Source organism: Microbacterium sp. BG28 (assembly GCF_034044005.1).
Lineage (GTDB): Bacteria > Actinomycetota > Actinomycetes > Actinomycetales > Microbacteriaceae > Microbacterium.
Window position 1 is genome coordinate 395,671 of sequence record NZ_JAXCHA010000001.1, and the last position, 111,610, is coordinate 507,280.

123 protein-coding genes and 1 tRNA gene (1 of these 124 cut by a window edge) are annotated in these 111,610 nt (G+C 69.1%); 36 read left to right on the forward strand and 88 right to left on the reverse strand.

All coding sequences use genetic code 11. The annotated features are described in order from the left end of the window. The 3 genes from SK224_RS01990 to SK224_RS02000 all read left to right on the forward strand — a co-directional run. Positions 1-495: the 3' portion of a hypothetical protein gene (locus SK224_RS01990; RefSeq protein WP_320433154.1), read on the forward strand. It extends 354 nt beyond the left edge of the window; only the last 495 of its 849 coding nucleotides appear in the window; its start codon lies beyond the left edge, outside the window; its stop codon occupies positions 493-495. A gap of 96 nt (positions 496-591) precedes the next feature. Further along, a complete protein-coding gene (locus tag SK224_RS01995) occupies positions 592-1,194 on the forward strand; it encodes a pyridoxal 5'-phosphate synthase (RefSeq protein ID WP_320433155.1) in 603 nt (200 codons plus the stop codon). Positions 1,195-1,203: 9 nt separating this feature from the next. Then, positions 1,204-1,956, forward strand: coding sequence for a phosphotransferase (locus SK224_RS02000; RefSeq protein ID WP_320433156.1), 753 nt, complete (start codon positions 1,204-1,206; stop codon positions 1,954-1,956). Here the strand turns inward: SK224_RS02000 and SK224_RS02005 are convergent. From SK224_RS02005 to SK224_RS02025, 5 genes are read right to left on the reverse strand one after another with little or no spacing between them, the layout of a single operon-like run. Next, complete coding sequence (locus SK224_RS02005) at positions 1,951-2,244, reverse strand: transcriptional regulator (RefSeq protein WP_320433157.1); 294 nt, start codon at positions 2,242-2,244, stop codon at positions 1,951-1,953. The two genes, SK224_RS02000 and SK224_RS02005, sit on opposite strands and share 6 nt — an antisense overlap. Further along, positions 2,241-2,882, reverse strand: a complete 642-nt coding sequence (locus tag SK224_RS02010) for a hypothetical protein (protein WP_320433158.1) — start codon at positions 2,880-2,882, stop codon at positions 2,241-2,243. The genes SK224_RS02005 and SK224_RS02010 overlap by 4 nt, the downstream gene beginning before the upstream one ends. Positions 2,883-2,938: 56 nt before the next feature. Further along, positions 2,939-3,766 (reverse strand): SDR family NAD(P)-dependent oxidoreductase, encoded by an 828-nt coding sequence (locus SK224_RS02015; RefSeq protein ID WP_320433159.1) that lies wholly within the window; start codon positions 3,764-3,766, stop codon positions 2,939-2,941. A 43-nt stretch (positions 3,767-3,809) separates the two neighbouring features. Beyond that, complete coding sequence (locus SK224_RS02020; RefSeq protein ID WP_320433160.1) at positions 3,810-4,124, reverse strand: hypothetical protein; 315 nt, start codon at positions 4,122-4,124, stop codon at positions 3,810-3,812. A gap of 54 nt (positions 4,125-4,178) precedes the next feature. Continuing rightward, a complete protein-coding gene (locus SK224_RS02025) occupies positions 4,179-4,973 on the reverse strand; it encodes a class I SAM-dependent methyltransferase (RefSeq protein WP_320433161.1) in 795 nt (264 codons plus the stop codon). Between SK224_RS02025 and SK224_RS02030 the strand changes: the two genes are divergently transcribed. Next, the gene (locus tag SK224_RS02030; RefSeq protein WP_320433162.1) at positions 4,972-5,859 is read left to right on the forward strand and encodes a helix-turn-helix transcriptional regulator; all 888 of its coding nucleotides are present in this window, start codon (positions 4,972-4,974) and stop codon (positions 5,857-5,859) included. The genes SK224_RS02025 and SK224_RS02030 overlap by 2 nt on opposite strands. Further along, entirely contained in the window at positions 5,856-6,164 is a 309-nt protein-coding gene (locus tag SK224_RS02035) for a hypothetical protein (protein ID WP_320433163.1), read from the forward strand. Before SK224_RS02030 ends, SK224_RS02035 begins: the two co-directional genes overlap by 4 nt. Positions 6,165-6,372: 208 nt before the next feature. On the opposite strand, the gene SK224_RS02040 is transcribed toward SK224_RS02035, so the two are convergent. Beyond that, positions 6,373-6,810, reverse strand: coding sequence for an Hsp20/alpha crystallin family protein (locus SK224_RS02040; protein ID WP_234074549.1), 438 nt, complete (start codon positions 6,808-6,810; stop codon positions 6,373-6,375). A 159-nt stretch (positions 6,811-6,969) separates the two neighbouring features. Here SK224_RS02040 and SK224_RS02045 point away from each other — a divergent pair, with 159 nt between their 5' ends. Then, positions 6,970-7,944 carry a hypothetical protein gene (locus SK224_RS02045; RefSeq protein WP_320433164.1) on the forward strand — a complete coding sequence of 325 codons (975 nt, stop codon included), beginning with the start codon at positions 6,970-6,972 and terminating at the stop codon, positions 7,942-7,944. Position 7,945: 1 nt separating this feature from the next. Here the strand turns inward: SK224_RS02045 and SK224_RS02050 are convergent, their stop codons facing one another. Both SK224_RS02050 and pgl read right to left on the reverse strand, forming a co-directional pair. Next, positions 7,946-9,658 (reverse strand): long-chain-fatty-acid--CoA ligase, encoded by a 1,713-nt coding sequence (locus tag SK224_RS02050; protein ID WP_320433165.1) that lies wholly within the window; start codon positions 9,656-9,658, stop codon positions 7,946-7,948. A gap of 31 nt (positions 9,659-9,689) precedes the next feature. Continuing rightward, entirely contained in the window at positions 9,690-10,418 is a 729-nt protein-coding gene (gene pgl / locus SK224_RS02055; protein ID WP_320433166.1) for a 6-phosphogluconolactonase, read from the reverse strand. 133 nt (positions 10,419-10,551) lie between these two features. Here pgl and SK224_RS02060 point away from each other — a divergent pair, with 133 nt between their 5' ends. The 3 genes from SK224_RS02060 to SK224_RS02070 are packed head-to-tail and all read left to right on the forward strand — an operon-like array spanning position 10,552 to position 12,409. After that, positions 10,552-11,370, forward strand: coding sequence for an alpha/beta hydrolase (locus SK224_RS02060; RefSeq protein WP_320433167.1), 819 nt, complete (start codon positions 10,552-10,554; stop codon positions 11,368-11,370). Positions 11,371-11,417: 47 nt separating this feature from the next. After that, the gene (locus SK224_RS02065; protein ID WP_320433168.1) at positions 11,418-11,762 is read left to right on the forward strand and encodes a metalloregulator ArsR/SmtB family transcription factor; all 345 of its coding nucleotides are present in this window, start codon (positions 11,418-11,420) and stop codon (positions 11,760-11,762) included. Further along, positions 11,759-12,409 (forward strand): cation transporter, encoded by a 651-nt coding sequence (locus SK224_RS02070; RefSeq protein ID WP_320433169.1) that lies wholly within the window; start codon positions 11,759-11,761, stop codon positions 12,407-12,409. Before SK224_RS02065 ends, SK224_RS02070 begins: the two co-directional genes overlap by 4 nt. Positions 12,410-12,416: 7 nt before the next feature. On the opposite strand, the gene SK224_RS02075 is transcribed toward SK224_RS02070, so the two are convergent. The 3 genes from SK224_RS02075 to SK224_RS02085 all read right to left on the reverse strand — a co-directional run bounded on the left by SK224_RS02075 (position 12,417) and on the right by SK224_RS02085 (position 14,303). Then, positions 12,417-13,049 carry a LysE family translocator gene (locus SK224_RS02075; RefSeq protein ID WP_320433170.1) on the reverse strand — a complete coding sequence of 211 codons (633 nt, stop codon included), beginning with the start codon at positions 13,047-13,049 and terminating at the stop codon, positions 12,417-12,419. A gap of 129 nt (positions 13,050-13,178) precedes the next feature. Then, complete coding sequence (locus SK224_RS02080; protein WP_320433171.1) at positions 13,179-13,325, reverse strand: hypothetical protein; 147 nt, start codon at positions 13,323-13,325, stop codon at positions 13,179-13,181. 330 nt (positions 13,326-13,655) lie between these two features. Then, positions 13,656-14,303: a TetR/AcrR family transcriptional regulator gene (locus SK224_RS02085; protein ID WP_320433172.1), complete on the reverse strand. Its 648-nt coding sequence runs from the start codon at positions 14,301-14,303 to the stop codon at positions 13,656-13,658. 39 nt (positions 14,304-14,342) lie between these two features. Here SK224_RS02085 and SK224_RS02090 point away from each other — a divergent pair, with 39 nt between their 5' ends. Beyond that, a complete protein-coding gene (locus SK224_RS02090) occupies positions 14,343-14,957 on the forward strand; it encodes a GNAT family N-acetyltransferase (RefSeq protein WP_320433173.1) in 615 nt (204 codons plus the stop codon). Here the strand turns inward: SK224_RS02090 and SK224_RS02095 are convergent. Further along, positions 14,841-15,962, reverse strand: coding sequence for an AraC family transcriptional regulator (locus tag SK224_RS02095; protein ID WP_320433174.1), 1,122 nt, complete (start codon positions 15,960-15,962; stop codon positions 14,841-14,843). The genes SK224_RS02090 and SK224_RS02095 overlap by 117 nt on opposite strands. A gap of 110 nt (positions 15,963-16,072) precedes the next feature. On the opposite strand from SK224_RS02095, the gene SK224_RS02100 reads away from it, so the two are divergent. Then, the gene (locus SK224_RS02100) at positions 16,073-17,110 is read left to right on the forward strand and encodes an alpha/beta hydrolase (RefSeq protein WP_320433175.1); all 1,038 of its coding nucleotides are present in this window, start codon (positions 16,073-16,075) and stop codon (positions 17,108-17,110) included. Here the strand turns inward: SK224_RS02100 and SK224_RS02105 are convergent. After that, positions 17,107-18,393, reverse strand: coding sequence for an MFS transporter (locus tag SK224_RS02105; RefSeq protein ID WP_320433176.1), 1,287 nt, complete (start codon positions 18,391-18,393; stop codon positions 17,107-17,109). The genes SK224_RS02100 and SK224_RS02105 overlap by 4 nt on opposite strands. A 71-nt stretch (positions 18,394-18,464) precedes the next feature. Then, the gene (locus SK224_RS02110; RefSeq protein WP_320433177.1) at positions 18,465-20,285 is read right to left on the reverse strand and encodes a DUF2207 domain-containing protein; all 1,821 of its coding nucleotides are present in this window, start codon (positions 20,283-20,285) and stop codon (positions 18,465-18,467) included. A gap of 39 nt (positions 20,286-20,324) precedes the next feature. Here SK224_RS02110 and SK224_RS02115 point away from each other — a divergent pair, with 39 nt between their 5' ends. Continuing rightward, on the forward strand, positions 20,325-20,759 hold the full coding sequence (locus SK224_RS02115; protein ID WP_234074534.1) for a MarR family winged helix-turn-helix transcriptional regulator: 435 nt from the start codon (positions 20,325-20,327) through the stop codon (positions 20,757-20,759). Between the two features lie 8 nt (positions 20,760-20,767). Here SK224_RS02115 and SK224_RS02120 read toward each other — a convergent pair whose 3' ends face one another. From SK224_RS02120 to SK224_RS02130, 3 genes are read right to left on the reverse strand one after another with little or no spacing between them, the layout of a single operon-like run. Then, the gene (locus SK224_RS02120) at positions 20,768-22,165 is read right to left on the reverse strand and encodes an L-serine ammonia-lyase (protein WP_320433178.1); all 1,398 of its coding nucleotides are present in this window, start codon (positions 22,163-22,165) and stop codon (positions 20,768-20,770) included. Positions 22,166-22,204: 39 nt separating this feature from the next. After that, positions 22,205-23,068: a formate dehydrogenase accessory sulfurtransferase FdhD gene (fdhD, locus tag SK224_RS02125; protein WP_320433179.1), complete on the reverse strand. Its 864-nt coding sequence runs from the start codon at positions 23,066-23,068 to the stop codon at positions 22,205-22,207. A 7-nt stretch (positions 23,069-23,075) separates the two neighbouring features. Further along, on the reverse strand, positions 23,076-25,493 hold the full coding sequence (locus SK224_RS02130; RefSeq protein ID WP_320433180.1) for an FdhF/YdeP family oxidoreductase: 2,418 nt from the start codon (positions 25,491-25,493) through the stop codon (positions 23,076-23,078). 99 nt (positions 25,494-25,592) lie between these two features. Between SK224_RS02130 and SK224_RS02135 the strand changes: the two genes are divergently transcribed. Both SK224_RS02135 and SK224_RS02140 read left to right on the forward strand, forming a co-directional pair. Next, positions 25,593-26,267, forward strand: a complete 675-nt coding sequence (locus SK224_RS02135; RefSeq protein ID WP_320433181.1) for a response regulator transcription factor — start codon at positions 25,593-25,595, stop codon at positions 26,265-26,267. Continuing rightward, positions 26,264-27,223, forward strand: a complete 960-nt coding sequence (locus tag SK224_RS02140) for a HAMP domain-containing sensor histidine kinase (RefSeq protein ID WP_320433182.1) — start codon at positions 26,264-26,266, stop codon at positions 27,221-27,223. Before SK224_RS02135 ends, SK224_RS02140 begins: the two co-directional genes overlap by 4 nt. 9 nt (positions 27,224-27,232) lie before the next feature. On the opposite strand, the gene SK224_RS02145 is transcribed toward SK224_RS02140, so the two are convergent. From SK224_RS02145 to SK224_RS02170, 6 genes are all read right to left on the reverse strand, one after another. Continuing rightward, the gene (locus SK224_RS02145; protein ID WP_320433183.1) at positions 27,233-28,033 is read right to left on the reverse strand and encodes an FAD:protein FMN transferase; all 801 of its coding nucleotides are present in this window, start codon (positions 28,031-28,033) and stop codon (positions 27,233-27,235) included. Continuing rightward, on the reverse strand, positions 28,030-28,542 hold the full coding sequence (locus SK224_RS02150; protein ID WP_320433184.1) for an FMN-binding protein: 513 nt from the start codon (positions 28,540-28,542) through the stop codon (positions 28,030-28,032). The genes SK224_RS02145 and SK224_RS02150 overlap by 4 nt, the downstream gene beginning before the upstream one ends. A gap of 13 nt (positions 28,543-28,555) precedes the next feature. Next, positions 28,556-29,965 (reverse strand): ferredoxin reductase family protein, encoded by a 1,410-nt coding sequence (locus SK224_RS02155; RefSeq protein WP_320433185.1) that lies wholly within the window; start codon positions 29,963-29,965, stop codon positions 28,556-28,558. A gap of 145 nt (positions 29,966-30,110) precedes the next feature. Next, positions 30,111-30,183, reverse strand: a tRNA-Arg gene (locus SK224_RS02160). 77 nt (positions 30,184-30,260) lie between these two features. Then, the gene (locus SK224_RS02165) at positions 30,261-30,950 is read right to left on the reverse strand and encodes an asparagine synthase (RefSeq protein ID WP_320433186.1); all 690 of its coding nucleotides are present in this window, start codon (positions 30,948-30,950) and stop codon (positions 30,261-30,263) included. Between the two features lie 78 nt (positions 30,951-31,028). Next, on the reverse strand, positions 31,029-31,457 hold the full coding sequence (locus SK224_RS02170) for a YdeI/OmpD-associated family protein (RefSeq protein WP_320433187.1): 429 nt from the start codon (positions 31,455-31,457) through the stop codon (positions 31,029-31,031). A gap of 116 nt (positions 31,458-31,573) precedes the next feature. On the opposite strand from SK224_RS02170, the gene SK224_RS02175 reads away from it, so the two are divergent. Beyond that, complete coding sequence (locus SK224_RS02175) at positions 31,574-31,771, forward strand: hypothetical protein (protein ID WP_307322664.1); 198 nt, start codon at positions 31,574-31,576, stop codon at positions 31,769-31,771. Positions 31,772-31,892: 121 nt separating this feature from the next. On the opposite strand, the gene SK224_RS02180 is transcribed toward SK224_RS02175, so the two are convergent. From SK224_RS02180 to SK224_RS02210, 7 genes are all read right to left on the reverse strand, one after another. Beyond that, on the reverse strand, positions 31,893-32,837 hold the full coding sequence (locus SK224_RS02180) for an aldose 1-epimerase family protein (RefSeq protein WP_320433188.1): 945 nt from the start codon (positions 32,835-32,837) through the stop codon (positions 31,893-31,895). Continuing rightward, positions 32,837-34,348 carry an L-arabinose isomerase gene (gene araA / locus SK224_RS02185; RefSeq protein ID WP_320433189.1) on the reverse strand — a complete coding sequence of 504 codons (1,512 nt, stop codon included), beginning with the start codon at positions 34,346-34,348 and terminating at the stop codon, positions 32,837-32,839. The genes SK224_RS02180 and araA overlap by 1 nt, the downstream gene beginning before the upstream one ends. A 21-nt stretch (positions 34,349-34,369) precedes the next feature. Continuing rightward, entirely contained in the window at positions 34,370-35,944 is a 1,575-nt protein-coding gene (locus SK224_RS02190; RefSeq protein ID WP_320433190.1) for a xylulokinase, read from the reverse strand. Then, positions 35,941-36,663 carry an L-ribulose-5-phosphate 4-epimerase gene (locus tag SK224_RS02195; protein WP_320433191.1) on the reverse strand — a complete coding sequence of 241 codons (723 nt, stop codon included), beginning with the start codon at positions 36,661-36,663 and terminating at the stop codon, positions 35,941-35,943. The genes SK224_RS02190 and SK224_RS02195 overlap by 4 nt, the downstream gene beginning before the upstream one ends. 132 nt (positions 36,664-36,795) lie before the next feature. After that, positions 36,796-36,933 (reverse strand): hypothetical protein, encoded by a 138-nt coding sequence (locus SK224_RS02200; RefSeq protein ID WP_320433192.1) that lies wholly within the window; start codon positions 36,931-36,933, stop codon positions 36,796-36,798. A gap of 255 nt (positions 36,934-37,188) precedes the next feature. Then, positions 37,189-37,395, reverse strand: a complete 207-nt coding sequence (locus SK224_RS02205; protein WP_320433193.1) for a hypothetical protein — start codon at positions 37,393-37,395, stop codon at positions 37,189-37,191. A 91-nt stretch (positions 37,396-37,486) separates the two neighbouring features. Beyond that, positions 37,487-38,317 carry a universal stress protein gene (locus tag SK224_RS02210; RefSeq protein WP_320433194.1) on the reverse strand — a complete coding sequence of 277 codons (831 nt, stop codon included), beginning with the start codon at positions 38,315-38,317 and terminating at the stop codon, positions 37,487-37,489. Between the two features lie 58 nt (positions 38,318-38,375). Between SK224_RS02210 and SK224_RS02215 the strand changes: the two genes are divergently transcribed. Together SK224_RS02215 and SK224_RS02220 are read left to right on the forward strand one after the other, a co-directional pair. Next, positions 38,376-39,410 (forward strand): glycoside hydrolase family 6 protein, encoded by a 1,035-nt coding sequence (locus SK224_RS02215; protein WP_320433195.1) that lies wholly within the window; start codon positions 38,376-38,378, stop codon positions 39,408-39,410. Positions 39,411-39,528: 118 nt separating this feature from the next. Next, positions 39,529-40,527: a response regulator transcription factor gene (locus tag SK224_RS02220; RefSeq protein WP_320433196.1), complete on the forward strand. Its 999-nt coding sequence runs from the start codon at positions 39,529-39,531 to the stop codon at positions 40,525-40,527. 67 nt (positions 40,528-40,594) lie between these two features. Here SK224_RS02220 and SK224_RS02225 read toward each other — a convergent pair whose 3' ends face one another. The 3 genes from SK224_RS02225 to SK224_RS02235 form a co-directional block, all read right to left on the reverse strand. Then, positions 40,595-42,025 carry a glycosyltransferase family 2 protein gene (locus SK224_RS02225; protein ID WP_320433786.1) on the reverse strand — a complete coding sequence of 477 codons (1,431 nt, stop codon included), beginning with the start codon at positions 42,023-42,025 and terminating at the stop codon, positions 40,595-40,597. A gap of 214 nt (positions 42,026-42,239) precedes the next feature. Next, a complete protein-coding gene (locus SK224_RS02230) occupies positions 42,240-42,953 on the reverse strand; it encodes a fructose 1,6-bisphosphatase (protein WP_320433197.1) in 714 nt (237 codons plus the stop codon). A 134-nt stretch (positions 42,954-43,087) separates the two neighbouring features. Next, the gene (locus SK224_RS02235; protein WP_320433198.1) at positions 43,088-43,705 is read right to left on the reverse strand and encodes a hypothetical protein; all 618 of its coding nucleotides are present in this window, start codon (positions 43,703-43,705) and stop codon (positions 43,088-43,090) included. A 66-nt stretch (positions 43,706-43,771) separates the two neighbouring features. On the opposite strand from SK224_RS02235, the gene SK224_RS02240 reads away from it, so the two are divergent. Beyond that, positions 43,772-45,535, forward strand: coding sequence for a DUF4012 domain-containing protein (locus SK224_RS02240; protein ID WP_320433199.1), 1,764 nt, complete (start codon positions 43,772-43,774; stop codon positions 45,533-45,535). A gap of 6 nt (positions 45,536-45,541) precedes the next feature. Here SK224_RS02240 and SK224_RS02245 read toward each other — a convergent pair whose 3' ends face one another. Both SK224_RS02245 and truA read right to left on the reverse strand, forming a co-directional pair. Continuing rightward, the gene (locus SK224_RS02245; RefSeq protein ID WP_320433200.1) at positions 45,542-46,237 is read right to left on the reverse strand and encodes an endonuclease/exonuclease/phosphatase family protein; all 696 of its coding nucleotides are present in this window, start codon (positions 46,235-46,237) and stop codon (positions 45,542-45,544) included. A 64-nt stretch (positions 46,238-46,301) separates the two neighbouring features. Next, positions 46,302-47,141, reverse strand: a complete 840-nt coding sequence (gene truA, locus SK224_RS02250) for a tRNA pseudouridine(38-40) synthase TruA (protein WP_320433201.1) — start codon at positions 47,139-47,141, stop codon at positions 46,302-46,304. Positions 47,142-47,225: 84 nt separating this feature from the next. On the opposite strand from truA, the gene SK224_RS02255 reads away from it, so the two are divergent. After that, positions 47,226-49,160: an acyltransferase family protein gene (locus SK224_RS02255; RefSeq protein WP_320433202.1), complete on the forward strand. Its 1,935-nt coding sequence runs from the start codon at positions 47,226-47,228 to the stop codon at positions 49,158-49,160. Between the two features lie 118 nt (positions 49,161-49,278). Here the strand turns inward: SK224_RS02255 and rplQ are convergent, their stop codons facing one another. The 39 genes from rplQ to SK224_RS02450 form a co-directional block, all read right to left on the reverse strand. Then, positions 49,279-49,830 carry a 50S ribosomal protein L17 gene (gene rplQ, locus SK224_RS02260; protein WP_320433203.1) on the reverse strand — a complete coding sequence of 184 codons (552 nt, stop codon included), beginning with the start codon at positions 49,828-49,830 and terminating at the stop codon, positions 49,279-49,281. Between the two features lie 35 nt (positions 49,831-49,865). Beyond that, a complete protein-coding gene (locus SK224_RS02265) occupies positions 49,866-50,855 on the reverse strand; it encodes a DNA-directed RNA polymerase subunit alpha (RefSeq protein ID WP_137418030.1) in 990 nt (329 codons plus the stop codon). A 126-nt stretch (positions 50,856-50,981) separates the two neighbouring features. Next, positions 50,982-51,380, reverse strand: coding sequence for a 30S ribosomal protein S11 (gene rpsK, locus SK224_RS02270; protein ID WP_039395885.1), 399 nt, complete (start codon positions 51,378-51,380; stop codon positions 50,982-50,984). Between the two features lie 33 nt (positions 51,381-51,413). Continuing rightward, on the reverse strand, positions 51,414-51,788 hold the full coding sequence (gene rpsM, locus SK224_RS02275; protein WP_137418031.1) for a 30S ribosomal protein S13: 375 nt from the start codon (positions 51,786-51,788) through the stop codon (positions 51,414-51,416). Between the two features lie 153 nt (positions 51,789-51,941). Beyond that, on the reverse strand, positions 51,942-52,058 hold the full coding sequence (gene rpmJ / locus SK224_RS02280) for a 50S ribosomal protein L36 (protein ID WP_005050492.1): 117 nt from the start codon (positions 52,056-52,058) through the stop codon (positions 51,942-51,944). Positions 52,059-52,116: 58 nt separating this feature from the next. Further along, positions 52,117-52,338, reverse strand: a complete 222-nt coding sequence (infA, locus tag SK224_RS02285; RefSeq protein ID WP_017201569.1) for a translation initiation factor IF-1 — start codon at positions 52,336-52,338, stop codon at positions 52,117-52,119. Positions 52,339-52,505: 167 nt separating this feature from the next. Continuing rightward, entirely contained in the window at positions 52,506-53,177 is a 672-nt protein-coding gene (locus SK224_RS02290) for a DsbA family protein (RefSeq protein ID WP_320433204.1), read from the reverse strand. Between the two features lie 11 nt (positions 53,178-53,188). After that, positions 53,189-54,016, reverse strand: a complete 828-nt coding sequence (gene map, locus SK224_RS02295) for a type I methionyl aminopeptidase (RefSeq protein ID WP_320433205.1) — start codon at positions 54,014-54,016, stop codon at positions 53,189-53,191. Positions 54,017-54,019: 3 nt separating this feature from the next. After that, positions 54,020-54,610, reverse strand: a complete 591-nt coding sequence (locus SK224_RS02300; RefSeq protein WP_320433206.1) for an adenylate kinase — start codon at positions 54,608-54,610, stop codon at positions 54,020-54,022. Further along, positions 54,607-55,932: a preprotein translocase subunit SecY gene (gene secY, locus SK224_RS02305; RefSeq protein WP_137418035.1), complete on the reverse strand. Its 1,326-nt coding sequence runs from the start codon at positions 55,930-55,932 to the stop codon at positions 54,607-54,609. The genes SK224_RS02300 and secY overlap by 4 nt, the downstream gene beginning before the upstream one ends. 138 nt (positions 55,933-56,070) lie before the next feature. Then, positions 56,071-56,631: a 50S ribosomal protein L15 gene (rplO, locus tag SK224_RS02310; protein ID WP_234074509.1), complete on the reverse strand. Its 561-nt coding sequence runs from the start codon at positions 56,629-56,631 to the stop codon at positions 56,071-56,073. Then, positions 56,631-56,816, reverse strand: a complete 186-nt coding sequence (gene rpmD / locus SK224_RS02315) for a 50S ribosomal protein L30 (RefSeq protein WP_137418037.1) — start codon at positions 56,814-56,816, stop codon at positions 56,631-56,633. Before rpmD ends, rplO begins: the two co-directional genes overlap by 1 nt. After that, positions 56,816-57,508, reverse strand: a complete 693-nt coding sequence (gene rpsE, locus SK224_RS02320; RefSeq protein WP_137418038.1) for a 30S ribosomal protein S5 — start codon at positions 57,506-57,508, stop codon at positions 56,816-56,818. The genes rpmD and rpsE overlap by 1 nt, the downstream gene beginning before the upstream one ends. Beyond that, entirely contained in the window at positions 57,505-57,864 is a 360-nt protein-coding gene (rplR, locus tag SK224_RS02325; RefSeq protein ID WP_320433207.1) for a 50S ribosomal protein L18, read from the reverse strand. The genes rpsE and rplR overlap by 4 nt, the downstream gene beginning before the upstream one ends. Positions 57,865-57,866: 2 nt before the next feature. Then, entirely contained in the window at positions 57,867-58,403 is a 537-nt protein-coding gene (rplF, locus tag SK224_RS02330) for a 50S ribosomal protein L6 (protein WP_137418040.1), read from the reverse strand. A gap of 6 nt (positions 58,404-58,409) precedes the next feature. Beyond that, positions 58,410-58,808 (reverse strand): 30S ribosomal protein S8, encoded by a 399-nt coding sequence (gene rpsH / locus SK224_RS02335; protein ID WP_137418041.1) that lies wholly within the window; start codon positions 58,806-58,808, stop codon positions 58,410-58,412. A gap of 88 nt (positions 58,809-58,896) precedes the next feature. Beyond that, positions 58,897-59,487 (reverse strand): 50S ribosomal protein L5, encoded by a 591-nt coding sequence (rplE, locus tag SK224_RS02340; RefSeq protein WP_137418042.1) that lies wholly within the window; start codon positions 59,485-59,487, stop codon positions 58,897-58,899. Beyond that, positions 59,487-59,846, reverse strand: coding sequence for a 50S ribosomal protein L24 (gene rplX, locus SK224_RS02345; protein ID WP_137418043.1), 360 nt, complete (start codon positions 59,844-59,846; stop codon positions 59,487-59,489). The genes rplE and rplX overlap by 1 nt, the downstream gene beginning before the upstream one ends. Positions 59,847-59,851: 5 nt before the next feature. Further along, positions 59,852-60,220, reverse strand: coding sequence for a 50S ribosomal protein L14 (rplN, locus tag SK224_RS02350; protein ID WP_045246799.1), 369 nt, complete (start codon positions 60,218-60,220; stop codon positions 59,852-59,854). 34 nt (positions 60,221-60,254) lie between these two features. Next, a complete protein-coding gene (gene rpsQ / locus SK224_RS02355; RefSeq protein WP_267955120.1) occupies positions 60,255-60,587 on the reverse strand; it encodes a 30S ribosomal protein S17 in 333 nt (110 codons plus the stop codon). Continuing rightward, positions 60,587-60,898: a 50S ribosomal protein L29 gene (rpmC, locus tag SK224_RS02360; RefSeq protein ID WP_137418045.1), complete on the reverse strand. Its 312-nt coding sequence runs from the start codon at positions 60,896-60,898 to the stop codon at positions 60,587-60,589. The genes rpsQ and rpmC overlap by 1 nt, the downstream gene beginning before the upstream one ends. Next, on the reverse strand, positions 60,898-61,317 hold the full coding sequence (gene rplP, locus SK224_RS02365) for a 50S ribosomal protein L16 (protein ID WP_137418046.1): 420 nt from the start codon (positions 61,315-61,317) through the stop codon (positions 60,898-60,900). Before rplP ends, rpmC begins: the two co-directional genes overlap by 1 nt. Then, complete coding sequence (gene rpsC, locus SK224_RS02370; protein ID WP_137418047.1) at positions 61,317-62,075, reverse strand: 30S ribosomal protein S3; 759 nt, start codon at positions 62,073-62,075, stop codon at positions 61,317-61,319. The genes rplP and rpsC overlap by 1 nt, the downstream gene beginning before the upstream one ends. Next, a complete protein-coding gene (gene rplV, locus SK224_RS02375) occupies positions 62,075-62,470 on the reverse strand; it encodes a 50S ribosomal protein L22 (RefSeq protein ID WP_137418048.1) in 396 nt (131 codons plus the stop codon). Before rplV ends, rpsC begins: the two co-directional genes overlap by 1 nt. A gap of 23 nt (positions 62,471-62,493) precedes the next feature. Then, on the reverse strand, positions 62,494-62,775 hold the full coding sequence (gene rpsS, locus SK224_RS02380) for a 30S ribosomal protein S19 (protein WP_053546372.1): 282 nt from the start codon (positions 62,773-62,775) through the stop codon (positions 62,494-62,496). 11 nt (positions 62,776-62,786) lie between these two features. Next, positions 62,787-63,626, reverse strand: coding sequence for a 50S ribosomal protein L2 (rplB, locus tag SK224_RS02385; RefSeq protein WP_137418049.1), 840 nt, complete (start codon positions 63,624-63,626; stop codon positions 62,787-62,789). Between the two features lie 24 nt (positions 63,627-63,650). After that, complete coding sequence (gene rplW / locus SK224_RS02390; protein WP_137418050.1) at positions 63,651-63,950, reverse strand: 50S ribosomal protein L23; 300 nt, start codon at positions 63,948-63,950, stop codon at positions 63,651-63,653. Next, positions 63,947-64,606 (reverse strand): 50S ribosomal protein L4, encoded by a 660-nt coding sequence (rplD, locus tag SK224_RS02395; RefSeq protein ID WP_320433208.1) that lies wholly within the window; start codon positions 64,604-64,606, stop codon positions 63,947-63,949. The genes rplW and rplD overlap by 4 nt, the downstream gene beginning before the upstream one ends. 4 nt (positions 64,607-64,610) lie before the next feature. Continuing rightward, positions 64,611-65,270, reverse strand: a complete 660-nt coding sequence (rplC, locus tag SK224_RS02400; protein ID WP_137418052.1) for a 50S ribosomal protein L3 — start codon at positions 65,268-65,270, stop codon at positions 64,611-64,613. Positions 65,271-65,278: 8 nt separating this feature from the next. Further along, positions 65,279-65,587 carry a 30S ribosomal protein S10 gene (gene rpsJ, locus SK224_RS02405; protein WP_045246810.1) on the reverse strand — a complete coding sequence of 103 codons (309 nt, stop codon included), beginning with the start codon at positions 65,585-65,587 and terminating at the stop codon, positions 65,279-65,281. A 413-nt stretch (positions 65,588-66,000) separates the two neighbouring features. Further along, on the reverse strand, positions 66,001-66,561 hold the full coding sequence (locus SK224_RS02410) for an LPXTG cell wall anchor domain-containing protein (RefSeq protein WP_320433209.1): 561 nt from the start codon (positions 66,559-66,561) through the stop codon (positions 66,001-66,003). 255 nt (positions 66,562-66,816) lie between these two features. Continuing rightward, positions 66,817-68,010: an elongation factor Tu gene (gene tuf / locus SK224_RS02415; RefSeq protein WP_137418064.1), complete on the reverse strand. Its 1,194-nt coding sequence runs from the start codon at positions 68,008-68,010 to the stop codon at positions 66,817-66,819. A 164-nt stretch (positions 68,011-68,174) separates the two neighbouring features. Then, positions 68,175-70,289: an elongation factor G gene (fusA, locus tag SK224_RS02420; protein ID WP_137418065.1), complete on the reverse strand. Its 2,115-nt coding sequence runs from the start codon at positions 70,287-70,289 to the stop codon at positions 68,175-68,177. Between the two features lie 69 nt (positions 70,290-70,358). Continuing rightward, positions 70,359-70,829, reverse strand: coding sequence for a 30S ribosomal protein S7 (gene rpsG / locus SK224_RS02425; protein WP_137418066.1), 471 nt, complete (start codon positions 70,827-70,829; stop codon positions 70,359-70,361). Between the two features lie 5 nt (positions 70,830-70,834). Next, positions 70,835-71,203 carry a 30S ribosomal protein S12 gene (gene rpsL / locus SK224_RS02430; protein ID WP_036318318.1) on the reverse strand — a complete coding sequence of 123 codons (369 nt, stop codon included), beginning with the start codon at positions 71,201-71,203 and terminating at the stop codon, positions 70,835-70,837. A 288-nt stretch (positions 71,204-71,491) separates the two neighbouring features. Continuing rightward, positions 71,492-73,054 carry a DUF5684 domain-containing protein gene (locus SK224_RS02435; protein ID WP_320433210.1) on the reverse strand — a complete coding sequence of 521 codons (1,563 nt, stop codon included), beginning with the start codon at positions 73,052-73,054 and terminating at the stop codon, positions 71,492-71,494. Between the two features lie 12 nt (positions 73,055-73,066). After that, positions 73,067-73,729, reverse strand: coding sequence for a spermidine/putrescine ABC transporter substrate-binding protein (locus tag SK224_RS02440; RefSeq protein ID WP_320433211.1), 663 nt, complete (start codon positions 73,727-73,729; stop codon positions 73,067-73,069). A 69-nt stretch (positions 73,730-73,798) separates the two neighbouring features. Beyond that, the gene (locus tag SK224_RS02445; protein ID WP_320433212.1) at positions 73,799-74,284 is read right to left on the reverse strand and encodes a hypothetical protein; all 486 of its coding nucleotides are present in this window, start codon (positions 74,282-74,284) and stop codon (positions 73,799-73,801) included. Beyond that, on the reverse strand, positions 74,284-75,255 hold the full coding sequence (locus SK224_RS02450; RefSeq protein ID WP_320433213.1) for an ABC transporter: 972 nt from the start codon (positions 75,253-75,255) through the stop codon (positions 74,284-74,286). Before SK224_RS02450 ends, SK224_RS02445 begins: the two co-directional genes overlap by 1 nt. A 113-nt stretch (positions 75,256-75,368) precedes the next feature. Here SK224_RS02450 and SK224_RS02455 point away from each other — a divergent pair, with 113 nt between their 5' ends. Continuing rightward, the gene (locus SK224_RS02455; RefSeq protein ID WP_320433214.1) at positions 75,369-75,959 is read left to right on the forward strand and encodes a hypothetical protein; all 591 of its coding nucleotides are present in this window, start codon (positions 75,369-75,371) and stop codon (positions 75,957-75,959) included. A gap of 6 nt (positions 75,960-75,965) precedes the next feature. Here SK224_RS02455 and SK224_RS02460 read toward each other — a convergent pair whose 3' ends face one another. The 6 genes from SK224_RS02460 to pxpA all read right to left on the reverse strand — a co-directional run bounded on the left by SK224_RS02460 (position 75,966) and on the right by pxpA (position 87,454). Next, complete coding sequence (locus SK224_RS02460; protein WP_320433215.1) at positions 75,966-76,577, reverse strand: hypothetical protein; 612 nt, start codon at positions 76,575-76,577, stop codon at positions 75,966-75,968. A 62-nt stretch (positions 76,578-76,639) separates the two neighbouring features. Next, on the reverse strand, positions 76,640-77,374 hold the full coding sequence (locus SK224_RS02465) for an alpha/beta fold hydrolase (protein WP_320433216.1): 735 nt from the start codon (positions 77,372-77,374) through the stop codon (positions 76,640-76,642). Positions 77,375-77,494: 120 nt separating this feature from the next. Further along, a complete protein-coding gene (gene rpoC / locus SK224_RS02470; RefSeq protein ID WP_234074493.1) occupies positions 77,495-81,370 on the reverse strand; it encodes a DNA-directed RNA polymerase subunit beta' in 3,876 nt (1,291 codons plus the stop codon). A gap of 44 nt (positions 81,371-81,414) precedes the next feature. Then, a complete protein-coding gene (gene rpoB / locus SK224_RS02475; RefSeq protein ID WP_320433217.1) occupies positions 81,415-84,918 on the reverse strand; it encodes a DNA-directed RNA polymerase subunit beta in 3,504 nt (1,167 codons plus the stop codon). Between the two features lie 248 nt (positions 84,919-85,166). Beyond that, on the reverse strand, positions 85,167-86,705 hold the full coding sequence (locus SK224_RS02480) for a carboxyltransferase domain-containing protein (protein ID WP_320433218.1): 1,539 nt from the start codon (positions 86,703-86,705) through the stop codon (positions 85,167-85,169). Beyond that, on the reverse strand, positions 86,699-87,454 hold the full coding sequence (pxpA, locus tag SK224_RS02485) for a 5-oxoprolinase subunit PxpA (protein ID WP_320433219.1): 756 nt from the start codon (positions 87,452-87,454) through the stop codon (positions 86,699-86,701). Before pxpA ends, SK224_RS02480 begins: the two co-directional genes overlap by 7 nt. Positions 87,455-87,487: 33 nt before the next feature. Between pxpA and SK224_RS02490 the strand changes: the two genes are divergently transcribed. The 3 genes from SK224_RS02490 to SK224_RS02500 all read left to right on the forward strand — a co-directional run bounded on the left by SK224_RS02490 (position 87,488) and on the right by SK224_RS02500 (position 89,615). Further along, positions 87,488-88,354: a fused MFS/spermidine synthase gene (locus tag SK224_RS02490; protein WP_320433220.1), complete on the forward strand. Its 867-nt coding sequence runs from the start codon at positions 87,488-87,490 to the stop codon at positions 88,352-88,354. 206 nt (positions 88,355-88,560) lie between these two features. Beyond that, positions 88,561-89,088: a hypothetical protein gene (locus SK224_RS02495; protein ID WP_320433221.1), complete on the forward strand. Its 528-nt coding sequence runs from the start codon at positions 88,561-88,563 to the stop codon at positions 89,086-89,088. Between the two features lie 38 nt (positions 89,089-89,126). Next, positions 89,127-89,615, forward strand: coding sequence for a SprT-like domain-containing protein (locus SK224_RS02500; protein ID WP_320433222.1), 489 nt, complete (start codon positions 89,127-89,129; stop codon positions 89,613-89,615). Positions 89,616-89,619: 4 nt separating this feature from the next. Here the strand turns inward: SK224_RS02500 and SK224_RS02505 are convergent, their stop codons facing one another. Then, positions 89,620-90,228 (reverse strand): 2-phosphosulfolactate phosphatase, encoded by a 609-nt coding sequence (locus tag SK224_RS02505; protein WP_320433223.1) that lies wholly within the window; start codon positions 90,226-90,228, stop codon positions 89,620-89,622. A gap of 75 nt (positions 90,229-90,303) precedes the next feature. Between SK224_RS02505 and SK224_RS02510 the strand changes: the two genes are divergently transcribed. After that, positions 90,304-90,801, forward strand: coding sequence for a hypothetical protein (locus tag SK224_RS02510; protein ID WP_320433224.1), 498 nt, complete (start codon positions 90,304-90,306; stop codon positions 90,799-90,801). Positions 90,802-90,838: 37 nt separating this feature from the next. Here the strand turns inward: SK224_RS02510 and SK224_RS02515 are convergent, their stop codons facing one another. The 5 genes from SK224_RS02515 to SK224_RS02535 form a co-directional block, all read right to left on the reverse strand. Beyond that, positions 90,839-92,224, reverse strand: a complete 1,386-nt coding sequence (locus SK224_RS02515) for an ABC transporter permease (RefSeq protein ID WP_320433787.1) — start codon at positions 92,222-92,224, stop codon at positions 90,839-90,841. A 65-nt stretch (positions 92,225-92,289) separates the two neighbouring features. Further along, the gene (locus SK224_RS02520; RefSeq protein WP_320433225.1) at positions 92,290-93,057 is read right to left on the reverse strand and encodes an ABC transporter ATP-binding protein; all 768 of its coding nucleotides are present in this window, start codon (positions 93,055-93,057) and stop codon (positions 92,290-92,292) included. Positions 93,058-93,169: 112 nt separating this feature from the next. Next, the gene (locus tag SK224_RS02525) at positions 93,170-93,814 is read right to left on the reverse strand and encodes a response regulator transcription factor (protein WP_309734949.1); all 645 of its coding nucleotides are present in this window, start codon (positions 93,812-93,814) and stop codon (positions 93,170-93,172) included. Further along, positions 93,811-94,977 (reverse strand): sensor histidine kinase, encoded by a 1,167-nt coding sequence (locus tag SK224_RS02530; protein ID WP_320433226.1) that lies wholly within the window; start codon positions 94,975-94,977, stop codon positions 93,811-93,813. The genes SK224_RS02525 and SK224_RS02530 overlap by 4 nt, the downstream gene beginning before the upstream one ends. Positions 94,978-95,036: 59 nt before the next feature. Beyond that, the gene (locus tag SK224_RS02535) at positions 95,037-96,398 is read right to left on the reverse strand and encodes an aminotransferase class I/II-fold pyridoxal phosphate-dependent enzyme (protein ID WP_320433227.1); all 1,362 of its coding nucleotides are present in this window, start codon (positions 96,396-96,398) and stop codon (positions 95,037-95,039) included. 145 nt (positions 96,399-96,543) lie between these two features. Here SK224_RS02535 and SK224_RS02540 point away from each other — a divergent pair, with 145 nt between their 5' ends. From SK224_RS02540 to SK224_RS02590, 11 genes are all read left to right on the forward strand, one after another. Then, on the forward strand, positions 96,544-97,392 hold the full coding sequence (locus SK224_RS02540; RefSeq protein ID WP_320433228.1) for a nitrilase-related carbon-nitrogen hydrolase: 849 nt from the start codon (positions 96,544-96,546) through the stop codon (positions 97,390-97,392). 14 nt (positions 97,393-97,406) lie between these two features. Further along, positions 97,407-98,843: a dihydropyrimidinase gene (hydA, locus tag SK224_RS02545; RefSeq protein ID WP_320433229.1), complete on the forward strand. Its 1,437-nt coding sequence runs from the start codon at positions 97,407-97,409 to the stop codon at positions 98,841-98,843. A gap of 56 nt (positions 98,844-98,899) precedes the next feature. Beyond that, positions 98,900-99,916 carry a TIGR03842 family LLM class F420-dependent oxidoreductase gene (locus tag SK224_RS02550; RefSeq protein WP_320433230.1) on the forward strand — a complete coding sequence of 339 codons (1,017 nt, stop codon included), beginning with the start codon at positions 98,900-98,902 and terminating at the stop codon, positions 99,914-99,916. Beyond that, on the forward strand, positions 99,916-100,806 hold the full coding sequence (locus tag SK224_RS02555; protein WP_320433231.1) for an ABC transporter permease: 891 nt from the start codon (positions 99,916-99,918) through the stop codon (positions 100,804-100,806). Before SK224_RS02550 ends, SK224_RS02555 begins: the two co-directional genes overlap by 1 nt. Continuing rightward, entirely contained in the window at positions 100,803-101,603 is an 801-nt protein-coding gene (locus SK224_RS02560; protein ID WP_320433232.1) for an ABC transporter ATP-binding protein, read from the forward strand. Before SK224_RS02555 ends, SK224_RS02560 begins: the two co-directional genes overlap by 4 nt. Next, positions 101,600-102,382 carry an ABC transporter permease gene (locus tag SK224_RS02565; RefSeq protein ID WP_320433233.1) on the forward strand — a complete coding sequence of 261 codons (783 nt, stop codon included), beginning with the start codon at positions 101,600-101,602 and terminating at the stop codon, positions 102,380-102,382. The genes SK224_RS02560 and SK224_RS02565 overlap by 4 nt, the downstream gene beginning before the upstream one ends. A 52-nt stretch (positions 102,383-102,434) precedes the next feature. Next, complete coding sequence (locus SK224_RS02570) at positions 102,435-103,610, forward strand: ABC transporter substrate-binding protein (protein ID WP_320433234.1); 1,176 nt, start codon at positions 102,435-102,437, stop codon at positions 103,608-103,610. Positions 103,611-103,667: 57 nt separating this feature from the next. Further along, positions 103,668-104,969 carry an aspartate aminotransferase family protein gene (locus SK224_RS02575; protein ID WP_320433235.1) on the forward strand — a complete coding sequence of 434 codons (1,302 nt, stop codon included), beginning with the start codon at positions 103,668-103,670 and terminating at the stop codon, positions 104,967-104,969. Positions 104,970-105,004: 35 nt separating this feature from the next. Beyond that, positions 105,005-106,498 (forward strand): CoA-acylating methylmalonate-semialdehyde dehydrogenase, encoded by a 1,494-nt coding sequence (locus tag SK224_RS02580; RefSeq protein WP_320433236.1) that lies wholly within the window; start codon positions 105,005-105,007, stop codon positions 106,496-106,498. An 83-nt stretch (positions 106,499-106,581) separates the two neighbouring features. After that, positions 106,582-108,030, forward strand: coding sequence for a DUF6421 family protein (locus tag SK224_RS02585; RefSeq protein ID WP_320433237.1), 1,449 nt, complete (start codon positions 106,582-106,584; stop codon positions 108,028-108,030). 190 nt (positions 108,031-108,220) lie between these two features. Then, on the forward strand, positions 108,221-109,348 hold the full coding sequence (locus SK224_RS02590) for a low specificity L-threonine aldolase (protein WP_320433238.1): 1,128 nt from the start codon (positions 108,221-108,223) through the stop codon (positions 109,346-109,348). 7 nt (positions 109,349-109,355) lie between these two features. Here SK224_RS02590 and SK224_RS02595 read toward each other — a convergent pair whose 3' ends face one another. After that, positions 109,356-110,216, reverse strand: coding sequence for an ATP-binding protein (locus tag SK224_RS02595; RefSeq protein ID WP_320433239.1), 861 nt, complete (start codon positions 110,214-110,216; stop codon positions 109,356-109,358). Position 110,217: 1 nt separating this feature from the next. Next, entirely contained in the window at positions 110,218-110,829 is a 612-nt protein-coding gene (locus SK224_RS02600) for an NUDIX hydrolase family protein (protein ID WP_243231285.1), read from the reverse strand. Positions 110,830-110,896: 67 nt separating this feature from the next. Between SK224_RS02600 and SK224_RS02605 the strand changes: the two genes are divergently transcribed. After that, on the forward strand, positions 110,897-111,538 hold the full coding sequence (locus tag SK224_RS02605) for an alpha/beta hydrolase (RefSeq protein ID WP_320433240.1): 642 nt from the start codon (positions 110,897-110,899) through the stop codon (positions 111,536-111,538). The last annotated feature ends 72 nt before the right edge of the window (positions 111,539-111,610 follow it).

The following is a 111,610-nucleotide window of genomic DNA, read 5'->3' on the forward strand; positions in this document are numbered from 1 at the left end:
GCTCCGGACGGGTTCTTCGGCATCGGCTGGATCGGCCAGCAGCCGCGCGTGATGCTGACGCTTCCGCGGACGCTCGAGGGCGTCGACGCGTCGCTCACCCTCTCCGCGGGAGAGCTTCGCGCCACGGGCACGTTCGGCGATCTCGACACGCACCTCTCCGCCGGCAGCCTCATCGTCTCCGGCGAGGCCCGAACGATCGACACCTCCATGAGCGCCGGAAGCTCCGACATCCGACTGTCGGGTGTCACCGAGGCCGAGTTCGAGCTCTCGGCGGGCGACCTGACGGCCGAGTTGACCGGTAGCGCTCCACGCAGCGTCGACATCGGCGTCAGCGCCGGCTCCGCGGATGTCACCGTGCCGCGCGGCAACTACGACGTCCGCTCCAACGTGGAGGCGGGCGGGGTCGACAACCGGCTCTCCGCAAGCAGCGGCCCCCGCATCCCGGTCAAGGTCCGCGTCTCCGCGGGCGACGTCACCCTCCGCGACAACGGATAGGCGCGAACGCGCACTCATCGTGCGAGCGAGCATCCGACCGGGTGCTCGCTCGCACGTTGGGTGCTCAGTCGGCGAGGGTGGGGCGATGATGGGGGTGTGACGTCCTCCTCCTTCTCCGCATGGCTGCGGGCGCAGCCCTCGCTCGCCGGGGTGGCACCGGCTCTGGACACGGCGAGTCTTCCCGATGAGCCTCACGTGCTGTTCGAACACTGGCTGCGCGGTGCGGCGGGCGCCGGCGCCGCCGAGCCGCACGTGGCGACGCTCTCGACCGTCGACGCGGACGGGCTGCCGGACGCCCGCGCGCTGATCCTCAAAGACGTCGGTCCCCGCGGATGGGCGGTCGCGGGACCTCGGTCGTCCGCGAAGGCCGAGCAGCTCGCGGCGCGCCCGGTGGCAGCACTCAGCTTCTGGTGGCAGCCGATCGTCCGCGCCGTCCGGCTGCGCGGCGGGATGCAGCCCGCCACCGCCGCCGAGATCGCAGCGGATTTCGAGGCCCGCCCGGAATCCGCGCGTGCCGGCCGGACGCCCGAGGACTGGATGCTCTGGTGGCTCGATCCCACGCACGTCGAGTTCTGGCAGGGCTCGCCCGACCGGCGCCACATGCGCATCATGTACGAGCGGCAGGGTGAGACCTGGCATCGCGAGGTGCGCGGCGGGGAGTCGGCCGCCACTCCGGCGAGAGCAGAATCCCGGCGATAGCCTCGAAGGATGCAGGACGAGCACGGCCTCTCGGGCGGGAACTCGGCGGGCGCCGTCGTCCGCGCGGGTGACACGGTCCGCAAGCCGTGGACGCCCGCATCTCCGCACGTGCACGCGTACGTCACCTCCCTGCGCGAGGCCGGCGTCGACGCGCCCGCTCCGCTCGGCCGCGACGAGCAGGGTCGTCAGGTGTGGGAGTTCGTCCCCGGCGCGCTGGCGGAGTCGGGCCTGACGCGGCCGGAGCTTCATCGCGCGGGCGCGCTGGTGCGCGCCATCCACGATGCGAGCGCGGGGTTCGAGGCCCCACCGGGCGCCACCTGGGATTCCGCGATCCCGGCGCCCGGCGCCGAGCTGGTCTGCCACAACGACCTCGCCCCGTGGAATCTCGTGACCGGCGAGCGATGGGTGTTCATCGACTGGGATGCGGCGGCACCCAGCACCCCGCTCTGGGACCTCGCGTACGCCGCACAGGCCTTCACGCTCAACGACCCGTCGTGTTCCCCCGCCGACGCCGCAGCGGATCTGGCCGCGTTCGTCGACGGCTACGAGGCGGACGCCGCGCTGCGTGCGGCTCTGCCCGCGGCGATGGTCGCGCGCACGGAGGCGATGCACGAGCTTCTGCGGTCGTCGCACGCCGAAGGCCGGGAGCCCTGGGGGTCGATGTTCCTGTCGGGTCACGGCGATCACTGGCTCGCCGCATCCCGTTACGTACGAGAGCACGCGGATGCCTGGGCCGAGGCGCTGAACGCGCACCGGCTATGAGGCACCGAGGATGCTGCGCAGAGCCTCCGTGTAGTCCTCGAACGCGCGGCGTCCCTCTTTCGTCAGAGACAGGTAAGTGACCGGCGTCCGCCCCCGATGGGTCTTCTCGACCATGAGGTAGGAGGCCTCCTCGAGCTTGCGCACATGAGTGGAGAGGTTGCCGGCTGTCATGTCGAGCAGTTCCTGCAGTCGCGGGAACGACACACCGGTGCCGGGGCTGAGCGCGGCCAGGGCGGCGGTGATGCGCAATCGAGCCGCCGCGTGGATGACGGGGTCGAGCTCCGTCACCGTGCCACCGAAGCTGCCGGTCGACGGCCGATCCACAGCGCGACGTAGGCGGCGGCCAAGAGGAAGACCCCGCCGCCGGCCGCGGCGAGTACGAGCAGGGACGAGCCGGTGAACGGCGCGATGACGGCGACGATCACGAGCCACGCGCCCATGGCGATGGTCGGCCAGTTCGGCCAGATACCGCCCGCAATCACGTACATGACACCGACGAAGAGAACTCCGGCCACCGGCAGGAAGACCCACAACAGGTCGGGGTCCATTCCGTTGTTCACGAGGCCCAGTCCGACGACGAACAGACCGAGGAGCCCGACCGGCCACGCCAGGCCGAAGACCGGTCCCGCCCACTCGATCTGTCCGGTGTGACGCAGACCGCGCCCCATTCGCGCCCCGACGATCGAGCTGACGACCAGCGCCCCCACCATCACCACGCCGCAGACCGCGAGGGCGACAGTGGCCGCCACCACGTCATGCTCCACCAGCCAGAGTGCCCCGAAGCCGATCAGGAAGGCCAGGCCCCAAGCGAGCAGGATCCACGGCACACCCCGCGCCTGCTGTCGTGCCAACGCGCGCTTCTCATGCTCGATCACGTGAAGCATCGCGGCGGGTGAGTCAGAGGAGGAAGCGTCGGCGGAGGTCATATCTACTTTGTATCGCAAAGTAGTCTTCGGAAGCAAGAGGAATGTTCCGCGCCCCCTCAGAGCCCGAGTATGCGCTTACTTCGCTCGAAGAGTTCGCGGGCCAGCGTCGGATCGTCCGCCTGCGCATGGGTCCGCGCGGGCTTGCGCTTCACGTAGTACTCGCCCGGTGCATAGTCCCGACCCGAAGCACCCTCAGCGAGGTACACGAGGGTGTCGGCACCCTTGGGGATGCTCGTGAGGAAGAGCTTCTTGAGGGGCGTCTGGTAGATCAGGCGCATCGGTGAGCTGGGCGCGTTCGAGAAGCTCGTCGCGATGTTGCCCGGGTGGAACGCCACGGCGCTGATGCCCTGCGCGCGGTAGCGACGATCGAGCTCCTTCACGTGGAGGATCTGCTCGAGCTTGGCGGTGCCGTAGGCGCGCGTGGCGCTGAAGGAGCGCTCGTTGTCGAGGTCGTCGATATCCAGCTGACCGAACAGTCGTGCGCCCACGCTGGAGGTGTTGATGATCGTGGCCGTCGAGGCGATGAGCCGCTCCATGAGCAGCTGCGTGAGCAGGAACGGCGCGAGGTAGTTCACCTGGAAGGTCATCTCGTGTCCGTCGATCGTGCTCTCACGCACCTTGCCGAAGATGCCACCGGCGTTGTTGGCGAGCACGTCGATGCGGTCGTACTGCGTGAGCAGATCGTCCGCGAGCTCTCGGACGCTCGTGAGATCGGCGAAGTCCGCGAGGTGCACGCGCGCACCCACCTCCCGGGCGATCTGCGCGGTGCGCTCTCGATTGCGCCCGACGGGGATGACGGTGTGCCCCTGCGCGTGCAGCGCCCGCGCCGCCTCCCGCCCGATGCCGTCGCTCGCACCGGTGATCACGATCGTCTTGCCCGCCATGAGGCCTCCTTCGCCGTAGCTCGCGAAAGCCTAGTCATCGTTGTCAGCGAGGCAGCATGAAGAAGAGTCCGAGCGCAGCGAGCAGAAGTGCCGCGAGCGAGACCACGAGCGCATGCGCGTTGCCCCCGTATCGCGCCGAGCGCGCCAGAGCGATGATCGCCAGCAGCACCCAGAGCCACGAGGTGAACATGAATGCCGCCATCGGCATGAGCGCAGCCATGCTGCTCGCGCCGCTGGTGGTCAGCATGATCCACGAGAAGGACGCCCAGATGATCGCCAAGGGCACGAAGGCGACGTACGAGAGAACGAGATTCAACGCCTGCGGCGAACGCGGGCGACCGCGCTGGTCAGAGTTCATGTCGTCCTCCGGCGTCGATGGGTCGGAAGTGCCACCGTACCCGGTCTGATCTCGTCACGACACGCGGCAGATGATCTCCCCGTGCAGGACCGAGAACCAGCCGTCGTCGGATGCGGCCCACTCACGCCACCCGGCGGCGATCCGGTCGAGCTCGTCGGCGTCGGTGTCGGGGCTGCTCTCCAGCTGCCGTGCGAGCGCGGACTGACGGATGCGGTCCGCCCACAGATTGCCCCACCACATCCGCTCATCCGCGCTCGCGTAGCACCATGTGCTGGACGACGCGCTGATGTCGGTGAGCCCTGCCTCCCGCGCCCAGGAGAGGAGGCGTCTGCCGGCATCCGGTTCGCCGCCGTTGGCGCGCGCCGCCGCCTGGTACAGCTCCAGCCAGCGGTCCAGCTCGGGCGACTGCGGCCACCACGCGAACCCGGCGAAGTCGGCGTCGCGCACCGCGATGATCCCGCCGGGTCGGGTCACCCGCGCGAGCTCCCGCAGCGCCTGCACCGGATCCGAGACGTGCTGCAGCACCTGATGGGCGTGCGTGACATCGAACGAGTCGTCGCCGAACGGCAGGGCGTGCACGTCCGCGATCCGCACGTCGACGTTCTCGGCTCCCCGCTCTCGAACGGTCGCACGGGTCAGCGCCGCCTCGCCCTCGCCGATCTCGGTGGCAGTGACGTGGGCCACGCGATCCGCGAGATCGACCGTGATCGTGCCGGGCCCGGCCCCCACATCCAGCAGTCGGTCGTCGGCTCCGAGGAAGGGCACGAGGTAGGCGGCGGAGTTCTCGGCGGTGCGCCAGCGGTGCGAGCGCAGCACGGATTCGTGGTGACCGTGGGTATAGGTGGACATGCCTCCACATTCCGGCTTCGAGCCGCCCCGGCGGAAGACCGTACTGTTCATAGGAGCGACCCACCCACCCAGCCGAGAGGAGCCGACCATCTCGAACGAACTCGGCAACTTCCTCCGCGCTCGCCGTCAAGACAGGGCGCTCGCGCCCGGCCACGACGCCCCCGGCGCCAGGCGGACTCCGGGCCTACGCCGGGAGGAGGTCGCGACCCGCGCCGGGATCAGCGTCGACTACTACATCCGTCTGGAGCAAGGACGCGAGTCCCACCCGAGCGACGCCGTGCTCGCCGCCCTCGCCCACGCGCTCGCGTTGTCGCCGGATGCGGCGCGACACCTCGTGCGGCTTCGCGACGCCGACGCCGCTCCGGCGGATCCGACCTCCGACGCCGATCTCGTCCCGCGGATGTCGGCTCTCGTCGCAGCGATCCGTCCGCAGCCCGCGTACGTGCTCGACAGGTTCAGCACGATCGTCGCAGCGAACGAGGAGGGGATGTCGCTGTACGCCGGGCTCGCCGAGCTTCCGCCCGGGCACCGGAACACCTGCCGTTATCTGCTCACAGACCCGCGCGCCAGCCAGACATTCCTCGACTGGGAGGAACTCGCCCGCGGCGCCGTCGCCCACCTCCGCGCGGCGAACGTCGACCGCCTCGACGATCCTCGACTGGGAGATCTCGTACGCGAGCTCGGGGCGAAGAGTCCGCAGTTCGCGGCGTGGTGGGGCGGGCACATCGTCGAGCGGCGCCGGGGCGCGACCACCCGCATCCGCGGGACAGACGGTGTCGTCGTCGAACGGAGCTACGAGATCCTCCACCTGCCGGACGACGCCGTGCGGCTCACGATCTGGCTCCCGCCGGCGGCACGAGCACCCGACCTACACTCGTGCCCATGAGTGCGTTCCTCCCAGGTTCCCGCGGCACGCAGCCGTGCCCCAACTGCGGCGCCCAGGTCGCGCAGTCGGACCGGTACCCTGAGTATCTCTGCGACGAGTGCGAAGCTCGCGCCGTGGATGCGGACGGCGCCCGCGTCACCGGATCGAACGCCTCCTTCGGCGGCGGCTTCGTCCTGCACTGGCCGGACGGCGAGCACGAGTCCCTCCCGTGCGCCTCGGCGCGGGTGTGGGTCGACGGACGTGAGTGGGAGTACTCCGAGGCGCGCTTCGGCGGGGTGCTGATTACCCCCGTCCGCGACCGCTAACCCGACAGTCGGCTATGCGTCAGCAAAGAATCACGAAAAGGTAACGGAAACCTCTTCCCCTCCGTTATCTCACCGTTATAGAGTGCTCGCACGGTAGTTGTTTTGCTGTGGCAGCTACCGACATGTGATTGCAGGACACTCTTGGTGCAAAGGGACAAGGGCCGGTCGGAAGCCTCTCCGACCGGCCCTTACTGCTGTCCGCGATGCGTCAGCTCTGCGACTCCGAGACCTGCAGCGCGGGGGCGTCGTCACCCGTCACGATCTCGACCTTGCGCGGCTTGGCCTTCTCGCTGACGGGGATCGTGACACTCAGCACGCCGTTGCGGTAGCTCGCCGAGATCTTCTCGGTGTCGAGCCCCTGGCCGAGGCTCAACTGACGCAGGAACGTGCCCGACGTCCGCTCCCGCGTGATCCAGGTGACTCCATCACCCGCCGACAGTGTGCGCTCGGCACGGATGGTGAGCAGCTGACCGTCGATGTCGACGTCGACCGATCCGGGATCGATGCCCGGCAGGTCGGCGGTGAGGACGTAGTGGTCACCGTCGCGGTAGAGGTCCATCGGCATCTGCCGAGGGCCGCGCCGCGCGGTGTCGAAGAACGTGTTCGCCATGCGCTCCAGGTCACGGAGCGAGTCGTATGCAGCCATAGTCGTCTCCTCTCGAGCGGGATCGGATGCGGGATCCGACCCGTAGTCCCTAAGTTGAGCCCCCTTGGCTCAACAATCACAGATTAGCACTCTCGCATGGAGAGTGCTAGTTCTCACAGGGCCCTCCAGAGCGCTTCTGCGACCTCATAGAATCGGCGGGTGAACGACCCCGCCGAGGCGGCGAGACGGCCGCCTCTGCTGCGGAGGATCGCCCTGAATCCGCTGGTCTGGGCGGTCGCCTGCATCCTGGCGGCACTGCCCGGATACCGCACCGATGGCGGATTCTTCTCGTACCTGATGTCGATCATCGCGGGGGCACTGAGCGGGATCTGGTTCGTGAACCTCACGGTGCGCATGCCGCATCCGACCGGCGCGATCGTCCACCTGCTCGTGGCCGTCGCGCTCGCACCGGCCCTGTACGCGTCGATCGAGCTGGTTCCGCACCTGCTGGCCCCCGGCGCGCCACGCGCGGTCTACACGGGAGTGCTCTTCGCGCTGCCGCCCGCCGCCGGGTGGGTCTGGATCACGCTGCTCAACCGCGTCATCAACCTCCTACCGGGCAAGACCCGAGCACAGCCGCGGGTACCGCTCGCCTGGGAGAACGACGGCGATGCGGTCATCGTCCGCTTCCGGGCGATCCCGATGCGGATGCGGGAGCTCACCGTGTGGATGGTCGCCACCATCGTCGTGACGGGGGCGGTCGTCACGACGGCGCTCATCATGTTCAGCACCATCGTCGAGCGACTCGGACCCCGCCTGCTGATCCTCGCGCTCGGGGCGCTCTTCGCCTTCCCGGCCTACCTCATCGTCACCGCGCTGTTGCGCAGACGCTCGGTCGAGGCGAGCGTGCGCGTATCACGCGACCGGATGTGGATCACGGCAGGTGAGGCGACACACGCGCTTCGGCTGAGCGAGATCGAGCGGCTGCGATGGGGCACCACGAGCGACTACGCGCGACTCGAGGTCACCGCGCCCGGCGTCGACCTGGCACTGCTGGTGGGCATCGCGAAGCAGGCCAAGGGCATCGCATCCGAGCTTCCTCCGCTGCCTGCGCGCACCCTTCGTCTCGCCGAGACGGAAGGGCTCGCGAAGTCCGCCTCGCGCCGCGGTCTGGTGACCCTCTCGCGCGCCTGACTCAGCGGGACGACAGGCGCTCGCGGACGACCCGGCGCAGCACCTTGCCGATCTGCGACCGCGGCAGATCCTTCACCTCCACGATCCGCTTGGGCACCTTGTACGAGGTGATGTGCGTGCGCGCGAAGTCTCGCAGCGCGGACGCGTCGAAGACCGCGCCCTCGCGGGTGACGATCGCGGCCACCACATCCTCTCCACCCGAAGGGCGCGGGATGCCGACGACGGCCGCCTCTGCCACATCCGGATGCAGCAGCAGTACCTGCTCGACCTCGGTCGGGCTGACGTTGAAGCCACCGGTGATGATGAGCTCCTTGACGCGGTCGATGACGGTGACGAAGCCGTCCTCGCTGACCGTCACGATGTCACCGGTGCGCAGCCAGCCTCCCGGAAGCAACACGGCCGCCGTCTCGTCGGGCTGCTGCCAATAACCCTGGAACACCTGCGGCCCGCGGATGAGCAGCTCCCCCGCCTCTCCGGCCGGACGGTCGACGCGAGGGTCGTCGGGGTCGACGACCCGGATCTCGGTGCTCGGGAAAGGCACACCCACCGTGCCGGGGCGCCGCGATGGCCCGATCGGGTTGCCGAGTGCGACCGGCGAGGTCTCGGTCATGCCGTAGCCCTCCACGAGAAGTCCGCCCGTCGCCTCCTCCCAACGCGTCACCGTGGGCACCGGAAGGCTCGTCGCCCCGGAGATCGCGAAGCGGATGCTGGAGAGATCGACGCCCTTGCGAGTGCTGGCTCGCGAGAGCGCGTCGTAGATCGGCGGCACAGCGGGCAGGAATGTCGGCCTCGATTTCGTGGAGGCGGCGATGACCGCATCCACGTCGAACCTCGGGAAGAGCACGACGCGCGCACCCAGCGAGATCGCGAAGGTGAGGCAGAGGGTGAGCCCGTACGCGTGGAACAGCGGCAGCACGGCGTAGAACACCTCGCCGCCTTCGGTGAGCCCTGGGACCCACGCGCGCCCCTGCGCGGCGTTCGAGCGGAGGTTGCGGTGCGAGAGGATCGCCGCCTTGGGCGTGCCCGTGGTGCCGCTCGTGAGCTGCAAGAGCGCGGTGTCGTCGAGACGCGGCTTCGGCCACTTGCGCGGGAGCTTGCGCACGCGCACGAAGTCGGACCACTCGAGCAGGCCGCGGGCGCGCGGGCGGGTGGTCATCGCCTCGCGCGTCTCGCGAGCCTTGGACACCGGAAGCCGCAGCGCCAGGCGCTTGCCGAAGGGCAGCGCATCCGGCATCCGCACCGAGACGATCGCCGAGGGCGCGACGTCCTCGGGGAACTCGGCGACGGTATCGGCGACCTTGTCCCACACGATCGCGACCACGGCGCCGTGCACCTCGAACTGGTGGCGCAGCTCGCGCGGCGTGTAGAGCGGGTTGTGCTCGACGACGATCGCCCCGATACGCAGGGCCGCGTAGAACGCGACGACGTGCTGGGGGCAGTTCGGCAGGATGAGCGCGACCCGGTCCCCCGCCTGCACGCCCAGTTTGCGCAGGGCGTTCGCGGCGCGGGAGACCTGCTCCCCCAGCTCGGCGTACGTCGTCTCGGCGCCGAAGAACTCCAGCGCGACGCGGTCGCCGTAGCCCGAGACGGCAGCGTCGAGAAGGTCGACGAGCGTCTCGGTGACGGGCTCGATCTCGGCCGGCACCCCCTCTGCGTAGGAAGCGATCCAGGGGCGGGCCTCCAGCGGCGAGCCGGAGATCGTGTCCGCGGTCATGTCCATTCCTCCCGTGCGCGCAGCGAGCGGCTCAGCCGGCCGCAGCCTCGTCGAACAGCCACTGCACCGATCCGCCCACCGCGGTGACATGTGCCGCGACGACCGCGATCGGCAGGGCGCCGTCGGCGAGCGCCTCCGCCAGAGCATCCTTCTTGCCTGCACCCGTCGCGAACACGACCACATGCTGCGCGCCGTCGAGCGCCTTCAGCGTGAGCGTGATGCGTGTGGGCGGCGGCTTGGGCGAGTTGTGGACCGGAATCACGAGCTCGTCGACCGGGCGGAAGTCGGGGTGCCCGGGGAACAGCGACAGGGTGTGACCGTCTTCTCCGACGCCGAGCCAGACCAGGTCCAGGCGCGGAGCACCCGCATCCGTCTTCGGCAGCGCTGCGATCGCCGCAGCGTACCGGCGCGCGGATTCGCCCTCGTCGACATCGGTGTCGGGACGCAGCTGCACCATGGTGTCGAATCCGGGCTGATCCAGCAGCGCGGGAGCGATCGTGCCCCAGTTCGATTGCGGGTCGCTGATCGGCACCGAGCGCTCGTCACCGATCAGGACGGTGACCTTCGACCAGTCGAGCGCGTCCGCATCCTGGGCCGCGAGGATCGCATAGGCCGCCATCGGCGAGCTTCCGCCGGCGAGCACCCACACGGCGCTGCCGTTCGCCTCGATCGCAGCGCCCAGCGTGCGAACCGCGTCGCGGGCGGCCTCGGCGGCGACGTCCGCGGCCTGCGGGAAGGTGGTGATCGAACCGTAGGTCACGATGGACTTCTCTCGTCTCGGATGAGGTCGGATGAGCGGGTACCGCCGGTGTTCGCGGCGAGCAACCTCGCCCTCATCGATTCAACCCCAGGTCGTATGCGATCCGGTGCATGGCAGCTGGGAAACTGGCCGAGTGGAACTCCGCACCGCCTCCCTGCCCGTTGCCCTCACCCCGCTCGGAATCGCCGAAGGCCGCCCGGTCCTCGTCATCCCCGGCGGACCGTGCCGCCCACCCGAGTACCTCACCGATTTCGCCGGACTCGGCGAACAGCACCCCCTCGTCGTGCTCCACCCGCGCGGCACGCCCGCATCCGGCGGTCTCTCCCGAGGATGGTGGACGGACGCCGAGGACGTCGTCGCGGCGATCGACGCGCTGGGCCTCGATGCGATCGACATCATCGGCCATTCGGCGGGCACGCGCCTTTCACTCGCGGTCGCGACCCGCTTCCCCCACAGGGTGCGCTCCCTGGCCCTCGTGACGCCGCCCGCGACCTGGCTGACCGGCACCACGCACGACGGCGAGGAGATCGTCGCGCTCCGCACCGATGTCGAGGGGATCGACGGGTACGCATCCGTCGTGAACGACGAGCCCGAGACCCAGGACGCGTTCGAGGAGGTGTTCCACCGGCAAGCCCCCGCTACCTATGCGCACTGGACCGCCGCCGAGCAGGCGCACGCGAGCATCGGGCGGATGAGTCTCGCCGCGGCGGAGGCCTGGTTCCGAGAGATCCCGGCCAATGCGGTCGAGCTCATCCGCACCGCATCGCTGCCGCCCGCGCTCATCGTCGGCGGCGACGTCGACCTGCTCACCGGTCGGCGCCCCGTCGAGGAGTACGCCGCGGTGTTGGGGGCCGAGCTCGCCATGATCAGCGATTGCGGCCACTACCCCTGGGTGGAGAAGCCGAACGAGTTCCGCCGCATCCTCGATGAATGGCTCACCGCTCGGGCCTGATCACGACACTCTCTGCATAGTTCACGTTTACGTGTACTATCCGTCTCATGACTTCCGTGCTCAACCGCGCCACCGCGACGCACACCGCGGCTCTGGCACGGCTCGGACACGCCCTCTCTGACCCGACGCGCGCGGGGGTCCTCCTGGCCCTGCGCGAGGCTCCGGCATACCCGTCCGACCTCGCCGACGCTCTCGGCGTCTCACGCCAGGTGATGTCCAACCAGCTCGCGTGCCTCCGCGGATGCGGCCTGGTCGAAGCGATCCCTGAAGGCCGTCGCACCTGGTATCGCCTCGCCGACAGCCACCTCATCCCCGCGCTGGACGAGATGCTCAAGGTCGTCCTCTTCGTCGAACCGGGCTGCTGCGCGGGCGAGACCTGCACCTGCGCATGAGCACGACGACCCCGCCCAGCAGCGAACGCCTCCGCGTGCTCCGGCGCCGCATCCGCTGGATCGTGACGGCGACGATCGCCTACAACGTCGTCGAAGCGGCCGTCGCACTCGCCGCCGGCGCCGCCGCATCCTCGGCGGCGCTCGTGGCATTCGGTCTGGACTCGACGATCGAGGTGCTCTCGGCGGCGGCGGTCGCCTGGCAGTTCACCCGCCGAGACCCGGAGCGCTGGGAGCGCAGCACACTCCGCGCGATCGCCGTCGCCTTCTTCGCGCTCGCGGCGTACGTCGCCGCGTCGTCGGCGTGGGCGCTGACGACGCGCGTCGAAGCGGAGCACTCCCTCATCGGCATCGTCCTCACGGCGCTCAGCGTCGTGGTCATGCCGTTCCTCTCGCTCGCCGAGCGACGCGCGGGCCGGGAAGCGGGCTCCGCCACCGCCGTCGCCGACTCGACCCAGACGCTTCTGTGCGCGTACCTCTCCGCCGCGGTGCTGCTCGGGCTCGTTCTCAACAGCGCGTTCGGATGGTGGTGGGCCGACGCGCTCGCGGGCCTTGTGATCGCCGCGTTCGCCGTCCGAGAGGGCGTCGAGGCATGGCGCGGCGACGCCTGTGCGACCTCGGTCGGAATGGTGCTCGAGAACGAGCACTGAGCGCGGTTCAGCTCTTCGAGCCGCTGACGGCCAGCACTCCTCCGAGGCCGATCATCATGACGCCCCCGGCGCCGGAGAGTGCGGAGATACGGCGCCGCGAACGGGCGAACCAGGCACGCGCCGTCCCCGCGGCGAGCGCCCACACGCTGTCGCACACGAGAGCGAGCGTCTGGAAGATGAGACCCAGCAGCAACAGTTGCAGCCACACCGTCCCGGCCGCCGGGTCGACGAACTGCGGCAGGACCGCCACGAAGAACGCGATGGTCTTGGGGTTGGTGAGCCCCACGACGAATCCCTGGCGCAGGAGCGTGAAGGTCGAGACCGGGGCCCGGTCGACACCGTCCACGCGGGCGCGGCGGTGACGGATCGCCTGGATCCCGAGCCAGACGAGGTACGCGGCACCGGCGATCTTGATGATCGTGAAGGCGACGACGGATGCCGCGACGATCGCGCCGACGCCGAAGGCGACCGCCACGACCGCGGGCACCGTGCCGAGGGCGTTTCCGACGACGCTGAGAACGCCCGCCCGACGCCCGAGCGCGATCGAGCGTCCGATGACGAAAAGCACGCTGGGCCCGGGGATCACGATGATCACCACCGACGTCACGACGAAGGCGACCAGGTTCTCGAACGGGATCATGGCCGAACTCTAGCGGTCGGTCGCTTGCGGCGGAGTCAGTGGCTCCGACCCAGCCGTTCGAACGTCGCGGCCTGCGAGCGCGAACAGCCGATCGGCGTCAACCCTTCACCCTCGCCGTCACGGATGCGGTCAGTCGCGACCGTGGTCGACGACCGCTTCCTCGGCGGCGTCCATCGCCGCCTCGCCCTCTTCCTGCGACTCCGACCCGCCGGATGCGGCGGAGTCGTGGGTCTTCTCGTTGTGCTCGTCGCGTCCGGTGTTCTCGACGTTGCTCATCACGGTCTCCCTCGTGTTCGTTGCCTTCGGATTCGGGACACGTCCAGTCCACTCCTTCGTTGCGACCTGCACAGGGGGGTTGCGCAGCACGCACATGGTGCACAACTCAGCACCCGCCGCCCGACCGGGAACTCCCGCGAAACCTGGGCTCCACCTATGCGTCAGCAAAGAATCACGAAAAGGTAACGGAAACCTCTTCCCCTCCGTTATCTCACCGTTATAGAGTGCTCGCACGGTAGTTGTTTTGCTGTGGCAGCTACCGACATGTGATTGCAGGACACTCTTGGTGCAAAGGGACAAGGGCCGGTCGGAAGCCTCTCCGACCGGCCCTTACTGCGTCACCGGAACACTCGCGAAACCGCCAGCAAGCACCGTGATCACCGCCTCGACCTGAGCGTCATCCCGCGTCGTGAGCCACCACCCCGCGAGCCCGTCCGCCGCCGCATGGATCGCCGAGACCACCACCTGCGGCGATGCCAGACGGACACCTTGCTGCGCACGCCAGATCTCGAGCCGCTCCGCGATCATCCGCCGATACGCGGCGGATTCGGCACGGGCCGCGTCCACCAGAGCGTCGGATGCACGGGCGAGAGCGGTCAGTTCCGCCAGCCGCTCGAACCTACGGGGGTCGGAGCGCACCTCCGCCAAGAAGGACCCCAGCGCCACGGCCACCGCCACCTCCAACGTCTCGGCAGGCAACGGCTCAGCCCAGACCCGCGCGGCGAGGCGCTCGGACTCCCGATCCAGCAACGCGGCGACAAGAGCGGCCTTCGACCCGAACGCGTAGTTCACCACACGATGCGCCACGCCGGCACGTTGCGCCACCGAGCGCAAGGACAGAGCGCCGGCGCCGTCCTCGACCATGACCTCCACCGCCGCATCCAGGAGTTGTCTGCGACGTTCGGCCACTCCGAGATAGGGCCGCGACTGCGCTTCATCCTTCACAGCATCCTCCGAGCCGATGGTCGATCCCCGCATTCATACTAGTTTTATCCACTCGGACCAATTGGAGTCGCCATGTCGGACATCATCATCACTCCCGCCCGCGCCGAGGAACTGCGCCTCGCGGCCGCGATCCTCGCCGAGGCCTTCGAGCACGACCCGGTTCTCGGGGTCATCGTGCCGCAGCGCGACCGCCGACGCGAGCGATTGACGGATTTGTTCGAGGGCACGCTGAGCGCCGGCCCCTACGCGACGGGGACGGTCGACCTCGCCCGCGACGCCGACGGCGAGCTGCTGGGCGTCGCGGCGTGGGAAGGACCCGAAGCACGCCGCGGGGCGCTCGGGCGTCTCGCGCAGCGGCTCCCCCTCTTCGTCCGCTCGATCGGATGGATGCGGCTCGGCCGCGCATTCGGACTGCTGAGCCGGATGGAGCGATACCGGCCGACGGTGCCGCACTGGTACCTGGCCGAGATCGGCGTCAGCTCCCGCGCCCGCGGTCGAGGCGTGGGAGCTGCCCTGCTCTCCACACACCTGCGCGCGCTCGACACCATGCGCCAGAACGCGTACCTCGAGTCATCGACCCCCGACAACCGGCGCCTGTACCGGCGACTCGGCTTCGAGGAACTCGCTCCCATCACGGGCCTTCCCGGGGCCCGGCCGGTCGCGATGCTCCGCCGTCCGGCGGGCTGAGGCACGACGCCACTCGGCCGGCGACATCCCCACCCACCGCCGGGTCGCGCGCCGCAGCGACCGCGCATCCGCGAAGCCGGCTGCAGCCGCCACCTCGCCCAACGACGGAGCGGATGCGGCGAGCAGCCGCTCCGTCAAGCGGCGCCGCTGATCGTCGACGAGCGCGCCGTAGGACGTGCCGGCATCGGCGAGACGCCGCCGGAGAGTGCGCTCGCTCATCGATGCGGCACGCGCGTGTGTCGTGAGGGGGAGCACTTCCGGCAGCTCCGCCGCGATCCGGGCGGCGATCCGGGCGACCAGCTCGCGACGATCCACCGCCGACGCCGCCTCCGCCTCGAGCCCGGCGCACGTCGCCGCGAACGTCCACCGATCCGCGTATGGGTTCGATCGCTCGGCCAGACGCCCATCCATCCACCAGGCGTCCTGCGCGGCCGCGAACCGCACCGGTGCACCCAGGCCGCGTTCATAGGCCCCCGCATCCGCCGGCCGCGCACGCGCGAGATCGATGCGCTCCGGTCGCGCCGCGCCCGCGGAGACGTCGTGCACCATGCGCGTGAAGTGAGCGAAGGCGGCGTCGATCAGCACCCGATCCACGGACGCGTCACCGGTGTAGGTTTCGGCGACCACCGCGAGCGAGCGCCCATGCTGTTCCAGACGCCAGCGCACCGGAGAGCCGGCCAACATCTGGAACCGCACGGCGACCTCGATCGCGTCGCGGATGCGGGAGGCCGACAGCATCGCCAGCCCAAGCATCCCGAGGACGGTCACCGGCTGCCGCCGCCCGAGCTCGACTCCGAGAGCGGAATCGTCGAGAGCTGTGCCCGCCGCGGCGACGATCAGCCGCATCTGCGACAGCGAGACCCGCGTGCTGTCGGCATCGAGAGAGGCGCGGTCGACGCCCGCACGACGCAGCGCGTCGTCGATGCTCACGCCGCGCTCGTCAGCGAGGCTGAGGAGATGGCGAAGGAGGTGAGGGCCGACCGTGGCCGTCCGGGGGACGCTCATGGGGTCATTCTCTCTGACCTCCGAGGTCCGCAGGAACGACCGTCGAAGCCCGCAGCGCGCCAGAAGCACCCCTTAACGTGTTGCGCACCCAACCGACGAAGAGGACGCCCGTGAGCCCCACCGCACAGGAGCGCGTCACGCGCGCCGTCATCCGCACGCTCGGGGCGCTGCCCGCCCCTCTCCAACGCCTCATCGCCGGCCGGCCGGTCGAGATCGACGGCCAGCGCCTACTCACCGAGGTGCAGATGGCGCTCCGGCTGCTCAACGCGCTTCCCGGCGCCGCCTTCGAGGAACTGCCGCTGGCGCAGGCCCGCGCGCAGGTGGATGCGGAGGCGCGGATCTTCGGGCGCAGCGATCCCGTCGCCCTCGTCGAGGACATCCGCATCCCGACGCGCGGCGGTGGCGTCGGCGCACGTCTCTATCAGGGGTCGGCGACGAGAGCGCCGAGCGGCACCGTGGTCTACTTCCACGGCGGCGGCTGGGTGGTCGGCTCTCTCACGTCGTGCGACTCCGTGTGCCGCTTCATCGCCGCACACACCGATCTGCGCGTCGTGTCGGTCGACTACCGGCTGGCTCCCGAGCATCCGTTCCCCGCGGGCGTCGAAGACGCTGTCGACGCGTACCGCTGGGTACGCGATCACCCGGAGTGGGGCACGACGGTCGCCGTCGCGGGCGACAGCGCCGGCGGCAACCTGAGTGCGGCCGTCTGCCAGCTGACCGCCGATGCCCCACCGGATTTCCAGCTGCTCTTCTTCCCCGTCACCGACACGAGCAAGAAGCACAGGTCCTACTCCCTCTTCGGCGAGGGCTACTTCCTCACCGAACGGCAGATGGACTGGTACATCCAGCACTACCTGCCTCGCCCCGCCGACCGCACGGACCCTCGCGCGTCACCCCTGTTGGGCGAGCTGGCGGGACAACCGCCTGCCCACGTCGCCGTTTCGGGCTTCGACGTGCTGCGCGACGAGGGCATCGCGTACGCCGAGCGTCTGCGCGCGGCGCGAGTGCCGACCACACTGCAGGTCGTGCCCGGCCACATCCACGCGTTCGTCAACGCCACCGGCGTCGGCCGGACGAGCAGCGCGGCCCTGACCGAAGCGGTCGATGCGCTCGTGGCGGGCATGCGCGCGGCGCGTCTGACGCGTTAGTACACGCCGTGCGCGCGCCTGCGCGCACGGGACTCGACGACCACCCCGACCGTGCCCACGACCCACAGCGCGAACGTCGCGCTCATGGCCAACCGCAACTGGTCCCGTGTGTACGCGGCGGGATCGGCGCCCTGCAGATCGAGCACGACCCCGATCACGTAGACGAGCACGAGCGCCGCGATGAAGCCGCCCATGTTGACCACGCCGGTCGCGGTCGACAGGCGTGAGAGCGGGTTGTCCCGGCGCACCACGTCGAAGGCGATCATGGATGCGGCGCCGCCGCTGGAGAGGGTGACGACCCACACGACGAGCAACCACAGCGGAGCCTCGCCCGGGGTGATGAGCACAGCGGCCAGCGCTACCGCCTGGGCCACGACGGAGCCCAGAGCGATCAGCGCTCGGCGACCGGGATGCGCGGCCGAGAGCATGCCCATCAGAGGGGCGAACACCGCGCCGCTCAGCACGAACACGGTCACCAGGCCCGCGGCCGCATCGCGCGAGAGCCCCTCGCCCGCCATGAGGAAGGGAATGCCCCACAGCAGCGCGAACGCCGTGCCGGCGAACGGCGTCACGAAGTGGATCCAGAACCCGAGGCGCGTGCCGGGCTCGCGCAGCGCCGCGACGACCAGCGCAAGCTGGCGTGGGCGCGGCCTGCCGCCGACGGCCACGGGCCGACCCCGCTCGCGGATGATCAGCGCGTCGAGAACGGCGAAGACGACGAAGACTCCGGCGACGGCGGCGAAGGCGCTCTCCCAGCCGATACCGTGGGCGAGGGATGTGAGCAGCACCACGCTGAGCACCTGGCCGAGCTGACCGAACTGCGCGGTGATCTGCTGCAGCACCGGCACGCGCTTAGCGGGCAGCCAGAGTGCGATGAGACGCAAGACGCTGGGGAAGATCAGCGCGTCGCCGGCCCCGGTCAGAAGGCGCGCCAGGATCGCGGAGGGCACGTCGGGGGCGAACGCCAGCCACAGCGAGCCTCCGGCCATCGTCAGCATCCCGACCGTTCCGATGACGCGGGCACCCCAGCGATCCAGCAGCAGACCCGCCGGGATCTGCATGGCGCCGTAGACCATCAGCTGGAGCGTGGTGAACAGCGCGAGCGTGCTGGATCCGGCGTCGAACCGCACCGCCATGTCGGTGCCGAGACCCGCCAGCGAACTGCGACCCACGATCGCGACGAGGTAGGTGAACGCGCCGGCGACCCAGATGATCCAGGGCAGGGCCCCGCGAGCCGGGCCCGGGACGCGAATCGTGCCGGTCGAGGCTCCGTAGTCGGTCATTTCGGGTGCGGGGCAGCCGGGAAGGGGCGCACTCCGCGAGCGAAAGACATCGACCTTATTCTACCGAGCGCTCAGACGCCGCCTCCGCCGCCTCCGCCACCGCCCCCGCCGGCGGAGCCGCCCCCGGTCGAGCCGCCGGAGCTGCTCGAACTGGAGACGGCCGCGGCCGAGAGTGAACTGACGCCGCTCGTGAAGGCGCTCACGTTGAAGGCGGTCGCTCCGGCGTACCAGAGAGGCGCGCCGGTGCTCTCGTAGTAGACGGCCAGCTGGGCCGCCCACTGCTTCTCCAGGCCGAACACCACCGCATAGGGCAGCAGCGGCTCGTAGATCGCGAGGACCGCCGCTGCATCCGTCGCGTCGACCGGACGACGCTCGGCTGTCTGAGGCGACTGCAGCATGCGGATGCGGTCGGCCTCCGCCCAGCTGATGAAGAGCCGCAGCCCCGCGAGCCGTTCCCGGGTCTCGGCACCCTCGGGGCTCACGGGACGGTGCGCCAGCAGGAGGAAACCGATGGCACCGATCAGCGCCCCGACGATGAACATGGCCACGGGAGCGGCCGGGTCGACCTGCGCGGACAGCGCCAGTGCGCCCGTGACGATGGTCGCGGCCGTCGTGAGGATCAGCGCCCAGACAGCCGGTCGCCTGCGCCCCGGCGGCACACTGCGATACATGCCGCGCTCGTCCAACTCGGCCCCCGCCCACATCCGCATGTTCTCCGCCGTCTTCGCGAGGCGCGTGCTGCGCTCACCGAACGCGAACTCGGCGCCGGGCGGGGCGTCCTCGTCGAACAGCGCGTCGATGAATTCGCGGCCGTCCTCACGGGCGAGGGAGGGATCCACCAGCACCGCCCGCAGCTTGGGGCGCGCGCGGGATCCGCCCGGCACCTCCTCGATGCGGATCGCGCCCCGCACGGCGAGTTCCAGCAGAGCCGCGGGCGCGGCTTTCGAGAGCTTCGACAACAGCACTGCGGCGGTCAGGGGTGTGACGCCTGCAGGAGGTTCGTACTCGGCGACCACGACGCCGCGTCCAGGAGAGTCGCGCAGCACCCGACGCCAGACGACGATCGCCCATGCGAACGCGCCCAGGAGAGCCAGGAACGACCCGCTCTGGGCCCAGCCCCAGCCGGAGGCGAAGTAGCTGCTGTCGAACATCACGAAGGTGCCCGGCTCGAACCCCACTGACAGCGTGACCGTCTGGCGCGGCGCGACGTTCGCCACCGATACGGATGCGGCCGCCGCATCCGTATCGAGAGTGATCGGGCACGTCGTCGTGTCCCCCTGCATGCCGACGTAGCAGGCGGCCTGGCCGGTGAGGGAGTCGGCGAGCGCGGGATCGACGTGGAGGGTCGCGGAGACGGAGCCGAAACTCTGCCCCCACTCGACGCCGTTCACGTCCCAGTAGAACTCCTCCGTCCCCGTCTTCGGGAAGTACCAGGCGACATTGCTCAGGTCGTAGGTGAAGACGTAGGTCTGCGCGCCGTGCACGAATCCGTCGACGCGCGAGGTCACGCTCCACGTTCCGTCGTCGCTGTCCACCTCGGCGTCTCGCGGCGCGCCCGTCTCGTCGGTGACGGAGACGAGTTCGGGCCGCAGCGGCTGGCCGTTGTACGTGTCGGGGATGGCGCGGCGCATGCCGTGGTTCTGGTCGGTGTCGGGGAACTCGGCGACGAAACGCTCGACGACGTGCAGCCGGGAGGTGCCGTCGTCCGCGCGGGTCAGCGTGTAATCGACGTCGAGGCTGCGGAACGTGAAGTCGTCGACGCCGGCGTGAACGATCGTGGCGGGTTTCGGGGGTGCGGGCGCCTGCGGTGCGGCGGCGAATCCCGTCACTGTCAGAGCGAGGGCGAGAGCGGATGCGGCGGCGATGACGCGCGTGATTGCCCCAGCGATCATGGCACCAGCCTATGCCGGGCACGGCGTACGCTATCGGGCATGAGCGACCGCCGTCTGGCCATCGACGCCTGGGAGAGCCTGTTCCGGGCCCAGCACGAGATCTTCGCTGAGGTGGGTGCCGACTTCGAGCAGAGCGGCCTGCAGCAGGGCGAGTACGACGTGCTCCTGACCGTCACCCGGGCGCCCGACATGTCGGCGCGGCTGCGCGACGTGACGCGCAACATGCTCATCAGCCAGCCCAGCGTCTCGCGCCTGGTCGACCGGATGGTCGCCCGCGGGCTGCTCTCCAAGTGCACCGACCCCGACGACGGCCGCGGCGCCATCGTCCGAGCCACCGACACGGGTGCGCGTCTGTTCCGCTCCATCGCGGCCGTGCACAGCCGATCGATCGCCGAGCACATGTCGACCCTCGACGACGATGAGCTGCGCACCCTGCTGGATCTCACGCAGAAGCTCCGGCCCCGTCGGGACTGAGCGCCCGCTCAGCACTCGATGACGTTGACGGCGAGACCGCCCTCGCTCGTCTCCTTGTACTTCGTCGACATGTCGATGCCGGTCTGACGCATCGTCTCGACGACCGTGTCCAGCGAGACGTAGTGCGACCCGTCGCCGCGCAGCGCGAGTCGGGCGGCGGTGACCGCGGTGGCGGCGGCGATCGCATTGCGTTCGATGCACGGGATCTGCACGAGCCCTCCGACGGGGTCGCAGGTGAGACCCAGATGGTGCTCCATCGCGATCTCGGCGGCGTTCTCGATCTGCGCGGGGGTGCCGCCCATGACGGCGGTGAGACCGCCCGCCGCCATCGCGCAGGCCGAGCCGACCTCGGCCTGGCATCCGCCCTCCGCCCCGGAGATCGAGGCGTTCGCTTTGAACAAGGATCCGAGCGCGGTGGCCGTCAGCAGGAAGCGCCGGATGCCGCGCGGCCGTTCGTCGTCGGCGATCGCCCGGTCGAGGCCGACGCCCGCATCCGCGAGGAAGCGCCACCAGTACATGGCGACGGCGGGAAGGATGCCGGCAGCCCCGTTCGTGGGCGCCGTCACCACCCGCCCGCCGGCGGCGTTCTCCTCGTTGACGGCGAGCGCGAAGGCTCCCAGCCACTCGCCGGGGAGCTCGCGGTGGCCGATCGCCTGCGCGCTCTCGAGCTGCGCACGCAGCGAGCCGGCGCGACGCTTCACGCCGAGCTGGCCGGGGAGCACGCCGTCGTGGGCGAGCCCCGCCGCGATGCAGGCGCTCATCGCGGCCCAGATCGCGTCGAGGCCGGCGCGCACCTCGTCCTCGCTGCGCCAGGCTTCCTCGTTGCGGCGGGCGATCTCCGCGATGGAGAGGCCGGTCTCGGCGCAGAGCGCGAGCAGTTGGGCGGCGCTGGAGTACGGGTGGGGCACGGCCGCAGGGGCAGCTGCCGCCTCGCCGTCGCGGCGGATGAAGCCGCCGCCGATCGAGAAGTAGGTCTCGGTCGCGACGGGCTCGCCCGCCGCATCCCATGCCGTCAGCGTGAGGGCGTTCGGGTGCTCGGGACGACGCACGCGGGGCGAAAGCACGATGTCGTCCGCGCGGAAGCGGATCGAGTGGATGCCGGCGAGCATGAGCCTCGCGTCGTCACCAATGGCCGACCAGGCGCCGCGCACGAGGTCGGGATCCACCGTGTCGGGGCGGTGGCCCGCGAGCCCCGCGACGATCGCGTCGGGGGTGCCGTGCCCGATGCCCGTCGCGCCCAGGGAGCCGAACAGCTCGCACCGCACACGATCCACGCGCTCCAGTAGCCCCGCATCCGCGAGTCGGCCGGCGAAGACCCCGGCGGCGCGCATCGGCCCGACGGTGTGGGAGCTCGAAGGTCCGACACCGATGGAGAACAGCTCGAACGCCGAGACGTATGCGCTCACCCCGTCAGCCTACGCTCGGCTCCTCCGGACGCGGCCGGGTCACTCCTCGACGGCGATCCGCTCGGGGCTCGCGTAGACGTTCAGAGACGTCCCGCGGGAGAACCCCACGAGCGTGAGGTGCATCGACGACGCCAGCTCCACAGCGAGCGAGGAGGGCGCCGAGACGGCGGCCAGCACGGGGATGCCCGCCATGATCGCCTTCTGCGCGAGCTCGAAACTCGCACGGCCCGACACCTGCAGTACCGTGCCTACCAGCGGCAGCCGGTCGGCGAGCAGCGCCCAGCCGATCACCTTGTCGACGGCGTTGTGGCGCCCGACGTCCTCACGCAGGACGAGCATCTCGCCCGTCGCGATGTCGAAGAGCGCCGCCGCGTGCAGACCACCCGTCTTCTCGAACAGTGCCTGACCGCTGCGCAACGTGTCGGGGAGCGAGGCGAGCCACCGCGCGGGAGCGCGGCTGTCGTCGGCGGACAGGTCGAAACGTGACACCTTGGTGATCTGTTCGATGGATGCGGCTCCGCAGACGCCGCAGGAGCTCGTCGTGTAGAAGTTGCGGGCCGCATCCTTGGCGGGGATCTCGCTGCCGGGCGCGAGGGCCATGTCGAGCACGTTGTAGGTGTTCTCGCTCTGGGGTGCACCGACGGGGGTGCTTCCCGGCCCTCCGCAGTGGATCGCGCTGCGGACGTCGGAGCCGGCGGCGATGACGCCCTCCCCCGCGAGGAACCCGGCGGCCAGCTCGAGATCGTGACCCGGGGTGCGCATCGTCACGACGAGCGGCTCCCCGCTCACGCGCACCTCCAGCGGTTCCTCCACGACGACCGTGTCCGCGCGGCGACGTGTCGAGACGCCGTCGTCCGTGAAGGCGATGCGTGTGACCGGTGTGCGCTCGGTGAGTCTTCCCATGCCGCGCTCAGCGGTGCTCGAGGCGCACGATGACCGCTTTGGAGGTCGGCGTCCCGCTCACGTCGGCGACCGACTCCAGGGGCACGAGCACGTTCGTCTCGGGGTAGTAGGCGGCAGCATTCTGACGGGGCGTGTCGTAGGAGACGATGCGGAAGCTCTCGGCGCGGCGCTCCTCCAGCGTGCCGTCCGCGTCCGTCCACTCGGAGACGAGGTCGATGATCTCCCCGTCGACGAAACCGAGTTCGCGGATGTCTTCGGCGTTGACGAGCACGACGCGGCGGCCACCGTGGATCCCACGGTACCGGTCGTCCTTGCCGTAGACGGTGGTGTTGTACTGATCGTGCGAACGCAGCGTCTGCAGCAGTAGGCGCCCGGCGGGGATGCGCGGGTACTCGAGCGGGTTGACGGTGAAACGCGCCTTCCCGTCGATCGTCGCGAACCGGCGCTCGTCGCGCGGACCGTTCGGCAGGAAGAAGGTGCGTCCCTTCTGGATGCGGCTCTCGAAGTCCTCGAACCCGGGGATCACCCGCTCGATGTGCGAGCGGATGAGGGCGTAGTCCGCCTCGAGAGCGGCCCAGTCGGCCTGCGGCACGTTGGCCGGGTCGTGGAGACCCGCCGCATCCAGGGCTTCCGACTCGACGGTCCCGTGCTCGGGGAGCGTGCGTTCGTGGTCACCGTCGTGGGCGGTCGGCGCATCCTGGGGCGAGGATCCGCCGCCGAAGACGAGCGCGCACAGCCGCGCGATGATCGCGACCTCGCTGAGCATGTCGTCGGAGGGCGGAACGAGCCGCCCTCGCGAGGCGTGCACGGCACCCATCGAGTCCTCCACCGTGACGCGCTGCTCCCGGCCGCCGCGACGGTCGCGGTCCGTACGTCCGAGCGTCGGGAGGATCAGGGCGCGTCGGCCGGTGACGACATGGGAGCGGTTCAGCTTGGTCGACACGTGCACCGTGAGTCCCACGCGCGCCATCCCCGCCTCGACGACCGCGGTGTCGGGCGTCGCCGATACGAAGTTTCCGCCCATTCCCATGAAGAAGCGGACCTTGTCGTCGCGCATCGCGCGGATGGCGGCGACGGTGTCGAAGCCGTGGGCACGGGGCGCGGCGAAGGAGAACTCCCGATCGAGCGCGTCGAGGAACGCATCCGCCGGCTTCTCGTAGATGCCGACCGTGCGGTCTCCCTGCACATTCGAGTGGCCTCGCACGGGACAGACCCCCGCACCGGGGCGGCCGATGTTGCCCTGCAGCAGCAGCACGTTCACGACGTCGCGCAGCGTGGGCACGGAGTGCTTGTGCTGCGTGAGTCCCATGGCCCAGCACACGATCGTCGCCTTCGAGGCGCGCACCTCGTCGCCGATGGCGCGCAGCTCCTGCTCGCTGAGGCCGGTGGCCTCCTCCAGCTGCGCCCAGCCGGCATCCGCCATCTGACGGCGGTACGACTCGAATCCACTCGTGTGGGCGCTGATGAAGGCGGTGTCCAGCACATCGCCGTCGCGGTCCTGCGCCTCGAGCAGATGCTTGCCGATCGCGTGGAAGAGCGCCTGGTCGCCGCCCGAGCGGATCTGCACGAAGCGGTCGGCGAGTTTGGTGCCGCCGAAGGCGACTCCGCGGGGGGTCTGCGGGTTCTCGAACCGCATGAGGCCCGCCTCGGGCAGCGGGTTCACCGCGATGATGCGCGCTCCGCGCTGCTTGGCCTTCTCCAGTGCCGACAGCATGCGGGGATGGTTGGTGCCGGGGTTCTGGCCCGCCACGATCAGCAGGTCCGCCTCGTGGATGTCCTCGATCGAGACGGTGCCCTTGCCGATGCCGATCGTCTCCGTCAGCGCCGAGCCGCTGGACTCGTGGCACATGTTCGAGCAGTCGGGGAGGTTGTTCGTGCCGAGACCGCGCACGAGCAGCTGGTACAGGAACGCCGCCTCGTTCGAGGTGCGTCCCGACGTGTAGAACACCGCCTCGTCGGGGTGCGAGAGTGACCTCAGCTCGTCTGCGATCATCTCGAGCGCCGCATCCCACGAGATCGGCCGGTAGTGCGTCGCACCGTCCTCGAGGACCATCGGATGCGTCAACCGCCCCTGCTGGCCGAGCCACCAGTCGTCGCCCTCGCGCAGATCCTCGATCGAATGCGCGGCGAAGAACTCCGGCCCGACGCGGCGCACGGTCGCCTCCTCCGCGACGGCCTTGGCGCCGTTCTCGCAGAACTCCGCGACGTGGCGCTTGTCCTCCTCCGGCCACGCGCAGCCGGGACAGTCGAATCCGTCTTTCTGGTTCACGCGCAGGAGGGTCTCGGCGGATCGTTTGAGGCCCATCTGCTCGTTCGCGATCTGCAGCGCGTGGAGCACGGCCGGCACGCCCACCGCGACCTTCTTCGGTCGCGACACGTGCACGCGGGTCTCATCGATATTGGCCGTCGGCGGCTTCATCGGCATGCCGCCAGAGTACGCCCAAGCGCAGCCGCGCGTGTCGCGCTCGCGGCGCAACAGGAACGGCACTGCCGCCGGTGGGAGTACGGGGAGCAGAATGACAGTGTGACCACCTCGCCGCGCCGACCCCGGCTCCTCTACGTCGAGGACGACCCCGAGATCGCCGCCATGACCATCGAGGTGCTCTCGGAGACATACGAGGTCGAGCACGTCACAGACGGCAGGACCGGGCTGGACCGCGCACTGAATGCGCGATTCGATGTGATGCTCGTGGACCGGCGACTCCCCGGGCTCGACGGCGCCGCTCTCGTGACCGCGGTGCGAACCGCCCGCATCACGACTCCGGTGCTCCTCTTGACAGCCCTCGGCGCCGTGGCCGACCGTGTCGAAGGTCTGGACGCGGGGGCCAACGACTATCTCGTCAAGCCGTTCGACTACGACGAGCTCCTGGCGCGACTGCGGGCGCTCGTTCGGGGGTACCGTGCCGAGGGGCGCCGCCGCGAGGTGGGCGCGTGGACGTTCACGCCCGACACGCAGGCTCTGTACGCGCCATCGGGGGCGCGGGTCGCGCTGACCTTGACGGAGAGCACGCTGCTGGAGTTGCTGACCACGAGTCCCGAGCACGTGTTCACGAGAGAGGAGATCCTCGCAGGCGCCTTCACCGTGGGCGAGTCCGCCAGCAGCGTGGATACGTACGTGCACTACATCCGCCGCAAGAGCGAGCCCGACATCATCGAGACCGTGCGGGGGCGCGGCTACAGGGCGGGAGCGCCGAGGTGAGCGTCGAGGCCGACCGACGGCGCGTCCGTCGTGCCGCGGTGCGCGTGGGTGTGCTCGTCGCCGCCGTATCCGCAGCTGTCGTCCTGGGCGGGATCGCCGTGCTCGTGTTCGTCCTGCTCCGCTCTGCGCGTCCCGAGCACGGCGAGTCTCATGGCCTCCGACCCGACGGAGACGCCGTGGTGGTCGACCTGGACCGCATCATCCCGGTCGTGCTGATCCTCGGGCTGATCGGAGTGGCTCTTCTGGGCCTGGTCGGCTGGCTCGCTGCGCGCCGGGCCGTGCGCCCGCTCGGAGAGGCGCTCGCGACACAGCGCGCGTTCGTCTCGGACGCCAGCCACGAGCTGCGGACACCATTGACGGCGCTCAGCTCCCGCATCCAGCTCCTGCAACGGCGACAGGCGCGTGAGGAGCCGACCGCGCAGCTGATCACCGACCTGCGACGCGATGTCCAGGTCATGGACGACGTTCTCACCGACATGCTCCTCGCCGCCGAAGGGGCCTCGTCCACCGATGCCGTCTGCGACGTGGCTCGAGCCCTCGCACGGGCCATGGACACCCTCGCACCGCTCGCGGACGACGCCGGGGTCACCCTTCGCGCCGGGGTCACCGTCGCCCGCGCGCGGATCCCGGAGATCACGCTGGCGCGGCTGTGTGTGGCTCTCCTCGACAACGCGGTGCAGCACTCCCCTCGCGGCGGCGAGGTCGACGTGACGGTCGTCACGGACTCGCAGCACGTCGAGATCCGCGTCGCCGACCGCGGCCCCGGTATCGACCCGGCGCATCGGGAGCGCGTCTTCGAGCGGTTCGCGCGCAGCGGGGAGGCCGGGCGACGCCGGGGATTCGGGCTCGGCCTCGCCCTCGTCCGGGAGGCGGCGACCCGCTACGGCGGAGGCGTGAGCATCGCCGAGACGTCCCCGCAGGGGACGACCTTCGCGCTGCGTCTGCCCTCGGCCTGACGACGGCGCTCAGGCGGCCGCGGTCAGAGGGCCGGGCGCGACGATCTCGATCCCACCCGCCCAGCGGCGCAACGTCCGCCCGTCCGTGACGAGGCCGGAGACGATGCCGGGAACCGCACGCGCTGCGAGCTCGTCCACACCGGCCAGGGCGGCGACCGTGGCCCACGCATCCGCGAGGGTGAGCGACTCGGCCACGACGGTGGCGCTGATGAGTCCCGCCACGGGTCTCCCCCGCAACGGGTCGATCAGGTGCGCACCGCGCTCTGCCGTCCCCGACGTCGCGACGGCGCCCTCGAACAACTCGATCGTCGCGCACAGCGCGTCGGGGACCGCCGGATCCACGATGCCGATTCGCCACGGCAGCGTCGTCGCCTCAGCGGAGAACAGCCGCATGTCACCCCCGACGCCGATGCCGACCGCGTCGATGCCCCGTCGCTCGACGAGTGGAGCCAGCAACTGCTGGGCGGCGCGGTCGACGGACCAGCCCTTCACGATGCCCGTCGGATCGAACCATCCGCGCCACCACGCATCGAACCTGCCGTCACTGCTCTCGAGCAGATCCGCGCACAGGTCGCGCACCTGCTCGACGCGGGGGTCGGCGTCTCGCAGCGAGAGCGCCCCGCTGCGCATCCTCGAGATGTCCGAGTCGGGGATGAAGGGAGAGAAGACCCGTTCGTCGTCGCGGAGCATCGCGACGACGCCCTCGATCGCCCGCGTCACCTCGGGCTCGTGACCTCCCGGACCGAGGACGTGGATGCTGGCGACCGTTCCCATCACCTCGGCGGTCGAGACACGCGTCGCACCGCTCATGACTGCGCCTGGTCGAGAGCGGACTGGAGCGAGCGGGTGTAGCCCTGGCTCGTGTAGGTCGCGCCCGACACCAGCCTGATCTGGGCGCCCTGCGCGTCGAGGGTCTCCGACACCAGCGTCGGGATCGCGCGTGCGTTGATCTGCTGATCGCGACCGTTCGAGTCCGGGTACTGCGGCACGTCGACCGACGCGATGACGCCGCCCGAGACGGTGACCGACACCTGCACGTTGCCGTAGCGGGTGCTGACGGCGTCACCCGTGTACGTGCCGTCGGCCAGGCGGGTCGCCGTGGCCGTCGATGCTCCGCCGCTCGTGGCCGAAGAGCCGCCCCCGGCCGAGGAGCCGCCCCCGGTGGCCGCGGAACCCGAGGTGCTGCTCTGACCGGAGAGTCCCGTCGCGCCCGCCGTCGAGTCTGCTGCGGTGAGCTGCTCGCCCCACGAGGTGCGCCAACTCATCAGCAGGACGAGACCGCTGAGGGTCATCATCAGGCCATAGAAGATCTTCTTCATCATCCCTCCCGGATCAGACGGTGAACGATTCGCGATGGATGCGGGCGGGATCAACGCCCGCCGCGCGCAGATCGGCGATGACGGCCCGCATCCACGGCTCAGGACCGCAGACGAAGACATCGGCATCGTCGATGCCCGATTCGATGTGGCGCAACAGATCGGCGCCTGCCCACGCGGCGTGCGACTGCGGCATCCACGAGGAGGCATCGCGGCGCCGGCCGCCGGTGAGCGTGACGTGGCGGAGTCCGCGACCACGGACCAGTTCGTCGATCGCCTCCCGTCGCAGCGCCTCCTCGGGAACGTGATCACGGGTGAGCAGCGTGGCCTCGCCCGGGCCGTACCACTCGGACTGGAGCAGCGACACCAACGGGGCGACTCCCGCGCCCGCCCCGAGCATCAGCAGGCGCCTCCCCGTGCGCTCACCCCCGGTCATCGTGCCGTAGGGGCCTTCGATGAGCACCTTCGTGCCGGGGCGCAGCTTCCTGAGCCGGGCCGTGCCGTCGCCCGCAATGCGCGCGGAGATCACCAACTCGCCCCGCGCCGGATCCTCCGCGAGCGAGAACGGGTGCCCCCGCGTCCAGCCCGGTCCATCGAGGAATCGCCAGACGAAGAACTGCCCGGCCTCCGCACCGAGAGCCCGAAGGTTGCGCCCCGCCATCCGCACGCTGACCCCGCGTGCCCCATCGGCGACGACGTCTCGCACGCGGACATCGTGCCGCAGGGATCGCACGAGAGGAAGCCCGATCCGGTACAGCAGCACAGCGGTCGCCGTCGCGGCCCACACCGTCCACCAGTACACCTGCGCGAGCGGATGCCCGACGAAGTCCGCGCCCGTCCACAGCATGTGCGGAATGGCCAGGGCGACGCCCAGGTAGCCGTAGAGGTGCAAGAGGTGCCACGACTCGTAGCGCAGACGTCGCCGCGCGCGCCGAACCGACAACACGACCACCAGCACCAGCAGCGCGGTTCCCGCCGTCGCGAGCAGCATGCCGGGGTAGTCCCACACGAACTGCCACAGCTGCACGAGGGGGTTGAGGCCCGCCTCGGCGGCGTATCCCGCCACGAGCAGCCCGATGTGCGCCAGGAACAACCAGAACGACCAGAACCCGACGTGGCGATGCATCCGCGTGATCCCGTCGCGGCCGAAGCCCCGTTCGAACAACGGCACGCGGGCCATGAGCAGCACCTGATACATGAGGAGGTTCGCCGAGACGAGACCCGTGAGCCGCCCGAGAGTATTGAGCGTCTCAGCGCTCATCCCCCACGTCGCCTGCACACCGCCGCCGGCGATCCAGAGAGCGACGACGGCGAGCGACGTCATCCAGATCACCGCGACCGAGCCCAATCGCCACACGCCGCGGTGCCGACGCCGCGTGCGGAGGGCGGTTGGCGGTGCGGCGGCGATGAGCGGAGAGGCGGTCATGTCGCCATGCTCGCGGCACAGTTCTGAGACGGCTCCAAGAATGAGCGCCGCACAACACCCTCATAGGTAGCTGATAGGCGTCACGAGAAAAAAGGGCCCGGCCGGAATCTCTTCCTGGCCGGGCCACTACTGTCTCAACACAGTGTGCGCCCGAAGGGACTCGAACCCCTAACCTTCTGATCCGTAGTCAGATGCTCTATCCATTGAGCTACGGGCGCATGTTTCCCGTCGCATTCCTGCGCGCGGGCACTAGGAGAGACTACAACACAACCGGGCCGGTCGCGAATCGAGGCGGCTACTCGAGCTCGCTGAGGTCGATGCCGCCGCGCCGCTCGCTCGCAGCGGACACCGCCGGCCCCGCATCCTCGTCCTTCGCGTTCAGTCTGCGTCGATGCGCGGCGAGTCGAGGGAGGTCGACGAGCCGCAGGCTCTGCATCCGCGCCTGCCGCATCTTCTCGTAGCCGGGCTCGAGGTCCGGGCGGGCAGCCTCGATCCGCAGCGAGCTGTCGATGTTGCGTGCAACTTCACCCCAGGCCGCCTCCCGAGCGGCCTCGACCAGTTCACGGAGCCCGTCGAGGTCCTCCGCGCGCTCGCGGAGCTCCTCCGCGATACGCAGGGACTGCTTGCGTCTGCGCCGGAGGTTGCGCACGTCCCGGCTGCGATAGTCGTGGGTGCCGCCCGAGTCGCTGAAGCGGCCACGCGCCAGCTTGCGCTCCCGCTCCGCGCGTTCGGCGTCCGCCTCGGCCTCCTCGGCGAGCTTCAGCAGCGCGTCCTTCGCGTCGGGCACGAACCGGTCGGCGTCGAAGCCTTCTCCGGCGGAGAGGATGTCGACGAGGATGTGATTCTTCAGGGACAAGCGTGTGGCGGCCGCGGCGATGTAGACGCCTTCGGCGACGACATCGGCGAGTTTCGGGCGCGACGCTCGCGCGGCCCACAAGGCTCCGAGTCCCTTGTGCTCCGTCGGATCTTCCGCTCGTGATGCCACAGCACCCCCTCCCCCGATTCTATCGGAGGGGCCTGTGCGACTCACGGGCCGAGAACGGGGAAAACGGCATGCGGCGCCTCAGCGCAAGGACCCCACGACCCGATCGACTCGGCGCTGCCGCGTCTCGGCCGCCTTGGCGCCCGTCACCGCGGTGACGTGGGCCTTCTGCACACTCGGCGACAGTGCGTCGAAGGCGGGACGCAGCCCTGCGGATGCCAACGCCTCGGCGAGATCCTCCGGCACTTCGACCGTGCGCGGAGCCGTGTCGAGATCCACGTCGACGGTGATGGCGTCACCGCCGCCGATTCCGGTCTCACGCCGCTTGTCCGCGCTGAATGGGATCAGGTGCTTGCCTGCCATCACGCCGACGGTCGAGCGGTACGTGTGCCCGTTGACGGTCACCACCAGCGCGGGGCGACGGCCGCCCCCGAGCTCCTCGATGACGGCCGTCGGAATCTCGATGCCCGTGTTGTTCCCGAACTGCGACATGGTCGTCTCGAACCGCATGAGCCGAGTATGCACCCCGAGCGCCGCTAGCAACCAGCCCGGCCTGGTGCAACCCCGCCGATCTCCCCGGGCCGCCGGATTAACCTGACGGCACACCTCGACGAAGGGAGCACATCATGGGTTTCATCGATGATGCGAAGGAGACCGCGGAGACCGCCGGTCGCAAGCTCAAGGACAAGTGGGACGACACCACGGACCGCATCGGCGACAAGATCGACGAGGCCAAGGCCGACGCGAACGTCAAGAAGGCCGAGGCCGAGAAGGAGTCGGTCGAGCATCGCAACGAGGTCAAGGAGAACCTGCGCGACAGCTGACGCCCGACGGCGTCATCGCGCATCCCTGTCATCGAAGACCCCGGAGAAGGATCCTCCCTCTCCGGGGTCTTCTGCGCGTCCGAGAGCCCGTTCGCCTGTCTTCGGAACCGGAGGATGCGGCTCAGATGGCGCGGATACTCCAGCTGGCCGAGAACCACCCACCGGGCTCGAGAACCTGAAGGCCCGCGTCGTAGGGGTACCGGTCCGCGTTGAACGCGTCCGGTGCGCATGTCATGGGCTCGATCGCGAGGCCCACGCGGTGACCCGAGAGGCCTGGGCGATCGGCCGTGTGCACCTGGACCCAGGGGCACGCCGCATCCCACGTCATGGCGACGCCGCGGCCGTCCGCATCCGTCACGCGAACCGTCGCGAGACCATCCGCATCGCGGATGAGTCCGGTGTACGCGTGGTCGATCTCGGCCGCGCCGATCCGCCGTGCGGCACGGTAGTCGAACCGCGACGGATCATCCGCCTCGACCGCGCGCAGCTCGGTCGGGGCCAGCCGATCCTCCGTGACGTGCAGCACCTCAGCGGCGGGCAGCTCGAAGGTCCAGTCGTCGACGACTCCATCGCCCGCCACCAGATACGGATGCGGGCCCGTGCCGTACGGCGCCGTCGTGTCCGACTCGTTGAACGCGGTCACCGTCTGCGTCAAGCCGTCCGCATCCAATGCGAAACGCGTCTCGACGCGCACACGCCACGGGTAGCCGTCCTGCGCCTCGACCACCGCCGACAGGGTGACGTGATCGGAACCCTTGTCGATCGCCGTGTAGTCGAGCCATGCCGCGAGTCCGTGCAGCGCGTGGCCGCGTGCGGGCTCGGTCAAGGCGAGGCGGTACTCCTCGCCGCCGAAGGTGTAGCGGCCGTCCACGACCCGGTTGGGCCAGGGGGCGAGCGTCGCTCCTCGATAGGCGGGGCGGACCTCGTCCGCCCCGAAGGGGACGACGAGGTCGCGTCCGGCATACGTGAGGGTGCGAAGCGACGCACCGACACTCGCGATGCTCGCCTCGACGTCACCCGAACGCAGCAGATGCTGCGTTCCCGACAGCGGCATCGAACCCGTCATCACAGGCCCTGCGCGAGGCGGTAGTAGGCCTGGTTCCAGCGCAGCTCACGCTGGAAGTCGCGCACCGTGGTCGCGTCGTCGATGACGACCAGCTCGGTCTTCGCGATCTCTGCGAAATCCCGGAACACCTCGATGCCGACGGCGGTCGACATCACCGTGTGGTGGGCGGCTCCCGCCGCGAGCCAGCACGCGGCGGACGTCGCGAAGTCGGGGGCGGGCTTCCATACGGCGCGACCCACGGGCAGCTTGGGCAGCTCCGGCGCGGAAACGTTCTCGACCACATTGGCCACCAGACGGAACCGGTCGCGCATGTCGCTCATGGCGACGACGACAGCAGAGCCCGGGTCTGCAGTGAAGACCAGGCGCACCGGGTCGTCCTTTCCGCCGATGCCGAGCGGGTGGATCTCCAGCCGCGGCTTGGCGGTGGTCAGCGACGGGGCGACCTCCAGCATGTGCGCGCCGAGGATCTTCTCGTCACCGGCCACGAGGTCGTAGGTGTAGTCCTCCATGAGGCTGGCACCACCGGGAAGGCCCGCACCCATGACGTTGGCCACGCGTACGAGGATCGCCGTCTTCCAGTCGCCCTCGGCACCGAAGCCGTACCCCTCGGCCATGAGGCGCTGAACGGCCAGTCCCGGAAGCTGCTTCAGGGCGCCGAGATCCTCGAAGCTCGTCGTGAAGGCGCCGAAGCCGCCCTCCTCGAGGAACGAGCGCAGACCGAGCTCGATCGCGGCCCCGTCACGCAGGGACTGGTGCCGCTCGCCTCCGACGCGCAGCTCATCGACGACCTCGTACAGCTCCTCGTACTCGGCCACGAGGGCGTCGATGTCGGACTCGGATGCCGCGGCGACCGCATCCGCCAGCTCGTTGACGCCCCAGGTGTTCACCTGCACGCCGAAACGCAGCTCCGCCTCGGTCTTGTCACCCTCGGTGACGGCGACATAGCGCATGTTGTCGCCGAAGCGGGCGAGCTTGAGCGTACGGACCGCGGCCCAGCCGGCGGCGGCGCGCTCCCAGTCCTCGATCTGCTGGCGGACGACCGGGTTCGACACGTGTCCGACCACCGTCTTGCGCGCAACGCCGAGTCGCGTCTGGATGTAGCCGAACTCGCGGTCGCCGTGCGCGGCCTGGTTGAGGTTCATGAAATCGAAGTCGATGTCGGCCCACGGCAGTTCCACATTGGCCTGCGTGTGCAGGTGCAGCAGCGGCTTCTGCAGGGCGTCGAGGCCGGAGATCCACATCTTGGCGGGGCTGAAGGTGTGCATCCACGCGACGACGCCGATCACGTCGTCGCGACTGTTGATCTCCAGCGCCATCCGACGGATCGAATCGGCGTCCTTCAGCACGGGCTTCCAGACGACCTTCACCGGAAGCTCACCCAGGCCTGCGACGACAGCCTGCGACTGCTCGGCGACCTGCGCGAGCGTCTCCTCGCCATAGAGGTTCTGGCTGCCGGTGACGAACCAGACCTCGTAGCCGTCGAGGGAGCTGGACAAGGGTGTACGAGGCATGGATATCTCTCTTTCGGTTTTTCAGAGCGCGGCCACGGCGGCGGCTTCGATGGCGAGGCCGGAGCGGTAGCGCTCGAGGTAGGCGGCGAAGCCGGCGACGTCGTCGGCGTCGGGCTCCGCGGTCGAGGTTGCGGCGCCGGCGAAGACTCGGCGCTCGAGGTAGGTGGACAGATCGAACTCGTCGGCTTCGCCGAGGTACGCAGCGAGCACCGCGATGCCCCAGGCGCCACCCTCGGATGCCGTCTCGCCGACCGCGACCGGGGCGGCGAGCGCGCCGGCGAGGAAGCGCTGGGCGACGCCGGCCGTGCGGAACATGCCGCCGTGCGCGAACATCAGATCGAGCGCGACTCCTTCTTCGGCGAGCACCCGCATCCCGAGAGCCAGGGTGCCGAACACGCCGTAGAGCTGGGCGCGCATGAAGTTGGCGAGGGTCAGGCGGCTGTCAGGCGTGCGCACGATGAGCGGCCGCCCCTCCTCGAGTCCGGCGATGGGCTCGCCCGCGAGGTGGTTGTAGGCGAGCAGTCCGCCCGCATCCGCCTCACCGGCCACGGCCTCGCGGAAGAGCGCCTCGAAGACGGCGTCCGCGTCGAGTGGACGGCCGGATGCGGCCGAGAAGCGCGAGAACATCTCGACCCAGGCCGCGAGCTCGCTCGCCCCGTTGTTGCAGTGCACCATCGCGACGGGGTCCCCCGCGGGTGTGGTGACGAGGTCGAGCTCGTGGTGCACGCGCTCGAGGGGGCGCTCGAGGACCACCATCGCGAAGATGCTCGTTCCCGCACTCACGTTGCCCGTGCGCGGCGCCACGGCGTTGGTGGCGACCATGCCGGTCCCGGCATCACCCTCGGGCGGGCAGAGCGGGATCCCGGCGCGGAGCACGCCCGACGGGTCCAGGAGCGCTGCGCCTTCGGGGGTGAGCGCACCCGCCTCGCGTCCGGCAGGAAGAACGTCCGGGAGGATGTCGGCGAGCGGAACATCGATCGCGCCGAGCGCGTCGTAGCGGGCGAGCAGCTCCGCGTCGTAGTCGCGCGTCGCGGGATCGATCGGGAACATTCCGGACGCGTCGCCGACGCCGAGCACCGACCGCCCGGTCAGGCGGCGGTGCACGTAGCCCGCGAGGGTGTTGATGGAGGCGATGCGGGGCACATGCGGCTCGGCGTCGATGGCCGCCTGGTGCAGGTGCGCGATCGACCAGCGAAGGGGAATGTTGACGCCGAACAGCTCGCTCAGGGCGCTCGAGGCTGGCCCCGTGTTGGTATTGCGCCACGTACGGAAGGGCACGAGAAGCTCACCGGATGCATCGAACGCGAGATAGCCGTGCATCATCGCGGAGACACCGATGGCGGCGTGGGTTTCGGGCCGCTCGCCGTGACGCTCGATCGCGTCGGCCACGAGCGCGGCGTAGGCGCCCTGCAGGCCCGCGACGACCTCGTCCAGGGAGTAGGTCCAGAGGCGGTCGACGTAGCTGTTCTCCCACGCGTGAGCGCCCACCGCGATCACCGCGCCGGTCTCGTCGATCAGGCACGCCTTGATGCGGGTGGAGCCGAGCTCGATGCCGAGCCAGGTGCGCCCCGTCGTGATGGCGTCTGCAGCGGTCATCGCCGGTCGTCCCCGCTCTGTCCGTAGACGTTCTGGTACCGCGCGTACAGGCTGTCGATCGCTTCCTGGGGGATGGGCACGAGCTCTCCGCCCTGACGCGCGATGTGCACCGTGCGCGCGACGTCCTCGACCATGACGGCCGCCTTGACGGCATCCTTCGCGCTGACCCCGATCGTGAACGGACCGTGGTTGCGCATGAGGACGGCGCGGGAGCGGTGCCCGCGCAGCGTCTCGACGATCCCGCGACCGATCGAGTCGTCGCCGATGATCGCGAAGGGTCCGACCGGGATCGGGCCGCCGAACTCATCGGCCATCGCGGTGATCACGCAGGGGATCTCTTCGCCGCGGGCGGCCCACGCGACGGCGTAGTCGGAGTGGGTGTGCACCACTCCTCCCACGTCCGGCATGTTGCGGTAGACGTAGGCGTGCGCGGCCGTGTCACTGGAGGGCGAGCGCTCGCTGCCGGGCGTTCCCGGGATCACGTTGCCGTCGAGGTCGCAGAGGATCATGTTCGCGGGCGTCAGCTCGTCGTAGGAGACGCCGGACGGCTTGATCACGAACAGGTCGGCGCCCGGCACGCGACCGGAGACGTTTCCTCCGGTCCACACCACCAGTCCGTAGCGCACAAGTTCGCCGTGCAAGGTCGCGACGTCATCGCGAACGGCGTCGATGGCCGCTTGGATGTCAGAGGGGAAGGGCGTGGCTGCGCTGCCTGTCACGGGTGCTCCATTGGTCTCATGGCCCGCGGGGTCCCATACCCGGCCGGCCGAAACAAATGTTACCGGTCACACACCGGGTGTGCAACGACTCATCCCGCGGTCAGCGCCGCACGCGGGCGAGCGCAGCCTCCGTCAGAGGATGGCGTTGAGGTAACTGATGATCGACGCGAAGACAAGGGCTCCCACCCCGAGCGCCAGCAGCGCCACCCCGACGTAGATGAGCCATCGGGACCCGCCCGGCTCCGAATTGCGTTGCCCCTCGCGCGCCATGAGCGCCATGCTACTGAGAAAGGATGACGATCGTGTGACGCGGCGCGTCGGATGACGAACGGGGAGCGTAGCCGTTGTCAAGCCCCTCCATGCCGGCACGCCCCCTTCCCATACTGAAGAGGCAACACCGCACGCCGGACGTGTTCGGGTCACCGACGGCGAGCGAAGGCACGGAGCGTTTCGCCCGTGCGATGAGAGGTCCTCTCCGGTTCCCCCAGGCCGCGGAGGGCCTCTCCGCTTTATGCGTGAGCGCTGTCAGCGATGCAGGCGTCGCCGCGACACCGTCAGCGCGAGCGCGCTCAGCACCGCGAGCGTCGCGACGACGAAGGGGATGAGGCTCGCGACACGCTGCGCGTGGAGCTCGAGCCCGGGAAGCGCCCCCGCAGCGAAGACGCCGACGGCGACCGCGATGAGCGCGAGCAGGCCGAGAGCGCTGACAGCTATCTGTGTTGCACGATCCATGAGGACTCCTTCGTCCGCCTACCGTGGTGGCACAAAGGTAGTCCCGCGCGGGCGCCTGTGGCCCGTACGCGCCGGAACTGTGGAAATCCGCTCAGCGGACGACGGCTGTGGCGGTCGTCACTTGGGACACGACCTCCTCGCTGACCGACCCGAGAAGGAAGCGCGCGAAGGCGCCGCGCCCGTGCGAGCCGACGACGACAAGCCGGGCCGCGCCCGCCGCATCCGCGATCGCCGCGGCGGGATCACCCTCGACGACACGGGTCTGCACGTCGAGATCCGGGTAGGCCTCGCTCACCTTCTCTGCGACACGGTCGACGGCGGACTGGGTGATCGTGTTGAGATCCGTGAGATAGAGGTCGGGGTACACGCCGAAGTCGCCGGGAACGGCGACCGGCATCCACGCCGAGACGATCGTCAGACTCTCACCGAAGCGCTCGGCCTCGGCTGCCGCGAACGCCACCGCCGCGTCGGAGACCTCGGAGCCGTCCACACCGACCACGACGCCCTCCCCGTCGGTCGGCGCATCCAGCGGCACCACGACGACGGGAGAATGCGACCCTGCGGCGATCCGGTAGCCGTGCTGACCGCGGCGCCCCTGCCCGCGCCTCTCCCCTCCGATCACCAGGAGCCGCGCGTCCTTCGACGCCTCCACGAGCTCCGCGACGGGATTGCCATGCGAGACGCGCACCTCGCACGAGAGTCCCATCGACCGCAAGAGTTCGGCCTGCTGCCCGAGGCGCGCACGGGTCGCCGCGACCGCCGCAGTCAGTACATCATCCTCGCCCACTGCCCCCGTGGCGCCGCCCACGACGGAGAAGAGCACCAGAGGCTCCCCGCCACGCCGCGCGCGGGCCGCCGCCCAGTCGACCGCACGCTGCGAGCCCTCCGCATCCGTCACGCCCACGATGATCGAGTCCGACATCCTGTGTCCTTCCGGTCGTTGCAGTCAGGGTAGCGCGGGCGCACGGTACAGTCCTTGCGTGACTTCCACGCCAGCAAGGTCCGCCCGCCCGCGCGGGCGTGCCTTCCCCCGCTGGCTGTTGATCACCGTTCTCGCGGCGAGCCTGGTGATCGTGGTCACCGCCATCGGCGTCGTCGGGTGGGCGATCACCTCCGGGCTCCAGTTCCTCGGCGCGCAGGCGCCGGGCGTCGGCACACGCATCGTCGTGCCGGAGGAATCCAAGGCGAGCAAGGCAGCGACGGAGGGCGGGCTGGACTCGGAGTCGCAGGCCGCGGCCGAGTATCTCGCCGCTCAGCCGACCGCCTACTGGCTCACCCCGGAGATCGATCCGATCGGCGACGCAGGTCCCCGCATCCTGAACCTCGCCGCCGAAGCGCGCGATCAGGATGCGGCACTCTCCGTCGTCGTCTACGGCCTGCCCGAGCGCGACTGCGGCAGCCAGTCCGCAGGCGGGTTGGACGACGCCTCGTACGCCACCTGGACGGCGGAGATCGGCCAGGCGCTGGCGAGCGTGAAAGATGTCCAGAAGATCGTCGTCCTCGAGCCGGACAGCCTCGCCCAGGCACCCGACTGCGACGCGAACATCGACCAGCGCATGAGCGCCCTCCACGATGCGGCGCTGCGCCTCGTGGGCGTCGACACGTGGGTGTACCTCGACGGCGGACACTCCAACTGGCGCCCAGCCTCGGAGATGGCTTCTCTCATCCAGCGGGTCGGCGTCACCGACAAGGTGCGCGGCTTCGCCACCAATGTGTCGAACTACAACCCCACCACCGACGAGTTCGCGTACGCGCACGAGGTGTCCACGCTCCTCGGCGGCGGTCACGCCCTCATCGATACGTCCCGCAACGGCGCCGGCGTCGCCACGAGCGAGTGGTGCAACGACCCGACGGCGCTCGTGGGCGACCCCGGCGGTACCTACGGCGACGACGTCGTCGACACGAACCTGTGGATCAAGCCTCCCGGCGAGAGCGACGGTGTCTGCAACGGCGGGCCGCGCGCCGGATCCTGGTGGCCGGAGGGCTCCGTGCAGCTCACGCGCAACGTTCTCTGACCGCCCACGACGCGGCATGCGTCGTGAATCGCGGGCAATCCGGGGGATATGGAACAATGGCGACGCGTGCGGTGCCACGAGCCGCGGCCTTGAACCGAGAATCGAGGATGCCGGACTCATGAGCGACGCTTCTGACGGGCAGAAGACCGCGGTCATCGTCGAAGACGATCCCGACGTTCGCCACCTCCTCGCCGAGGTCCTCGAAGCGGCCGGTTTCTCCACCGTGTCGGTCGGCAACGGCATCGACGGCGTGCGCGCCGTGCTCGCCTACCAGCCGCTCATCACGACGCTCGATGTCAACATGCCCGGCATCGACGGATTCGAGGCTGCTCGCCGCATCCGCGAGAAGTCGAACACGTTCATCATCATGCTGACCGGGCTCGCCGACGAGGCCGACGTCGTCCTGGGACTCGGCGCCGGTGCCGACGAGTACATCGTGAAGCCGTTCCGTCCTCGTGAGTTCCGGGCGCGCGTCGAGGCGCTGCTGCGCCGCCCCCGCCCCGAACCCGCCGGCCATCCGCGTCGACAGGAGAGCGTCGGACCGTCCTTCCCGGGCGCACGCCCGCAGACGCAGTCCATCCCCGTGCAGCCCGAGGCGAGACAGCCCATCGCGCCTGCCTACGTCGAGGAGCCGGTGTACCCGCCCGAGGCCGCCATGCCGGCCGACCGCATCACCTACACGCCGCAGCCGACCCCCGCGCCTGCGCAGCCGGCGCCCGCCCCGGCAGCCGGAGCGGAGCTGACCCCTCACGCGCAGGGCGCGCTCGTCCCGGGCGGGGGGTTCTGGGTGACCCACCGTGACCTCCAGCTGAACCCCGAGACGCGCATCGTGCTCATCAACGGTCAGCAGGTCGAGCTGACGCGTACCGAGTTCGATCTCCTCGCCACTCTTCTCGAGTCCAAGAGACGCGTGCGCAGCAAGGCCGATCTGACCCTCGTGCTGCGCGGCGAGTCCTACGTCACCTCCTACTACGTGGGCGAGGCCGACAAGCGCGCCGTCGAAGCCCACATGACGAACCTCCGCCGCAAGCTGGGCGACAACCCCAGCAACCCTCGCTACATCGAGACCGTGCGCGGCGTCGGCTACCGTTTGACGACCGAGTTGCTCGCACCCTGATATCGCGCAGCAGAACGAAGAGGGCCCACGGGAAACCGTGGGCCCTCTTCGTTCGGGATGGTGGGGGTCAGACCTTGTATCCCTGGTAGCGGCGCAGCAGCTTCGAGAACATGAGCAGCGTCTGCAGAACCGTCACGACGCCGACGATGGGCCAGCCGATCCAGAGGATGGAGGACTGCACGACCGGGCCCAGCATGTTCCAGATGATCGCCATGGCCACCAGTGCTGCGGCCAACAGGATGAAAGGCGCCCAGTGGCCGATCGACCCGCCGCCGCGCTCCGCCTTCGCTTGCATCGCCCAGTTGTCGACCTTCTTCCGCGAGAGGAATCGGGTCCACGAGCGGAGGAAATGGCTGAGGCGGATCCACATGAAGATCTCCGCGGGGAAGACCAGAAGTGCGAAGAGGATGTCGCGCTGGTTGCAGTACTTCATCGTGCGCGCGATGCGCAGGTTCAGCAGCACGGCCGTCAGCACGGGGATCAGCCACAGGGGCGAGAAGACGAAAGCGTTGATCGACAGCGAGCCGGCGAGCAGCACGAGGAAGGCGACACGAACGAAGAGGTTGGTGAGCATGCCGAAGTTCTCGAACCAGCGCAGGCGCAGGTTCGGGTGGAACGGCTGCCCCTTGGTGTCGCCGCGCTGTCCGGGCCACATGAGCTCGATCGCGCCGAACGTCCACTTGACCTGCTGCGCGTCGTACCCCTTGAGCGTGGTCATCCCGCCCACCGCTGCGCGAGCGTAGGGGCTGATCTTCGTGAGGTAACCGGCGCTCTTGATCTGCAGCGAGAGCAGGGAGTCCTCGACCTCGCTGTCTTTGACCCACGGGGTGTTCTGGTGGTTCTGCTTCATCGCGTCGCGCAGGGCGTTGGTCGAGAAGATCGAGAACTGACCGCCGAGCACGGCCATATTGCGGCCGCGGAGGAGGTTCTGCAGGTTGAAGGCCGCGAACTGCGTGCGCTGACCGGCGATGAGCCACTTAGCCGTGAGCCCCTTGATGGGGCGGTCGTCGATCGTGTAGATCGCCGAGATGCCTCCGATGCGCGAGTCGCTGACGGCTTCGGTCTCGAGGTACTCGACCGCACGCGGTTCGGCGATCGTGTCGCCGTCCACGCCGAGCAGATAGTCGCATCCCTCGACCAGCGAATAGCCGTAGTTGAGCGCGCCGACCTTCTTGTCGGGGTTCTTGCCGATGTCGTGCACGAAGACCTCGGTGAACTGCTCACCAAGGTCGGTCATGATCTCGTGCGGACCGGCGTACTCCGAAGCGATCTTCGCGGTGTTGTCGGACGTGTTGTTGATGACCACGTGGATCACGTCCGGAACACGCGTCTGGGCGAGCAGGGCCTCGATCACATCGGCGATCGACTCCTCCTCGTTGTAGGCGGGGATGACGCATCCGATCGTGGAGCGGTGCGTGGTCGAGCTCTCGAGCACCGACATGAAGTCCTGCTCGAAGTGGGACTCGAGGTCGGCGCCGGACGTCGTCGCCGGGTACATCGGCTCGAGCTGCTGTGACGGCAGCTGCTGATACGCCATGCGGGGGTCCGACACAGTGATCACTTCCTGACATTCATGGCCCGCGATGCGGGGGGAGATCAGCACGCTGTTCGTGCGATGAGTCCAGACTGCACGCTCTCCCGCAAGATCACGGTGGGTCCCGCGAGAAGCTCAGCGCAAGATTGGCGCAAGATCAGCGCCGGTGGCCACTGGCTCAGCCGGGGAAGATCGCGATCGGCAGGTACTGGTACACCGTCTGCTGCTGGAACGAGGCGTCCGTGTTCGCCGTGCCTTCGACCGAGATCGTCAGTGCGAACTCGAGAGTGAGACCGAACGTGTCCGCCGGCAGCTGATGGATGCTCTGCTGGGGAACGTAGAGCCCGCCCTGGAAGCTGTTGAGCAGCAGTCCCCGGTCGGAGCGCAGGGTGTCGCTGGGAACGAGCGTGCGCGGGTCGGCGCTGAACTGGTAGGGCGACTGCATCTGGTTCGAGGTCTGCGTCGTGGTGGAGTTGATCTGCACCGAGGAGATGTAGACGCGACGCTTGTCCGTCAGTACCGCCTTCTCGTCGACGCGGTGGTCGTAGACGTTGACCGCGAAGCCGAAGACCTTCTCGTTGTTCGCGGTCCACTCCTGCGTGCGCTTGGGGTCGACGGCCCACACGTTCAGCACGAGCTCGAGATCCTGCGCCACGTCGCTGCGCAGCTCGACCGAGCCGTCGTAGGTGAACTGGGAGTTGAACGCCATGCTCGCCGACGGCGCGGGCGAGGGCACGACGGTCGTCGGCTGCACGGCGGTGTTGCTGCCCTGCAGGGAGTTGAAGCCATCGACGATCTGCGAGCAACCGGTCAGCGCCAGGATGCTCGCGAGGGCGACAGCGGCCCCCGCGTAGAGCCGACGCACACGGCGATCGGCGAAGGGGATTCTCACAGGGCGCTCCTCGGAGACGTGGCCACGAGGCTCACAGGATGTCGGGTCGGTGCCGACCCGCTTCCAGATAAACCCCAGGGTCGGCGCCGAAAGTATACGCGATCCACCCCCGCGCGCCATGCACGGGATCCGCATCAGCCCTGAGGCGCACCGGCGATGGCGATCGTCAGCGTGTCACTGGCGGTCTGCTTGGCGTATTCGGCGGATGTGGGGGTGGTCTGCACGAGGAAGTCGTAGGTGAACTGAACCTGCACGAACGTCGCCTCAGCGGGCACGTCGCCGATGTTGAAGGTCTGCGAATAGCTGTAGGGATCGAGAACCAGGTAGCCAGGGCTGACCGACGACTGGTCGGTCTGCGGGGCGAGCGGGTCGAAGGAGCGCGAGGCGTTGCCCGGGACCGCGACCATCGTCGCCTTCTGGAGGAAGACCTTCTGTCCGTCGTTGGGGGTGACGGTGGTCACCATCGAGATGCTGACGGGCTTCAGCGCCGTAGCCGTCCAGCGATCCATCGACAGCGTCGACCAGTAGTTGATGGTCGCGCTCACCGCGCCGGCAGGCACGACCCGCTGAGTCGATCCGCTGGACAGGTCGTTGGTCACGGGCGTCGGAACGGGCGTGCTCGAACGCGATGGCGTTGTCGGGCTCGGCGTCTGCGCACCGGTGTTCCACGGCGCCGGGCCGCATCCGGTCAGCACCGCCACGGCGAGCAGCGGAGCGAAGACCGCGACCGGCCCGCGATGTCTGCGACGCATGGCGACTCCCGGTGTGAGGTTGACTTCCCACTCTAGCGGCGCGGCATGACCGCTTAAGGTGAAGGCGTGACCAATCCCCTGCTGCCGGCGCCCGCCAGAACGGCCGGACGGATTCTCATCTGGGTGCTGCTCGCCCTGCTCGTCATCCTCGTGGCTGCGGCAGCCTGGCTGGGAGTGCGGGGATACCTCGCCTACGGGCATCTGACCGCGGCGCAGCGCGCGGCCGGGGAGGTCACCCGCAATCTCGACGACACGGACGCGGCGACCGCCCGGCTGGCCGACATCGCCGCGGACACGGCGGCGGCGCGTTCCTTGACCTCGGACCCCGTATGGCGGGCGGCCGAGGTCCTGCCCTGGGTCGGCGACCAGCTCTCGGCCGTCGCGACGGTTACGGCGGCGGTCGACGACGTGGCCGGGAAGGCGCTGACTCCCCTCGTGCGGGTCGCATCGGAATTCTCCGCCGGCGCGCTGAAGCCGGTCGACGGACGCATCGATGTCAGCGGGTTCGGCGAGATGCACGAGGCCGCCCAGAGCACCACCGCGCAGGTGGCGCTCGCATCCGACGCCGTCGACGACATCGATCGAACCGCCCTGCTCCCCCCGATCGCGAAGGCCGTGGAGGATGTGTCCGGGCTGCTCACCTCCGTCGAGACCGGATCGGATGCGGTCAGCCGAGCGACGGCGCTGATGCCGGCCGTTCTGGGTGCCGACGGCCCGCGCAACTACCTCGTCGTCTTCCAGAACAACGCCGAGTGGCGTTCGCTCGGCGGCATCGTCGGCGCCATGGCGCTCGTGCACACGGAGAACGGCCAGATCTCCCTCGCGGCTCAGGCATCCGCCTCCGGCGACATCGGCAAGCTACGAGACCCGGTGCTCGACATCGGTCCCGAGCTCACGGCGTTCATGGAGACGCGGCCCGCGCGCTACATGCAGAACGCGAGCCAGGTCCCCTCCTTCCCCCTGGCGGCGCAGATCGCGCAGGCCATGTGGGAGCGGGAGTACGGCCTCAAGGTCGACGGGGTGATCTCGCTCGACCCCGTCACACTGTCGTACATGCTGGCGGCGACGGGGCCGGTGGCGCTGCCCACGGGCGACGAGCTGACGAGCGAGAACGCGATCCCGCTGCTGCTGAACGAGGTGTACCTGCGCTACGACCCTGCCACCCAGGACGCGTTCTTCCAGGCGGCCGCCGCATCCGTCTTCACCAGACTCGCCGCAGGAGATGTGGCTCCCTCCGCCCTCGTCTCCGCCTTGGCGAAGGCCGGGGAGGAGGAGCGCCTGCTCATCTGGAGCAACGCTCCAGAGGAACAGGCGATCCTCGACGGCACGACTCTGCAGGGTCTGCTCCCGGTGACCGACAGTCAGCAGACGAGCTTCGGCGTGTACCTGAACGACGCCACCGGCTCCAAAATGGACTACTACATGAAGGTCGGCACCGGCGTGCAGTGGTGCACCACCGCCGGCGGCTCGGCCGAAGCCGTGCTCGATGTGTCCCTCACCAACGACGCTCCCGCCGACGTGGCGAGCTTCCCCTCCTCCATCACCGGAGGGGGCAGCTTCGGCACCCAGGCCGGGCTGACCCGCACGACGGGCTATCTGTATCTTCCCGAGGGCGCCTCCGTCCTCTCCTCGGAGAACTCGGACGGCAGCGGTTTCCGCTCGGGCACCGACCAGGGCAGGCCGGTGCTCGTCTGGTCGTCGTTGCTCGCTCCGGGCGAGACGGCCAGCGCCAGCATCCGGGTCCGCACGCCCTGGACACCCGAGCTGAGCGCCCAGGTCACGCCCGTGCTGCCGGGGACGGACTCCGCTGTCGTCGCCTCCTGCGACTGAACGGCCTCAGCCCACCTCGACGCGGGCGCGCGACGACGAGAGCGTCGCCGTCACGAGGATCGGCAGGTGATCGCTGAGCCCCTGCGGCAGCGTCCGGATGTGCTCGATGTCGAACCCGGTGGATGTCGCGAAGTCGTAGTGCCCACGGAAGAAGCGATAGCGCGTGTATGTGCGGGTGTCGCTGAGCGTGAGCTCGTACCCCTGGTCCCTCACCCGCTCGCCGAGTCGTTCCTTGAAGACGGGGTAGTTGTAGTCGCCCACCATCAGGGCGGGAAGCTGCGGTCCGAGGTCCTGCAGCTCGGCCAATGCCGTGCGGATCTGGTGGCGGCGCAGGGAATTGAGTGCGGTGAGGGGGGCGGCGTGGAAGGACGCGACGATGATCTCGCGCCCCGCGTCGATGTCGTGCAGACGCACGCCCAGCATGCGCTCCTCCGCGGGCTTGAGTACCCGGTCGTGCAGCGACTTCTTGAGCGACAGCGCACGCACCTCCTGCAAGCGGAAGCTGCTCTCGCGGTAGTAGACCGCCAGGCCCAACCGGTTGCGGCTCGTGGCGTCCGCCAGGCGCAGGCCACCGCTGACCTCCGGAATGTCGGTGGTGTCCGCCTCCTGGAGACAGAGCACGTCGACGCCGTGCCGCTCGGCCAGATCCGCGATCTCGCCCGCAGCGCGATGTTTGCGCAGGTTGTAGGAGATGACCTTCATCAGGCCATCCACACTATGCCCGGCACGTGAACGACGGATGCCGCTTGCGCAACGCCCAGCGAATTCATTCCTGATCGCGACGTGCCCGCGTCTGCTCGGCCCGCGCCGCCATGAGCTCCGGCTCCGGATAGCCCACCTCTGTCAGCACCAGCCCGCGCGCGGCGAGGACGGCGAACTCACTCGTCCGCGTGGCCTGCTCGCGCAGCCGCACGACGTCCTCGACCGCGAGGCGCCCTTGGCCGACCGCGACACAGGCTCCCACGAGCGCGCGCACCATCGAATGGCAGAAGGCGTCGGCCTTCACGTTCGCCACGATCGCCCCCTCCTCGTCGCGGCGCCAACCGAAATCGAGGAGCGTACGGATGGTCGTCGCCTCCTCGCGCGGCTTGCAGTAGGCAGCGAAGTCGTGCAGGCCCCGGAGCGAGCGCGCCGCCTCATCCATCGCTGCGACATCCAGCGCGGCGCGAACCGTGGTGGTGAACTCCCGTCGCAGCGGGTCGTAGCCGGTGACGTCGTCGGCGATCCGGTAGGCGTACCGGCGCCAGACAGCCGAGAATCGTGCGTCGAAGCCGTCGGGAGCGAGCGTGGTGCGGTGCACCGTCACATCCGAGTACGAGCTCAGGACACCGCGGATACGTCGCGCCAGAGCCGCAACGGGGTCGGACTCCGATCGGCGGGAAGCCGCCAGCCTCGCCTGCTGGGCGTCGTCGAGGTCCAGGTGCGCGACCTGACCGCTCGCGTGCACGCCCGCATCCGTGCGCCCGGCGACCGTCAACTGCGGCGCACCGGCGACGATCCGCGCCAGGGCATCCTCGAGCGTTCCTTGAACGGTGCGCAGACCCGGCTGCCGAGCCCAGCCGCGGAAGTGCGTGCCGTCATAAGCGATGTCGAGTCGGATCCGCACTGCTCAAGCCTACGGCTGCACCCGATAGAGGCACTCACGCATGGATCGTAGACTGGCCGGGCTTCCCACCCCGGATCCTCCCCCATGATCGCTGATACTCCTCTTCTCCCGCGCGCCCGCTACGCGGGTCTCGACGGCCTCCGCGCGGTCGCGGTGGTGCTCGTGATGGTCTATCACCTGTTCCCCGACTGGTGGATGCGGAGCGGGTTCATCGGTGTCGATGTCTTCTTCGTGATCAGCGGATTCCTCATCACCTCGCTGCTGCTCCGCGAGCACGATGAGACTGGCCGCGTCGCGCTCGGGGCCTTCTGGCGCCGTCGAGCCCGACGGCTGCTGCCGGCGCTCCTGCTCGTGCTGACGGTGTGCGCGAGCGCGGCATGGCTGATCCGCGGCGACGTGCTCGTCGGGCTCGGACGACAGCTCTTCGGCGCGCTCGTGTTCGGGTACAACTGGACCGCCGTCGTGGACGGCACGGACTACTTCGGCTCCGGCGGCGGTGAGCTCTTCCGCAACCTCTGGTCGCTCGCCGTCGAGGAGCAGTTCTACCTCGTGTGGCCGCCGCTGCTGCTCGCTCTCCTGCTGCTTCCCCGCGCATGGATGCGTGCCGGCGTGGCACTGGTCGCGGCAGCCGCATCCGCGGTCTGGATGGCGGTCATCGTCGCTTCCGGCTCCGCCGATCCGCTCACCCTCGGAGCACGCGTCACGCGCGCCTACTTCGGCACCGATTCCCACGCATTCGGCCTCCTTCTCGGTGTCGCTGTCGCGTTCACCTGGCGCGCGGCCGGTCGCATCGGGCGCGACTGGATGCGACGTCCTGGCGTTCGAGGGGGCGTAGCCGCGGTAGGTGCCGCCGCTCTCGCGAGCCTCGTCCTGCTCGCGACGGCAGGACAGAGCCAGAACGTCACGACCTTCCCCGGCGCGCTCCTCGCAGCGAGCGCACTCACCGCGATCGTGATCGTGGCGGGAGCCTGGCCAGGCTCACTGCTCGGGCGCGCGCTGGATGCAGCGCCCCTGCGATGGGTCGGCGAACGCTCGTACGGCTTGTACCTCTGGCACTGGCCCGTGCTGGTGCTGCTGGTCGCTGCCTGGCAGGGCACGAGCATCGATCGCCCCTTCCCCGCGACGATCGGCGCCGCTGCGCTGGCCGTGACAGTGGCCCTTTCGGCACTGTCGTACCGATTCCTCGAGACACCGGTGCGCCGCAGCGGATTCCGCCAGGCCGTCGGCGAGCTCCGACGGGCGTTCGCGTCCAGCGCGCGCCGTCGAGCGAGGGCCGTCGGCGTCATGGCGGTCTGCCTCCTGCTCGTCGCCGGCACCGCCCTCGCCGTCGTCTCGGCTCCGCGGGTGTCCAGTGGGGAGGCCGTCGTCGCCGCTGGTATGGACGCGCTGAAGGATCAACCCGCGCCCACGAACGCGGGCGGGGATCCCGACGACGACATCGTCACGGGCGATGAGGTCACCGCCGTCGGCGACTCCGTGATGCTCGCCTCGGCCCCCAGCCTTCTCGCCGCGCTTCCCGGAGCGGACGTGGACGCCGTCGTCTCGCGTCAGATGTATGCCGCTCCCGACATCCTGCGCTCCCTCGCGGACGCGGGCCGGCTGCGCGAGTTCGTGGTCCTCGGCCTCGGCACCAACGGCTCGATCTCGCAGCGAACTCTCGACCAGGTGCTCGAGGTCATCGGCCCCGACCGTCAGCTCGTGCTCGTCACTGCGTCGGCCCCCCGATCCTGGATTCCCGGCGTCAACGCCGAGATCGCCGCGTTCGCCCGCACGCATCGCGGGGTGCAGATCGCGGACTGGCAGTCGGCGATCGCGCCGCATCCCGACCTGCTCGCCGGAGACGACGTACACCCGGGGGATGCCGGCGGCAAGATCTACGCCGACGCCGTGGTGACCGCCCTCGCCGACGCGCAACGGGCGAAGGCGCGGTTCTCCGCATTCTCCGCGCAGCGCGCCTTCGAGCAGGAACTGCGCCAGTCCCAGCTGTTCCAGGCGCCCGGCTCACCCGACGCGGGCTGAGGGCGCCGTCGGCCACCCCATCGAAAACACCGCGGCGAACGGCGCGAACCCCGCGGGATCCGAAGATCCCGCGGGGTTCGCGGTGCAAAGGGGCCGGGACGGGTCCCGACGGGTCCGATTACTCGGACTTCTTCTCCTCCGACTCGGCCGGAGCCTCGTCAGCGGTGGCCTCGGACGCCTCGGGGGCCTCCTCGACCACAGTCTCCTCGGCCGGAGCCTCTTCGACAACCGGCTCCTCGGCGGGGGCTTCCTCGACGGGAGCCGTCTCGGCCTTGACGGCCTTCTTGGCGGGAGCCGCCTTCTTCTTGGTGACGGGCTCGAGCACGAGCTCGATCACGGCCATGGGAGCGTTGTCGCCCTTGCGGTTGCCGATCTTCGTGATGCGGGTGTAGCCGCCTTCACGCTCAGCGACCAGGGGCGCGATCTCGGTGAACAGGACGTGCACGACTTCCTTGTCACCGATGACGGAGAGCACGCGACGGCGCGCGTGCAGGTCGCCACGCTTGCCGAACGTGATGAGACGCTCGGCGAGCGGACGCAGGCGCTTCGCCTTGGTCTCGGTCGTCGTGATCGACTTGTGCGTGAACAGTGCCGCGGCAAGGTTCGCCAGCAGAAGACGCTCGTGTGCGGGGCCGCCTCCGAGGCGGGGTCCCTTCGTGGGCTTGGGCATTCTCAGTTACTCCAGGATTTCGCGGGTGAGCCGGATCAGGCGTTGTCTTCTTCGTATCCGCCGTAGAAGTGGGCGCCGTCGAAACCGGGCACCGAGTCCTTCAGCGACAGACCGAGCGAGACGAGCTTGTCGCGCACCTCGTCGACCGACTTCTGACCGAAGTTGCGGATGTTCATGAGCTGGGTCTCCGACAGGGCGACCAGCTCGGACACCGTGTTGATGCCCTCGCGCTTGAGGCAGTTGTACGAGCGCACCGAGAGGTCGAGGTCCTCGATGGGCATCGACAGTTCGTTGGAGAGGACGGTCTCGACCGGCGCGGGACCGATCTCGATGCCCTCGGCCTCGACGTTCAGCTCACGGGCGAGGCCGAACAGCTCGGTCAGGGTGCGACCCGCCGACGCGACGGCGTCGCGCGGGGCGATCGACGGCTTGGTCTCGACGTCCAGCACGAGCTTGTCGAAGTCGGTGCGCTCACCGGCACGGGTGGCCTCGACGCGGTAGCTGACCTTGAGCACCGGCGAGTAGATCGAGTCGATCGGGATCTGCCCCGCCTCGGCGTACTCGTTGCGGTTCTGCGTCGCCGACACGTAGCCACGGCCGCGCTCGATCGTGAGCTCGAGCTCGAAACGGGCGGTGTCGTTGAGGGTCGCGATGACCAGCTCGGGGTTGTGCACCTCGACACCGGCCGGAGCCGAGATGTCGGCGGCGGTCACTTCGCCCGCGCCCGTCTTGCGCAGGTAGGCCGTGATGGGCTCGTCGCGCTCGCTCGAGACGACCAGCTGCTTGATGTTCAGGATGATCTCGGTGACATCCTCCTTCACACCGGGGATGGTGCTGAACTCGTGCAGCACGCCGTCGATGCGGATGCTGGTGACAGCAGCACCGGGGATGGACGAGAGGAGGCTGCGACGCAGCGCGTTGCCGATGGTGTAACCGAAGCCGGGCTCGAGCGGCTCGATGACGAAGCGGCTGCGGAACTCCCCGATCTTCTCCTCGGTCAGAGTGGGACGCTGTGCGATGAGCACGATGTGTTCCTTTCGGCTAAGTGCCCGCTATATGACACTTGCGTGGATGAGGTGTTGAGTTTTTCTCGCGGATGCCGGGGCGGCACCGTCAGGCGGCGCGCCCCGGCATCCAGAAGCTGTGAGACGTCAGACGCGGCGACGCTTGGGCGGGCGGCAGCCGTTGTGCGCCTGCGGCGTGACGTCCTGGATCGACCCCACCTCGAGGCCGGCGGCAGTCAGTGAACGGATCGCCGTCTCGCGGCCCGAACCCGGACCCTTCACGAAGACGTCGACCTTCTTGACACCGTGCTCGGCGGCCTGACGGGCGGCCGACTCGGCGGCCATGCCGGCCGCGTACGGGGTCGACTTGCGCGAGCCCTTGAAGCCCACTCCGCCCGAAGAGGCCCAGCTGATGACAGCGCCGGACGGGTCGGTGATCGAAACGATCGTGTTGTTGAACGTCGACTTGATGTGGGCGTGGCCCACGGCGATGTTCTTCTTCTCCTTGCGGCGGGGCTTGCGCGCCGCGGACTTGGCCTGTGCCATGTGCGTGTTCTCCTAAACCCTGGGGGCCGCGCCTTAGCGCGCCTTCTTCTTGCCGGCGACGGTGCGCTTGGGGCCCTTGCGCGTGCGGGCGTTGGTCTTCGTGCGCTGACCGCGCACGGGAAGGCCGCGGCGGTGACGCAGGCCCTCGTAGGAGCCGATCTCGACCTTGCGGCGGATGTCGGCGGCGACCTCGCGACGAAGATCACCTTCGACCTTGTAGGTGCCTTCGATGTAGTCACGGAGTGCGACGAGCTGGTCGTCGGTCAGGTCCTTGACGCGGATGCTCTCGTCGATCGAAGTCGCCTTCAGGATCTCGACGGAGCGGGTACGGCCGATGCCGTAGATGTACGTGAGTGCGATCACCACGCGCTTGTCGCGCGGGATGTCGACGCCGGCAAGACGTGCCATGCGGCTCTCCTAGGAGTGAGTGGAGGTGTGGAGCAGGATCGGTGCCCGGGCCTCCGCCCGAGGTGTCCCCCTCGCGGGTTCTGATCCTGCCTGTTGTTCGTTGTTCAGTTGTGGGAGCGGATGCGGCCGGACGCCGCATCCGCCGACTGCACGTCAGCCCTGGCGCTGCTTGTGGCGCGGGTTGGACTTGCAGATGACCATGACGCGTCCGTGACGACGGATCACCTTGCAGTGATCGCAGATCGGCTTGACGCTGGGGTTGACCTTCATGATGCTTCCTGTTCGCTGTCTTCGTGCTCCGAGGTGGAGCCGTTACTTCTCGACCGGATCAGCGGTAGCGATAGACGATGCGGCCGCGCGTGAGGTCGTAGGGCGAGAGCTCCACGACGACGCGGTCCTCGGGGATGATGCGGATGTAGTTCTGCCGCATCTTGCCGGAGATCGTGGCGAGCACCTTGTGCCCGTTGCTCAGCTCGACGCGGAACATCGCGTTGGGCAGAGCCTCGGAGATCACGCCTTCGATCTCGATGACACCGTCTTTTTTAGCCATAGCCTCGCTACCCTCGTGCAGACCGGTCGATCTGCGGTGGATGGGATTCGGTGCCGGAAACGCCTCGACGGCGACACGCCAACGAAGGCGCAAAGCACCAAAGATCAACTATAGGTGATAGAGCCGCATCCCGCCACTCGACGCGTGGCGGGATCGCTCCACCCGGCTCAGGAGATCCTGCTGAGGATGTCCGTCTGCGGGTTGTACGTGATCTGCACGAGGTCGCCGTTGACGCGGAGAGTCGGCGTTCCCGTCGCGCCGTCCGGCAGCGACCGCGACTTCGCGAACTTGATGTACGCGTTCGAGGTGATCGCGTTCTCGAGGTCCGAGGTGACGTTCACGCCCGCTCCACGGGCGAGATCCACCAGCTGCTCGTCCGTCAGGCCGGTCGAGTTCTCGGCGGGCTGGTTCGCATACAGCGCCTGCAGGAAGGCGTAGGCGTTGTCGGGGTCGGCGGCGGCGACCGCGTACATGGCGCTGGCGGCGCGGCTGGAGTACTCGGTGCCCTGCGAGAGCCGGTCCAGGATCGCGACCGGGTACACGTTCAGGGTGATGTCACCCGACGAGACGAGTCCCTGGATGGTCTCGCCCTCCGTCTGCTCGAACTGGTTGCAATAGGGGCACATGAAGTCGATGTACGTGTCGACGGTGTGCTCACCCGTGCCGAACGAGATCGCGCCGGTCGAGGAGTCGATGTTGGATGCCTCGGGCGCCTTGCCCGGGTCCGTCGCCACGTTGTTGAAGACGACGACCAGACCGCCGACGACCACGATTGCGACGACAGCGACGACGCTGATCCAGATCGCGAACCAGTTTGTCTTGCCCTTTGCCGCTGCCATGACGCTCTTTCCTACTCGATTTCGACCGGCTTCACACCATACGGAGCCAGCCCCGCGGCTCCGCCGTCGGGGGCCGTGAGAACCCAGATGCCTCCATCATGGACGGCGACGCTATGTTCCCAGTGGGAGCCGTCTGAACCGTCGACTGTGGAGACGGTCCACTCGTCGTCTTCGACGAGCGTCGCCTCCGAACCTGCGACCACCATCGGCTCGATGGCGAGCACGAGCCCGGGCTGGATCCGAGGGCCCGGATCCGGCACGCGGTAGTTGAACACCGAAGGCGCCTCGTGCATCTTGCGGCCGATTCCGTGTCCGACGTAGTCACGCAGGATGCCGTACTCCCCCGCGACGGTGATGTGATCCTCGACGGCGGCGCCGATCTCACCGATGTGGCGTCCGGTCGCCATCGCGGCGATCCCGGCCCACATGGAACCCTCCGTCACCCGAGACAGCTCCTGCCGCGCTGCGACGAGCTCCGGCCGCGCGGGATCGGGCAGGACGATCGTGATGGCCGAGTCGCCGTTCCACCCACGGAACTGCGCCCCCGCGTCGATCGAGACGATGTCGCCGGCTTCGAGCACCCGGTCGCCCGGGATTCCGTGGACGACCTGCTCGTTGACCGACACACACGTCGTGTGACGGTAACCGCGCACGAGCTGGAAGTTCGACTCCGCACCGCGACCGGTGATCACGGCGGCAGCTGCCGCATCCAACTCAGCCGTCGTCACACCGGGGGCGATCATCTCGCGCACCGCCTGCAGAGCGGCCGCAGTGATCAGCCCCGGCTCGACCATCTGACGCAGTTGCGCCGGGGTCTTGTAGATGGAGCGTCGCAACACGGCTCAGGACGCCGGCGTCAGCCCACGCGCGATCAGAGCCGTGAGGATGCGCTCGGTGATCACGTCGAGCGAGCCGATTCCGTCGATCGCGACGACGAGCCCGCGCTCGCGGTACACGTCGAGGATCGGCGCCGTCTCGTTCTCGTAGATGCTCAGCCGGTGCGCGATGACCTCGGCCGTGTCGTCTGTGCGTCCCTGCTCGGCGGCACGCTTGGTCAGGCGGGCGATGCTCTCGTCGCGCGGCACATCCAGCTCGATCACGGCGTCGAGGCTCTCGCCGCGCTCCTCCAGGAACGTATCGAGGTCACCCACCTGCCCGAGGTTGCGCGGGTAGCCGTCGAGGAGGAAGCCGGGAGCCGCGTCGTCCTGAGCGAGCCGATCGCGCACGACGGCGCTGGTGAGCTCGTCTGGAACCAGGTTGCCCGCCGCGATGATCGCCTGCACCTGCTGTCCGAGGGCGGTTCCCTCGGAGATGTTCGCGCGGAACACGTCGCCCGTCGACACCGCCGGAACGCCGAACGCCTCGGCGATCCGCACGCCCTGTGTGCCCTTGCCGGAGCCCTGGGGCCCCACGATCAGCAGGCGCGCGGTCATCGCAGGAGCCCTTCGTAGTGACGCTGCTGCAGCTGCGCGTCGATCTGCTTCACGGTCTCGAGTCCGACACCCACCATGATGAGGATCGACGTGCCGCCGAACGGGAAGTTCTGGTTCGCGCCCACTGTCGCCAGAGCGATCAGCGGGATCAGTGCCACCAGACCCAGGTAGATCGAGCCCGGCAGCGTGATGCGGGTGAGCACGTAGTCGAGGTACTCGGCGGTGGGGCGGCCGGCACGGATGCCGGGGATGAACCCGCCGTACTTCTTCATGTTGTCGGCGACGTCGACCGGGTTGAACGTGATCGCGACGTAGAAGTAGGTGAACCCGACGATCAGCAGGAAGTACAGCAGCCAGTACAGCGGGTGGTCGCCACGCGTGAGGTAGTTCTGGATCCACACGACCCAGCCCGGCAGCGCGCCGTCCGCATCCGGCGTCTGGTTGAACTGCGAGATGAGCGCGGGGATGTACAGGAGCGACGAGGCGAAGATGACCGGCACGACACCCGCCATGTTGACCTTGATCGGGATGTAGGTGTTGGTCCCGCCGTAGGTGCGGCGGCCCACCATCCGCTTCGCGTACTGCACGGGGATACGGCGTTGAGACTGTTCGACGAAGACGACGAGAGCCACGATCACGACGCCGACGGCGAGGACGAGCAAGAAGACCTCGAAACCGCGGGCCTGCCAGATCGACCACATCGCGGCCGGGAAGGTCGCAGCGATCGAGGTGAAGATGAGCAGCGACATTCCGTTGCCGATGCCGCGCTCGGTGACGAGCTCGGCGAACCACATGATGAGGCCGGTACCGGCGGTCATGGTGATGATCATGAGCAGCTGGGCCCACCACGCGTCGTTGGTCAGCAGCTGCTCGCAGGAGGCGACACCGGTGTTGCCGAAGAGCTGGCCGCTGCGCGCGACGGTCACGAGCGTCGTGGACTGCAGCAGCGCGAGGGCGATGGTCAGGTAGCGCGTGTACTGCGTCAGACGCGCCTGGCCCGACTGGCCCTCCTTGTAGAGGGTCTCGAAGTGCGGGATGACCACGCGCAGCAGCTGAACGATGATCGTCGCGGTGATGTAGGGCATGACGCCCAGCGCGAAGATCGACAGCTGAAGAAGCGCACCGCCCGAGAAGAGGTTGACGAGCGAGAGCACGCCCTGCGTGTTCGACGTGTCGGCGAGACACGACTGAACGTTCGGGAAGTCGACGAACGGCGACGGCACATGTGCACCGAGACGGTACAGCACGATGATGCCCAGGGTGAAAGCGATCTTCCGACGCAGGTCAGGCGTGCGGAACACGCGCGCGATGGCGCTGAACACGTGGATTCCTCCAGAAAGGGTTCCCGGCGCAGGAGGCGCACAGACCACCAGGGTATCCCACCCCGTGCGTGACCGAGCGGCCGCATCCTCCGGGTATGCGACAGGGGCCGGAGATATCCTCCGGCCCCTGCACGCGGCTTACTTGACGGTGCCGCCCGCGGCGACGATCTTCTGCTCAGCGGAGCCGGAGACCTTGTCGACCTCGACGTTCAGCTTCACCGAGATCTCGCCGGTGCCGAGCACCTTGACCTTCTCGTTCTTGCGAACCGCACCCTTGGCGACCAGGTCGACGACGGTCACGTCGCCGCCGGACGGGTACAGCTCCGCGAGCTTGTCCAGGTTCACGACCTGGTACTCCACCCGGAACGGGTTCTTGAACCCGCGCAGCTTCGGGGTACGCATGTGCAGCGGCATCTGCCCACCCTCGAAGCCGGCCTTGACCTGGTAGCGGGCCTTCTGACCCTTGGTGCCACGGCCGGCGGTCTTGCCCTTGGAGCCCTCACCACGACCGACGCGGGTCTTGGCGGTGTTGGATCCGGGGACGGGACGAAGGTGGTGCACCTTCAGCACGCCCGGACGCGCCACGGCGACGTCCTTCTTCTCCGCCTTGGGAGCAGCGGCCTTCTTGGCGGCGGGCTTACGGGTCGTCTTGGCAGCGGGCTTCTCAGCCGCCTGCTCGACGTTCTCGTTCTCAGCCATTAGTCGATCTCCTCAACCTTCACGAGGTGAGCGACGGCCTTGACGTAACCGCGCGTCTGCGCGTCGTCGGGGCGGACGACAGAGTCGCCGATCCGCTTGAGGCCGAGGCTGCGCAGCGTGTCACGCTGGTTCTGCTTCTCGCTCACCTTGGACTTGACCTGCGTGACCTTCAGACGCTGAGCCATCAGGCACCTACCTTCGATGCGGCCGCGGCCTCAGCCTCGGCGCGAACCAGACGGGCCGGAGCGACCTGGTCGAAGTCGAGGCCACGACGGGCGGCCACCTGACGCGGCTCCTCGAGCTGCTTCAGGGCCTCGACGGTCGCGTGCACGATGTTGATCGTGTTCGACGAGCCGAGGGACTTCGAGAGGACGTCGTGGATACCGGCGCACTCGAGCACGGCACGCACGGGGCCACCGGCGATAACACCGGTACCGGCTGCAGCGGGACGCAGCAGGACGACGCCTGCGGCGGCCTCACCCTGGACCGGGTGCGGGATGGTCGATCCCGAACGGGGGACGCGGAAGAAGTTGCGCTTGGCTTCCTCGACACCCTTCGAGATCGCGAGCGGAACCTCGCGGGCCTTGCCGTAGCCGACACCCACCACACCGTTGCCGTCACCGACGACAACGAGAGCGGTGAAGCTGAAGCGACGGCCACCCTTGACGACCTTCGACACACGGTTGATGGTCACGACGCGCTCGAGGAACTGGCTCTCCGAGCGGTCGCGCGACCCGCGGTCACGCTGGTTGGCGTTGCGCTCACGGCCACCGCGACGCGGCTCCCGCTCACGCTCGGCGGGCGCCGTCTCCGTCGCCGCCGCCTGAGTGGCATCGGTCACTTCGGTCTCCTGGTTGGTGTTCGTTGCATCGCTCACAGGTTCAGCCCTCCTTCGCGGGCGCCCTCGGCGATCGCGGCGACACGACCGGCGTAGCGGTTGCCGCCACGGTCGAAGACGACGTCAGCCACGCCGGCAGCCTTCGCGCGCTCGGCGACGAGCTCGCCGACCTTGCGGGCCTTCGAGGTCTTGTCGCCGTCGAAGCCGCGCAGATCGGTCTCGAGGGTGGACGCACTGGCCACGGTGTGGCCCTTGCTGTCGTCGACGACCTGCACGAAGACGTGGCGGGCCGAACGGGTCACGACGAGGCGGGGGCGCTCGGGCGTGCCGACGATCTTCTTGCGAAGACGCGAGTGGCGACGAGCGCGGGCCTCGGACTTGGAAGTCACGGCCATGGTTACTTACCAGCCTTTCCGGCCTTGCGCCGGACGACCTCGCCGGCGTAGCGCACACCCTTGCCCTTGTACGGCTCAGGCTTGCGGATCTTGCGGATGTTGGCAGCGGCCTCACCGACGGCCTGCTTGTCGATCCCGCTCACGGTGAGCTTGTTGTTGCCCTCGACCGTGAACGTGATGCCCGCGGGCGGGTCGACCAGGACGGGGTGCGAGAAGCCCAGCGCGAACTCGACGGACGAGCCCTTCTGCGCGACGCGGTAACCCGTACCGACGACCTCGAGGCCCTTGGTGTAGCCCTGGGTGACGCCGATGATGTTGTTGTTGATGAGCGTGCGGGTCAGGCCGTGGAGCGACCGCGACTCGCGCTCGTCGTCGGGTCGGGTGACGAGAACCTGGTTCTCCTCCACCTTGACCTCGATCGGGTGGGCAGCGGTGAGCGTGAGCTCGCCCTTGGGGCCCTTGACGGAGACATCCTGACCGGACACCGAGACGGTGACGCCGGCGGGGATGTCGATGGGAAGACGTCCGATACGCGACATATCAGGTCACCACACGTAGGCGAGGACTTCCCCACCCACGCCCTTCGACTCGGCCTGACGGTCCGTGAGGAGGCCAGAGGAGGTGGACAGGATCGCGACGCCGAGTCCGCCGAGGACCTTGGGGATCTCGGTCGACTTCGCGTACACGCGGAGGCCGGGCTTCGACACGCGCTTGATGCCGGCGATCGACCGCTCGCGGTTGGGGCCGTACTTCAGCGTGAGCGTCAGCGTCTGGCCGACACGCGCGTCGGTGACCTCCCAGCCGGAGATGTAGCCCTCCTGCTGGAGGATCTCGGCGATGTGGGTCTTGAGCTTGGAGCTCGGCAGCGACACGGAGTCGTGGTGCGCCGAGTTCGCGTTGCGCAGACGGGTCAGCAGATCTGCGACCGGGTCTGTCATCGTCATGATGGTTTTCCTTCGTTCACCAGGTTTCGACCGCCGTTACACGACGGCCGACCTGTGGTGGATGCCGACGGATGCCGGCACGGGGGTGTTACGCCTGGGCGTCCGCCTGGCGGAACGGGAAGCCGAGGTGACGCAGCAGAGCGCGACCCTCGTCGTCCGTGTTCGCCGTGGTGACGATCGTGATGTCGAAACCGCGGACGCGATCGATCTTGTCCTGGTCGATCTCGTGGAAGACCGACTGCTCCTGCAGACCGAACGTGTAGTTGCCGTGGCCGTCGAACTGGCGCTCGTTCAGACCGCGGAAGTCGCGGATGCGGGGCAGCGCGAGGTTCACGAGACGGTCGATGAACTCCCAGGCGCGGTCGCCGCGCAGGGTGACGTGCGCACCGATGGCCTGTCCCTCACGCAGCTTGAACTGCGCGATGGACTTGCGGGCCTTGGTGACGACCGGCTTCTGGCCGGTGATCTTGGTGAGGTCGTCAACCGCACCATCGATCACCTTGCTGTCGCGAGCTGCCTCGCCGACACCGGTGTTCACGACGACCTTGACCAGGCCGGGGATCTGCATGACGTTCGCGTAGCCGAACTCGTCCTGCATCGCCTTCTTGATCTCGGCGTTGTACTTCTGCTTCAGGCGGGGCTGGGTCTTGCCAGCCTCCGCGGCAGTGGCGGTGCTCATCAGAGGTCCTTACCTGACTTCTTCGCGTAGCGCACGCGGACGGTGCGCTTGACGCCGTCCTTGACCTGCTCCTCGACCCGACGGCCGACACGGGTCGGCTTCTTGGTCGAGGGGTCGACGAGGGCGACGTTGGAGATGTGGATGGGGGCTTCGGTCGTCTCGATGCCACCGGTCTTGGTGCCGCGCTGGGTCTGGCCGACCCGCGTGTGCTTGGTGACGTAGTTGACGCCCTCGACGATGACGCGGTTCTGCTCGGTCAGGACCTTGCGGACCTTGCCCTGCTTGCCGCGGTCGCCACCCTTGTCCTGCTTCTTACCAGTGATGACCTGAACCAGGTCACCTGCCTTGATCTTGGCCATGAGGGTCAGATCACCTCCGGAGCGAGCGAGACGATCTTCATGAACTTCTTGTCACGAAGCTCACGACCGACCGGGCCGAAGATGCGGGTGCCGCGGGGCTCCCCGTCGTTCTTCAGGATGACGGCGGCGTTCTCGTCGAACTTGATGTAGGAACCGTCGGGACGACGGGTCTGCTTGACGGTACGGACGACGACGGCCTTGACCACGTCGCCCTTCTTGACGTTGCCGCCGGGGATCGCGTCCTTGACCGTGGCGACGATGACGTCGCCCAGGCCGGCGTAGCGCCGGTTGGAGCCGCCCAGCACACGGATCGTGAGCAGCTCCTTGGCGCCGGTGTTGTCGGCGACCTTGAGGCGGGATTCGTTCTGAATCACTTGTTACTCCTTGGGTTCCAAGTAAGCCCGAGGCTTACTTGGCCTTCTCGAGGATCTCGACCAGGCGCCAGCGCTTGGTGGCGCTCAGCGGGCGGGTCTCGTTGATGAGCACCAGGTCGCCGATACCGGCGGTGTTGCCCTCGTCGTGCGCCTTCACCTTGGAGGTGCGGCGGATGACCTTGCCGTACAGCGGGTGCTTCACGCGGTCCTCGACCTCGACGACGATGGTCTTGTCCATCTTGTCGCTGACGACGTAGCCGCGGCGCGCCTTGCGGTAGCCACGGGCGCCGGCGTCACGGACGTCGTGCTCGGAGCTCTCGTGCCCAGCGGCCTGCTCGACCTCTGCAGCCTTCTTCGTGGTGGCCATCACTCAGCCTCTCCTTCGGCGGCGGCCGAGGTGTCCTCGGTCTTCTTCGCCTTCGTCTTCTTCGCCTTCGCCGGCTCAGCGGCGACGGGCGTGGCACGAATGCCCAGCTCGCGCTCGCGGATCACGGTGTAGAGCCGCGCGATGTCGCGCTTGACCGCACGGATACGGCCGTGGCTCTCGAGCTGGCCGGTGGCCGACTGGAAGCGCAGGTTGAACAGCTCTTCCTTGGCCTTGCGCAGCTCCTCGACGAGGCGCTGGTCTTCGAACGTGTCGAGCTCGCTCGGGGCGAGCTGCTTGGTGCCGATCGCCATTACGCGTCGCCCTCCTCGCGCTTGATGATGCGTGCCTTCAGCGGCAGCTTGTGGATGGCACGGGTCAGCGCCTCACGAGCGAGCTGCTCGTTGACGCCCGCGACCTCGAACAGGACGCGGCCCGGCTTGACGTTCGCGACCCACCACTCGGGCGAACCCTTACCCGAACCCATGCGGGTTTCGGCGGGCTTCTTGGTCAGCGGACGGTCGGGGTAGATGTTGATCCACACCTTTCCACCACGCTTGATGTGACGGGTCATCGCGATACGAGCGGACTCGATCTGACGGTTGGTCACGTAAGCGGGGGTCAGCGCCTGGATACCGAACTCGCCGAACGACACCTGGGTGCCGCCGGTGGCCTGGCCGTCACGCTTGGGGTGGTGCTGCTTGCGGTACTTGACCTTGCGGGGAATAAGCATCAGGCAGACGCTCCTTCTGCGACGGGGGCCTCGTTGCGGGGGCCACGACGGCGGTCGCCACCACGGTCGTCACGACCGCGGGACTTCGGCGCGTTGGCCTGCTCGCGAGCGAGTTCCTTGTTGGTGAGGTCGCCCTTGTAGATCCAGACCTTCACGCCGATGCGGCCGAAGGTGGTCTTGGCCTCGTAGAAGCCGTAGTCGATGTTCGCGCGCAGGGTGTGCAGGGGCACACGGCCTTCGCGGTAGAACTCCGAACGGCTCATCTCGGCGCCGCCGAGGCGGCCGGAGACCTGGATGCGGATGCCCTTGGCGCCGGCGCGCTGAGCGCCCTGCAGGCCCTTGCGCATCGCGCGGCGGAATGCCACACGAGCGGAGAGCTGCTCGGCGATGCCCTGCGCGACGAGCTGGGCGTCGGCCTCGGGGTTCTTGACCTCGAGGATGTTCAGCTGGATCTGCTTGCCGGTGAGCTTCTCGAGGTCGCCGCGGATGCGCTCGGCCTCCGCACCACGACGACCGATCACGATGCCGGGACGCGCGGTGTGGATGTCGACGCGCACGCGGTCGCGGGTGCGCTCGATCTCGATGTTGCTCACGCCTGCACGGTCGAGGCTCGACAGCAGGAGCTTACGGATCTTGATGTCCTCGGCCACGTAGTCGGCGTAGCGCTGTCCGGGCTTCGTCGAGTCCGAGAACCACCGCGACACGTGGTCGGTGGTGATGCCGAGGCGGAAGCCGTACGGGTTGACTTTCTGTCCCATTACTTGCTCGCCTTCTTGCTCTGGGCCGGGGCGGTCTCTGCCACCTCGGGCGTCGCCAGGACGACGGTGATGTGGCTGGTGCGCTTCTTGATCTGGAACGCGCGGCCTTGGGCGCGGGGCTGGAAACGCTTGAGCGTCGTGCCCTCGTCGACGAACGCGTTCTTGACGAACAGATCCTGCTCGTCGAAGAACTCGCCCGCCGCATCCGCCTTCACACGGGCGTTCGCGATCGCCGAGGCGACCAGCTTGTAGATGGGCTCGCTGGCGCTCTGCTGCGCGAACTTCAAGATCGCGAGAGCTTCTTCAGCCTGCTTGCCCTTGATGAGAGCGACGACACGACGAGCCTTCTGAGGGGTCACGCGGATGTGTCGCACGCGTGCGATGGACTCCACCATTTCTTCTCCTCTGCGTCACCGCGTCAGCGGCGACGGCCCTTCTTGTCGTCCTTCACGTGGCCGCGGAAGGTGCGGGTGGGCGCGAACTCGCCCAGCTTGTGACCGACCATGGTCTCGCTCACGAACACGGGGATGTGCTTGCGACCGTCGTGGACCGCGATCGTGTGACCGAGCATCGCGGGCACGATCATCGATCGGCGCGACCAGGTCTTGATGACGTTCTTGGAACCCGCCTCGTTCTGCGAGACAACCTTGCGAAGCAGGTGCTCGTCGACGAAGGGGCCCTTCTTCAGACTGCGTGGCATCTTCTTGACTCCTACTTGCGCTTCTTGCCGGCGGTGCGACGGCGGACGATGTACTTGTCGCTTTCCTTGTTGGCGTGGCGGGTGCGGCCCTCGGCCTTACCCCACGGCGTGACCGGGTGGCGTCCACCGCTGGTCTTGCCCTCGCCACCACCGTGCGGGTGGTCGACCGGGTTCATCGCGACACCGCGAACGGTCGGGCGAACGCCCTTCCAGCGCTTGCGGCCGGCCTTGCCCCAGTTGATGTTCGACTGCTCGGCGTTGCCGACCTCGCCGATCGTCGCGCGGCAGCGCGCGTCGACGTTGCGGATCTCGCCGGAGGGCAGACGGAGCTGCGCGTAGGGACCGTCCTTCGCCACCAGACGCACGCTGGCGCCGGCGGAGCGGGCCATCTTCGCGCCGCCGCCGGGGCGGAGCTCGATGGCGTGGATGACGGTACCGGTGGGGATGTTGCGCAGCGGCAGGTTGTTGCCGGGCTTGATGTCGGCGCCGGCGCCCGACTCCACGATGTCACCCTGCTGCAGCTTGTTCGGCGCGAGGATGTAACGCTTCTCGCCGTCGACGTAGTGCAGCAGCGCGATGCGCGCGGTGCGGTTGGGGTCGTACTCGATATGAGCGACCTTCGCGTTGATTCCGTCCTTGTCGTTGCGACGGAAATCGATCACGCGGTACTGGCGCTTGTGGCCACCACCGATGTGACGCGTCGTGATGCGGCCCTGGTTGTTACGTCCGCCGGTCTTGCTCAGCGGGCGCAGCAGGGACTTCTCGGGCGTCGATCGCGTGATCTCGGCGAAGTCCGCCACCGACGAGCCGCGACGACCGGGGGTCGTCGGCTTGTACTTGCGAATAGCCATAATCTGTGTCCTCTATCCCGACCGTCAGCCGACTGCCGTGAAGATGTCGATGGTGCCCGACTTCAGGGTGACGATGGCGCGCTTGGTGTCCTTGCGCTTGCCGATGCCGAAGCGGGTGCGGCGGGCCTTGCCGACGCGGTTGATCGTGTTGACCGAAGCGACCTTGACACCGAAGATCTTCTCGATGGCGAGCTTGATCTCGGTCTTGTTGGCGCGGGTGTCCACGTAGAACGTGTACTTGCCCTCGTCGATCAGCCCGTAGCTCTTCTCGGAGACGACCGGCTTCAGGATGATGTCGCGCGGGTCCTTGTTGACGGCGGTCATGCCGAGACCTCCTCGGTGGCGGTCCGCGACGCGACGAACGCGTCGTAGGCGGCCTTGGTGAAGACGATGTCGTCGGAGACGAGCACGTCATAGGCGTTCAGCTGGTCGAAGGCGAGCACGTGGACGTACGCGAGGTTGCGCACGCTCAGCAGGCTCAGCTCGTCGTCACGCTCGATGACGACGAGGACGTTCTTCGCGGGGCTCAGCGCGTTCAGCACCGCGGCAGCGGCCTTCGTCGAGGGCGCACCCTCGACGCCGAACGAGTCGACGATGTGCAGACGCTCGCCGCGAGCACGGTCGCTCAGCGCGCCCAGGAGGGCGGCCGCGATCATCTTCTTGGGCGTGCGCTGCGAGTAGTTGCGCGGCTTCGGGCCGTGGACGATGCCACCGCCGGTCATGTGCGGCGCGCGGATCGAGCCCTGACGGGCGTTACCCGTGCCCTTCTGCTTGAAGGGCTTGCGGCCGGCACCGGAGACCTCGCCACGACGCTTGGTCGAGTGCGTGCCCTGGCGAGCCGCCGCGAGCTGCGCGACGACGACCTGGTGGATGAGGGGGATGTTCGTCTTGACGTCGAACAGGGCGGCGGGCAGCTCCACGGAGCCGGCCTTCTTGCCGTCTGCCTTCACGACGTCGAGCGCGAGAGTCGAGTCAGCCATGTTCTCAGGCACCCTTCACTGCGTTGCGGACGTAGACGATGCGGCCACGAGCGCCGGGCACAGCGCCCTTGACGAGCAGCAGACCCTTCTCGGCGTCGACGGCGTGCACCGTGAGGTTGAGGACGGTCACGCGCTCGCCACCCATGCGGCCGGCCATGCGCATGCCCTTGAAGACGCGGCTGGGCGTCGACGAGGCACCGATGGAACCCGGCTTGCGGTGGTTGCGGTGCGCACCGTGCGAGGCGGAGACGCCCTTGAAGTTGTGGCGCTTCATGACACCCGCGGTGCCCTTGCCCTTGCTGGTGCCGACGACGTCGACCAGCTTGCCCGCTTCGAAGACACCGTCGACCGTGAGCTCCTGACCGAGTGAGTAGTCAGCGGCGTTCGCGGTGCGGATCTCGGTGACGTGGCGGCGCGGCGTGACGCCGGCAGCCTCGAAGTGGCCCTCGAGGGGCTTGGTGACCTTGCGGGGGTCGATCTGACCCGCGGCGATCTGAACGGCGTTGTAGCCGTCCTTCTCGGGGGTGCGGATCTGCGTGACCACGTTCGGGGTGATCTGGATGACCGTCACGGGGACGAGCTTGCCCTGCTCGTTCCAGACCTGGGTCATGCCGAGCTTGGTGCCCAGGAGGCCCTGGGAGATCTTGGAGTTGATGTCAGCCATGTCGAACCTCAGAGCTTGATCTCGATGTTGACGTCGGCCGGAAGGTCGAGACGCATCAGCGAGTCGACGGCCTTGGGCGTCGGGTCGATGATGTCGATGAGGCGCTTGTGGGTGCGCATCTCGAAGTGCTCGCGGCTGTCCTTGTACTTGTGGGGCGACCGGATGACGACCACGACGTTCTTCTCGGTCGGCAGCGGCACGGGGCCGACGACGGTGGCGCCGGCTCGGGTCACGGTGTCGACGATCTTGCGCGCGGAGCTGTCGAGCCCTGCGTGATCGTACGACTTCAGGCGAATGCGGATCTTCTGTCCCGCCATAGTCTGCTCACTCTCTTTCTCGCGTCATACCTCTGAGGGCATCGGACGCACGGTGACGCTTGCGCGCCGGGCACTTCTCCCGCTTTCGCGGTGATGCTGCACCACTGTTCTCGTGTCAAACCAGCCCCTTCCGAGGCCGGCCCCGCACTCCACGCGCAATGCACGCCCGTTTCCGGGAAGAAGTGTGGGAGATGTCGTTCTGCTACCCGCGGCCTAGACCCCGCGCGTGGAGCGCTGATCTATGCACTGCCCTGGCAGTGATCCGGGCAGCAAAGCACCCGGAATGTGGAACCTGACTAGTCTACGTGTCGCCCGGGCGTGTCGCAAACTCGGGCGTGTCGGGGCGGCGTGTGGAGCACAACGACAGAACCCCCGGGCCGTGGCCCGGGGGTTCTGTCGTTGACTGTCGTGTGTCAGGCGCCCTGGCGCTGACGACGCACGGCGAACACGGTGACCGCGAGGCCACCGAGCAGCAGCACGCCGCCGCCGATCCAGACGCCCATCAGCGAGCCGCTGTCGACACCGGTCGCGGGAAGGCCCGAACCGGAACCGGTGCCGCCGCTTCCGGTGCCCACGGCGAAGCTCGTGGTCTCGGTGACCGAGACACCGTTCTTCTGGCCGGTGACCGCGACGTCGTAGGAGCCGGTCGCGTTCGACGGCAGCTTGACGTTGAACGATGCGTTGCCCGCCGCGTTCGTCGAGGTGTTGAAGGTCGGCGACGAGCTGACGGCCAGCTTGACCGAGGCCTGCGTGATGCCGGCGCCGTTCTCGCCGGTGACGACGAAGCTGATCGGCGTGTTGCCGTCGAAGGCGGTGGCGACGAGCGTCACCGTGCCGCCGGGGGTCGGGGCACCGGAGACGGCCGCGTCGGGCTCTCCGGGCGTGGGAACGTAGGCCTGCGCTGCCGCGGGAGCGGCAACGAGGGCGGCAGCGGTCAGGATGACCGCTGCGATCTTGGTGCGAAGGCTCTTCATTTTCAACTCCGTGGGGGTGTGAGGCGCAGCCTCAATGGGTACCAGGATGGTCCGGGAGTTGGACTGAGCCACGAATCGCCCAGCCTACCCCCGCAGGCCACGCTAGCTCTTCTCCCAGGCCGCTCACAAGTCGAGGGTGCGTTATGCGACCTTTCTTTACGTCTCCGTAATCTCACCGTCAGCACGCGACACCCCGTAAACACCGACAGGGGCCGGACCCGAAGGTCCGACCCCTGTCGGCGAAGTCCGAAGGACTTACTTGAGGATCTTGGTCACCGTGCCGGCGCCGACGGTGCGGCCACCCTCACGGATCGCGAAGCCGAGGCCCTCTTCCATGGCGATCGGCTGGATGAGCTCGACCGACATCTCCGTGGTGTCACCGGGCATGACCATCTCGGTGCCCTCGGGCAGCGTGATGACGCCGGTCACGTCCGTGGTACGGAAGTAGAACTGCGGACGGTAGTTCGTGAAGAACGGGTTGTGACGGCCGCCCTCCTCCTTGGACAGGATGTACGCCGTGCCCTCGAAGTTGGTGTGCGGGGTGACCGAACCGGGCTTGACGACGACCTGGCCGCGCTCGACGTCGTCACGCTTGGTGCCGCGAAGGAGCAGACCACAGTTCTCGCCGGCCCAGGCCTCGTCGAGCTGCTTGTGGAACATCTCGATACCGGTGACGATCGTCTTCTGCGTCGGGCGGATGCCCACGATCTCGACCTCGGAGTTGATCGCCAGCGTGCCACGCTCGGCGCGGCCCGTGACGACGGTGCCACGACCGGTGATCGTGAAGACGTCCTCGATGGGCATCAGGAACGGCTTGTCCTTGTCGCGCACCGGGTCCGGGATGGACTCGTCGACGGCCTCCATGAGCTCGACGATCGAGTTGACCCACTTCTCGTCACCCTCGAGAGCCTTCAGGCCCGAGACGCGGACGACGGGAGCGTTGTCGCCATCGAAGTCCTGCGACGACAGCAGCTCGCGAACCTCGAGCTCGACGAGCTCCAGGATCTCCTCGTCGTCGACCATGTCGCTCTTGTTCAGGGCGACGAGCAGGTAGGGCACGCCGACCTGCTTGGCCAGCAGCACGTGCTCGCGGGTCTGAGCCATCGGGCCGTCGGTGGCGGCGACCACGAGGATCGCGCCGTCCATCTGAGCGGCACCGGTGATCATGTTCTTGATGTAGTCAGCGTGACCGGGAGCGTCGACGTGAGCGTAGTGACGCTTGGGCGTCTCGTACTCGACGTGCGAGATGTTGATCGTGATGCCGCGCTGGCGCTCCTCGGGAGCGGAGTCGATCGACGCGAAGTCGCGCTGCACGTTGGTGGCCGACGGGAACTTGTCGGCGAGCACCTTCGAGATCGCGGCGGTGAGCGTGGTCTTGCCGTGGTCGACGTGACCGATCGTTCCGATGTTCACGTGCGGCTTGGTCCGCTCGAACTTGGCCTTAGCCACTGGGTCCTCCTCAGGACGTCGTGTAGAGACTCCGGTCGCTGGGTTGCGACCGGCTCGCTACGGGGATTGTTCTCAGTGTAATAGAGAGGGGTCGTGTGAAGTTGTGAGCCAGAAGTGCGGACGGGACGAAACCGCCCCGTCCGCAGACGAGACCTCCGAGGAGATTACTCGCCCTTCGTCTTCTGAACGATCTCGTCCATGACGTTGCGCGGGACCTCGGCGTAGCTGTCGAACTCCATGGAGTAGACAGCGCGACCGGAGGTCTTCGAACGCAGGTCACCGATGTAACCGAACATCTCGGACAGCGGGACGTTGGCACGGACGACCTTGACGCCGGCCGCATCCTCCATCGACTGGATCTGGCCGCGACGGGAGTTCAGGTCGCCGATGACGTCGCCCATGTACTCCTCCGGAGTACGCACCTCGACGGCCATGATCGGCTCGAGGATGACGGGGTTCGCCTTGCGGACGGCCTCCTTGAAGCCCATGGAGCCCGCGATCTTGAACGCCATCTCCGAGGAGTCGACGTCGTGCGAGGCGCCATCGAGCAGGATCGCCTTCACGCCCACCATGGGGAAGCCGGCGAGCACGCCGACGTTCATGGCGTCCTGGAAGCCCTGGTCGGTCGGGCTGATGTACTCGCGCGGGATGCGGCCACCCGTGACCTTGTTCTCGAACTCGTACGTCTTGTCCGCCGTGACCTCGAGGGGCTCCAGCGCGAACTGGATCTTGGCGAACTGACCCGAACCACCGGTCTGCTTCTTGTGCGTGTAGTCGTGACGCTCGACGGTCTTGCGGATCGTCTCGCGGTACGCGACCTGGGGCTTTCCGACGTTGGCCTCGACCTTGAACTCGCGCTTCATGCGGTCGACGAGGATGTCGAGGTGGAGCTCGCCCATGCCCTTGATGACCGTCTGACCGGTCTCGGCGTTCTGCTCGACGCGGAACGTCGGGTCCTCTTCGGCGAGCTTCTGGATCGCGAGACCCAGCTTCTCCTGGTCGGCCTTGGTCTTGGGCTCGATGGCGACCTCGATGACCGGCTCCGGGAACGTCATCGACTCGAGGACGACCTGGTTGGTGCTGTCGGAGAGGGTGTCACCGGTGGTGGTGTCCTTCAGGCCGATGACCGCGTAGATGTGACCGGCGGTCACGGAGTCGACCGGCATCTCCTTGTTGGCGTGCATCTGGAAGATCTTTCCGATGCGCTCCTTCTTGCCCTTGGTCGCGTTCACGACCTGCGCACCGGAGTCCAGGTGACCCGAGTACACGCGGATGTAGGTCAGACGACCGAAGAAGGGGTGCGTGACGATCTTGAACGCGAGGGCCGCGAACGGCTCGTCGCGGTCGGCGTGACGCTCGATGACGATCTCTTCGTCCTTGGGGTCGTGAGCCTCGATGGCGGGCACGTCCAGGGGCGAGGGGAGGTAGTCGACGACCGCGTCCAGCATCGGCTGCACGCCACGGTTCTTGAACGCCGAGCCACACAGGACCGGGTAGACCTCGGAATTGATCGTGAGCTTGCGGATCGCGCCCTTGATCTCGGCCAGGGAGAGCTCTTCGCCGCCGAAGTACTTCTCGAGCAGGGACTCGTCACTCTCGGCGACCGTCTCGAGCAGCTTCTCGCGGTACTCGGCAGCACGGTCGGCGAGGTCGGCCGGGATCTCCTGGATCTCGTACTTCGCACCCATCGTGACGTCACCCTTGGCATCGCCGGGCCACACCAGAGCGCGCATCTCGACGAGGTCGATGACCCCGACGAAGTCGTTCTCGGCGCCGATGGGCAGCTGCAGCACGAGGGGCTTGGCCTTCAGGCGGTTCACGATCGTGTCGACGGTGAAGTAGAAGTCGGCGCCCAGCTTGTCCATCTTGTTGACGAAGCAGATGCGCGGCACGTCGTACTTGTCGGCCTGACGCCACACCGTCTCGGACTGGGGCTCGACGCCCTCCTTGCCGTCGAAGACGGCGACGGCACCGTCGAGCACGCGCAGCGAGCGCTCGACCTCGACCGTGAAGTCGACGTGGCCGGGGGTGTCGATGATGTTGATCTGGTTCTTGTTCCAGAAGCAGGTCACGGCGGCGGAGGTGATCGTGATGCCACGCTCCTGCTCCTGCTCCATCCAGTCGGTGGTCGCAGCGCCGTCGTGCGTCTCACCGATCTTGTGGTTGACGCCCGTGTAGAAGAGGATGCGCTCGGTCGTCGTCGTCTTGCCGGCATCGATGTGCGCCATGATGCCGATGTTGCGGACCTTGTTGAGGTCGGTGAGCACTTCTTGTGCCACGGGGATGTCCTTACGTGTTGTCGGGTGCGCCGGCCGGGGCGGTGGCCCCGGCCGGCGCCGAGCTGCTGATTACCAGCGGTAGTGCGCGAAGGCGCGGTTCGACTCGGCCATCTTGTGGGTGTCTTCGCGGCGCTTGACCGCGGCACCGAGGCCGTTCGAGGCGTCGAGGATCTCGTTCTGCAGACGCTCGGTCATCGTCTTCTCACGACGACCCTTCGCGTAGCTGACGAGCCAGCGCAGCGCCAGGGTGTTGGCGCGGTGCGGCTTGACCTCGACCGGCACCTGGTAGGTCGAGCCACCGACGCGGCGGCTCTTGACCTCGAGGGTGGGACGGACGTTGTCGAGCGCCTTCTTCAGCGTCGCGACCGCGTCCTGGCCGTTCTTGGCCTCGACGCCGCGGAGGGCCGTGTAGACGATCGACTCGGCGAGCGACTTCTTGCCGTCCACGAGGATCTTGTTGACGAGCTGGCTGACGATCGGTGCGCCGTAGACCGGGTCGTTGACGACCGGACGCTTCGGGGCGGGACCCTTACGAGGCATCTAACTCAACCCTTCTTCGCGCCGTAGCGGCTACGGGCCTGCTTGCGGTTCTTGACGGCCTGGGTGTCCAGGGCGCCGCGAACGATCTTGTAACGCACACCGGGGAGGTCCTTCACACGACCGCCGCGCACCAGCACGAGCGAGTGCTCCTGCAGGTTGTGGCCCTCGCCGGGGATGTAGGCGGTGACCTCGGTGCCGTTACGGAGCTTCACACGAGCGACCTTGCGCATCGCCGAGTTCGGCTTCTTCGGGGTGGTGGTGTACACGCGGGTGCAGACACCGGCCTGCTGCGGGTTCGACTTCAGCGCGGGAGCCTTGGTCTTGGTGACCTTCGGCGTGCGCCCCTTGCGAACCAACTGCTGAATAGTTGGCACGTTCTCTCCTTGTCAGTGCTGCACGGTGACAGCGTCGTGGTCTCCCCCGCTCCGACGGATTCTTTCGATTCATGTCGGAGAGGGCTCACGCGGACCCACCGGGGCGGCAGAATGACTGACGCCCGTTTCGCTGGTGGATATGCCGTGGGGGTGGCCTGTTCGCAGGCCGTTCCCTGAGATGGTGTGCTCCTGTTCACCCTGTTCGTGCCGGGCACGACGCAGGGCGCGCGAGAGCGCACACCCGCTCAATGATACGCGCCGAATCGGGATGCGGTCAAACGACCGCGATCATGCGTCCGCACGCACGATACGCAGCTCCGCATCGCCCAGGAGGAAACGCTCCGCGACCTCCTGCTCGGTCCCCGGGGCCACGTCGATCTCGTCCTGCGCGACGAAGACGACGACACCGTTCGTCGAGTCCAGGTCGCTCACCATCCAGGCATCCGCACGCCGGCGCAGCAGCGCGTGGGTCTTGGATACCGTGCGCGTGTCGTCGACGACGGTCACCAGCTGCGCGCCGGGTGCGGCGTGGACGGGGACGGGGCGACGCCCGAGTACGACCGCGTCGCCGGTGAGCTCCATGGGCGATCCGTCGGGCAGCAACAGCGCCCACTTGGGCCGACGGCGCGAGGCGATGACCGTGTCCTCCACGATGTCACCGACGCCCGGCCGCGATGCGGCGACGGATGCGGCCGCCGGCCGCGGCATCCCCGCGATCGGCGCCCCGGCCACCGCCGACACCTCCCCCGAGGCCTCGGGGAACGCATCGGGCTCGGCGACGAAGGAGTCCCGCAGCACGGGCGGCGCGGCGGGAGGCACGAAGGAATCGGACGGCGCGGGTTCTGCCGCGGCGGGGGTCGGCGGCGTCTCCGGCTCCACCCACGCGGGCGTCACGGCCGCGGGCGCCGCCTCTTCCTCCTCGACGATGGCCGGCTGCCACCACGACATCACGGGGGCGGGCTCGGGCGAGGCCGGCGCGACATAGGGATCGTCGACAGGGGCAGCGGGTGCGTCGGCGACGGGCGGCGCGTAGGGATCAGCGGTCGGCGCCGGGTGCGCGTCGTGGGCGGGGGCGGCCGGAGACGGCGGAGCGTACGAGTCCACCACGGGCGCGGGGAATGCCGGCGCGGCGTACGGGTCGGATGCCGGCGCGGCGTACGGCTCCGCGGGAGCCGCCGCGTGGGGATCAGCGGCCGCGTACGGATGAGCAGAGGGCGCCGCCGGCGCGGGCGGCAGAGGCGGCTCGCCCCATGCCCCGGCGATGGGCATCGCGGTGGTGGCGGGTGTCGCGGCGGGGGCACCGGGCGCCGGCGGTGCCGGGGGAATCCATGCCGAGGGCGCCGGGACGTCGCGGCGGGCACCGAACTCGTCGGCCGCGGCGGCGTACTGCGGTGTGAATCCGAGAAGGTCCTCGACGCCACCCGCGGCCTGGCGCGGAGCGCCCTGCTCGATCGGCCGGGCGGAGCCGAAGCCCAGAACGCTCGCCCACACCGGGAACAGCAAGGCGGCCAGAACCGTCATGCCCACGCCCTGTCCGAACATGACGTTCACGCGGTGCGCGGCCGTGATGAAGGCGACGTAGACGAAGATCTGCCCGAAGAAGGGGATGAGATAGAGCAGGAGGAGCCAGGGGCTCAGGCCACCGATGATGAACAGGACCGCGACGTTATAGACCGGGATCCAGGCCTTCCAGCCCTCGATGCCGAGCTTCGCATACACCCGTGACAGCGCGAGCGCACCCCAGACGTAGACCAGGAGCGACGGAACGAGCGCCACGAGAACGAGGACCACGACCGTTCCTGCGTCGGGGACCAACGGCGAGGAGTAAGCGGCGACGAGTGCGTTGAGCATGGGTGAACTGCCTCAGGGAGTGGGACCGTCGAGGTCTCGGGGGTCGAAAGGAACGTCGAGCGAACGCGTCAACTCTTCCAGCATGGCGGTGATCTGCGGTTCTACATACTTCGCGACCGCTGCTTGGATACGGATGCGGTGGTGCAGCAGGACCTGGCATACTTCGCGTCCGATCAGGTTCGCGTAGTCATCCGCCAGCGCGACTTCGTGACGCAGCGCTGCCTTCGCCTCGTCGGACAGCGGCGGAAGCGCCGGGATGCCCGCATCCGCATCGGCGGCCATGCCCGCCAGAGTGAAGAGGAAGGGCGCACCCGGGATCGGGTCCGGATCCAGCGGAAGACCGTCGTATTCGGGTTCGAGGTTCTCCGTGGGGCGGTAGCTGCGGGCCCTGTTGCGCGTCGCCTGCTGGTCGAGCTCAGACTGGAGCAGGGGGAGATTGCGGGCCGTGTACTCAGCGACGGCGTGGTCGACGACCGTCTTCAGGCGGGTGGACAAGCCGTGCTGCACGGCATGGGGCACGTCGCCGCCCAGGCCGGCGGCAGAGAGGATCGGCGATCCCAGACAGCGGCGGCACACTGCCAGGCGCCCGCGGTGCGTCGCCGGCTCCCAGCGGGGCAGCCAACGCAGCCAGGCGTCGACGGCCTGGCTCACCTGCGTCTCGAGCGAGCGCTCCACGCTCTAAAGGTAGCCGCCACCCGCGTCTTTCCGCGGGAGATCCACGCATGCGGTCGGTCGCGTTCGCGATCAGGCCTCGCCGGGGCCCTCCCAGGGCCACCGAGGCCGCCCCGCGCGTGTGCGGACCAGCGCGATCGCACACCAGGCGGCCGCTGCCGCCGCGATCCCCACGACACCCCCCTGCCACCCGGTCAGCAGACGAGCCATGAGCGAGAGGCCGACCGCCACATCCTCTGAGGCGACGGCACCCGCGACTCCCGCGCTGAGGCTGTACCCGAACCACACGGCCACCGCGATGAACAGTGCCCCGGTGTAGGCCGGATTGCCGGGCCGCAGAACGAGAGCGGTGCCGCCGGCGTAGACGCCGCAGGCGACGAGCACGCCGACGATTCCGGGCGCCTGCCCGACTCCCGCCACCGGAACGACCTCGACGTCGGCGAGCAGGCTCACCATCCCGAAAGCGGCGACGATCAGAGCGAAGAACGCTGCGAGCGTCAGAGCGATGGCGACAGCCGGACGCACCGGCGGAGTCCGAGGTGCGTCCGGCTGTGACATCAGACCTGGTGGAGCTGCGGACCCGCTTCGAGGGTGCGCTCGTACTCGCGCTGCGCCTCGTCGTTGAGCGCGGAGACGCGGCGTCCGCGGGCGGCGACCCACGCGCCGAACCACACCGTGAGCTCGCGACCCAGCACGAAGGCGAGGATCGGCAGCGGAGAGAACAACGAGACCTGCACGAGGTCCGCGCCCTGGCGAGCGGTGAGCTCCCAGAACGGCGCCTGGAACAGGATGCCGAGAAGGGATCCCGCGTATGCCGCGACACCGACGAGCAGACCCCAGATGACCCAGTGGGCCCAGCGCGCGCGGTTGAGGATGGCGCCCAGGATCCAGAAGCCCAGGTAGAAGACCACCACCGGCATCCAGAACGTCCACGAGCGGATCAGGGTGAGGGCGAGCTCGGCGGGGTCGTTCTCCACGCTTCCCAGACCGCCATAGAAGTAGCCGAAAGCGAAGAGCACGCCGAACGAGAGGACGGCGAAGGCGAGGGACGCGAGGAGGCCGATCGCACCCGCGGCACCGCGATTGCCGCGCGGGCGGGGTGCTTCGGGTGCCTGCACGAAGATCGGCTGGGCCGCAGCGGCGGCATAGGTCGGCTCGGATGCCGCGACCGGCGTGGTCGCTGCGGCAGCGGCCGGGACGGCGGTGGTGGCCGCAGGCTCCGGGTCCATGGGGACGGTCTCCGGACGGTCGTACCAGGGCACGTCATCGTCGGCGGCGGCCTGGCCGACCACGGCCTCGCTGACGACGACCTCCTCGACGACACGCTCGCCGTCGGACGTCGGCGTCTCGACGACCACCACGTCCTCCTCGACGACATGCTCCGTGGCGACCTCCTGCTCTCCGGTCGCCGTGCGCTGAGCGGCCTCCGCGTCGGCCAATGCCTCGTTCGCGTTGCCTACGACGTCGTCCACGACGACGGTCGGCTCCTCGACGGGTTCGCCGGCCGAGGGGGTCTTCTGCTCGGTCATCGCTGTCGCTCCTTCAGCGGGGGTGCACATCCGCTTCCCGAGGGTAACGCCGCGTCGCGTCGGGCCGCGTCAGGCGCGCGGCGCGCGGCGATCCGTGCGGTTAACCTGGCCACATGAGGTTGCGCCAGAGTTCGAGGACCACCCTGCTCGCGGCGTCCACGGCTCTTCTCGCTCTGTTCGCTCTGGCTGGGTGCGCGCCGGATCCCTCGCCTGCACCGACCGGCTCCACGCTCCGTCCGTCGTCATCGCCCACACCGACGCCGACGGCGACCCCCACACCCACCGCCACCCCGGTCTCGATTCCCACGGATTGCCGCGAGATCCTGTCCGACGCGGTGCTCGCTCAGCTCGCCGACGTGCCGCTCAACGACCCGGCGTTCGGAACGGCCGGCGCGCAGGCCGACGGAAGCCTCACCTGCGTCTGGGGAAGCCCCGCGACCGACACCGGCAGGCTCACGACCACCATCTCCCAGAAGTCGCGGGGTCCTGCTCTCGACATGCTCAACGCGCTCCTCGGCGAGGGCTTCAGCTGCTACACCCCGAACAATGGCACCCGGTGCGAGAAGGTCTGGGTGGACCCGAACTACCCGGTCAATGACGGGCGCACGCTGTTCTGGCGCGACGATGTGCTCATCGACACGCAGTACGTGGGACTCGCACCGTCGGGTTACACGGATGCGGTCATCTCGCGCGTCTTCGGCTGAACGCGCTCAGCTCGGCCAGAGCTGCAGCGCGACGCGTTCCGTGTAGCGGTCGGGATGCCACCCGGTGAACACGCTGGCCAGCCACGTGCCGTCCCGGATGACCTGGTCCTCGGTGCTCTGCGCGGTCGTCAACCGGCAGCGCACGCCGTCGCCGAAATCGCCGCATGCGTAGCCGGCCGTCTCGAGCGCCGAACGCGCGAGACGGGCCGCGTCCGGATCCACCTTCGCCACCGTCGTCACGATGGAACCGGCATTGATGCCGGTGAACGTGCAGGAGACCGCCACTTCGGGCGCCAGCGACGTCGCCAACGTCGTCGCAGACACGCGGGGCGCGCTCGTGTCCTGCACGGGCACCCCACCGGCACGCTGAGTGAGCTCCGCCCACAGCGCTTCCGTGTACAGGCCCTGACACAGCGGGGTCGAAGAGGTGGGCTGGCGGGCTGCCGTCTCCCCCTGGGCGATCGGAGCGGATGTGGAGGAGCGCAGGGTGTCGCCGACCATCTGGATCCCCGCCGGGATCGCAGGAACGGCGAGCACGACCAGCGCCGCCACCACGGCAGCGCTGCCGAGCCCCACGACCCACGCCATGAAGCTGTTGCGACCGCCGATCCGTGCCACACCGACCTCCCCGATCCACGCTACGCGTCACATCCCGTGAAGCGAGGCAGCGGCACGCGACCTCAGGCGCGGGCGGGGACGTGATCGGCGATCCAGCCGTGGACGAGTCCCATGAACCCCGCGTGGTCGTCGCGGAAGACCGTGTGCCCCGACCCCGGCAGCACCGTGACGGTGAGCCCGTCGCCGCGCATGGCGGCGGCGACGGTACGGGTGATCAGCAGGCTCTTCTCCGCCAGCACGACCAGGCTCGGCTGCCGAGGCCGACGCGGCGCGACGAGCGCGCGGGTGTCGGCGAGACCGAGGATCGTGCGCTTGTCCCACGCCTGCAGCGACGACAGCTCGAGGTCGATGTCCTGCGCGCTCCAACCGGGGTTCATACGCCGCAGCATCGCGCGACGCGGCTTGGGTGCGATGGCGAACGCGAGCTTGTAGGCGAGCCCGCGCACTCCCCTCGGGAAGGCGAAGGCGGGGTCGACGTAAACGGCGGCGCGGGGCGCGAGCCGCTCGGCCACCATGCTCGCCACGAGCGCTCCGAGCGAGTGTCCGACGATCAGATCCGGCGCCTGCCCCAGCATCGGATCCAGAGTCTCGATGACATCATCGGCCCAGGCGGCCGGCGAGTAGTTCCGAGCGCGGGGGCTCCGGCCGTGTCCGGCAAGGTCGACGGCGAGCACGCGGAAGCCGGCCGCCTCGAGGTCGTCGCTCACACGGTGCCACGCCCGCGAGTCGGACATGATGCCGTGGACGAGGATCGCGGTGCGCGCACCGGAGCCTGCGGAACGGACGGCGAGTTGCATGCCGACACGGTAACCGGCCGGGCTTGGCGCGAGCCGAATGCCCGCTATGCGGCCGGGGAACGACGAAGGCCCCCGAGCCGGAGCTCGGGGGCCTTCGTCGTCAGTCGGGGACCGACTCGATCAGTTGTAGGTCCCGGGCGTGAAGTCGTCCGTCGAGAAGCTGTCGAAGTCGACGTAGCTCAGGTCGGAGTCGCTGTACGCACCGTCCGAGGCGAAGATGCGGTTGGGGTACCGCTCGCTCTTGGCCTCTTCGGTCGCCTCGACCGTCACATTGCGGTACTTCGACAGGCCGGTCCCCGCGGGGATCAGCTTTCCGATGATCACGTTCTCCTTCAGGCCCACGAGCGGGTCGCTCTTGCCCTCCATCGCGGCCTGCGTCAGAACGCGGGTCGTCTCCTGGAAGGAAGCGGCCGACAGCCACGACTCGGTCGCGAGCGAGGCCTTCGTGATACCCATCAGCTCCGGGCGGCCCGACGCGGGGCGCTTGCCCTCGGCGACGGATGCGCGGTTGATGTCGATGAAGCGACGCGAGTCGACCATCTCGCCAGGCAGCAGCGTGGTGTCGCCGTGGTCGACCACGGTGACCTTGCGCAGCATCTGGCGGACGATGACCTCGATGTGCTTGTCGTGGATCGGGACACCCTGCGACCGGTACACGCCCTGGACACCGCCGACGAGGTACTTCTGCACCTCGCGGGCGCCCATGACGCGCATGATCTCCTTCGGGTCGAGCGTGCCGACCTGGAGGGGCTGACCGACCTCGACGCGCTGGCCGTCCTCGACGAGCAGGGTGGCGCGCTTGAGCACGGGGTAGACGTGCGGCTCGTCACCGTTGTCGGGCGTGAGGATGACCTTCTTCTGCTTCTCGGTCTCTTCGATCGTGATGCGTCCGTCGGCCTCTGCGATGGGCGAAGAACCCTTGGGGGTACGCGCCTCGAAGAGCTCCTGCACGCGGGGCAGACCCTGCGTGATGTCCTCGGCCGATGCCGAACCACCGGTGTGGAAGGTACGCATCGTCAGCTGAGTACCGGGCTCACCGATCGACTGCGCCGCGATGATGCCGACGGCCTCGCCGATGTCGACGACCTTGCCGGTCGCGAGCGAGCGGCCGTAGCACTTCGCGCACACGCCCACGGCGGAGTCGCAGGTCAGGACCGAGCGCACCTTGATGGAGGTGACGCCGCCCTCGACCAGGCGGTTGATGAGCACGTCGCCCACATCCGAACCGGCTTCGGCCAGAACCTCGCCGCTCGGGCTGACCACGTCCGCGGCGAGCGTACGGGCGAACACCGAGTTCTCGACGTTGGCGTCCTTGATGAGCACCCCGTCGGCACCCGCGGCGGCGATGGGCAGCTCCAGGCCCTTGGTCGTGGCGCAGTCCTCCTCGCGGATGATGACGTCCTGCGAGACGTCGACGAGTCGACGCGTGAGGTAACCCGAGTCGGCGGTACGCAGAGCGGTGTCGGCGAGACCCTTACGGGCACCGTGGGTCGCGATGAAGTACTCGGCCACGCTCAGACCCTCGCGGTACGAGGAGATGATCGGGCGGGCGATGATCTCACCCTTCGGGTTGTTCACCAGACCACGCATACCCGCGATGTTGCGGATCTGCAGCCAGTTACCACGGGCACCCGAGCTCACCATCCGGTTGATGGTGTTGTCGGCCGGGAAGTGGCTCTTCATGGCCGCCTGGACCTCGTCGGTCGCAGCCGTCCAGATCTTGATGAGCTCCTGACGACGCTCGGCGTCGGTCGTGAGGCCCTTCTCGTACTGGGACTGGACCTTCGCGGCCTGCTTCTCGTAGCCCGCGATGATCTCCGCCTTGTTCGGCGGGGTCAGCACGTCGCTGAGCGCAACGGTCACACCCGAACGGGTGGCCCAGTAGAAGCCGGCATCCTTGATGCGGTCCAGGGATGCGGCAACCTCGACCTTGGGGTACTCCTCGGCCAGCTTGTTGACGATCTGCGACAGCTTGCCCTTGTCGGCCTGTTCGCGCACGAACGGGTAGCCCTTGGGGAGCGTGTCGTTGAAGATCGCCTGACCGAGCGAGGCGTCGACGAGACCGTGGCGCTCGTAGCCCTCGGGGGCTTCGCCCTCGAGGAAGGTCAGACCGGGAACGCGGATGCGCACCTTGGCCTGCAGGTCGAGGGTGCCCTCGTCCTTGGCCAGGATCGCCTCGCCGACAGAACCGAACACGCGGCCCTCACCGACGGCACCCTCCTTGACCGTGGTCAGGTGGTGGAGACCGATGATCATGTCCTGCGAGGGCAGGGTGACCGGACGGCCGTCAGACGGCTTCAGGATGTTGTTCGACGCGAGCATCAGGATGCGGGCCTCGGCCTGCGCCTCGACCGACAGCGGCAGGTGCACAGCCATCTGGTCACCGTCGAAGTCCGCGTTGAAGGCGGCACACACGAGCGGGTGGAGCTGGATGGCCTTGCCCTCGACGAGCTGCGGCTCGAACGCCTGGATGCCCAGACGGTGCAGCGTGGGAGCGCGGTTGAGCAGCACCGGGCGCTCGCGGATGATCTCCTCGAGCACATCCCAGACCTCGGGACGCGTGCGCTCGACCGCGCGCTTGGCGGCCTTGATGTTCTGCGAGTGACCGAGATCGATCAGGCGCTTGATCACGAACGGCTTGAACAGCTCCAGGGCCATCTGCTTGGGCAGACCACACTGGTGCAGCTTGAGCTGCGGTCCGACGATGATGACCGAACGGCCCGAGTAGTCGACGCGCTTGCCGAGCAGGTTCTGACGGAACCGACCCTGCTTACCCTTCAGCATGTCGCTGAGGGACTTGAGGGCGCGGTTGCCGGTGCCCGTGACGGGGCGACCACGGCGACCGTTGTCGAACAGCGCGTCGACGGCCTCCTGCAGCATCCGCTTCTCGTTGTTGACGATGATCTCGGGAGCACCGAGGTCGATCAGACGACGAAGACGGTTGTTGCGGTTGATCACGCGACGGTAGAGGTCGTTCAGATCGCTGGTGGCGAAGCGGCCACCGTCGAGCTGGACCATCGGACGCAGCTCCGGCGGGATGACCGGGACGACGTCCAGGACCATCGACGCCGGCGACATGCCGGTCGACAGGAACGAGTTGACGACCTTGAGGCGCTTGATCGCACGGATCTTGCGCTGGCCCTTGCCCTCCGAGATCTGCAGCCGCAGGCTGTCGGCCTCGGCGGCCAGGTCGAAGCTCTCCAGGCGGCGCTTGATCGACTCCGCGCCCATGTGGGCCTCGAAGTACTGGCCGAAGCGGTCGACGAGCTCGTTGAAGATCTCGTCCTCGGGCTTCAGGGCGCCGACCTCGAGGGAGCGGAACTCCTCCCAGACGCGCTCGAGCTTGGCGATCTGCTCGTCACCGCGCTTGCGGATCAGAGCCATCTCCTTCTCGGCCGCATCCTTGGCCTTCTTCTTGGCGTCGGCCTTGGCGTCCTCGGCCTCGAGAGTCGCGAGCTCCTCCTCGAGGGCCGCCAGACGAGCGGCCACACGGGCGTCGCGGCGGTCGCCGAGGTTCTTGATCTCGAGACGCAGGTTGTTCTCGTGGGTGGGGAGGTCGCGGTGGCGGCCCTCCTCATCGACGGAGATCACCATGTACGCGGCGAAGTAGATGACCTTCTCGAGGTCCTTCGGTGCCATGTCCAGCAGGTAGCCCAAGCGCGAGGGGACGCCCTTGAAGTACCAGATGTGGGTGACGGGCGCGGCGAGCTCGATGTGGCCCATGCGCTCGCGACGGACGGAGCTCTTGGTGACCTCCACGCCGCAGCGCTCGCAGACGATGCCCTTGAAGCGGACGCGCTTGTACTTGCCGCAGGCGCACTCCCAGTCGCGCGAGGGTCCGAAGATCTGCTCGCCGAACAGACCGTCCTTCTCGGGCTTGAGGGTGCGGTAGTTGATCGTCTCGGGCTTCTTGACCTCGCCGAAGGACCAACGACGGATGTCGTCGGCCGTGGCCAGCCCGATGCGGATCTGGTCGAAAGTGGTGGATTCGAGCACTGGTTCTCCTGTGTGCCTAATAAATCTCGGTGAGTGAGCCGGGGTCAGATCTCGTCGATGGACGAGGACTCGAACCGGCTGGAGATGTTGATGCCGAGCTCCTCCGCAGCGCGGAAGGCGTCGTCATCGGTGTCGCGCAGGTTGACAGCCGTACCGTCGGCCGAGAGGACCTCGACGTTCAGGCAGAGCGACTGCATCTCCTTCATGAGCACCTTGAAGGACTCGGGGATACCGGGCTCCTGGATGTTCTCGCCCTTGACGATCGCCTCGTAGACCTTGACGCGGCCGAGGATGTCGTCGGACTTGATCGTGAGGAGCTCCTGCAGCGCGTAGGCGGCGCCGTAGGCCTCGAGGGCCCACACCTCCATCTCACCGAAGCGCTGGCCGCCGAACTGCGCCTTACCACCCAGCGGCTGCTGCGTGATCATCGAGTACGGACCGGTGGAGCGCGCGTGGATCTTGTCGTCCACGAGGTGGTGCAGCTTCAGGATGTACATGTAGCCGACGGAGATGGGGGCCGGGAAGGGCTCTCCGCTGCGGCCGTCGAACAGCGTGGTCTTACCGCTGGAGTCGATCAGTCGCACGCCGTCACGGGTGGGGATCGTCGAGTCGAGCAGACCCGCGATCTCCGACTCGAACGCACCGTCGAACACCGGGGTGGCGACCTTGGTTCCGGCGGGGGCCTCGAAGGCCTCCTTCGGCAGGTTCGCGGCCCACTCCGGGTTGCCCTCGACCTTCCAGCCCTGCTGGGCGATCCAGCCGAGGTGGAGCTCGAGGACCTGACCGAAGTTCATTCGACCGGGGATGCCGAGCGGGTTGAGGATGACGTCGAGCGGCGTGCCGTCGGCGAGGAAGGGCATGTCCTCGACGGGGAGGATCTTCGCGATGACACCCTTGTTGCCGTGGCGGCCGGCGAGCTTGTCGCCCTCGGTGATCTTGCGCTTCTGGGCGATGTAGACCACGACCCGGCGGTTGACGCCGGAGCCGAGCTCGTCGTCGCCGTCCTCGGCGTTGAACTCCTTGACGGCGATGATCGTGCCCTGCTCACCGTGGGGAACCTTCAGAGAGGTGTCACGGACCTCGCGGCTCTTCTCGTTGAAGATCGCGCGCAGCAGGCGCTCCTCCGCGGAGAGCTCGGTCTCACCCTTGGGCGTGACCTTGCCGACGAGGATGTCGCCGGGGCGGACCTCGGCACCGATGCGGATGATGCCGCGCTCGTCGAGGTCCTTCAGCAGGTCGGGGCTCACGTTCGGCAGGTCGCGCGTGATCTCCTCCTTGCCGAGCTTCGTGTCGCGGGCGTCGACCTCGTATTCCTCGATGTGAATCGAAGAGAGGGTGTCGTCCTTCACGAGCTCCTGGCTGAGGATGATCGCGTCCTCGAAGTTGTGACCCTCCCACGTCATGAACCCGACGAGCAGGTTCTTGCCGAGGGCGAGCTCGCCGTTCTCGGTCGCGGGACCGTCGGCGATGACCTCGCCGGCCTCGATGCGCTCACCGGCGGAGACCACGACGCGCTGGTTGTACGACGTGCCCTGGTTGGAGCGATCGAACTTACGCAGGAAGTAGTCGTCGGTGCCGCCCTCATCCGTCTGGATGGTGACGACGTCGGCGGAGACCTCGGCCACGACACCGGAACGCTTGGCGGTGACGACGTCACCGGCGTCGACGGCCGCGTAGCCCTCCATACCGGTTCCGACCACGGGCGACTCGCTGCGGACCAGGGGCACGGCCTGACGCTGCATGTTCGCACCCATGAGGGCGCGGTTCGCGTCGTCGTGCTCGAGGAAGGGGATCAGCGAGGTCGCGACCGACACCATCTGGCGCGGGGAGACGTCCATGTAGCCGATCTCATCGACCGGGAACAGGTCGACCTCGCCACCCTGACCGCGGCGGGCCAGCACGCGGTCCTGCGTGAAGGAGCCCTCGGCATCGAGCTCGGCACCGGCCTGGGCGACGATGAAGTCGTTCTCCTCGCTGGCGGTGAGGTAGTCGATGTCGGTGGTGACACGACCGTTCACGACGCGGCGGTACGGGGTCTCGATGAAGCCGAACGCGTTGATGCGCGCGAACGAGGCGAGCGAACCGATCAGACCGATGTTCGGGCCTTCCGGCGTCTCGATCGGGCACATGCGGCCGTAGTGCGAGGGGTGGACGTCACGGACCTCGACGCCGGCACGCTCACGCGACAGACCGCCGGGGCCCAGCGCCGACAGGCGACGCTTGTGGGTCAGACCCGCGAGCGGGTTGTTCTGGTCCATGAACTGCGACAGCTGCGAGGTTCCGAAGAACTCCTTGATCGCTGCCACGACGGGACGCACGTTGATCAGGGTCTGCGGCGTGATCGCCTCGATGTCCTGCGTGGTCATGCGCTCGCGGACAACGCGCTCCATGCGCGACAGACCCGTGCGGACCTGGTTCTGGATGAGCTCGCCGACCGCGCGGATGCGGCGGTTGCCGAAGTTGTCGATGTCGTCGACGTCGATGCGGATCTCGGCCGTCTTGCCGCCGCGCACGCCCTCGAAGGTCGTGTCGCCGCGGTGCAGGCGGACGAGGTACTTGATGGTCGCGACGATGTCGTCGACCGTGAGGACCGAATCGGTCAGCGGGGTGTCGAGACCGAGCTTCTGGTTGATCTTGTAGCGACCCACCTTGGCGAGGTCGTAGCGCTTGGACGAGAAGTAGAAGTTGTCCAGCAGCGCACGCGCAGCCTCGGCAGCGACCTGCTCGCCCGGACGGAGCTTGCGGTAGATGTCGCGCAGCGCGTCTTCCTTGGTGAGGATCGTGTCCTTCTCGAGGGTCTCCTCGATCGAGCTGAAGCCCGCGAACTCGTTCATGATGTCTTCGCTGGACAGACCGAGCGCCTTCAGGAAGACGGTGACGGACTGCTTGCGCTTGCGGTCGATGCGCACGCCCACCTGGTCGCGCTTGTCGATCTCGAACTCGAGCCAGGCGCCGCGGCTGGGGATGACGCGAGCCGAAACGATGTCCTTGTCGCTCGTCTTGTCGGCGACGCGGTCGAAGTACACACCGGGCGAACGCACGAGCTGCGACACGACGACGCGCTCGGTGCCGTTGATGATGAACGTGCCCTTGTCGGTCTGGAGCGGGAAGTCGCCCATGAAGACCGTCTGCGTCTTGATCTCACCGGTCTGGTGGTTCATGAACTCGGCCTCGACGTAGAGCGGGGCCGCGTACGTCTTGCCGCGCTCCTTGCACTCCTCGATGGAGTACTTCTCGGGCTCGAGGTAAGGGTTCGTGAAGCTCAGCTGCATCGTCTCGCTGAGGTCTTCGATCGGGGAGATCTCCTCGAAGATCTCCTCGAGACCGCTCGTAGCCGGCACGTCGGTGCGACCGGCGGCCTGAGCCTCGGCGACACGTGCCTTCCAGGCGTCGTTGCCGACGAGCCAGTCGAAGGACTCCGTCTGCAGCGCGAGAAGGTCGGGGACCGTCAGCGTGTCGGTGATCTTCGCGAAGGACAGACGCGAAGCGCCGCGTCCGTTCTTGGGGGTCTTGGTGGTGGGGGTGCTTGCGTGGGGCGCGGCAGCCAAGGGATAACCTCCATGGGCCCGGGCGGGGGCTCGTGATTCTGATGTCAGATGGAGTGCTCGATCTTCCCGACGCGTTCGCACCGCACGCCGCTATCTGCGGGGGCACGCACGCAGGCCGACCACCATATGAGGGCATGGGAGGAGGGAGCGCAAAGACCAACTATATGTCAGATGACGCGCCGTGTCCAGTCGAATTCTTGACGAGTTTCGCGACCTGCGGTATAACCGCGCGTCGGCCCCGGCGGCCCTCATCCGACGGGCCTGATCCGCACCCGGGTACCGGGCCTCGCCTGCGCGAGCCGACCCAGAGACTCGGCCGTGGCGACGGCGATGACCGGGTAACCGCCGGTGACCGGGCCGTCCACTCCGAGCACGACCGGCCGCCCGTCCGGCGGCACCTGCAGCGCACCGGGGAGCATGGCCTCGCTCGCCAGCTCTCCCGCGCGGATGCGGGTCAAGGCGGGCCCCTCGAGGCGCACGCCGATGCGGTCAGCGGCCGAAGACACGTGCCACGGGCCGGCGGAGAGCATCCGTCCGGCGTCGGCCGCGAACCAGTCGGCGCGCGGTCCCGGCACCACGTCCAGGGTCACGTCGCCGGGAGCGGGCGCGGTCCACGCGACGGCGTCGATCGGCGGCACCTCGCCCGCGATCTCCGCCCCCGTGGGGATCTCGTCGCCCGCCGCGAGCGGGGCGGGACCGAGGCCCGCGAGGGTGTCCGTGGCTCGGGAGCCCGCGCTGCGGGGCGCATCGATCCCGCCGCGCACCGCCAGGTAGGCGCGCAGGCCGGTGACGAGGGGGCCGATCTCGAGCACCGAGCCCGCGGGCCAGAACACGGCGCGGTGCGGGTCGGCGGCCCTGCCGTCGATGCGGAACGCCCCCAGGCCGCCCGTCAGCGCGATCCACCGATCGGCCAGCGCCGTCGCCCGGAACGGCCCCAGCAGGATCTCGATGACCGCGGCCGTCTGCGCAGAACCGACGAGCCGATTGGCGAGGGCCGCCGCCCGGCGGTCGGCCGCCCCGGACACGGCGATGCCCGTTGCACCGGCGCCGGGCCGTCCGAGGTCCTGGATCGTCGCCAGCGGTCCGGGGCCGTCGATGCGCAATGCCGGCGCGCTCGCCGCCGTCGTCGTCGTCGTCGGGGAGGGGAGCTCGACGCGCATCCGCTCGGGCCGGAAGCGCACGCGCGTCCCGGCGGTCAACAGCGCCGGGACGACCGCATCCGGGGCGAAGAGCGGCGCGGTCGTGGTACCGATGATGCGCCATCCGCCCGGCGTCGCCCGCGGATAGGTCCCCGTGAATCCCGCGGCGAGCGCGACGGCGCCGGCGGGCACGCGCGTGCGCGGGGCATCCAGACGAGGGATGTCGAGATCCCACCCCTCCCCCACGAGGTAGGCGAATCCGGGGGCGAACCCCGTGAACGCGACGCGCCAGGGCGTGCGCACGTGTCGCTCGACGAGCTCCGCGGGCGGCAGCCCGCTCCAACGCCCCGCCTCGGCGAGGTCCGGACCGTCGTAGACGGTGGGAAGCGTCACCTCCGGCGCATCGGGGTCCGTGCGGGATGCGGCCGCATCCGTCGCCGCGATCCACGCCCGCACCGCCTGCGCCGGGACACGGCGGGGATCGAAGCGCACGAGCACCGTGCGCGCCGCGGGGACGATTTCCTCGACCCCCTCCGGAACGGATGCGGCGAGACCCGCATGCAGGCCCAGCACCGCATCCAGCTCCTCGAGCTCGATGAGCAGGCCGCCCGACCCGAAGGGAAGGATGCGCCGGCGACCGGTCACCACGGAGCCCGGACCTCGACCCCGGCCGCCGTCAGCGCCGCGCGGACGGCTCCCGCCATCTCCACCGCCTCGGGCGTATCGCCGTGCAGGCAGAGCGAGGCCGCCGCGGTGCGCACGACGGAGCCGTCGGCCGCGACGACCTCCCCTGACGTCGCCAGACGCACCGCCCGCGCGGCGACCTGTTCCGGATCGCGCAGCAGCGCCCCCGGCGTGCCCCTGGGCACCAGCGACCCGTCCGGCAGATATCCGCGGTCGAGGAATGCCTCGCCGAAGAACGGGACGCCCGCATCCGCCGCCGCTTCGCGCAGGCGATCGCCGGCGCCCAGCACGGGAACGGTGCGGCCGAGTTCGGCGGCGAGAGCGCTGACCTCGGCGACGACCGCCGCCGCCGTCTGCGGATCACTTCCCGCCGCGTGGTACAGCGCTCCGTGCGGCTTCACGTAGCGGATGTCGGCGCCCGCGCAACGCAGCGTGTTCAGCTGCGCGGCGAGTTCGCGTTGCAGCCGGGTCGGCGCGATCCGCATCGCCTGTCGCCCGAATCCGGCGCGGTCGGGGTACGAGGGGTGCGCTCCGACGGCGACACCGCCCGCCGCGGCCAGCGCCACCGCAGCGCGCATCGCGTCGGGGTCGCCGGCGTGCCCGCCGCACGCGACGCTGGCGCTGGAGATCAGCGCGAACATCGCCGCGTCGTCCGCCGTCGGCTCGCCCTCGACGGTCTCGCCGAGGTCCGCGTTCAGATCGATCGAGGGCATGTGCACACGGTAGTGCCGCCGTACTGTGGAGTCATGGCCCGAGCGCGTTACGAGCACGTCTCGCATCCCCAGGCGCGACTGTCGGACGGCTCGATCGCCCGCATCGCGCCGTCGTCGTTCACGAGCGGATTCGAGCTGGATGTGGCCGGCACGCCGCAGTCGCACGTCGACCTCGACGATCCGACCCACCTGCACTTCGAGTACATCGGGCGTATGGCGGCCGTCATCGACCAGCTGCGCCTGCCCGGTCAGCCGCTCACCGCCGTGCACCTCGGCGGAGGCGCACTCACCATCCCCCGCTACGTCGCGCACACGCGCCCGGGGTCCCGTCAGCAGGTCATCGAGCTCGAACAGGCCCTCGTCGACCTCGTGCGCACGAACCTCCCCCTGCCGCGCGGGGCGCAGATCCGGGTGCGCATCGGAGACGCCAGGGCGGGGCTCGCACGACTGCCCGCGTCGTTGGAGGGCAATGTCGACCTCCTCGTGTCCGATGTGTACGCCGGCGCCCAGACGCCCGCCCACCTGACCACCGTGGAGTTCTATCGGGATGCCGCCCGTCTGCTCGCCCCGGACGGGGTGCTGCTCGTGAACGTCGCCGACGGTGCGGGCCTCGCCTTCGCCCGGCGTCAGGTCGCGACCGTGCGGGAGGTGCTGCCGGAGATCGCGCTGCTCGCGGAGGTGCAGACGCTCAAGGGACGACGCTTCGGCAACCTCGTGATCGCCGCATCCGCCGCTCCCCTGCCGACGGCGTGGCTGCCGCGCCTCATGGCGGCGGGGCCGCATCCGGCGAAGGTCGCGACCGGTGCCGAGCTCGACGAGTTCGTACGCGGCGCGGTCCCCGCGACGGATGCGACCGCCACCCCCTCTCCCAAGCCCGCCGCCTCCCTCTTCGAGCCCTGAGCCGGCTGGGGCGCGCCCGCTCTCCCTTCAGCCTCTTCTCTGACCGCGAGACGGCATTTCGAGCACGAGATCACTGTCTTTACCCGTGATGTCGCGAGGGAAATGCCGTCTCGCGGGGACGGTGGAGCCGCGGGTGCGGCGTGCCTGAAGCGCCCGGCGGCGGAGGTCGGCGACACTGGATGCGGCGCCGGCACGAAGGGAGCAACGTGAGCTATATCAGGGGGCACCACCCGGAGACGCTGCGTGAGATCGTCGACGAGCGGGAGTGCCTGGAGCGGCTCGAAGAGATCGGCTCGCAGCGCAGCCTCGCCGCGCTGATGGAGCGCGTCTGGCTGTTGAAGGTCACCGGCCAGCTCGACGAGGCGCTCCTCGTGGCCGAACAGACGGTGCGCACCGCGCGCATGGCCGGCACCCGCAAGGATCTGCTGCGCGCCCGCATCCTGCACGCCACGGTGCAGCAGGAGCGCGGCCAGCTCGGCGCCGCGGCCCACGAGCTCACGACCTGCGCCGAGGAGGCCGAGGGCCAGGGGTGGGCCGGCATCGCCGCCTTCGCCTACCAGCACCGCGGCAAGGTGCACCTGGACGGCGAGGACCTGGATGCGGCCCGCGCCGACTTCAAGCGCACGCTGTTCCTGCGCCAGCAGGCCGGGGCGCCGGAAGAGCAGCTGGAGATGACGCTGCTCGCCATCGACACGGTCGATCGCCGCCGCATCGCGGCGAGCGTCGCCAGCTGAGCCGCCCCGCTGTCCGCGGCTCGATCTACGCTCGTCCCATGTCGGATCTGCAGCGCGTGCGCGTCTGGGCGGAGGCCCTGATCGCCCTGCACCTCGATGACGGCTGGAGCTTCGGTTTCGACAACGCAAAACGTCGCGCCGGTCTCTGCGACTACACGAAGCGCCGCATCAGCCTGTCGCGCTATCTGAGCGCCCGCTACGACGACGACACCAACCACCAGACGCTCCTGCACGAGGTCGCGCACGCGCTGGCGGGCTCCGCCGCCGGACACGGCCCGGCATGGAAGCGCATCGCCCGCGACCTCGGGTATGTCGGCGGCGCGACCCACCAGGGCGAGACGGCCACGGATCTCGCCCCGTGGGTGGGCGTATGCCCCAACGGGCACGTCGTCTACCGACACCGCAAGGCGACCCGCCAGACCTCCTGCGCGAGCTGCGCACCGCGCTACGACCCGCGCTTCGCGTTCATCTGGACCCGGCGCGAGATCACGCGTGCGGCCAGGATGGCGGCGTCCACGCCGCGCTGAACCCTTACGCCGCGACGAAGAGGCCGTCGCGCAGAACCGGCACCGCGGACGCGGCATCGAGCGTCGCCGCAGACAGCACCGCCTCGCGCGCCCCCGCATCCAGGAGAGCCTGCCCGCTCGCGCTCGCCGTGAGCAGGTGCCGCACGGCGCTCTGCAGGCCGCGGAACGACTCGCACGCAGCGGCCGCCTCGGGCGAGGTGTGATCGAGCCCGAGCGCACCGAGCGCGTCGATCACAGCACCCGCGCCGAGCTGGTCCTCGACGGCGACGCGCCAGCCGGCCGCATCCGCATCTCCCGCCGCGATCACGGCCACGGAGGTGCGCGCGCCACGACGCTGCTGTTCCGCGAGCACCGCCGCGGCAACCGCGGCCGCATTGCGCAACGCGCCGAGCAGGACCACGGCGCCGGCATCGTGGGCGGCGCCCGCGAGCTCGGCGAGCCCCGTCGCGGCGAGCGGGACCGTGTCACCGGCGGCGACCGCATCCACGACCTCGGTGGACGCGGACAGCACATCCACGATCACGACCACGTCGGATGCGGCGAGCCGGTGCACCCCCGACGACCCCCACTCGAAGCGGATCTGGTAGCGCGACTGGTCGGCGATCTCGGGCATCCGTCCAGACTAGGACGAGCCCGCCCCGGCGCCGAGCCGCGTGACGTCACGAGACGCGCGGGGCAGACTGGGGCCATGCGCATCCTGCTGAAGTTCGTCATCGACTGCGATCCGGATGCGGCCTGGCGCGCGCTGCACTCGCCGCGCGCCGTCGCCGAGCTCTACGGTCCCCTCATCGACATGCAGCCGCTCAGCCCGCTTCCCACCAGCTGGGAGAGCGGTCAGGACGTCGCCGTGGGGCTCTTCGCCGGCGGACTCCTGCCGCTCGGCACGCAGCTCATCTCGGTCAGCGATCGCGCGGTCGACGAGCTCCGCGGCCCGGTGCGGATCTTCCGCGACTCCGGGGCACCGCTGACCGGTCCCCTCGCATCGCTGGATGTGTGGGACCACCAGATGGCGGTGAGCCCCGCGGGGTACGGCCGTACGCTCTGGCGCGAACGGCTCGTGATCGAGGGCCGGACCGCCCCGCTGTTCTGGCCGGTGCTGTGGACGACGTGGCAGTGGCGGGCCTCCCGCATCCGCACGCTCGCGCCGTCGTGGGCCCACGATCCGGAAGCCGCCGCCTCCGCCTGAGCGGGTCCGCACCGTGCGGCACGGACCCGCCTACGACTCACGCCTCGGCGAGCGCCTCGATGGGGGCGACGCGCGTGGCGAGCCGGGTCGGCACGACGGCCGCGACGAGGGTGAGCACGGTCGTCGCCGCGATGATCGCGAGCACGGGGATCGGCGGGATCGCCGGGAGCACAAAGGTCGGGTCTGACGGGCGGGTGGGATCGATCGGAATGGAGCCGAGCAGCGACTGCGCTCCGGCCCAGCCGTAGACGATGCCGAGCAGCAACCCGGTCGCGGTGGCCGCGATCGTGATGTGAGCGGCCTCGCGCAGCACCATCGCTCGCAGCTGCGCGTTCGAGACACCGAGGGTGCGCAGCAGTCCCAGCTCGCGGCGCCGCTGCACGACGCCCAGTGTCAGCAGGTTGACCAGACCCACACCCGCGATGACAGCCGACACGGCCACGAGTCCCATCATCACGGCGGAGAACGTGTCAAGCACACGCGACAGTTCGTCCGGCATGGATCCTCCGCCTTCGGCGGTGAGCACCGCCTTCGTCGAGGCGATCGCGACGGCGAACATCGTGATGAGCGTGACGCCCATGACGACACCGATCGCCATCCGACTCGACCGCTCGGGGTATCGAATCGCGTTCTGGGCCGCCAGCCGTGACATGGCCGAACGGCCGAAGATCGCGCCGACCAGGCGCAGAACCGGCGGCATCACGACGGTCGCGCCCAGCGCGAGCCCCGTGAAGGAGAGCACGCCGCCGAAGAAGGCGATGATCACGCCCGTCGGATTGATGAGGCCGTACGCGATCCCCCCACCGATCAGGAGGGCTCCCAGCACCAGCAGGACCAGCGCCGTGGCGTTGCGTCCGGTGCGGCGGGCGGCGCGGGCGTAGGGCGCTTCCACGGAGCCGCCGAGCGCCTCGAGGGGCGTCACCGTGAGCACCCGCCGCGAACCCGCCCATGCGGCGGCCCACGTGGTGAGCGCGACGATCACCGCGGGGACGACCAGCATCGGCTCGACGGGCGTGAAGGAGATGTCGAGCCCCAGCATCCAATCGGCCGCTCCGACCCCGATGATCGCGACCAGCGTTCCGCCGACGAGACCGGCGACCGCCCCGATCGCGCCGACGATCAGGCCCTGTCGCGCGAGCTCCGTACGCTGCGAACGCGCCGATGCGCCGATGAGGCGCAGCAGGGCGATCCGCCGCGTCCGGCCGGCGACGACCGTGGCGAAGGTGTTGGCCGTGACGATGCCCGCCACGTAGACCGCGACGCCCACCAGCAGGACGGTGAGGAAGCTGAGGACGAACGCGAGCGTGCCGCTGTCGCCGATGTACGGGTCCGCCCGCAGGAGCGCGGCGATGTATCCGGTGGCGGAGATGAGGATGACGCCGAACGCCGTGGAGATGGCGGAGACGAGGATGCTCGCCCCCATCCCGCGTTCGCGCAGCCAGGCGAGGGGCGCTGCGCCCCTACCGGATGCGGGCAGCACGACCGCGCTCACGCGACGGCTCCCTGCTCCGCGGCGAGCATGAACGCGGCGATCTGCTCGGCGCTCTGCCCTCGGTGGTCGGCGACGACGCGGCCGTCGCCCAGATAGATCACGCGGTCCGCGTGGCTCGCGGCGATCGGATCGTGGGTGACCATCGCGATCGACTGCCCGTGCTCGCGACTCGCCGCCCGGAGCAGCGCCAGCACCTCGCGACCGGTTCGGGAATCGAGGTTGCCGGTCGGCTCGTCTGCGAAGAGCAGATCGGGCGCCGTGGCGAGCGCGCGGGCGATCGCCACCCGCTGCTGCTGCCCGCCGCTGAGCTCGTGGGGACGATGGGTGAGACGCGAACGCAGCCCGAGCGTCTCGACGAGCATGTCGATCCGCGCTCGCTCCATCGCCGACGGGCGACGGTCGTCCAGGTCGAAGGGGAGCGTGATGTTGCCCATGACGTCCAGCGTCGGCACGAGGTTGAAGGACTGGAACACGAAGCCGACTCGGCGGCGCCGCAGGACGGTCAGCTCGCGGTCGCCGAGGCCGGTGATGTCGGTGTCGCCGATCCACACGGATCCGCTCGTCGGGGCGTCGAGGCCGGCCATGATGTGCATGAGCGTCGACTTACCGGAGCCGGAGGCTCCCATGATGGCGGTGAACTCACCGCGACGGATGCCGACCGCGACGTCGTCGAGGGCGCGGACGGTGCCGGCGCCGCTGCCGTAGGTCTTCGTGAGCCGCGAGACGCGCGCGGCGAGGCCGAGTTCGCTGGAGGAGATGTGCATGTCTCCGACGCTATGGATCGGGCGGGATCGGCCGCGTCGCCCGCCCGGCGTATCCGCATCCTTCTGGCGGATGATTCGCCGAGGGCGGTCTCAGCGGGCGGGGCGGGAAGGGTCAGACGAGGCCGTGCTCGAAGGCGAAGACGACGAGCTGCACGCGATCGCGCAGCGCGAGCTTGGCGAGGATGCGGCTGATGTGCGTCTTCACGGTCGCCTCGGACAGGAACTCCCGCTCCGCGATCTCGGCGTTGGAGAGCCCGCGGGCCGCGAGCGCGAAGATCTCCCGTTCGCGGTCGGTCAGCGCCTGCCAGGCCGGCGGCACTGCGACGGCCGGGGGCGAGAACTGTGCGAACAGGTCGCGCGTAGCACTCGCGGCGATGACAGCGGAGCCCGCGTGCACCGTGCGGATGGCGGCGAGCAGGAACTCGGGATCCGCGTCCTTCAGCAGGAACCCGCTGGCCCCCTCTCGGATGGCGCGAGCCGCCGCCTCATCCAGATCGAAGGTCGTCAGCATCACGATGCGGGGCGCGTCGGCGTCGCGCAGCAGTTCCGCCGTGGCCGCAAGACCGTCGAGACGCGGCATCCGGATGTCCATCAGCACGACATCGGGGCGCTCTCGGCGCACCACCTCGATGGCCTCGACGCCGTCGCCCGCCTCGCCCACGACGCTCAGGTCGGGCTGCGAGTCCACCAGCATGCGGATGCCGGCGCGGAAGAGCGCCTGGTCGTCGACGAGGACGACGCGTACCGGTGCGCTCACGCCGCGACCCCGATCGGCAGATGCGCGTCGACGACGAAGCCGCCGTCGGTGGCACCGGCGAACAAGGTTCCGCCGACCAGCTGCGCGCGCTCGCGCATCCCGACGACGCCGTGCCCGCCGGCGTCCTCGAGCATCCGCTGCTGCTCGCGGGCCGGGGAACGCAGCGCATTGCGCACGGTTGCTCGCACATGATCACTCTGCCACGCGAGCCAGACCTCCACGGGGCCCTCGCCGTGCCGCAGGGCGTTGGTGAGCGCTTCCTGCAGGATGCGGAACACGGCGAGCTGCACGGCCGCCGGCACATCCTGCGGCGGCACCGGCGCGATCTGCACCCGCAGATCAACGCCCGCCGCATGGACCTGGGCGAACAAGCCGTCGAGATCCGCCAGTGTCGGCTGCGGCCCGGCCCCCTGCTGATGGCGCAGCTGGGTGAGCAGCAGGCGTACATCCGTCAGCGCGGAACGAGCGGTGGACGAGATCGTCCCGAGCGCGGTCGTGGCGGCGGCGGGATCGGCCGCCGCCGCGTAGCGGGCGCCGTCGGCCTGCGCGATCACCACCGCGAGGGAGTGCGCCACGATGTCGTGCATGTCACGGGCGATCCGCATCCGCTCGGACTCGATCGCCACCTGCGCGCGCGCCGCGTCCCTCGCCTGCCGGGTCTCTCTGGCACGCGCCGCGGTGCGCACCAGCGCACCCGCGGTCCACGACAGCCCGAGGGCGAACAGCGCCGCGAGCATGACGAACACGGCGATCGGAAGGCTCCGCCAGTCGAGTCCGGACGAGACGACGTAGGAGTTGACGAAGACGAGGTAGATCGCGATGGCCGCAGAGCCCGCGACCGCGGAGGAGAAGCCGAGCCAGAACAACAGCCGCGTCCCGTATGCGGCGGTCGCGTAGAGCACGACGAAGATCGCGACGTTGCTGAGCATGGGCTGCAGCCCCAGCGCCATCTGTGACAGCGCGCTCACCCACGCGACGGCCAACGCCAGGAACGGCGAGAACCGGCGCAGCCCCAGCGCCACCGCCATGCCGAGCGACACCAGCACGCCCCACACCTGGTCGCCCGAGGAGGGCGTGTAGAACAGGAAGCCCGTGACGCCGAAGAACCCGAACGCGAGGACGGCGTCGACGAGCCATTGCACGGGCGAGAGCTGGCGGAACACTCTGACACGCTACGCGGACGCCGGCGGCACCCGCATCCGTCCAGCGATGTATCCGGTGCTCAGCGACCGGTTGCTCGCGCTGCTGCGGCGAGGGCGGACGCAGCCCCCTCGGCGTCACCGGATGCGATGAGTCCCGCCGTCACGCGCACGTGCGGCGCGTGCGCCTCCCCCGCGACGAACGGCGCACCCGCGGCGACCACGATCCCCGCGGCGGCGAGCTCGACCAGGGCCGCGCGCTCATCGAGGACGGGCACCCACATATTGATCCCGTCCGCAGGCACGAGCGGGACGCCCTCTCGCCGAAGCGCCCCCACCATCGCCTCCTGCCGATCCCGGTAGGCGAGGCGGGCGCGTTTCACGGCCGCCACGGAATCCGGACGGGTGAGCATGTCCAGCAGCACGCTCTGCAGCAGGCGCGATGTCCACCCCGGGCCCAGCATCCGGCGCGCGATCACGCGGTCCAGCATCCGGGCCGGCCCGCCCATGGCGGCGATGCGGAGGTCGGGCCCGTGGGATTTGGAGAAACTGCGCACCTGGACGACCTGGTCGGGCAGCCAGCGCGCGAGCGTCACCGCGGGCGCCATCGCGATGAGCCCGGAGTGGTCGTCCTCGACGATGAGCACCCGATCACCGTCGCGCGCGGCGCGGATCGCACCCGCGAGCTGCTGCGCCCGCATCGCGGTCATCGAGGCCCCGGTCGGGTTCTGCGCCCGCGGCTGCAGCAGCACCGCCGACGGATGCCGCGCGAGGGCGCGGGTGAGGGATGCGGGCACCATCCCTTCGTCGTCGACCTCGACCGGCACGGCTTCGGCGCCGAGCGCATCCAAGAGGTCGAAGAAGTAGGGGTATCCGGGAGACTCGATCGCCACGCGGTCGCCGAAGCGCACAGTCTGTTCCATCACCCGCGCGATCCCGTCCATCGCGCCGTCGACGACGGTCAGCGTCTCCACCCGCGAGGGCCAGCTCTCCCGCAGCATGTCCGCGAGCTCGGGAAGGACGGGAACATCGTGGTAACGCCCCGCGCCCGCCCGCAGATCGACGCGCTCGAAGGCTGCGCGCAAGGGCGGCAGGAGGGCGGGGTCGGGCATGCCGGATGCCAGATCCCACCCGGCGGGCGCCGCCCCTGACAGCCCCTTCACGCGCGGGGTGAGCCATGCCCGACGGGGCGCGCGCACGAAGCTCCCCGCCCTCCCCCGCGACACGATGACTCCGGCACGGGCGAGCGCCTGCCAGGCGGCGCTCACCGTCGCGGGACTCACCGAAAGCGCCGCAGCGACCTCGCGCACCGTGGGCAGACGATCGCCGGGCGCGAGCACGCCGTCGGTCACCAGGCGTCCCAGTTCGCGGGCTATTCCCTCGGGACTGCGCTCACCCGCCGCGGCGATCCGCGCTCCGACCGGGTCTTTCGCCGATTCACTCACGGGCGCACCATTAACCATCACGTCACAGGCTGAAACCGAAGAGAAATGTTCAGTCAGAAAGATAACAGAACGGGGATGACCCGCCGGAATCACTCCGGTCCCCGTCGCTGCCAGGGTCCTCCACGAGAACAACCGGGAGGCGATGATGACGACGGTACGCGCAGCGATCACGCAGACGACGTGGACGGGCGACAAGGCGTCCATGCTCGACAAGCACGAACAGTTCGCTCGGGATGCGGCAGCCGCCGGCGCCCAGGTGATCTGCTTCCAGGAGCTGTTCTACGGCCCCTACTTCGGGATCACCCAGGACAAGAAGTACTACCGCTACGCCGAACCCGTGGACGGTCCCATCGTGCAGCGGTTCACCGCCCTGGCGAAGGAGCTCTCGCTCGTGATGGTGCTCCCGATCTACGAGGAGCAGCAGACCGGCGTCTATTACAACACCGCCGTCGTGGTGGATGCGGACGGCTCGATCGCGGGCATCTACCGCAAGAACCACATCCCGCACGTCGAGAAGTTCTGGGAGAAGTTCTACTTCCGTCCCGGAAACCTCGGCTACCCGGTCTTCGACACCGCTGTCGGCAAGGTGGGCGTGATCATCTGCTACGACCGTCACTTCCCCGAGGCGTGGCGCGAGCTCGGCCTGAACGGTGCGCACCTCGCCTTCAACCCCAATGCGACCAAGCCCGGCCTCTCGAACCGCCTCTGGGAGGTCGAGCAGCCGGCAGCGGCCGTCGCGAACGGCTACTTCGTGCTCGCGCCGAACCGCGTGGGCCGCGAGGACAACGAGTACGGCGACGATGCCGTCACCTTCTACGGCAAGAGCCAGATCGTCGACCCGCGCGGCAACTACGTGGGCGAGCTCGGCTCGGGCGAGCACGAGGAGATGCTCATCCGCGATCTCGATATGGACCTCGTGCAGCAGATGCGCGACGACTGGCAGTTCTTCCGCGACCGCCGCCCCGACACCTACGACGAGATCACGGCACCCTGAGAGGCGGAGCGATCATGACCACCACACTCATCACCGGCGGCACCGTCGTCTCCGCCACCGGCCGCGTGACGGCCGACGTCCTCGTCGACGGCGAACGCATCGTCGCCGTGCTCGCGCCCGGATCCCAGCTGCTGGGCAGCGACCTGACCGCATCCGTCGACACCGTCATCGACGCGACGGGGAAGTACGTCATCCCCGGCGGCATCGACGCCCACACGCACATGCAGCTGCCCTTCGGCGGCACGAGTGCGTCCGACACCTTCGAGACGGGCACGCGCGCCGCAGCCTGGGGCGGCACGACCACGATCGTGGACTTCGCCGTCCAGCGCACCGGCGAGCGCGTGCAGGACGGACTCGCCCATTGGCACGAGCTCGCCGCGGGCAACTGCGCGATCGACTACGGGTTCCACCAGATCGTCGGCGGCGTGGATGCGGACGCGCTGGCGGCCCTTCCGGGGCTCATCGACGAAGGCATCACGAGCTTCAAGATGTTCATGGCGTACCCCGGCGTCTTCTACGCGGACGACGCGCAGATCCTGCGCGCCATGCAGGTCGCCGCCGACACGGGTCTGCTCACGATGATGCACGCCGAGAACGGCCCCGTGATCGATGTGCTCGCCGAGCAGCTGGTCGACGCAGGCAAGACCGATCCGTACTTCCACGGGATCGCTCGCGCCTGGCAGGCCGAGGAGGAGGCGACGCATCGCGCGATCATGCTCGCGAACCTCACCGGCGCGCCGCTGTACGTCGTGCACGTGAGCGCGAAGCAGGCCGTCGAGCAGCTCGCCACGGCGCGGGACAAGGGCCAGAACGTCTTCGGCGAGACGTGCCCGCAGTACCTGTACCTCTCCCTGGAGGAGCAGCTGGGTGCCTCGAGCGAACAGTGGGGGGCGTTCGAGGGTGCCAAGTGGGTCTGCTCCACACCGCTGCGCGCACGGGCGGAGGGCCACCAGGACCACATGTGGCGGGCCCTGCGCACGAACGACCTGCAGATGGTGTCCACCGACCACTGCCCGTTCTGCATGAAGGGGCAGAAGGAGCTCGGTCTCGGCGACTTCCGCGCGATCCCCAACGGGATCGGCTCGGTCGAGCACCGCATGGACCTCATGTACCAGGGAGTCGTGACCGGCGAGATCACGCTCGAACGCTGGGTCGAGCTGACCAGCACGACCCCCGCGCGCATGTTCGGCATGTACGGGCAGAAGGGCGTCATCGCGCCCGGCGCGGATGCGGACATCGTGATCTACGACCCGAACGGGCACACCTCGATCGGCGTCGACAAGACCCACCACATGAACATGGACCACTCCGCCTGGGAGGGATTCGAGATCGACGGTCACGTCGACACGGTCATCGCGCGCGGCAAGATCGTCGTCGACGCTGGCCGGTACCTGGGGCGGGCCGGCGACGGCCGGTTCGTCAAGCGCGGCCTGAGCCAGTACCTGATCTGATGACACGCTCTCGTTCCGTCTCGCGACTCTCGCTCAACGACCGGAAGGTGTGACCCATGGACTTCGGCGTCGTCCTGCAGACCAACCCGCCTGCATCCCGCACCGTCCAGCTGTCGCAGCTGGCGGAGGCGCACGGCTTCAGCCACGTCTGGACGTTCGACTCGCACCTGCTGTGGGAAGAGCCCTACGTCGTGCACTCCGCCATCCTGAACGCGACCAAGCGCATCACGGTCGGCCCCTTCGTGACCAACCCGGCCACCCGCGACTGGACCGTGACCGCATCCGTGTTCGCGACGCTCAACGAGATGTACGGCAACCGGACGATCTGCGGCATCGGACGCGGGGACTCGGCCGTGCGCGTCACGAACGGCAAGCCGGTCTCGATGTCGGAGCTGCGCGAGTCGATCCACGTCATCCGGGAGCTGGCCAACTCACGTCCCGTCGAATACAAGGGCGCGACGTTGCAGTTCCCCTGGAGCCGCGGGTCTGAGCTCGACGTCTGGGTCGCCGCCTATGGCCCGCTCGCGCTGAAACTGACCGGAGAGGTCGGCGACGGCTTCATCCTGCAGCTGGCCGACCTCGACATCGCGGGCTGGATGATCAAGGTCGTCAAAGAGGCCGCCGCGGCTGCCGGCCGCGACCCCGACAGCATCGCGTTCTGCGTCGCGGCCCCCATGTACATCGGCGACGACCGGGAGCACATGCGCGACCAGTGCCGGTGGTTCGGCGGCATGGTCGGCAACCACGTCGCCGACATCGTCGCCAAGTACGGCACGTCGGGCGAGGTGCCGCAGGCGCTCACCGACTACATCGCGGGACGCACCGGCTACGACTACAACAGCCACGGCCGGGCGGCCAACGATCACGTCGACTTCGTTCCGGACGAGATCGTCGACCGGTTCTGCCTGCTGGGCACCGCCGAGGAGCACATCGCCAAGCTCGAGGCGCTGCGCGAGATCGGGGTCACCCAGTTCGCGGGCTATCTGCAGCACGACAACAAGGAGGAGACGATGCGCGTGTACGGCGAGCGCGTCATCCCCGCCCTGACCGAGCACATCACGGCGAAGCGATGATGACGCGCCGCGCGGCCGCCGCGATCTGGGGCGTGGTGGGCGTCGCGGCCGTCATCGCCCTCTGGGAGCTGTACAAGTTCCTGGGGCCCGCCGACGGGGTGACCATCGGAGGCGACGGTTCGACCGGCAGCGGCGTGATGATCCTGCCGCGCACCCACGATCGCGCCATGCCGCACGTGTGGGAGATGGTCGCCCGACTGTTCGCCTCGACGAGCGGCGGCGACACCCCGCCGCTGTGGGTGTCGGTGCTGTCGGCGGGAGGCGTCACGCTCGGCATCGCCGCGGCCGGATGGGTGATCGGCGTGCTCGTCGGCGGCGTCCTCGCGATCGCCATGCAGCGCTGGCGGCTCGTGGAGTGGGGGCTGCTGCCCTGGATCGTCGTCAGCCAGACGGTGCCGCTCATCGCCTTCGCACCGGTCGTGAACGCCCTCGGCGGGCAGCTGGCCCGCGAGGGGATCCCCTGGCCCCAGTGGCTGTCGGTCGCGGTCATCGCCTCCTACCTCGCCTTCTTCCCCGTCGCGATCGGCATGCTGCGCGGTCTGCAGGCGCCCGACAGCATCCACATCGACCTGCTGCGCACCTATGCGGCGGGCTACGGCACGACGCTCTGGCGACTGCGGCTGCCCGCAGCGGTTCCGTATCTGCTGCCCGCGCTGCGCCTCGCCGCGGCCGCCGCCGTGGTGGGCGCCGTGGTCGCAGAGGTGTCGATCGGCATGCGTGGCGGGATCGGACGCATGCTCATCCAGCTCGCGGGCCAGGCCTCGTCCGACCCGGCCGCCCCCTGGGGACCCACCTTCGGCACGATCGCCCTCGGACTCGTCGCCGCCGCATCCGTCGCCCTCGTGGGAATCGGACTCAAGAACTACCGCAGAGGCGAGGAGATCGCATGAGCACCGCGTCCGCACCGGCCGTCCGCGCCCGAGACGTGGGGAAGGTCTTCCCGACCCGCAGCGGCGACGTCGTCGCACTCACGGATGTCGATCTCGACGTCGCGCCGGGCGAGTTCGTCTCGCTGATCGGCCCCTCGGGATGCGGCAAGTCCACCCTGCTGCGCCTGATCGCCGACCTCGACGGCGCGACGACGGGCGCGCTCGAGATCTTCGGCAAGCCCGCCGTCACGGCCCGGCTCGACCAGGATTACGGAATGGCCTTCCAACAGGCGGGCCTGCTCCCCTGGCGCACGATCGCCGAGAACATCGCCCTGCCCCTTCAGATCCAGAGGGCCACGAAGGCGGAACGCACGGCGCGCGTCGCCGAACTCGCCGAGCTCGTCGGCCTGACAGATTTCATGCAGCACTACCCCGACCAGCTCTCCGGCGGCATGCAGCAGCGCGTCGCGATCGCGCGATCCCTCGCGACCCGGCCGAAGCTCCTGCTCATGGACGAGCCTTTCGGGGCGCTGGACGAGATGACCCGCGAGAGGCTGCAGAGCGAGCTGACCCGCATCGCCGCCGAGACCGGGGCCGCCGTCGTCTTCGTGACGCACTCGATCCCGGAGGCGGTGTTCCTGTCGGATCGCGTCGTCGTGATGAGTCCGCGCCCCGGCCGCATCACGAGCATCATCCCGACACTGTTCGATCGGGAGCGCGATGAGGCGTTGCGGGAGTCCCCCGCCTACTTCGAGAAGGTCACCGAGGTTCGCGAAGCCCTGCACGGAACGCCCGCGACGAGGGCGAACGAGCGATGAGCGCGGCCGGAGTCGAGCGTCGGCTGCCGTCGTGGCTGCGCATCGTCGCGCCGGCCGCCGTCGCGCTGCTCGCCCTGGTGGTGTGGGTGCTCATCGTCGATGTGGCCGACGCCGCGCCGCGCATGCTTCCGAGCCCGTTCGCGATCCTCGAGGAGTTCTTCGCGCGCTTCTCGATCATCGCCCCCGACATGGCGATCACCGCGACCAACGCGCTCGTGGGCCTCGTCGCAGGAACCGCGCTGGCGATCCTCCTGGCGGCACTGGCCGCATCGGCCCGGCCGATCGACGGCATGCTCGCCCCTCTCGTCGCCGCCCTGGCCGTCATCCCGATCGTCGCGCTCACCCCCATCCTGAACACGATGTTCGGCGCCTCGAGCCAGTTCGGCCGACAGGCCGTCGCCGCCATCGCGGCCTTCGTCCCCGTCTTCGTCAACGTGCTGCGAGGCCTGCGCCAGACGCGTCCGGTGCAGCGCGACCTGCTGCGCGCATCCGCCGCGACGCGATCGCAGACCTTCCGGTTCCTCACCCTGCCCACCGCCCTTCCTTACCTGATGTCCGGGATCCGCATCGCCGCATCCCTCGCGGTCATCTCCGCCCTGGTGGCCGAGTACTTCGGCGGACCCGCCGACGGCATCGGCACCGCCATCGCCAGTTACGCGAAGTCGGGCCGCGCCGCCCTCGCGTGGGCGTTCGTTCTCGGCGGCATCCTCATCGGCCTTCTCTTCTTCCTCGTGACGAGCCTCCTGGAGCGGCTGTCGACGAGGCGGGCCCCGGTCTGACCGGAGGCGTTCCATCGCACCACCTGGCACCACCGAACCCGAAAGGAACAGCATGAGACACAGCATTCGACGCGCCCTCGTCGCCGTATCCGCCGTCGGCATCGCCTCGATGGCGCTGGCTGCCTGCGCAGGCGGCGGATCCGATGCGCCGGCCGCCTCCGGAGACTCCGAGGTCGAGCCGCTCACCTCCATCAAGCTGCAGCTGCAATGGCTGCCCCAGGCCCAGTTCGCCGGCTACTACGTCGCCCTCGACAAGGGCTACTTCGAAGAGGAGGGCTTCGACGACGTCGAGATCGTCCCCTCCGGCGGCGACATCGTCCCCCAGGACGCACTCGTCGCGGGCGACGTCGACTTCGCCGTCGCGTGGGTGCCCAAGGTTCTCGGCACCCTCGAGGCAACGGGCGCCGAGCTCACCGACATCGCGCAGGTGTTCCAGAAGTCCGGCACCCTCCAGGTCTCCTGGGCAGACAGCGGCATCACGTCCGTCGCCGACTTCGAGGGCAAGCGGATCGGCTCGTGGGGCTTCGGCAACGAGTGGGAGATCTTCGCCGCCATGGCTGCGGACGACCTCGATTCCACCTCCGTCTCGATCACGACGCAGGACTTCAGCATGAACGCGCTGCTGGACGGCGACGTGGACGCGGCGCAGGCGATGACCTACAACGAGTGGGCGCAGGTGCTGGAGGTCGTGAACCCCGCGACGGGCAAGCTCTACCAGCCGGAAGACTTCAACGTCATCTCCTACGAGGACACCGAGGGCGCCATGCTCCAAGACGCCCTCTGGGCCGACACGGCACGCCTCGCCGACGACCCCGCCTACGCGGACGCCGCCGTGCGGTTTCTGAAGGCGGTCACGAAGGGATGGATCTTCGCGCGCGACAACCCCGAGGAGGCCGCATCCATCACCTACAACGCGGCGATCAACGCGGAGGCCGCCTTCCCGGTCGGACCGGTGCACCAGCTGTGGCAGATGAACGAGGTGAACAAGCTCATCTGGACCGACGACGCATTCGGTGTTGTGAACGAGGATGCGTGGAAGAAGACGGTCGCCGGCGCCCTGAAGGCGGTCAACCAGGACGGTCTGAACCTCATCACCGAGGAGCCCGCCGACACGGCGTACAGCAACGAGTACATCGAGAAGGCGTTGCAGGAACTCGAAGCCGAGGGGGTCGCGGTCGAGGGGACCTACACGCCCATCGACGTGACGCTCACCGAAGGCGGTAAGTAGGATCCGCGGTGGGGGCGACGCGCGCGTCGTCCCCACCGCTCATCGAAGGAGAAGAGCATGACCACCGATCTCGACCGCCGCGCCTGGGAACTCGACCGCGCCCACGTGTTCCACTCCTGGTCGGCGCAGGCGGCACTCGATCCGCTCGTCATCGCGGGTGGGGAGGGTACCCGCGTCTGGGATCACGCCGGCACGCGCTACCTCGACTTCTCCAGTCAGCTCGTGAACGTCAACATCGGCCACCAGCATCCGGCCGTCGTGGCCGCGATCAAGGAGCAGGCCGGGCTGTTGACGACGATCGCGCCCTCGACCGCGAATCTCACGCGGGGTGAGGCGGCCGAGCGCATCATCGCGCGCGCCCCCGAGGGATTCCACAAGGTGTTCTTCACCAACGGCGGCGCCGACGCGAACGAGAACGCGATCCGCATGGCCCGCCTCGTCACCGGCCGCGACAAGGTGCTCTCGCGCTACCGCTCCTACCACGGCAACACCGGCGCGGCCATCGTCGCCACGGGCGACTGGCGCCGCATCCCGAACGAGTTCGCCCGCGGGCACGTGCATTTCTTCGGGCCCTACCTCTACCGTTCGGAGTTCTGGGCGACGACACCCGAGGAGGAATGCGCCCGCGCCCTCCACCACCTCGAACGCGTCGTGCAGGCCGAGGGGGCGGCCACGGTCGCCGCGATCCTGCTGGAGTCGGTGCCGGGCACCGCGGGCGTTCTCGTGCCGCCGCCGGGCTATCTCGCCGGCGTGCGGCAGATCTGCGACCGCTACGGCATCATGCTGATCCTCGACGAGGTGATGGCAGGCTTCGGCCGCACCGGCCGCTGGTTCGCCTTCGAGGGCCACGACGTCGTGCCCGATCTCATCACCTTCGCCAAGGGCGTGAACTCCGGATACGTCCCCGTCGGCGGCGTCATCATCTCCGACCCGATCGCGGCGGCCTTCGATGAACGCGTCTTCCCGGGCGGTCTCACCTACTCCGGTCATCCGCTGGCGGCGGCATCCATCGTTGCGACCCTCGACGCCATGGAGGCGGAAGGGATCGTCGACAACGCGGCGCGCATCGGACGCGACGTCCTGGGCCCCGCGCTGCACGCGCTCGCCGAGAAGCACGACGTCATCGGCGAGGTTCGGGGCGAAGGCGTGTTCTGGGCGCTCGAGCTCGTCGGCGACCGGGGCACGCGCGAGCCTCTCGCCGCCTCCACGATGGGCGCGCTCAAGAAGGACCTCATCGGACGCGGGCTGCTCCCGTTCGTGCAGGACAACCGCATCCACGTCGTTCCGCCGTGCGTCGTGACCGACGAGGATGTGAGCGAGGCCATCACCATCTACGACGCTGCGCTCGCGGCCCTCTGATCCCCCACCCACGACGACGTGACAGGAGAAACGACATGACCCACACCCTCGGACACTGGGTATCGGGAAGCGACTGGGACGGGACCTCCGAGCGCACGGCGCCGGTCTACAACCCCGCACGGGGCACGGTGACGAAGCAGGTGCGACTGGCGAGCACCGCGGATGTGGATGCGGCGGTGACCGCCACCGTGGCCGCCTGGCCCTCCTGGCGCGACGCCTCGATCGCCAAGCGCACCTCCGTGCTGTTCGCGTTCCGCGAGCTGCTGAACGCCCGCAAGCAGGAGCTCGCCGAGATCCTCACAGCCGAGCACGGCAAGGTGCTCTCCGATGCGCTCGGCGAGATCGCCCGCGGCCTCGAGGTCGTCGACTTCGCCTGCGGCGTCGGCCAGTTGCTGAAGGGCACCTATTCGGAGAACGTCTCCACGGACGTGGATGTGTACACGCTGCGCCAGCCGGTGGGTGTCGTGGGCGTCATCAGCCCCTTCAACTTCCCCGCCATGGTGCCGCTCTGGTTCCTGCCGATCGCGCTCGCAGCCGGCAACGCCGTGGTGCTCAAGCCCAGCGAGAAGGACCCGTCCGCCTCCATCTGGCTCGCGCGCCTGTTCGCCGAAGCGGGGCTGCCCGAGGGCGTGCTCACCGTCGTCAACGGCGACAAGGAGGCGGTCGACGCCCTGCTCGTGCACCCCGAGGTCCGCTCGATCTCGTTCGTCGGCTCGACCCCGATCGCGCAGTACATCTACGCGACCGCCGCCGCGGCCGGCAAGCGCGTTCAGGCCCTGGGCGGCGCGAAGAACCACATGCTCGTGCTGCCCGACGCCGATCTCGACCTCGCCGCGGACGCCGCGGTCAACGCGGGCTTCGGCTCGGCCGGCGAGCGCTGCATGGCGGTCTCCGTGATCCTGGCGGTGGATGCGGTCGCCGACGCGCTCGTCGCCAAGATCACCGAACGGATGTCGACGCTGCGCACCGGAGACGGCACCCGCGGCTGCGACATGGGTCCGCTCATCACCCGAGAGCACCGCGACAAGGTCGCCGGGTACCTGGATCAGGCCGCATCCGACGGGGCCACCGTCGTCGTCGACGGACGGGGCATCGACGTCGACGGCGAAGCGGACGGCTTCTGGCTCGGCCCCTCGCTCATCGACCGCGTACCGCTGGACTCCGCCGTCTACCGAGACGAGATCTTCGGCCCCGTCCTCTCGATCGTCCGTGTGAGCGGCTACGAGGAGGCGGTCGACATCATCAACGCCTCGCCCTACGGCAACGGCACCGCGATCTTCACGAACGACGGCGGCGCTGCCCGCCGCTTCCAGCGCGAGGTACAGGTGGGGATGATCGGCGTCAACGTGCCGATCCCCGTGCCGGTCGCCTACCACTCGTTCGGCGGCTGGAAGGCGTCCTTGTTCGGCGACGCGAAGGCGTACGGCCCGTACGGCGTCTCGTTCTTCACCCAGGAGAAGGCGATCACGAGCCGCTGGCTGGACCCCTCGCACGGCGGCCTCAACCTCGGATTCCCGCAGAACGCCTGAGCGCGCCCGCTCTCGGGCCGCGTAGCCTGTTCGCACCATCACCACGCCGCATCCGCGGCCGACATCGACGATCGGAGGTTCCCATGTCCATCGACGCCGCCCACCCTTCCCGTGAGCTCAAGGCGATCATCGGCGAGCCCGAGGTCGTCGAGGACGCAGCGAGCCTCGCGATAGGCGTGGAGGACGATCCGGCCTGGCTCGAGCTGAAGGACGCTGCCGTCGCGCTGCAGGCAGTGCAGGCGAAGGACGGCTCGGTGCCCGAGGCGGAGGACCGCACGACAGCACGCGTGGAGGTCGAGCGGATCGTCGCGGCCGTGCAGGAGCTCGCCCCGCGCTTCCCGCACGACGCCGACTACCTGCAGGCCCTCGTGGGGGACTTCCTGCGCTGGTCGGCGGAGGACTTCGGCGTGCCGGACTTCTTCGACGCCCTCGTCGCCTTCCAGCCGCAGCTGCACCGGGTGGACGGGATGCGCCACCTCGTCGTGTTCCCGATGTACACGCAGAACGGCTCGCCGAACCGGTACATCGAGGCCGTGCTCGTCGAGGTCATCTGGCCCGAGTTCATCGCACAGCTCGAGACGCAGTACACGAACGCCCTGTTCGTATCGCTGCGACTGGTGGACTTCACGCCGGGCTACGACACGAACTCGGCCGTGCTGTTTCCCGAGACCGTGTCGATGCGCGAGGTGCCCGCGTTCACGTGGGGAGCGATCTTCCAGGACCGAGAGGCGGCGCGCTACCGCAGGGTGGTGGCGGCAGCATCCGAGATCACGAAGCTCGAGCTGCCCGAGGACGCGGCGCGGATGCTGACGGATCAGGCTCTGACCGAGCAGACCTTCGTGATGTGGGATCTCATCCACGATCGCACCCACATGCGCGGCGATCTGCCGTTCGACCCGTTCATGATCAAGCAGCGCATGCCGTACTTCCTGTACTCGCTGGAGGAGCTGCGGTGCGATCTGACCGCGTTCCGCGAGTGCGTGCTGATCCGCCGGCGCCTCGACGAGCGTGTCGCTGCCGGCGAGCAGCTGAGCGACGTCGACGAACGGATGCGGGAGCACGCCGGACTCGTGCTGTACGCGGTGCTCTTCGATCGCATCTTCCGCTTCGCGATCACCGGCACCCGGGTGCGCAACTACGACGGGCTCGGCGGCCAGCTGCTGTTCGCGTGGCTGCACCGCCGCGGCGTGCTGCACTGGACGGACACCCGGCTGCGCATCGACTGGGATCAGGTCCCGGACGCAGTCGTCGCGCTGGCGGACGCGATCGACGAGCTGTACTGGCGTTCTATCGACCGCCCGAAGACGGCTCACTGGCTGGCGGCGTATGAGCTCGTGAGCTCGGTCGTGACGCCGCATCCGGCCTCGGTGTGGGCGCGGGGCCTTCCCGACGAGGTGCTGTCGGGGCCGCCCGCGGGCTTCACCGATCAGGTGCTGACCGACGAGTTCCCGCTGTCGATGTTCTACGAGGCGCTGGAGAAGAAGATGCGTGACGTCATCGCCTCCACCGCCGGCATCCGCGCCGCCGACTGACCCGCCCCGAGCGGCCCGCCGCCGCATCCGCCCCTCCGGCATGTCCCACTTGCCGCAGTGCATGTCCCACTTACGGCAATCCGTGTCCCACTTCCTGCAGGTTTCGGCTCCGATGTCTGCAGAAAGTGGGACACGGTGCGCCGCCGCCGGCGTGCGGATGCGGGGGCGGGCCGACGTAGATTGGACGACTGTGACGACTCTGCATGACACCGCCGTGCGCGGCTTCGCCTCCGACAACTATTCCGGCGTGCACCCCGAGGTGCTGGCCGCGATCGCCGCCGCCAACGAGGGGCACCAGATCGCCTACGGCGAGGACGCCTACACGGCCCGCCTGCAGGAGGTCGTCACCTCCCACTTCGGCGAGCGCGCGGAGGCGTTCCCCGTCTTCAACGGCACCGGCGCGAACGTCACCGGCCTGCAGTCGATGCTGCCCCGCTGGGGTGCGGTCATCGCCGCATCCACCGCGCACATCAACGTCGACGAGGGCGGCGCGCCGGAGCGCGTGGGCGGCATGAAGCTTCTGACCGTCCCCTCGCCCGACGGCAAGCTCACCCCCGAGCTCGTCGACCGCGAGGCCTGGGGCTGGGGCGACGAGCACCGCGCACAGCCCCTCGTGGTCTCCATCACGCAGACGAGCGAGCTCGGCACGCTCTACACGCCGGACGAGATCCGGGCCCTCGCCGATCATGCCCACGAGCGCGGGATGCGGCTGCACCTCGACGGCGCCCGCATCTCCAACGCGGCGGCCGCCCTCGACGTGCCGCTCGCCGCCTTCACGACCGACGCCGGCGTCGACGTGGTGAGCCTGGGTGGCACGAAGAACGGCGCGCTGGGCGCGGAGGCGATCGTCGTGCTCGACCCCGCCGCATCCACCGGTCTCACCTACCTCCGCAAGCTCAACATGCAGCTGGCCTCGAAGATGCGTTTCGTCTCGGCGCAGCTCGTGGCGCTCTACGAGGGAGATCTCTGGCTGCGCAACGCCTCGCACGCGAACGCCATGGCCCAGCGCCTGCGCCAGGGCGTGGATGCGGGCCTCGCCGACGGCTCGATCCGCGGCGTCTCGTTCACGCATCCCACCCAGGCCAACGGCCTGTTCGCGATCCTGCCCGAGGGCGTGGCCGAGCGCCTGCGCGAGAGCTTCCGGTTCTACGACTGGGGCCCCGCCGACGGAGGCTCGGATCAGCGCGAGAGCGATGATGCGAGTGGCGGTGGGGAGGACGAAAGCCGCCGCGAGGTGCGCTGGATGTGCTCGTTCGACACGACCGAGGACGACATCGACGCGTTCGTGGCCGCGATCGCCCGCGAGACCACGCGCTGAGGCGTACTCAGGCGCCGGACGGGCGCCCGAGCACGAACGACGCCACCGACGGCCGCCAGTGGCGAGCCACGTAGTCGACGGCCTCGTCCACCCCGAGCGCGCGCGACGAGTTTCCCACTCGCACCCACAGTTCACGGGTCGAGCCGCCGTCCTTGGGCTGCGTGACGAACACCGGTTTTCCCGCCGGCCGGCACTGCACGAGACACACGACGACACCGTCGCCCGCCGTCCCGAACCGGATGCGGGGAAGCGCTGCGGCGTTGCGGCCGAGCGAGGTGGAGAGCATGTCGCGCAGCCACAGCTCGAACCTGTCGTGGTCGGGCGTGCGCAAGGTCTGCAGATCGCGCTCGAGGCCCACCGCTTCGCCCGCGTCGTTCGCTCCGATCACGAGGACACCGCCGCGCGAGTTGAGGAACGCCGCGACGGTCTTCGCGACCGCCAGCTCCATGCGCGGGTCCTTGCGCGACTCGCGCACGTTCCAGCGGGCGGTCTCCTTGAACTCCCGGCGCTCTGACTCGCCCGCGGCGAGCACCGCCGCCGCATCCGGCATCGTGCTCGTCCCGCGCACCGCGGCCACCGCCCCCGCGACCAGGAAGGACAGCCCGAGACTCGCGCCGGTCGCCAGCAGCAGCGTGCTGGGCATCCACAGCCGCTGCCCCGGAATGAACAGACCCGAGATCAGGGCGCCGGCGCTGACGCCGAGCACGCCGATGAGGGTCATCGTCGCCGTACCGAGCGACAGCCTCTCGCCGAACAGCCGGCGCAGCAGCATCGCGATGCCGTAGGCGACGAGCAGCACGACCGGCAGCGCGACGGCGAAGTCGACGAGAGAGGGACTCGCGGGCAACGAGGATGCGGCGAGCGGCATGTCAGCGCAGAGCGCCGACGCTGGCCAGGCCCAAACGGATGAGGGTTCCCCGGCCGCCCTCCATCTCGGCAGCGAGGGCGTCGGATGCGGCCTCCGCCGGCTCCATCCATGTCACTTCGAGGGCGTCCTGACGCGGCTCGCACGTGCCCGTGACCGGCACCACGAAGGCGAGCGAGACCGCATGCTGACGGTCGTCGTGGAACGCGCTCACGCCGGGAAGAGGGAAGTACTCTGCGACGGTGAACGGCGTCGGGCTCGGCGGCAGCAGCGGGAAGGCCATCGGGCCCAGATCGTTCTCGAGGTGGCGGAAGAGCGCGTCGCGCACGGTCTCGCCGTAACGCACCCGTCCCGAAACGATCGTGCGGGTCATCTCCCCCAGCGGCGTCGCCCGCAGGAGGATGCCCACCTGCGTCACCACGCCCATGCCGTCGGTGCGCACCGGGATCGCCTCGACATAGAGCATCGGCAGCCTGCGTCGCGCCTCGGCGAGCTCGACGTCGCTCAGCCACGCCGGATTGCCGGCGCTCCCGGGCAGCCCCCCGAGGCCCAGGGGATCGCGCGACGAGTCGTCGCCGGGCTCGTGGGGGTCAGGATCGGGCGTGCGGACCGGCATGTCTCCTGTATACCCCACCCGCCCGCCACGCATGGCGGATGGGGGTGGTGGGTAAGAGGATGGAGCGATGGATGCCACCCCGATGCTCGACGACGACGCCGTGCTGTTCTCCGACGACGACAACGCTGCCGATCGCCCGCTGCTGGTGCTGCTGCACGGCTACGCGAGCGACGAACGCGACCTCTTCTCGCTGGCGGCGCACCTGCCGGCGGAGTACCGCATGGCCGCGGTGCGCGCGCCGCTCGCACCGCCGTGGCCGTCGCCGGGCTACTCGTGGTACCCGATCGAGGGCCTGAACGGCCGCGACGCGCGAGCGATCACCGCCGGCGCCGACGCGCTCACCGCCTGGCTGGATCGCACGAGCGCGTCCGAGACCGTCGGTCTCCTCGGGTTCTCGCAGGGCGGCGCCATCTCGCTGCAGGCCCTGCGCCGGCAGCCGGAGCGCTTCGCGTTCGCGGTGAACCTCAGCGGCTATGCCACCCCGGGAGACCTCGACACGGATGCGGCGCTCGCCGCGCGGCGCCCACCGGTGTTCTGGGGGCGCGGTTCCGCCGACGAGGTGATCCCCGCGCCCCTGATCACCCACACGGCGCAGTGGCTGCCCGATCACGTCGAGCTCACCGGGCGCCTGTACCCCGGTCTCGGCCACTCCGTCAGCGCGGAGGAGCTCGTCGACATCCGGGCGTTCCTCGAACGGCAGCTCGCCTGATGGTCCTGCTCGGTCTGGACATCGCGCCCCGCGGTCGGTAGGGTCTTCGAGTCCTGCCCCTTCCGAAAGGTC

Coding starts and splice junctions, on each gene's coding strand:
- rplR (WP_320433207.1), bottom strand. CDS start 57,864: ATGGCCGTGACTTCCAAGTCCGAGGCCCGCGCTCGTCGCCACTCGCGT.
- SK224_RS02085 (WP_320433172.1), bottom strand. CDS start 14,303: ATGCGGGGATCGACCATCGGCTCGGAGGATGCTGTGAAGGATGAAGCG.
- SK224_RS02105 (WP_320433176.1), bottom strand. CDS start 18,393: ATGACCGACTACGGAGCCTCGACCGGCACGATTCGCGTCCCGGGCCCG.
- pxpA (WP_320433219.1), bottom strand. CDS start 87,454: ATGCCCTCGATCGATCTGAACGCGGACCTCGGCGAGACCGTCGAGGGC.
- SK224_RS02050 (WP_320433165.1), bottom strand. CDS start 9,658: ATGACCGCGGACACGATCTCCGGCTCGCCGCTGGAGGCCCGCCCCTGG.
- SK224_RS02465 (WP_320433216.1), bottom strand. CDS start 77,374: ATGCAACTCGCCGTCCGTTCCGCAGGCTCCGGTGCGCGCACCGCGATC.
- SK224_RS02605 (WP_320433240.1), top strand. CDS start 110,897: ATGGATGCCACCCCGATGCTCGACGACGACGCCGTGCTGTTCTCCGAC.
- SK224_RS02245 (WP_320433200.1), bottom strand. CDS start 46,237: ATGAAGGTCATCTCCTACAACCTGCGCAAACATCGCGCTGCGGGCGAG.
- SK224_RS02490 (WP_320433220.1), top strand. CDS start 87,488: ATGGCCCGAGCGCGTTACGAGCACGTCTCGCATCCCCAGGCGCGACTG.
- SK224_RS02570 (WP_320433234.1), top strand. CDS start 102,435: ATGAGACACAGCATTCGACGCGCCCTCGTCGCCGTATCCGCCGTCGGC.
- SK224_RS02255 (WP_320433202.1), top strand. CDS start 47,226: ATGATCGCTGATACTCCTCTTCTCCCGCGCGCCCGCTACGCGGGTCTC.
- SK224_RS02040 (WP_234074549.1), bottom strand. CDS start 6,810: ATGGCTGCATACGACTCGCTCCGTGACCTGGAGCGCATGGCGAACACG.
- rplB (WP_137418049.1), bottom strand. CDS start 63,626: ATGGCTATTCGCAAGTACAAGCCGACGACCCCCGGTCGTCGCGGCTCG.
- rpmJ (WP_005050492.1), bottom strand. CDS start 52,058: ATGAAGGTCAACCCCAGCGTCAAGCCGATCTGCGATCACTGCAAGGTG.
- rplQ (WP_320433203.1), bottom strand. CDS start 49,830: ATGCCCAAGCCCACGAAGGGACCCCGCCTCGGAGGCGGCCCCGCACAC.
- rpsS (WP_053546372.1), bottom strand. CDS start 62,775: ATGCCACGCAGTCTGAAGAAGGGCCCCTTCGTCGACGAGCACCTGCTT.
- SK224_RS02065 (WP_320433168.1), top strand. CDS start 11,418: ATGACTTCCGTGCTCAACCGCGCCACCGCGACGCACACCGCGGCTCTG.
- SK224_RS02540 (WP_320433228.1), top strand. CDS start 96,544: ATGACGACGGTACGCGCAGCGATCACGCAGACGACGTGGACGGGCGAC.
- infA (WP_017201569.1), bottom strand. CDS start 52,338: ATGGCTAAAAAAGACGGTGTCATCGAGATCGAAGGCGTGATCTCCGAG.
- SK224_RS02580 (WP_320433236.1), top strand. CDS start 105,005: ATGACCCACACCCTCGGACACTGGGTATCGGGAAGCGACTGGGACGGG.
- rpsG (WP_137418066.1), bottom strand. CDS start 70,829: ATGCCTCGTAAGGGTCCCGCCCCGAAGCGTCCGGTCGTCAACGACCCG.
- SK224_RS02560 (WP_320433232.1), top strand. CDS start 100,803: ATGAGCACCGCGTCCGCACCGGCCGTCCGCGCCCGAGACGTGGGGAAG.
- rplP (WP_137418046.1), bottom strand. CDS start 61,317: ATGCTTATTCCCCGCAAGGTCAAGTACCGCAAGCAGCACCACCCCAAG.
- SK224_RS02115 (WP_234074534.1), top strand. CDS start 20,325: ATGAGCGACCGCCGTCTGGCCATCGACGCCTGGGAGAGCCTGTTCCGG.
- rplE (WP_137418042.1), bottom strand. CDS start 59,487: ATGAGCACCGCCACTGCCGCGGAGGCTGGCAAGACCCAGCCCCGCCTG.
- SK224_RS02585 (WP_320433237.1), top strand. CDS start 106,582: ATGTCCATCGACGCCGCCCACCCTTCCCGTGAGCTCAAGGCGATCATC.
- fdhD (WP_320433179.1), bottom strand. CDS start 23,068: ATGGGAAGACTCACCGAGCGCACACCGGTCACACGCATCGCCTTCACG.
- SK224_RS02500 (WP_320433222.1), top strand. CDS start 89,127: ATGTCGGATCTGCAGCGCGTGCGCGTCTGGGCGGAGGCCCTGATCGCC.
- SK224_RS02030 (WP_320433162.1), top strand. CDS start 4,972: ATGCCTCCACATTCCGGCTTCGAGCCGCCCCGGCGGAAGACCGTACTG.
- SK224_RS02180 (WP_320433188.1), bottom strand. CDS start 32,837: ATGACGGGTTCGATGCCGCTGTCGGGAACGCAGCATCTGCTGCGTTCG.
- SK224_RS02565 (WP_320433233.1), top strand. CDS start 101,600: ATGAGCGCGGCCGGAGTCGAGCGTCGGCTGCCGTCGTGGCTGCGCATC.
- SK224_RS02235 (WP_320433198.1), bottom strand. CDS start 43,705: ATGCGTCGCAGACATCGCGGGCCGGTCGCGGTCTTCGCTCCGCTGCTC.
- SK224_RS02410 (WP_320433209.1), bottom strand. CDS start 66,561: ATGAAGAGCCTTCGCACCAAGATCGCAGCGGTCATCCTGACCGCTGCC.
- rpsQ (WP_267955120.1), bottom strand. CDS start 60,587: ATGGCCACCACGAAGAAGGCTGCAGAGGTCGAGCAGGCCGCTGGGCAC.
- rpmC (WP_137418045.1), bottom strand. CDS start 60,898: ATGGCGATCGGCACCAAGCAGCTCGCCCCGAGCGAGCTCGACACGTTC.
- SK224_RS02070 (WP_320433169.1), top strand. CDS start 11,759: ATGAGCACGACGACCCCGCCCAGCAGCGAACGCCTCCGCGTGCTCCGG.
- SK224_RS02200 (WP_320433192.1), bottom strand. CDS start 36,933: ATGGCGCGCGAGGGGCAACGCAATTCGGAGCCGGGCGGGTCCCGATGG.
- SK224_RS02095 (WP_320433174.1), bottom strand. CDS start 15,962: ATGAGCGTCCCCCGGACGGCCACGGTCGGCCCTCACCTCCTTCGCCAT.
- SK224_RS02020 (WP_320433160.1), bottom strand. CDS start 4,124: ATGAACTCTGACCAGCGCGGTCGCCCGCGTTCGCCGCAGGCGTTGAAT.
- SK224_RS02555 (WP_320433231.1), top strand. CDS start 99,916: ATGACGCGCCGCGCGGCCGCCGCGATCTGGGGCGTGGTGGGCGTCGCG.
- SK224_RS02595 (WP_320433239.1), bottom strand. CDS start 110,216: ATGCCGCTCGCCGCATCCTCGTTGCCCGCGAGTCCCTCTCTCGTCGAC.
- SK224_RS02175 (WP_307322664.1), top strand. CDS start 31,574: ATGGGTTTCATCGATGATGCGAAGGAGACCGCGGAGACCGCCGGTCGC.
- SK224_RS02205 (WP_320433193.1), bottom strand. CDS start 37,395: ATGGATCGTGCAACACAGATAGCTGTCAGCGCTCTCGGCCTGCTCGCG.
- SK224_RS02190 (WP_320433190.1), bottom strand. CDS start 35,944: ATGACCGCTGCAGACGCCATCACGACGGGGCGCACCTGGCTCGGCATC.
- rpsK (WP_039395885.1), bottom strand. CDS start 51,380: ATGGCACAGGCCAAGTCCGCGGCGCGCAAGCCCCGCCGCAAGGAGAAG.
- SK224_RS02145 (WP_320433183.1), bottom strand. CDS start 28,033: ATGAGCGGTGCGACGCGTGTCTCGACCGCCGAGGTGATGGGAACGGTC.
- SK224_RS02575 (WP_320433235.1), top strand. CDS start 103,668: ATGACCACCGATCTCGACCGCCGCGCCTGGGAACTCGACCGCGCCCAC.
- SK224_RS02170 (WP_320433187.1), bottom strand. CDS start 31,457: ATGCGGTTCGAGACGACCATGTCGCAGTTCGGGAACAACACGGGCATC.
- rpmD (WP_137418037.1), bottom strand. CDS start 56,816: ATGGCTCAGCGTCTGAAGGTCACGCAGGTCAAGTCCAAGGTGAGCGAG.
- SK224_RS02010 (WP_320433158.1), bottom strand. CDS start 2,882: ATGACCTCCGCCGACGCTTCCTCCTCTGACTCACCCGCCGCGATGCTT.
- SK224_RS02450 (WP_320433213.1), bottom strand. CDS start 75,255: ATGACCGAGCAGAAGACCCCCTCGGCCGGCGAACCCGTCGAGGAGCCG.
- rpsJ (WP_045246810.1), bottom strand. CDS start 65,587: ATGGCGGGACAGAAGATCCGCATTCGCCTGAAGTCGTACGATCACGCA.
- rplV (WP_137418048.1), bottom strand. CDS start 62,470: ATGGTGGAGTCCATCGCACGCGTGCGACACATCCGCGTGACCCCTCAG.
- SK224_RS02000 (WP_320433156.1), top strand. CDS start 1,204: ATGCAGGACGAGCACGGCCTCTCGGGCGGGAACTCGGCGGGCGCCGTC.
- SK224_RS02150 (WP_320433184.1), bottom strand. CDS start 28,542: ATGAAGAAGATCTTCTATGGCCTGATGATGACCCTCAGCGGTCTCGTC.
- rpsC (WP_137418047.1), bottom strand. CDS start 62,075: ATGGGACAGAAAGTCAACCCGTACGGCTTCCGCCTCGGCATCACCACC.
- SK224_RS02550 (WP_320433230.1), top strand. CDS start 98,900: ATGGACTTCGGCGTCGTCCTGCAGACCAACCCGCCTGCATCCCGCACC.
- rplF (WP_137418040.1), bottom strand. CDS start 58,403: ATGTCGCGTATCGGACGTCTTCCCATCGACATCCCCGCCGGCGTCACC.
- hydA (WP_320433229.1), top strand. CDS start 97,407: ATGACCACCACACTCATCACCGGCGGCACCGTCGTCTCCGCCACCGGC.
- rplD (WP_320433208.1), bottom strand. CDS start 64,606: ATGGCTGACTCGACTCTCGCGCTCGACGTCGTGAAGGCAGACGGCAAG.
- rpsH (WP_137418041.1), bottom strand. CDS start 58,808: ATGACGATGACAGACCCGGTCGCAGATCTGCTGACCCGTCTGCGCAAC.
- SK224_RS02510 (WP_320433224.1), top strand. CDS start 90,304: ATGCGCATCCTGCTGAAGTTCGTCATCGACTGCGATCCGGATGCGGCC.
- rplC (WP_137418052.1), bottom strand. CDS start 65,270: ATGGCTGACATCAACTCCAAGATCTCCCAGGGCCTCCTGGGCACCAAG.
- rplO (WP_234074509.1), bottom strand. CDS start 56,631: ATGGCTGAGAACGAGAACGTCGAGCAGGCGGCTGAGAAGCCCGCTGCC.
- SK224_RS02445 (WP_320433212.1), bottom strand. CDS start 74,284: ATGTCACAGCCGGACGCACCTCGGACTCCGCCGGTGCGTCCGGCTGTC.
- SK224_RS02210 (WP_320433194.1), bottom strand. CDS start 38,317: ATGTCGGACTCGATCATCGTGGGCGTGACGGATGCGGAGGGCTCGCAG.
- SK224_RS02130 (WP_320433180.1), bottom strand. CDS start 25,493: ATGCCGATGAAGCCGCCGACGGCCAATATCGATGAGACCCGCGTGCAC.
- SK224_RS02015 (WP_320433159.1), bottom strand. CDS start 3,766: ATGGCGGGCAAGACGATCGTGATCACCGGTGCGAGCGACGGCATCGGG.
- SK224_RS02520 (WP_320433225.1), bottom strand. CDS start 93,057: ATGCACATCTCCTCCAGCGAACTCGGCCTCGCCGCGCGCGTCTCGCGG.
- SK224_RS02035 (WP_320433163.1), top strand. CDS start 5,856: ATGAGTGCGTTCCTCCCAGGTTCCCGCGGCACGCAGCCGTGCCCCAAC.
- rplW (WP_137418050.1), bottom strand. CDS start 63,950: ATGACCGCCGTCAACAAGGACCCGCGCGACATCATCCTGAAGCCGGTC.
- SK224_RS02025 (WP_320433161.1), bottom strand. CDS start 4,973: ATGTCCACCTATACCCACGGTCACCACGAATCCGTGCTGCGCTCGCAC.
- SK224_RS02080 (WP_320433171.1), bottom strand. CDS start 13,325: ATGAGCAACGTCGAGAACACCGGACGCGACGAGCACAACGAGAAGACC.
- SK224_RS02435 (WP_320433210.1), bottom strand. CDS start 73,054: ATGCTCAACGCACTCGTCGCCGCTTACTCCTCGCCGTTGGTCCCCGAC.
- SK224_RS02515 (WP_320433787.1), bottom strand. CDS start 92,224: ATGGGGGCGAGCATCCTCGTCTCCGCCATCTCCACGGCGTTCGGCGTC.
- rpsM (WP_137418031.1), bottom strand. CDS start 51,788: ATGGCACGTCTTGCCGGCGTCGACATCCCGCGCGACAAGCGCGTGGTG.
- SK224_RS02505 (WP_320433223.1), bottom strand. CDS start 90,228: ATGCCCGAGATCGCCGACCAGTCGCGCTACCAGATCCGCTTCGAGTGG.
- araA (WP_320433189.1), bottom strand. CDS start 34,348: ATGCCTCGTACACCCTTGTCCAGCTCCCTCGACGGCTACGAGGTCTGG.
- SK224_RS02155 (WP_320433185.1), bottom strand. CDS start 29,965: ATGACCGCCTCTCCGCTCATCGCCGCCGCACCGCCAACCGCCCTCCGC.
- SK224_RS02090 (WP_320433173.1), top strand. CDS start 14,343: ATGTCGGACATCATCATCACTCCCGCCCGCGCCGAGGAACTGCGCCTC.
- SK224_RS02455 (WP_320433214.1), top strand. CDS start 75,369: ATGAGGTTGCGCCAGAGTTCGAGGACCACCCTGCTCGCGGCGTCCACG.
- SK224_RS02225 (WP_320433786.1), bottom strand. CDS start 42,025: ATGTACCCGGCGACGACGTCCGGCGCCGACCTCGAGTCCCACTTCGAG.
- rplX (WP_137418043.1), bottom strand. CDS start 59,846: ATGGCCAAGATCAAGGCAGGTGACCTGGTTCAGGTCATCACTGGTAAG.
- SK224_RS02075 (WP_320433170.1), bottom strand. CDS start 13,049: ATGATCCCGTTCGAGAACCTGGTCGCCTTCGTCGTGACGTCGGTGGTG.
- SK224_RS02290 (WP_320433204.1), bottom strand. CDS start 53,177: ATGGCAGCGGCAAAGGGCAAGACAAACTGGTTCGCGATCTGGATCAGC.
- SK224_RS02220 (WP_320433196.1), top strand. CDS start 39,529: ATGAGCGACGCTTCTGACGGGCAGAAGACCGCGGTCATCGTCGAAGAC.
- SK224_RS02600 (WP_243231285.1), bottom strand. CDS start 110,829: ATGCCGGTCCGCACGCCCGATCCTGACCCCCACGAGCCCGGCGACGAC.
- SK224_RS02110 (WP_320433177.1), bottom strand. CDS start 20,285: ATGATCGCTGGGGCAATCACGCGCGTCATCGCCGCCGCATCCGCTCTC.
- SK224_RS02300 (WP_320433206.1), bottom strand. CDS start 54,610: ATGACCGCGCGCCTGCTGATCGTGGGGCCCCAGGGCTCCGGCAAGGGC.